This window comes from Mesorhizobium sp. B2-4-18 (assembly GCF_006441385.1).
In the GTDB taxonomy this organism is placed as follows: domain Bacteria; phylum Pseudomonadota; class Alphaproteobacteria; order Rhizobiales; family Rhizobiaceae; genus Mesorhizobium; species Mesorhizobium australicum.
The window spans coordinates 1-99,433 of record NZ_VFUW01000017.1 but is presented as its reverse complement, the minus strand read 5'-3'; the positions used below and the strand labels follow the sequence as shown (position 1 = coordinate 99,433).

The following is a 99,433-nucleotide window of genomic DNA, read 5'->3' as shown; positions in this document are numbered from 1 at the left end:
CTTGCTCTCCTTGCAAAGGGCCGAAAGTGTAACCCATCTATCCGGAATGAACTGTCACCCATCTCTCGGGAAGGGCAAATGACATGCCAGCGCTTTTGATTTGCCCATGTATCTTTGCGGCGCTCAACGACCGTTCAGACGCCTCCTGACAGGTGCACGTCCAGAACGGCGGCTTTCTTGGCGATCAGTCCTGTCAGATCCGCGTCGGATCGCTTGGTGCCGGTCCGTTCGCGCAGCAACGAGATGACCGCGCTCATCGAAAGCTGGGCAGTGCGATCGCTCAGGATAGCGTCCACCGCGCCGGCAACATCCGGGGTCTCCGTCGGTGCTCGCATGATCGGTTCCTTTCTGTTCAGGTCGGCCTCGGCGCCGTTGGCCGGTCCCCGCACGCCACGGTCGAAGATGACGGCCAGGCCGTTCTTCACGGCGAGGGCGGCGACCATGTCGTCGAGGTCGTGATCGGAAAGCGCTGGCTCCGAAGGATCGGGCTTCAGGGTTCTGCGGATCACTCGGGCAGCCTGATCAGTCGACACAAAGCCAAAATGCCGTTTTCTGGCCTCGACATATTGCTCGATGATCATGCTCAGGCGCCGCGCTGCGATATCCCTGGGTTGCTGCATCTGGGCCTCCTTCGGCTGCCGCAAGCGCAAGGTCGACAGCACCAGAAGGAAATAGGGCGGCGGATCTACTCAAACAGGGGACGGATCGATCATTCGACGCATCTTGCGCTGATATAGGAACGATCCGGGCCTTGATGCATTTTGGCTCTATGACCAGCTCATTGAGGGACGCCGGGACATGAAGATTGCCCATGTCGCACCACTCTACGAATCGGTGCCGCCACGACTTTACGGGGGTACCGAGCGTATCATCTCGTATCTTACCGAAGCTCTCGTCGATCTCGGCCACGAGGTGACGTTGTTTGCCAGCGGCGACACGAAGAGCTCCGCCAAACTGGTGCCATGCCGCGAAAGGGCGCTTCGTCTCGATCCGCGTCCGCTGAAGTCCGAGATCGCGGCACATTTGTCGATGCTCGACGAAGTGCGCAAACGGGCCGACGACTTCGACGTCGTGCATTTCCATCTGAGCCATTTCCTGCATTTCCCGTTTTTTCGTGATATGCCGCAGCGCACGGTGACGACGCCGCATGGCAGGCTGGATTACGCGGACCTCGCGCAAGCCTATGACCGGTTCCCGCGGTTCCCCATGATTTCCATATCCCGCAGCCAGCGGGCGCGGTTCGCATCCGCGAACTGGCTGGCGACGATCCATCACGGGCTGCCGCTTGACCTTTATGAGGCCGATTTCGAGGCCGGTTCGGACGGTACCTACCTTGCTTTTCTCGGCAGAATGTCACGCGATAAGCGGCCGGACCGGGCAATCGAGATTGCCCGCCGAACCGGCCTGAAACTGAAGCTCGCCGCCAAGGTCGGCGATGGCGACCGCGCCTATTTCGAGGAAGTCGTACAGCCGCTGATCGATGGCGACCGGGTCGAGTATGTCGGCGAGATTGGCGAGGACCAGAAGGCCCGGTTTTTGGGCAATGCGGCCGCCTTGCTGTTTCCCATCGACTGGCCTGAACCCTTCGGGCTTGCGGTGATCGAGGCCATGGCGTGCGGAACCCCGGTCATGGCTTGGAGTTGCGGCGCTATGCCCGAGATCATCGATCATGGGGTCACCGGCTTTGTCGTCGAAACCATCGAAGATGCCGTCGCCTCGATGCCGGCTCTCCTGCAACTCGACAGGCGACGAATAAGAACGGCCTTCGAAAGGCGGTTTTCGGCCGATAGAATGGCCAGGGATTATGTCGAGGCCTATTCGCGGCTGACCACCGGCCACGAAGAGAGCAGGGCCTCATAGATCTTCAACCCGTTCGGAAACCAGCACGGGACAATCTTCTTGACCATTACCCAACTCGACGAGCGCAAGCTCGATCCTGCGATAGCACTGGCTTCCCTGGACGAAACCGCGCCCAGGGAGCCGCATCGGCTTTACGCTCTCAAGCATGGCGATTGCTTTGCCGTCGCCGACGCCTATGGCGACATACGTGGCGCCGGCGACGGCTTCTTCCGCGACGACACGCGCGTGCTCTCCGAATTTCGCCTGACGGTTGGCGGACGATCGTTGTCGCTGCTGGGCGCATCGCTCAGCCAGGACAACGTCCTGTTCACCAGCAACCTGACCAATCTGCCGATCGAGAGCGCCGCGGGCCGCCAGATTCCGCAGGGCGCGATCCATATCGAGCGGGTCAGGCTTCTGTGGCAGGAAAGGCTATATGAACGCATCACGCTCTCGAACTATAGCCGGGAGCATTCGACGGTCTTGGTGTCACTGCGCTTCGGTGTTGATTTTCGCGACATGTTCGAAGTCCGGGGCTCGACCCGCTCCAAGCGCGGTACCGCGCACACGGCCGAGATCGACCAGAGTTCGGTCGTGCTCCGCTACGAAGGGCTGGACAAGGTCGTACGGACCTCGGCCATTTCGTTTTCACAGCCCCCGGATCAACTGACCTCCGAGCGGGCGGATTTCTTCATTGCCGTCACCAAGCGCAGCCGCCAGACGCTGTATGTGGAGGTGGGGAGCAAGACAACGGCCCGCCCGCAAAGTGAACGTTTCCGGGCCGCGGCGGCGCGCGCCCGTTTCGGCATGCGCGCCAAGCGCCGGCATGGGGCAACGCTGCACAGTTCAGGCCGCGTCTTCAATGATTGGATGGAACGGGCGCGTGCCGATGTGGCATTGCTCACCACGGAACTGGCGACCGGGCCTTACCCATATGCCGGGATCCCGTGGTTCTCCACCGCCTTCGGCCGCGACGGCGTGATTTCAGCTCTGCAGATGCTTTGGCTCAATCCCGGCCTGGCTCGTGGCGTGCTTGCCTTTCTCGCCCAGCACCAGGCGACCGAAACCTCTCCCTTCAGCGATTCCGAGCCCGGCAAGATCATGCACGAGACCCGCAAGGGCGAGATGGCGGCGCTGAGCGAGTTGCCGTTCGGCCGCTACTATGGCGGCGTCGATACGACGCCCCTCTACATCCATCTCGCCTGCGCCTATGCGGACCGCACGGGAGACACGGCTTTCATCGATGGCCTTTGGCCATCGCTGTGCGCCGCCGCCGAGTGGATCGAGACAGCGAGCCGTTCGACAGGGTTTCTTACCTATCAGCGCGCCGCGGAATCCGGCCTTGCCAACCAGGGATGGAAGGACAGCTTCGATTCCGTCTTCCATGCCGACGGCCGCATTCCGAAAGGGCCGATCGCGCTGGTCGAGGTGCAGGGTTACGTCTTTGCAGCATTTCGGGGATTGGCAAAGCTGGCACGGCTGCGCGGCGAAGAGGAGCGGGCGGAGAATTGGGAGCTGCGCGCCGATGCCATTCGCCAACAAGTCGAACGCCATTTCTGGATCGAAGAGCTTGGCTACTATGCGCTGGCGATCGATGGCGATGGCCAGCCCTGCAAGGTGCGCACGTCCAATGCGGGTCACCTGCTCTATGTCGGCCTTCCCAATCCGGATCGCGCACGCATGGTCGCCGACCAGCTGCTGTCGGCTTCGTTCCATTCCGGCTGGGGGCTGAGAACGCTGGCGGACGATGCGATCTTCTTCAATCCGATGTCCTATCATAACGGCTCCATCTGGCCGCACGACACCGCGATCTGCGCCGCCGGGCTGGCGCGATACGGCATCCGCGACAGCGTGGTGCGGTTGATGAGCGGGACCTTCGAATCCGCGGTTCATTTCAACATGCGGCTACCCGAACTGTTCTGCGGGTTCACGCGCTCGGCCGGCGAGGCGCCGATTGCCTATCCGGTGGCTTGCCTGCCGCAGGCCTGGTCCGCGGGCTCCGCCTTCATGCTCATGCAGGCCTGCCTCGGCCTACAGATCGACGGTTGGACGAACGAGATTCACGTGACCCGGCCGCACTTGCCGATCGGCATCGACAATCTTGTCATTCGCCATCTCTCGGTGGGACATGTGGCGGTGGACCTGACGTTTCAGCGCGTGGGGGATCGTGTCGGTGCCTTCCTTGCGGATGCGCATGAAGGATTGGTGCCACTGGTGGTCAAGAGCTGAAAAATCGGAACCATCACGGGTGCGGAACGTTGGATCAGCACGCCAAGGATGCTGGAGTTCCTGTCGGTGGATCTGCCGCGTCCCATTGAAAGGTAATCAATTCGAAATGCCCGACAACAGTTCGTACCTGGTCGTACCCTCGGCCGCACTGTGGCTCTTCGTTCTCGTAATTGTCGGTATCTCATGCGTCGCGCTCGCGGTGGTGCTGTCACGGGCGCGCCGGGCCAGAAACATGAAGCTCGCCCGTCTCGAAGCAGGATCCGTTCGCAGCCCATTGCCGGAGTTCGAAAAGAACGGGCAATCCGCGGCCGCCGCCCTCGTCCAATGGTCGCCGGAAACGTTGCGTCACATTCTGGCGAAGGAACTTCCCGATGCACAGGTGATCGTGGTGTCAAATCGCGAACCCTACATCCATAACCGCAACGGCGACGGCATCCAGCTGGTCGTACCCGCCAGCGGGCTGGTCTCCGCCCTGGAGCCGATCACGCGCGCCTGTGCGGGCACATGGATCGCCTATGGCGGCGGTTCGGCCGATGCGCTGGTGGTCGACGAAAACGACCGCGTCGAAGTGCCGCCCGAAAACCCTTCCTATACGTTGCGCCGTGTCTGGCTGAGCGAGGAAGAACAGCAAGGCTATTATCTCGGCTTTGCCAATGAGGGGCTTTGGCCGCTGTGCCACATAGCCTTCACCCGACCGATATTCCGTGCGTCCGACTGGGAGGCCTACGAGGCGGTCAACCGCAAATTCGCCGACACCGTCGTCGCGGAGGCACGTAACGAGCGGCCCATCGTGCTGGTCCAGGACTACCATTTCGCCCTGTTGCCGCGGATGATCCGGGAGCGCCTGCCGGAAGCCATCATCATCACCTTCTGGCACATTCCATGGCCGAATTCCGAGGTGTTCAGCATCTGCCCATGGCGCGAGAAGATCCTAGAAGGATTGTTGGGCAGTTCGATCGTCGGCTTTCACACCCAGTTCCATTGCAACAACTTCATCGACAGCGTCGACCGCTTCCTGGAGAGCAGGATCGAGCGCGAGGATTCCGCCATCTCCTATGGCGGCCAGATCAGCCTGGTTCACGCGTATCCGATTTCAATCGAATGGGAGCCGGCGCGACAGGCCCAGCTGCCCGAGGTGGCGCAATGCCGTCGGCATGTTCGTGAAAAATTCGGGCTGGCGGACGATGTCAGGCTGTGTGTCGGCGTCGAACGTCTCGACTACACGAAGGGCATCCTCGATCGCTTTACCGCACTCGATGAGCTGCTGAGGCTCCATCCGGAATGGATTGGCAAGGTCGCCTTCCTGCAGATCGCGGCACCCAGTCGCGGCACCTTGCCCGCATACCAACAGTTGCATGAAGAGTGTCTGCGTCAAGCCGAGGATCTCAACCGGCGCTATGGCCGCGACGGCTACACTCCCGTCCTGATGGTCACGGAACATCATTCGCAGGAACAGGTCTACGAAATCTACCGGGCCGCCGACGTTTGCTTGGTCACGAGCCTGCATGACGGCATGAACCTGGTGGCCAAGGAGTTCGTCGCGGCGCGCAATGACGAACAGGGGGTCCTGCTGCTCAGCATGTTCGCCGGCGCTTCCAAGGAATTGCTGGAAGCGCTGATCGTCAATCCCTACGACGCCACAATGATGGGCGACGCCTTGTTGCAGGCTTTGACGATGTCGTCGGAAGAGCAGCGGCAGCGCATGCAAAGGATGCGTGAGGTCGTTCGCGACAATAATGTCTACCGGTGGGCAGGCAGCATGCTTCTCGATGCCGCGCGCCTGCGCAAACGCGTTGCGGTCGATCGCGCCGTCGGCGCCGCCCCGACCTCATCGGGCAACGTGATCTCGCTGCTCGATCGCAGACGGGTGGCGGCGCTGTGATGTCGCTTCTGCCAAAGCTGCCCGCGCCTGAGCTCCCAACAGGGCCGTGGGCCTTGTTCCTGGACATTGACGGCACGCTTCTCGAACACGCCGCGCATCCCGATGCGGTGGTTGTCGGCGATGAATTGCGTACGCTGCTGGCGAGGCTCGAATTGCAATTGGATGGAGCTCTGGCGTTCATCACGGGACGATCGATCGCCGCGGTCGACCATCTTTTCCAGCCGCTCAGATTGCGCGCCGCCGGGCTGTATGGGCTTGAGCACAGGCTCATCCGCGACGGCCCGGTCGAGGCAGCGGGAGAGCCGGCCGACATTGCGGCACTTGCCGAGGAAATCGAAGCGGAGCTGGGCAGTTCGGACGTTTATATCGAGCGCAAGGGACCGATCCTGGCAGTCCACACGCGCGCGGCACCGCAACTGTTGCGGCGCGCGACGCAACTGGTCGAACAGGCGTTGGGCAGGTTGCCTACGGGATATCGGGTGCTGGCCGGCAATGCCGGCGTTGAATTGATGCCGCTGGAGGCAGCAAAGGGAGCGGCCATCAGGCGCTTTCTGGATCTGCCGGCTTTCGAGGGGCGGCGGCCGGTGTTTCTGGGCGACGACACATCCGACGAAAATGGTTTCGAGGCCGTGAACGAGATGGACGGCATGTCGATCCGCATCAAACCGCACGGACCGACAGCGGCGCGCCATGTGCTTGCCGACGTCGGGGAGGCTTTGGCTTGGCTGGGTGCGGTGAGCCAGCGTAATTTGGGTGGATCGACCGGCCTGGTCCATCCCTTCAATCGAAGGAGTCCGTGATGACCCAATTCACCAGTCTCATCTTGGAGATCATGCCTGCTTGGCTACGCCGGCGGTCGCTGCCGAATACGCACGAGACCCAGCCGAGTTTCGATCCGTCGCGCCCGCAGGACGCGGATGAGGTCTGGCGCCAGTTTGTTCAAAAGGATCTCTTTGACGCCAACATGCAGGATTACGACGAGACCGGAGATAGAAAGACCAGCCGCCACTGAGGGCGGTTAGCCTTCCCCGAAAACAAGCGAAACATTTCCACCGGCGTGACGCTCGAGGCGGCCGGCAAGGTCGAGTTCAAGCAGCACCATGAAGACCTGGGCGGGATGCAGGCCGGTGTGGCGGATGATCTCGTCGACCGGCACCGGTGTCGGCCCCAGCGCCTCGATCACCTTGGCCCGGTCGCTCTCGCCTGGTGGCGGTGTGGCCGAAAAGTCGGGCGGGTCCTCAAACGGCGGCAGATCAGGCGCCCGCATGCCGGTCAGCGGAAGGATCGCCCTGGAAATGTCCGAAGCTTCGGTGACCAGCGTGGCGCCGTCCTTGAGCAGACCGTTGGTACCGGCCGCGCGCGGATCGAGCGGGGAGCCGGGTACCGCAAAGACCAACCGGCCCATCTCGCCGGCAAGCCTGGCGCTGATCAGCGAGCCTGAGCGCTGTGCTGCCTCAACCACCACCAGCCCAAGAGCGGCGCCCGCGACAAGGCGGTTGCGGCGCGGGAAATCCTGGGCACGCGGCTGCCAGCCGAACGGCATTTCCGAGATGATGGCGCCACGCTCCGCAATGTCATCGCACAGACCGGCATTTTCGGGCGGGTAGGGCAGGTCGAGCCCACCGGCGAGCACGCCGACCGTACCGGTTAAGAGACTGCCCTGATGCGCCGCCGTGTCGATGCCACGTGCCAGGCCGGAGACGATGCCGTAGCCGTCTCGTCCGAGATCGGCTGCCAGCATGCGCGCCATCTTGATGCCGGCAAGCGATGCGTTGCGGGCGCCGACTATCGCGACACCCGGCAACCGGAACACCGCGGCATTGCCCCTGACCGCCAGCATCGGCGGCGGATTGTCCATGCTGCGCAACAGTGGCGGATAGTCCGCCTCCCCAATACCGACAAAGCGTGCTCCAACTCGCCGCGCGGCCTCCATCTCGGCCTCGGCCTCGGCAAGGGAAGGAATGCGCACGATCCGGTTGGCGCCGCCGGAAATCATCAGTTCCGGCAGCATTTCCAACGCGACTTCGGCCGAACCGAAACGGTTGATCAGGTCGCGAAAGGAGGCAGGGCCCGGTATTATGGCGCAAACGCCACGGGATTTAAAACCAGCCAGCCCCTAGATTTGGGGCATGGATCACAAACCCGCACTGTACGCCTTGCTCCGCCTTCACGCTGAAATCGGCGGCAGGATCAAAGAGAATAAGCTGCAAGCCTTGAAGCTCATCGAAGACATGAAGCATGTCGAGGCGGTGCTGCACATGTTGGAACCGGGCTTCAATGCCCGCACCATCGCACCCAAGCGCCGCAACAATCCCAACCCGCTATTCAAGCGCGGCCATGTCATACGGGCCGCTCTGGGCGTTCTCAGGGCCGCTACAGCACCAATGAGCGCCGAAGAGATCGGCGTGGCCTTGCTGCGCTCCAAGGGCGTCCCTGAGCCTACGCGGGCGGAGATCGAATTGATGTACGGGTCCGTGAGCGCGTCGCTCAAAAACAACCGCGACGTGACGGTGCATGAGGGGCGGCCTAGGCGCTGGACGCTTTCAGGAACCTAGCCGTTCTGGACTAAAACCCACAACCGGCGCATTCTCCCTTCCGGGGAGAGAGGGCTTTGGGCAAGCGTTACCGCAACGTTGCAGACAATCGGTATAACCGCCGCCGGTATCCACGCCGCGCCGATCGGTTGCCGTGGTGGGCTGGTATTCTGCTGTTCTTGACGGTGCTCGCTATCTTTGCGGCTGTCCAGATCGGCCCCGAGTTCACCAGTTGCAACATCAAGGGCAACATTAGCTACAACACTGGCGAGCGCATCTATCATGTTCCGGGCCAGGAATATTATTCAGAGACGCGAATTAGCCTCCTGAAGGGCGAGCGCTGGTTTTGCTCTGAGGCTGAAGCCCGCGCCGCCGGTTGGCGAAAGTCGCGGGTATGATCGGTTGGCGCGAAAACCTGATTGCGAACCACAAGGCCGAGATCGTGCGGCTACGCAACGACATTCAATTCGTGCGAGATACCCCTGCCGAAATCCGCGCCATTGAAGACGGCAAATTCGTCAACCTGAGCGACGAAATCATCGATGACAACCTACGAATGATTGAGGTTCTTGAGCGGATCATAGCCAAAACAGAGGCCGACATGGCAGACGGCAACAGTACCGTTTGAAGTCCAAGAGCCGTATATTTCACATAGCTGACTTTCGGAGATGTTAGTGTAAGGTTCCCCTCAAAAAGAGGGGGGCTAAAATGGGTGCGAGGCTTTCTGTAGCTGCTTACTATTTCCGCACCGTTGCGTGGAGCGATTGGCGGGGCAAACTGGTCATTTACAGCGTTGTGGCCGCTGGCGTTGCGACGTTTGTGGTTTGGATGTTTGTCCCGGATGCCACCAACGTACAGACCTTCTTGGGGGCGGCCTTTGCGTCATGGATCAGCGGATTCATTCTCTTCATCATCACAGGTCTCATTATTGCGATGGTCACCCTCGCGCGACCAGATCAGGAGTTGTTTGAGGCTAGGGCTCGAAACCTTCTCCAGAGGCAGACAGGGCCGCATATCAATTACATCGTCGGCAAACTGCACGATCTTTTTGAGCCCTACCTACAAGAGGCCACTCGTGACTTGATGATCATAGACTACGACGAGGCCAACAACTTGTTTTTGGTAAATCAGGAAACGGGGCTCGTCTTTGGAAGCTATTTGGCCGATATTCCGGTCACCTTCCAATCGCAAATCGGGTATATAAACGGCACGAAAGCGCCATCCGGGCGTCAAAAATGCTGCCTAAGCTTTCTGAAGGTGGATGGGAAATCGATTGGTGCCATTGAGGAATTTGAGGACGAAATCTACCGGCCTTTCCAGATGCAAGTTCTGCCACAATCGCCCTGTACCGTGAGGTATAGGATGACGTATTGGGTCCGCGCGGATGACGAGCCAAATCGCCAACGGATTAAGCGGTTTACGCGAAGCTTCAAGGTGAACGTGCATAACCAATTGGCCGCGCGATCCGTAAAAATTCTGCAACCTGGAGATCCTGACTTCAACCGAGTGGTGCAGGCAGGCGAATCGGTACAGGTCGTTAACTTGAAGGAAATAGTCCCGGCTCAGAATGATGATGGGGCGTTTGCCTTCGATTTTCGCCTTAGCCCAGCTTGAAGTGGGTTAGAAATAGTTCTACCTATCCACGGACAAAGGGAGAATTGCTATGCGGTTTGGCGACGACGTTGGTGTTTAACGGCGCTGTTAGCGCCGACGCATAACCACAAATTTTAGGGCTGCGGGTATGTGTCCGCAGCCCTATTATTTTGACCGCTTATATGCTCACCGTAAAGCGTGGGAGAGGTTGGATGGCTTGGACGTTGGACAATGCGCTGGAGGACGGCTCGATAAGCATTGTCGAGAGAAACGATGCTTGGGGGGTTTACAAATTTCGGGTTGGCAGCTTAAGCCCCGTTGTGACTGTCATTCTCTGCCGCTCGCCGGTTTCAGACGAAACTCGCTATGAGCGCAGTCACAACATCAAGACGCCGGTACAACTTGGTCCCTATCATCAAAGCCGCCTTTTTTGGGACGATCCGGCCTATGCCCTCCACCAAGCGGTGGACAGCATTACCAGCTACTACAAAGAAGCCGTTGCCAAAGGTCACGACCAGCAAGATGCATGGCTGGTGCCAAATGCAGCTAGTAGCGGGTTCTGACGGCCCGACTCACGCTGCCTTGCGGCGCTGCCAATAGCCGGTGAAGTCAACCGAAGGCTTGCGCTTCAACGCATTGCCGGCGACGCGCTGGACCTGTTCGCCATTGGTGTTGCGGCGGTTGTCCTCGCGCCAAGCCGCTTCCTGAGCGTAGCGGAGCAGATAGGCGCCAGCGATATGGTGGTGGTGGCCGACTTCGGCGCGGCGCAAGCGGCTGAAGTATCCCTCCGCCATATTGGTGCAGGCGCCGTCCGCGCTGTATGCCTCTTGATGGTTGATGCGCTTCATTTCGAACCGCGAATGCAGACCGTTCCATGAGGCGGCTTCATCGGCGTTGACGACCGTGCCGTCAACGATCCGCGACTTGATCCAAGAGAGCGCCGCGCCCTCCGAACCGAACACCGCCGGCAACGAATTGCCGTTGCGCTCGCGAATGATGATAACGGATTTGCGCTTGCCGCTCTGGTTTTCCAAAAGCCGCCGGTCGATACGGTTTTCCTTGCGGTTGGCCGGCTTCACGTAGCCGCCGAAATAGCCGCCATCGACCTCAGCGATTTTGCCTTCACCGCCGATGGTGCGGCCCTTCATTTCCTCCGCCATCGCTTCGCGCATCTTGTGGCAAAGGACGAAAGCGGCCTTATAGGACAGGCCCAGGTCGCGGGACACGGCGAGCATGCTCTTGCCCTTCACTTCATTGCAGAAGATCGCAATGGCCGCCAGATAGCCGCGCAGGGGCAGCTTGTGCGACGCGAACAGCGTGCCAGACGTGACGCTGAAATCCTTCTGGCAAGCGCGGCAGCGGAAGCGGCTGGCACCATTCGGACGGCGGCAATCGTAAGCATCGACACCACCGCAAGACGGGCAAACCGGCTCGCCATTCGTCTCAGACCAACGGACCTTGCGGAACACCGTTTCCGCTTCCGCATCGGTCATGCGGAAGACCTGAGTGAGGCTCAGGGTCTTTGCTGCCGAAGAGAGGAGGAAGTGTTGGGCCACAGGTGTTCTCGTTTCTGAGAACAGCTTATCGTATGCGGTATCATTGTCAACATGAAATTATCGTATATGATAACCAATCTTCACATTCGAGATTGGAAAGCGCATGGGATTCGCAACAACTGAAAAGGAATGGGCCGAACGGGCCGCGCGACACCTGAAAGCCGAGCTGAAGCGGGCTAACATCACCTATGACGACCTGGCTGAGCGAATGAAGGCGCACGGCTTCAACGAGACAAAGGCCAGCATTGCCAACAAGCTGGCGCGGGCAACAATGTCCGCGCATTTCTTTCTCGCCTCACTTGCCGCTATTGGTCGAGAAAGCGTAACACTAGAAGAAATCTAGACTTCTGGGGGCGGCTTGGGGAAGTTGAGGGGGATCATTGTGGTTCTCGTACTGGTCACGCTTGGGGCAATAGCCCAAGCGGGGTCAGCTTCATCGAACGATAGCCAGCAGCAAGGGACCGCCCAAAGTCAGAACGCACCAGCAAACGAAAATGCTGCGCCCCAAGCGACCCCGGCCCCAGTAGGACAAACGAATGCCAGCGAAGGGGACAAGGAAGTAAAGCAAAGCGGCGACAAGATAGAGCAATTCGCCGACACCGCGCTTGCCTCCTTGCTGACTGGTATCGATTTTGTCGACGCCCATGAGGGTTTCTTTCTGGTCGTTTTCACCGCTCTGCTGGCCGTTTTCACCTATATGCTCAGAAGTTCCACCGACAAGCTGTGGAAGGCCGGCGACGATCAGATGAAGCTGATTGAGGCGAACGCCGCTCAGCAGTCCATCGACATGCAGGCGTCCACCAAAGCCGCTCTGGACGCCGTAGCCGTCACGAAAGAAATCGGTAGAGCCCAAGTCCAAGCCTACCTGTCGTGTGCCAGTGCCTCCTTTGGAGTGGAAGATCGCCTTTTCCGGTGCTGGGCTGTCATCAAAAACAATGGGCAGTCGCCGGCTTTCAGTGTCCTCGTTAAGGCGAAACTGAGCGTGATGGTGGAAAACGAAGGGTGGCGCGATAATCCCGAAATCGGAATCAGCCGCCGCATCGATAGCCAACTCTCTGAAGGCGGAGGAATGACCATTCCTGCCGGCGGGGAAGAGTCCGTCCAAATACTTTGGCTTCATAGCTCCATGGAGACTGAGGCTTACGATAAAATTGCAAAGACCACTGCCAACTTCACGATTCATTGCCGGGTGGAATGGAGGACAGTCTTCCATCGCGAAGACCACAACGTTTTCTTCCTCAATGAAGCAGTGGGAGACTTCATCCCCGTCTTGAAAGGCGGGTTTAATCGCGCTGGCGCAATGTCCGTTTACAATAGAGGTCATCGCTAAACATGCCAGCCAGGCGCATAGTAGCGACAGCGATCTTCTTCGTGCTATCTGGCGTAGCTCAAGCTGATCCATGGTGGCTAGAATCGCCTCCGCCTGCTGTCCAAGAAAATCAGCAAAGCCCCGCCGATGCCGCCAAAGACCAAAATCCCAAAGATGAAATAAGCGAAACCCTCTGGGAGCGGACGGTCTATGACCCGGTCGCTCTTTCTACGGTAGTCATCGCCGTGTTCACTGTCGTTTTGGGAATTGGAACTGCCTTGCTGGTTTTGGACGGCAGAAGGCATTCCAGGCACACTTTGCGTGCCTATGTCGGCGTTGATCGGCTTGAATTTGAGATCCCCAGTCTGAAGGATGTCAATTTTAGAGGGAGACGTTTCCGCCAAGCCATTGGAAAATTCGGGTACGTCAATAAGGACTTCATAACGGTCAAGGTCAGGAACTACGGACAGACGCCCGCGCAAGACGTTTGTGTCTTCGCCTACTGGGCCGCTGCCCCCCGCTTCACTCGCCTTCCAGATGACTTTTTCGACAGGAACAACGAAGACGTTATCGACACCGGAGATGTGCGAACCACGCTGGCGCGGTTCACTCTCAATCCACAAAGTATGGAATTTTCCAAGACCGCGCTCACCGAGCTTGTTCCCATTCAAGCCGCGCTCAAAGAGCATCGATTTGACATCTATGTTTTTGGTCGGGTTCACTACCGCGACATCTATGATCGAAAGTGGAGAACTCGCTTCTGCTACGTATGGGAGCCTAGGCATGGGCCTAGCGGACGCTTCGTCGCGTACGAGCAGTACAACGGCGAGGACCGACGCAAGCTTCGCGGCGAGGCGGAAGCGTTCCCGCCAAACCGATATTCCTGACGACTGCCGTGTGACGCTCATGCCAGCACCCCGCCGGCATGTGGGTTTAGTCCCTTCGCCGCGCCCGTGGCGTTTGCGCCATAATACCGGCAGGGCCGACATTCTGGGTGCGGATCAGCCGCAGCCAGCTCAGCCGCTGGCGATCGGTGAGACGCGGCCCGGCGGCCGGTTCGCTCACCCCTTGGCTCCGATCTTGCCTTCGGAGCCGGCAATCAGTCGCGAAATGTTTTCTCGGTGCTTGATGAAGACAATGATGCTCATCACCACGAACAGAATGGCTATCTGCGGCGTGCTCAGGAAATAAAGCGCGATCGGTACCACCACGGCAGCAGCCAGCGCCGCCAGCGATGAGTAGCGGAAGAGGAAAGCCATCACCAACCATACGACAGCGAAGATCAATGCGACTTGCCAGGCAAGGCCGACCAGCACGCCGAGATAAGTGGCGACGCCCTTGCCACCCTTGAAGCCGAGCCATGCCGGGAACAGGTGGCCCAGAAAGGCGCCGAGACCAGCCCAGATCGCGGCTTCAGGCGCGAAATGGCTTGCTATCAGCACGGCGGCCGTGCCTTTCAGCACATCGAGCAGCAAAGTCGCGGCGGCAAGCCCCTTGTTGCCGGTGCGCAGCACATTGGTGGCGCCGATATTGCCTGAACCGATCTTGCGCACATCGCCAAGGCCGGCCGCGCGGGTAAGCAGCAGGCCGAACGGAATCGAGCCCAGCAGATAGCCGAACACCAGCGCCAGGATTGGGCCGTAAGTCATTGTTCCCCCCGCGTTCCCCCAACCATGCCTGAAGTCGCATGGCTACCGCCGGCTCAGGCAGAAAATATTGTGCGGCCCGCCACCAGCGTTTGCAAGACCTTGCCTTGCAGCCGTGCGCCTTCGAAGCAGGTGTTTTTCGAGCGCGAGCGGATACCGCTTTCGCTGACTATCCAGGGTTCATCGAGGTCGACAAGCGCGAGATCGGCGACGGCGCCTGGCTTCAGCGTGCCGCCGGCCAATCCAAACAGCCTCGCCGGCGCGGTGGACAAGGTTTCGATCAGCCTGAGCAGGGGCACGTCGCCATTGTGGTAGAGGCGCAAGGCCGCGCCCAGCAGGGTTTCGAGGCCAATGGCACCGGCCGCGGCGTCGGCGAAGGGCAGGCGCTTGGTATCGACATCCTGCGGATCGTGCGAGGAGACGATGACATCGACCGTTCCGTCCTTGACCGCATCGATCATCGCCAACCGGTCCTCCTCGGCCCGCAGCGGCGGCGTCAGGCGGAAGAAGGTGCGGTACTCGCCAACGTCGTTTTCATTGAGAGACAGATTGTGGATCGACACGCCCGATGTCACTGCCGCGCCGTCGGCCTTCGCACGCGCCACGGCGCTTGCCGCCATTGCCGTCGAGATCTTCGCGGCGTGGTACGAACCTTGCGTCAGCCGCGCCAGCGCGAGGTCACGCTCGAGCGGGATGGATTCGGCTTCACGTGGAATGCCGGAGAGGCCGAGCCAACTGGCATACAGGCCTTCGTTCATGACGCCCGACGACCCAAGATCGGCATCCTGCGTTTCATGGACGATGGTGGCGCCGAAATCGCGCGCATAGGTTAGGGCGCGACGCATCACCAGCGCGCTCGATATGGTATGCCTGCCATCGGTGAAGGCGACCGCACCCGCCTCGCGCAGCAGGCCGAACTCCGTCATTTCGCGCCCGTGGAGGCCCTTGGTGATGGCGGCGGCCGGAAAGATATTGACGACGGCCGTGTCCTTGGCGGTGCGCAGCACGAATTCGACCAGCGCCACATTGTCGATCACCGGATCGGTGTCTGGCATCATCACGATGGACGTGACGCCGCCGGCCGCCGCGGCGACACTTGCCGAAGCGATGGTTTCGCGATGTTCGCCGCCGGGCTCGCCGATGAAGACCCGGCCGTCGATCAGGCCGGGGATGATCGCCTTGCCGCTGCAGTCGATCGCCGTAGCGCCGTCGGGGACGCCGTGGTTCAGCGCCGCCTTGCCCGCGGCAACGATTTTCCTGCCTTCGACTATGACGGAGCCGACTTCATCAAAGCCGCGTGACGGATCGACGATGCGGGCGCGTTCAAAGACCGTGATGCTCATGCGCCGCGGCCTTCTTGATTGCGGCCCTCTTGATTGCGGCCCTCTTGATTGCGGCGGGGATCGAGCAGCGCTTCCATCACCGCCATGCGCACGGCGACGCCCATTTCCACCTGCTCCTGGATGACGCTTTGCGGGCCGTCGGCGATTTCGGACGCGATCTCGACACCGCGGTTCATCGGGCCAGGATGCATGACAAGCGCGTCATCCTTGGCGGCCTTCAGTTTCTCGGCGTCTAGACCAAAATAGCGGAAATATTCGCGCACCGACGGCACGAAGGCTCCTTCCATGCGCTCGCGCTGCAAGCGCAACATCATCACCACATCCGCGTCCTTCAGGCCCTCCGCCATCGAGCGGCAGACGATCACGCCCATTCTGTCGATGCCCGAGGGCAATAGCGTCGAGGGCGCCACCACCCGCACCTGTGCGCCGAGTGCGTTGAGCAGCATGATGTTGGAGCGCGCGACACGCGAATGCAGGATGTCGCCGCAGATCGCCACGATCAGCTTCGACAGCGCACCCTTGGCGCGGCGGATGGTGAGTGCGTCGAGCAGCGCCTGTGTCGGGTGTTCGTGGGCGCCGTCGCCGGCATTGACCACCGAGCAGCCGACCTTCTGCGCCAGGAGGGCCGCCGCGCCCGCCGACTGATGGCGGATGATCAATATGTCAGGCCGCATGGCGTTGAGCGTCATCGCGGTGTCGATGAGCGTTTCGCCCTTCTTTACCGAGGAACTCGCCACCGACATGTTCATGACATCGGCGCCAAGCCGCTTTCCGGCCAGTTCGAACGAGGATTGCGTGCGGGTCGAGGCTTCGTAGAAGAGATTGATCTGGGTGCGGCCGCGCAGCGTCGAGGTCTTTTTTTCGGACTGGCGCGAGATCGCGACCGCCCGATCCGCCCTGTCGAGCAAAAGCTCGATGTCGGCGGGCGAAAGGTCGCTGATGCCCAGAAGATGGCGGTGAGGGTAGAGTGGCAGGGACGAAGCGTCGGTCATCTCAAGGGGCTGCTATAGGGTGCGGATTTCGCGCCCGCAAGCACCCGCTTTGGATTGACGCCGTTCTCCTCAATTTTTTCGTGTAGATAGCCGATTAGATCGGCCGGTATTTTCGTCGCGCGCGCAGCAACGCTTGGCTATATCTAAGCCGACGGCCTCGGATTCGAGGCTTTCCGACAATAGGGCCTTTCTAGAAGGCTCGGCTAGAAGGATTGGGCGTGACCGACGACGTAACGAACCAGCCGCCGCCGCTGACGGGCGGCAACGCCTGGCGAGGCGATCCGTTGCTGATCCAGCTTGCCGAGCGCTTTTCCGATCCGGTGCGCAAGGATCTCGACGGGCTCGGCCGTTTCGTGCTGACGCAAGAAGCCCAGGAACTGGCGCGCCTCGCCAATGTCGAGACGCCGAAACTCAGGACGCATGATCGCCAGGGACGGCGCATCGACCTGGTCGAATTCCATCCCGCCTACCACGCCTTGATGCGCCGCTCGGTGGCCAACGGCCTGCACTCCTCGGTCTGGGAAAATGGCGACGCCGAGATCGGCCGCCGCCATCAGGTGCGGGCCGCCCGTTTTTACCTGACGGCGGAACTCGAGACCGGGCATCTCTGCCCCATCACCATGACCAGCGCCTCGCTGGCGGCATTGATGGCCAGCCCAAAACTGTTTCGCGAATGGGCGCCGCGCGTGACGACGCGCAAATACGACCAGAGCCAGAAGCCGCCCGTCGAAAAGACCGGACTGACGCTCGGCATGGGCATGACCGAGAAACAGGGCGGCACCGATGTGCGTGCCAATGTGACCCGGGCGGAACGCGTCGGCAGCGGCTTCTACCGCCTGACGGGACATAAATGGTTCATGTCGGCGCCGATGTCGGACGCCTTCCTGGTGCTGGCACAGGCGCCGGAGGGACTGTCCTGCTTCCTGGTGCCGCGCGTGCTCGGCGACGGGTCTGGCAACGGCTTTCGCTTCCAGCGGCTGAAGGACAAGCTCGGCAATCGCTCGAACGCGTCTTCCGAGGTTGAATTCGTCAACGCCATCGGGGAGATGGTCGGCGAACCCGGCGCCGGCGTCAAGACGATCATGGACATGGTGACGCTGACCCGGCTCGACTGCGCGGTGGCGTCTTCGGCGATCATGAGGGCGGGGCTGGCCGAAGCGATCCATCATGCCCGCCATCGCCAGGTGTTCGGTTCGACCTTGATCGAGCAGCCGTTGATGCAGCGCGTGCTGGCCGACATGGCGCTCGATGTTGCCGCGGCGACCGCGCTGTCGTTCCGGCTGGCGCGTTCCTTCGACGAGGCGGCGAGCGATCGCGGCGAGGCGGCGTTCGCCCGCGCCATGACGCCGGTCGTCAAATACTGGGTCTGCAAGATCGCGCCGCCGCTGCTTTACGAGGCGATGGAGTGCCTTGGCGGCAATGGCTATGTCGAGGAAGCTCCGCTCGCCCGTTATTACCGCGAAGCGCCTGTTAACGCGATCTGGGAAGGATCGGGCAATGTCATGGCGCTCGACGTGCTACGCGTGCTTGGCCGCGCGCCGGGGCTTTTCGAAGAGGTATTGACCGGCATCGACCGCGACCTCGGCGCCGGCGGGCGCGGCACGATCGGCGTTCTGAAGGCGGCCATGCAGGTCGCTTCAACCGACGAGGGCTCGGCCCGGCTGCTGACGGAACAGCTTGCGCTCTCTGCGGCGGCCGCCGAGTTGCGTCGGCTCGGGGCAGGGCGGATCGCCGATGCCTTCGTCGAAACGCGGCTCGCGGGCCAGTGGCGCAATACTTACGGCATGCTCGATTCGCGCCACGACGCGCGCATGATCATCGATACGCTCTATCCGCCGGTGAATTGACGGAGATGCCGTTCATGTTCGAGGGGCGTTGCCGGAATCCCCACTGACCCGCCGTCGCCGTTAACCTTAACAAATGGTTTCCGTTGCGGCGGCGAACCGCAAAGCCCACTGTCATTCCTGTCGAAGCAGGAATCACGATGCGACACGTACTGACCTCCTTTCTGTCCGTGCACTGGGCGATCGTTTTTGCCCTGCTCGCGGTGATCTGTATCGATGGAAATCGAGGTGTGACGGCGGCTCTCGGCGTACTCGGCGTGGTCGTCGAGAGCGCCCAGTTTGTCAATCTGGAGAACATCGTCGTGGTCGCTCCGCTGGCGATCGCGTTGCTGGTCGTGGCGGTGCTGTTCTTCTGGGCCTTTGTCGATACGCTGATCAACGACGCGTCCAGCCCGGGCGCCGACAGCGTCGTTCGCATCGCCTTTATTTCCGCTTCCGGGGTGATGTCGATGATCCTGATCGGCGGTGCGGCCCAAGGCATCAACGGCCTGTTCATGGTGGTCGCCGTGCAACTGGCCGCACTTCTGGTCTCCTATGTCGCCATGCTTGCCGAACGACGTTCGGTAGCTGCGCTGGATGAGGAGGATTTCCACGCCACGGCGCACAGCATGGCGAAGGCCGCGGCGCATAATTCGCTGCTCTCCATGATATCGGGACGGACCGGTCCGAACGGGAAGGGAGGCCGCTGATGCGCTACATCTTCGCATTGTGGGCCGCGCCGATGGCGCTGTTTTGGGGCTGGTTCTACCTGTCGCTCAACGACATGAATTTCGGCTATGTGATGCTCAGCCGGCAGTTGCACGATTTCGTGTTCCAGCTCTACGGTCAGATGCTCGGCATCGACCCCGCAACCATCCCGGGCATGGTGGCAAAAGCCTGCGTGTTCGATGGCTTGCTGCTCGTGGCGATATGGATGTTTCGCAGGCGTCGCGAGATATTGGCCTGGGTCAGGCGTCGCTGGACGGGTCCGGTCCCGTTCGATCGGCTGTATCGAGTGACTGAAGCCGGTCCAAAACTCCCTGCAGAATAAAGGCGGCCGCCGCCGAATCGATCTTGCCGGCGCGTTTGGCGCGCGAGAAGTCCATCTCGATCAGCGTCCGTTCGGCCGCGACAGTCGACAGCCGCTCGTCCCAGAACACGAAAGGCAGGTCGCTTAGCTGCGCCATGTTGCGCACGAAGGCGCGCGATTTCTGTGCGCGCGGACCTTCCGATCCATCCATGTTGATCGGCAATCCAATCGCCACCGCACCGACATTCTCCTTCGTCAGCAACGCCAGAAGGACGGCGGCGTCGAGCGAGAATTTCCGCCGGATGATGACTGGACGCGGATGAGCGAAGGAGAACCCCCGATCGGAAACCGCCACGCCGATCGTCTTGTCGCCGAGATCGAGCCCCGCCAAGGTCCTGCCGTCGGCGAGCCGTGCCGGCAATTGCTCAATCGTGATGACGGTCAACGGTTTTCCCTCGTTTTTTTCGACAGCACGCGTCCTTTCGGATGCCCGGCGGACACTATACCCTTTGATCTCAAGGCTATCGGCGTTCTATCCTTTGGCTCGGGAAAAATCGAGGAAATGCATTCATGAAACTGACCTGGTATGGCCACTCGGCCTTCCGCATCGAAACCGGTGACGCGAAAATCCTCATCGATCCCTATCTGATCGGCAACCCGTCCTGGATGGGCGGGTGGGAAGGACCGGCCGAAGGGATCACGCATGTTCTTTTGACGCACGGGCACAGCGACCACATCAGCGGCGCGCTGGAAGTGCTCGGCAAGAGCGGCGCGCAACTGGTCGCCAATTTCGAGATCTGCATGTACCTTGTCGGCAGGGGCGTCAGCGACAAGAAGATCAATCCCGGCAACATTGGCGGCACGGTCGATTGCGGCGGTTTCACCTCCACTTTCGTTCAGGCGCTGCATTCGTCCTCCTTTGGCGAAGAGGGCGGCAAGAACGTCTATCTCGGCAATCCGGGTGGGCTGGTCCTGCATTTCCCGGAAGACCAGACGCTCTACCACATGGGCGACACCGACATCTTTTCCGACATGGCGCTGATCAATGAATTGCACGAGCCAAAGATTGGCATCGTTCCGATCGGCGATCGCTTCACCATGGGCGGTGCGGTGGCGGCCCTTGCCTGCCGCCGCTTCTTCAAATTCGAAACGGTCGTCCCTTGTCATTTCGGCACGTTTCCAATGATCGACCCGACGCCCGAGAAGTTTGAAGCCGGCCTGGAAGGATCTGGCGTCAAGCTTGCATTGCCGAAGATTGGTGAAACGATTACCATCTAGAAACAGCCAAAGCGGAACAAATCCATGGCATTAGGGCGATCTCTTTGCGTATCGATGTTTGTCGCGGCGTCGCCCGCGCTTGCCGCGGATGACTTCATCGAAGGTGTCTATCTCCAGTCGGAGGAGCTCTGTACTCAGGCCAAAAAGGATACGCTGCAGACGCTGATCGATGCCGGCAACATCGTTCTTTCGAAGAACGGCCTGCAAGGCGTCGAATACAATTGCGAATTCGTTCAGGTCAGCAAGGCGACACGCTCGCCGAGCTGGGCTGTGACGGCGATCTGCCAGGAGCCGGGCTATGTCTTTCCTGACGTCCTGTCGGTGACGCAGATGAACCCGACGCAGGTCGATCTCGTGTCGGCCCGGCCGATCGACGATGAAAGCGAGGCGAGCGGCAACAGCGGCAGCTACTATCTGTGCGAGGGCATTGCCCTGCCATGAGGTTGTTGCCCGATTGTCGGGCGGCACATGTTGCGCGTCGCGCGCCGCGCCGCTATAGCCCGGACTGGTTTTCCCCGAGGCAAATACATGTCCGTTGATGTCAAGACAGTGAAGCGCGTGGCGCATCTCGCCCGCATCGCGGTGAGCGAGGAAGATGCCGAGCGTATGACCGGCGAGTTGAATGCCATACTGGGCTTCGTCGAGCAGTTGAACGAGGTCGATGTTTCCGGCGTCGAGCCAATGACGTCGGTGACGCCGATGGAAATGAAGAAGCGCGGCGATGTCGTCACCGACGGCAACAAGGCGGCCGACATCGTCGCCAACGCGCCCGCGACCGACGAGAATTTCTTCCTCGTGCCGAAGGTCGTGGAGTAAGGCACCGATGGCTATCGAGATCGCCATCGAAACGCCGCTGCAGGACGACGTGCGCAGCCTGGTCGCGGAACTCAACGCGACCTTGCTCGAACTGACGCCGCCGGAGCACTGCTACCACCTGACGGTCGAGCAGATGGCAGGCAAGGACACGACGGTTTTCATCGCTCGCGACAACGGCGTCGCCATTGGTTGTGGTGCACTCAAGCGCCATGACGATGCCATTGGCGAGGTCAAGCGTATGTACACGAGGCCTTCGCATCGCGGCCGCAAGATCGGCGCTGGAATCGTCCAACGGGTCGAGGCGCTGGCGCGCGATGAAGGGTTGAGGCGGCTGGTGCTGGAGACCGGCGATCGCCATCCCGCCGCCTGGACCGTCTATGAACGCGCCGGGTTCTCGCGCTGCGGCCCGGTGCTGGACTATCCCGATTCCGAGTGGTCGGTGTTTTACGAAAAGAGCCTTTGATGAGCGACCTGACCCATCTGACGATTTCGCAGGCCCGCGCCAAGCTGCGCGCCAAGGAAATCACCGCGACCGAGATCACCGAAGCCTATCTCTTGGCGATCGATCGCGCCAATCCGGCGCTCAATGCCTATGTGGCGGTGACGGGCGACAAGGCGCGCGACATGGCCAAGACGTCGGACGCCAGGCTGCTCAAGGGCGAGGGCGGTGCGCTGGAAGGCATTCCGCTCGGGATCAAGGACCTGTTCGGTACCGAAGGCGTCCACACCCAGGCCTGCAGCCACGTGCTCGACGGCTTCAAGCCGCGCTATGAATCAACGGTCACGTCCAACCTGTGGGCCGACGGCGCGGTCATGCTGGGCAAGCTCAACATGGACGAATTCGCCATGGGCTCGTCCAACGAGACCTCCTACTACGGCCCGGTCATCAACCCGTGGCGGCGTTCGCGCCTCGATACGGTGGTGATGCCGACGACGCATCAGGGTGATGGCGGCTTCGTCTCGGCAGGTGGCACGAAAACCCAGCGTAGCCTCGACAATGCGCAGCTGGTGCCGGGTGGTTCTTCCGGTGGTTCGGCGACCGCCGTGTCGGCTTTCCTGTGTGCAGGCGCAACCGCCACCGACACCGGCGGTTCGATCCGCCAGCCAGCCGCGTTCACCGGGACCGTCGGCATCAAGCCGACCTATGGCCGCTGCTCGCGCTGGGGCATCGTCGCCTTCGCCTCGTCGCTCGATCAGGCCGGACCGATCGCCCGCGACGTGCGCGACGCCGCCATTCTTCTGAAATCCATGGCGTCGGTCGATCCCAAGGACACCACGTCCGTCAACCGGCCGGTGCCGGACTACGAGGCGGCGATCGGCAAGCCGATCAAGGGCATGAAAGTCGGCATTCCCAAGGAATACCGTGTCGACGGCATGCCGGAAGAGATCGAGGCGTTGTGGCAGAAGGGCATTGCCTGGCTCAAGGACGCCGGCGCCGAAATCGTCGACATCTCCCTGCCGCACACCAAATACGCGCTGCCGGCCTATTACATCGTGGCGCCCGCGGAAGCTTCTTCCAACCTCGCCCGCTATGACGGCGTCCGCTACGGCTTGCGCGTGCCGGGCAAGGACATCGTCGAGATGTATGAGAAGACCCGCGCCGCCGGCTTCGGCCGCGAGGTCAAGCGCCGCATCATGATCGGCACCTATGTGCTGTCGGCCGGCTACTATGACGCCTACTACCTGCAGGCTCAGAAGGTGCGCAATCTGATCAAGCGCGACTTCGAAAATGTTTTCGCGGCCGGCGTCGATGTCATCCTGACACCGGCGACACCGTCGGCCGCCTTCGGTATCGCCGACGAGGACATGGCCGCTGATCCGGTCAAGATGTATCTCAACGACATTTTCACGGTCACCGTGAACATGGCCGGCCTGCCCGGCATCGCCGTGCCCGCCGGCCTCGACCCCAAGGGTCTGCCGCTCGGCCTGCAGCTGATCGGCAGGCCATTCGAGGAAGAGACGCTGTTCCAGACCGCCGCCGTCATCGAGCAGGCGGCCGGCACATTCCAGCCGGAGAAGTGGTGGTAAGGGTATCGCTCGCCTGACGCATGGTCCTGAAAATCGCGATCGATTTTGGACAGCCTTGCGGGCTGTAATGAGTGAGCGATGTTCTACTATCTTTCCAAGATATTCTGGTTCTTCATCCAGCCACTCAACCTGACGATCTTCCTGCTTTTGGCAGGGCTGCTCGCCGGGATGGCCGGCCGGCGGCGACTTGCCGTCAGCGGCGGCGTGCTGGCGTTTCTGATCCTTGCGCTGTCGGCGTGGACGTCACTTGGAGCGATGATGCTCAATCCGCTGGAGGAACGCTTTCCTAGGCCGCCGCTGCCGGAGAAGGTAGACGGCAACGTCGTGCTCGGCGGCGGCTTCGAGGGCGCTATCAACCTTGTGCGCGGCGGCTATGAATTGAACAGCAGCGGCGATCGCATGGTCGAGACCGCGATCCTCGCCCGGCGTTTCCCGCAGGCAAAAGTGGTGGTCTCCGGTGGAAACGGCTCATTGTTCTTCGACGGCGAAGGTGATGCCGACACCGCGCCGCGCCTGCTCGAGGCGCTGGGTGTCCCGGCCGACCGGCTGCTCCTCGAAGACAAATCCCGCAACACTTACGAGAACGCGGTCTTCAGCCGCGAACTGGTCAAGCCCAAACCGGGCGAGACATGGCTTTTGGTGACATCAGCCTTTCACATGCCGCGCGCCAGGGCCCTGTTCGACAAGGCAGGTTTTCCAACTGTTCAATGGCCGGTCGACTATCGCACCTCGGGTCGGCAAGGCGTCGGCTTGTTTCGCGACAATGCGGCCGATTCGCTGCAGAACACGACCATCGCGGTTCGCGAATGGATCGGGCTTTTTGCCTATTGGCTTTCCGGACGCATCGATCAGCCGTTTCCGACGCCGGGCGGCTGACCGATCACCGCGCGCCGCGCCGCCGAGAAGAACTGGCGCCGTACCAGGACGGCCAGCAGCAGAAGCGTCGACAGCACGAACACCAGGGGATCGACGAACCAGCCGAGATAGCCGATCGAGAAGAACACGCCGCGCAGGCCAGAGTTGAAATGCTTGCCGGCCAGCATGTTCATTTGCGTCGCGCGCCACACGGCCGTTTGCGTGAGGGGATTGCGCGAGGCCTCGCCATGCGGGATCGGCACGGCGCCGATCAGGATCGAACAGTAGTTGAACAGCCTGTAGGCCCAGCCGAATTTGAAGAAGGAAAAGGCCAGGATCAGCACCAGTCCCAGCACCTTGATCTGAAAGGCCGAGCGCGACGGCGCGCCGCCCAAGGGCAGGGTGCTCAGCACCTCAAGCACCCGGTCCGACGCGCCAAGCAGGGCGAAGCAGCCGCCGAGCGCGATCAGCGAACTGGAGGCGAAGAAGGCTGTTCCCTGCTGCAGGCCGCTCATGATGGCGGTGTCGACGATGCGGATCTCGCGCTCGGCCATGGTGCGCATCCAGGCCTCGCGTTGCGCATTCATGGCGGTGGTCAGCGACACGCGGCTGACCAGGTGTCCGTCCGAGGCGAGCGTGTGCAGCACCCAGGCGAGGAGGAAAAAGCCCAGCGCCGCGAGATCGGCCGTCGAAAGATAGGAATCGCCCATGGCGCCGAATCTACCATATTCGGCCCGGTTGCTTCGATGACCTTGCACGGCGCGTTGCACTCGATGTCGCTGCCGGAGCAAACAAGGTCGGCAGGTGCTGCGCCGCGATTGTCAAAAGAGCGGAAACATCCCGGGAATTCCTATATGTAATCCTCGACGTGACCCAGGAGACAGCGTGTTCCTTTCGGTTTTCGACCTGTTCAAGATCGGCATCGGCCCCTCGAGCTCGCACACGATGGGACCGATGACGGCTGCGCGCCGCTTCCTCGACGAGGTCGCGGGCGACGACTGGCCGCGTCCCGCCGGCGCCAAGGTCGATCGCATCGGCGCCAGCCTGCATGGCTCGCTCGCCTATACCGGCATCGGCCATGGCAGCGACCGTGCCGTCATTCTCGGCCTTGCCGGCCAGACGCCACAAACGGTCGACCCCGACCGAGCTGACGACATTGTCAGCCGCATCACCGCCGACAAGCTGGTTTCACCGCCCGGCCACCCCTCCTACCATTTCGATCCGGCCACCGATCTAGTTCTCGACCGCAAGACGCCGCTCACCGGCCATGCCAACGGCATGGCGTTCTACGCTTACGACGCCGGCGGCCGGTTGCTGCTCAAACGCATCTACTATTCGATCGGCGGCGGCTTCGTGGTTTCGGAAGAAGAGCTGCAACGGATGAAGTCGAAGGGCTCGGTCACAACCGAGGGCAAGAAAGTGCCGTATCCCTTCAAGAATGCGGTCGAGATGCTGAAGATGGCGGCCAGGAGCGGCCTTTCCATTGCCGAAATGAAGCGCGTCAACGAGGAGACGCAGATGTCGCGCGAGGCGCTCGACACCGGCCTCGACGCGATATGGGACGCCATGAAGGGCTGTATCGACCGTGGCCTTTCGCAGGACGGCATCATGCCCGGCGGCCTGAAGGTGCGCCGCCGCGCCAGACAGCTCCATGACAAGCTGCAGGAGCAGTGGCAGCAGAACCGGCCGAACCCGCTGCTCGCCAATGACTGGCTGTCGATCTATGCGATGGCGGTCAACGAGGAGAATGCGGCGGGCGGGCGTGTCGTCACCGCGCCGACCAATGGTGCCGCGGGCACACTGCCGGCGGTGCTGCGCTACTGGCTGCATTTCCATCCCGAGGCCGACCAGCCGAGCATTCGCGACTTCCTGCTGACGGCAGCGGCCGTTGGCGGCATCATCAAGTCCAATGCGTCGATATCGGGCGCCGAGGTCGGCTGCCAGGGCGAGGTCGGTTCCGCCTCGGCGATGGCTGCGGCCGGCCTGTGCGCGGTCATGGGCGGCACGCCCGAGCAGGTCGAGAATGCTGCCGAAATCGCGCTCGAACATCATCTCGGCATGACTTGCGACCCGGTCGGCGGGTTGGTCCAGGTGCCCTGCATCGAGCGCAACGCATTGGGTGCCGTCAAGGCGGTGACGGCCGCGTCACTGGCCATCAAAGGCGACGGCGTGCATTTCGTGCCACTCGATGCGGCGATCGAGACGATGCGCCAGACCGGCCTCGACATGAACGAGAAGTACAAGGAAACCAGCCTTGGCGGCCTGGCGGTCAATGTGGTCGAGTGTTGAGGGCTGGCCCAAGCCGGCACTGTGGAGAAGTCCGTCAGGCCGTTGACGTCCCGGCGCTCCGGACTAACCTTGGGCGATGGCTCTCAGTCTCCTAAAGCTTTGCGTCGGTTGCGACAGTGTCGAGGATCTCGAAGAGTGGATCGCCTTCCGTCTTGACGAGCGCCGCCGTGCCGGCGAACCAGCCGAACACTGGCACACCACCCGCATGATGCCGACACGTGGCGACGAGGTCACCGATGGCGGTTCGCTCTACTGGGTGATCAAGGGCAGCGTGCAGTGCCGCCAGTTGATCACGGAAATCCGGCCGTTCACCGATGACGACGGCATTGGCCGCTGCCATTTGATGCTCGATCCCGAGGTGGTGCGCACCGACTGGCAGCCGCGCCGCGCCTTCCAGGGCTGGCGTTACCTGAAGCCGGCGGACGCCCCGGCCGACCTCGGCAAGGGCAAGGCGGGATTGGTCGAGATGCCGCCGAAACTCAGGCGCGAGCTGGCCGACCTCGGCCTGCTCTAGGGCTTGAGCGAAGGATTGCCTGCTGCCGCGCCCGCGTTTTCTGGCCCTCAATCTTGCCCCGCGCTGGACTTGCAAGCGACGCGACGACGCCACATCTTGAAATCCATGCGCGATGAAGAACTGTCGACACAGGCCGCTGTGCTTTGGAGGATCAGTTCGCATGATGGTCCTCCTTCCGGCCCGATTAAAGGCCATGATTCTGGCGCAGGAAAAGTGTTGAAGGACATCACGCGGCTGTCCGAGCGGACAGGACCCCTGCGGGGCGGTGCGAAATGTTAGGCGCAATTATCATTGTGGTCGCGTTGTTGCTGGTGCTGCTGGGGGTAGCCACCGCATTTCTCCGCGCGGATCCGGCGCAACTCGCAAGCGGAATGAGAAAATTGGGACCGATCCTGCTGGCGCTGGTGGGTGGCGCCGTGCTCCTGGTCGGGCGCCAAGGCATCGGCGGCATCATTCTGTTCGTGGCAATCGCCTGGTACGGCGCCATGCATACGGGCGGGCCAAAGGCCAGACCGGGTGCTGGAAAACGCTCAACGGTGCGGACGGCGGCACTCGAGATGGAACTCGATCACAATACTGGCGGCCTGGAAGGGCTGGTGCTGGCCGGCCGCCACGATGGCAAGATGCTTGGCTCGATGACCCTTGCGCAATTGCAGCATCTCTACCGCGAACTCTCCGGCGATCCGGAGAGCCGGCAGTTGCTAGAGACGTATCTTGACGGCAGATTTCCCGTCTGGCGCAAATACGCTGAGACGAACGGTGGCGAAAGGCTGGGTGTTGCGCCAGGTCCGGGCGCCATGACTAAGGAGGAGGCCTACAAGGTCCTTGGTCTTGAAGCGGGGGCCGCCGCGGCGGATGTCCGCAAGGCGCACCGCCGCCTGATGCAGCGCCTGCACCCCGATGTCGGCGGCACGTCTTTCCTGGCGGCGCGGATTAACGAAGCCAAGGACGTCTTGCTCTCCAATCACAACTAGTCTCCTTCGACGCAAAAATTTTCCGGGAGATATCTTCCACGCAGTCCTATTGCTGGACGGCGTAGCACTCGATTTTCTTCTTCTTCAAAGCGGTGCAGGCCTTCCAGGCGGCATCCTTGGAACCAAAGCCGCCGAAGCGAGCGCGGTAGTAGGTGGCGCCGTCCTTGTCGAAAGCGACGGTGAAGCCGGAAGCGTTGGCCAGCACCTTGGGAGCCTGCTTGGTGGTCTTGTCGAGGAAAGCCTGGGCTTCGGACTGTTTCGGCGAGGAGGCAACCTGGATGGCCCAGCCTGACGGAACCGACGCGGTGCTGACCGGATCAACGGCCGGGGTGGGCTCGGCATAGGCGGCCACGACCTGGGCGGTGGCGACCTTGGGGGCGGAGACGATGACCGTCTTTACCTTCTTTGCCGGGACAACCAGCTTGGGTGCCTCCGCCTCGGCTGTATCCTCGTCCTCGCTGTCGCCCTGGGCAACGGTCGCGTCGTCGGCGACGGCCGTATCGGCTTCCGCCACGGCCACCGGCTTTTCGTCCGGGGTCGGCGCGTCATGCTTGGGCAGGAGAACCTTTGCAAGTGCGCTGATGGGGTTGCTGTCCGCCTTGGCAACGAGGTCGCCGCCACCGCGGGTCGAGGCCCTCGGCAGATAGGTGTTGATCAGGCCCGCCATCTGGTTGTCTCGGCTGCCGCCCGACGTGCCGCCCATGACAACGGCGACCAGGCGACGGTTGCCGTCATTAACGGACGAGACGAGATTGAAGCCGGAGGCGCGGGTATAGCCGGTCTTGATGCCGTCGACGCCCTTGATGCGTCCGAGCAGACGGTTATGGCCATTGATGCGCTGGCGACCGTAGAGAAAGGATCGCTGCGCGAAATAGCCGTAGTACTGGGGAAAATGCTCCCTGAGCGCAATGCCGAGCGTGGCCATGTCGCGCGCGGTGGTGAACTGTCCCGGATCCGGCAGCCCGTTGGCGTTGCGGAAGACCGTGCCGTTCATGCCGAGCTGCCGCGCCTTGGCCGTCATCATCCGGGCGAAGTTGGTTTCGTTGCCGCCGAGCATTTCGCCGAGCGCGGTCGCCGAGTCGTTGGCCGACTTCGTCACGATCGACAGGATCGCGGTCTCGACCGCCACCGATCCACCAGGCTTCACGCCGAGCTTGGTCGGCGCCTCGGCTGACGCATGGGCCGAAAACACGACTGGCGAGTTTCTGCTGATCTTGCCCTTCGCCATCGCTTCAAAGGTCAGATAGAGCGTCATCATCTTGGTCAGCGAAGCGGGATAGCGCCGGCCATCGGCATTAGCCGAGTACAGCACCTTGCCGGTTTTGGCATCGACGACGATGGCCGCGGATTTCGCCGCGAGCGACGAGGCGACGTCCGCGACGACGAAGGTCATCGCCATGGCGAGGATCATGATCGTTTTAAGAGGGAACGCGGATTTGGAAACGAAGCCCGACAACGCCTGACGCACTGGTAGTTCCTTTGAATTTCTCGTTGCGCTGGAGGCGGCAAAGGGATCCTGCCTCACTTCTGGCCAAGCTAGCGGGGCAGCGTTACCAATCCGTTTATGGTAACCGCCGCGTTCACCATTTTCTGGGGGTTTGAGCCTTCCTTTATTCGAATTTTAGCCATTGCCGCTGCCCGCGGGGTCGCGAGTCCCCGACTTCTTGACTTTTGTGCGCTGCACAATATATATTATGCATTGCACAACGGCGCTCGGGGCAGGGCGCGTCAACCGTCCAGGGAGAGTACGAAATGACCCAGACCTATGAGGACTTCAGCAAATACGGCAAGGAGTTCGCCGACACCGGATTGAAGAGCTTCGCCTCCTTGTCCAAGGGCGCGCAGGCGATCGCCACCGAGGCCGGCGAATACACCAAGAAGAGCTTCGAAGCCGGCAGCGTCGCGTGCGAGAAGCTGTTCTCGGCCAAGTCGCTGGACAAGGCGATCGAGATTCAATCCGACTATGCCAAGCAGTCCTACGAGGCGTTCGTCGCCGAGGCTACCAAGATTGGCGACCTCTATGCCGAACTCGCCAAAGAGGCCTACAAGCCGTTCGAATCGATCGTTGCCAAGGCAAAGTAATTTTTCGCCCGTGAATTAAAATCCGGCCCTTTGGGCGCGGGACAAAACCCGGCCGTGGAAACGCGGCCGGGTTTTTTCATGCCCAAATTCCGATCCGCGACAGCGTAGGGCTTCACGATTGCGAAAAACCGCCAGGTTGGCCACCTAGCCATATTGTCAGCTAACCAGAAGGGCTTAAAATCGTCCATCGAACACCTACATGTTGAACTCGCATGAGGATTCGAAAGAGGCAGGATTACGTGACGATCGGTTTGACTGCCACGAGACAAGTGGCGCGGATGCAAAACGGCGGCGGCGACGGCAATGAGGCCGGCCGCGGGACGGCCGTCATCACGCGCACCAAAACCAAAACCAAGAAGCCCAGCCTTTACCGGGTCCTCATCCTCAACGACGACTACACTCCGATGGAGTTCGTGGTTCACGTGCTGGAACGTTTTTTCCAGAAGGACCGCGAAGCCGCCACACGCATCATGCTTCATGTTCACAATCATGGAGTGGGCGAGTGCGGGGTCTATACATTCGAGGTGGCCGAGACCAAAGTGTCTCAGGTCATGGATTTCGCCCGACAGAATCAGCATCCGCTGCAATGCGTGATGGAGAAGAAGTGAGGTAACATGCCGGCTTTCTCCCAAGGCCTGGAAAAGGCGCTTCACCAGGCGCTGACGCTCGCCAATGAGCGCCACCATGAATATGCAACACTTGAACATTTGCTGCTCGCGCTCATCGACGACACCGAGGCGGCCGCCGTCATGCGCGCCTGCAACGTCGATCTCGACGAGCTGAAGCATACCGTTCTCACCTATATCGATACCGAGCTCGACAATCTGGTTACCGGCTACGACGAGGACTCTAAGCCGACCGCCGGCTTCCAGCGCGTCATCCAGCGCGCGGTGATCCATGTGCAGTCATCGGGTCGCGAGGAAGTGTCTGGTGCCAACGTGCTCGTGGCGATCTTCGCCGAGCGCGAAAGCCATGCCGCTTATTTCCTGCAGGAACAGCAGATGACCCGCTACGACGCGGTCAACTACATCTCGCACGGCATCGCCAAGCGTCCGGGCGCGTCGGAGAGCCGCAGCCCGCGCGGTGCCGATGACGAGCAGGGCGGCCCGAACGGCGCCGAGCCACAGGAGGAGGGCGGCAAGAAGAAGCAGCAGCAGGACGCGCTGACCGCTTATTGCGTCAACCTCAACAACAAGGCCAAGGCCGGCAAGATCGATCCGCTGATCGGCCGCGAAGGCGAGATCAACCGCACCATCCAGGTGCTGTGCCGCCGTTCCAAGAACAACCCGCTCTATGTCGGTGACCCCGGTGTCGGCAAGACGGCGATCGCCGAAGGGTTGGCCAAGCGCATCGTCGAGGGCGACGTGCCGGAAGTGCTGCACAATGCCACCATCTTCGCGCTCGACATGGGCACGCTGTTGGCCGGCACGCGCTATCGTGGCGATTTCGAGGAACGGCTGAAGCAGGTCGTCAAGGAACTCGAGGATTATCCGGGTGCCGTGCTGTTCATCGACGAGATCCATACGGTGATCGGCGCCGGCGCCACTTCTGGCGGCGCCATGGATGCGTCGAACCTGTTGAAGCCGGCGCTGTCTTCCGGTGCGATCCGCTGCATCGGTTCGACCACCTACAAGGAGTTCCGCCAATTCTTCGAGAAGGACCGTGCCTTGGTGCGGCGCTTCCAGAAGATCGACGTCAATGAGCCGACCGTCGAGGACGCCATCGAGATCATGAAGGGCCTGAAGCCCTATTATGAGGAATTTCACAAGGTGAAGTTCACCAACGAGGCGATCAAGGCCTCGGTGGAACTGTCGGCGCGCTACATCAACGACCGCAAGCTGCCGGACAAGGCGATCGACGTGATCGACGAGACCGGCGCCTCGCAGATGCTGGTGCCGGAAGCCAAGCGCAAGAAGACGATCGGCATCAAGGAGATCGAAGCGACGATCGCCACCATGGCGCGTATTCCGCCGAAGACGGTTTCGGCCGATGACGAGAAGGTGCTGCAGGGCCTGGACATTGAGCTCAAGCGCGTCGTCTACGGCCAGGACACCGCCATTACGGCGCTGACCTCGGCGATCAAGCTGGCACGGGCCGGCCTGCGCGAACCGGAAAAGCCGATCGGCTCGTACCTGTTCTCGGGCCCGACCGGCGTCGGCAAGACGGAGGTCGCCAAGCAGTTGGCCGCCTCGCTCGGCGTCGAACTGATCCGCTTCGACATGTCGGAATATATGGAACGCCACACCGTCTCGCGGCTGATCGGCGCGCCTCCCGGCTATGTCGGTTTCGACCAAGGCGGCCTTTTGACCGACGGTGTCGACCAGCATCCGCACTGCGTGCTGCTTCTCGACGAGGTCGAGAAGGCGCATCCGGACCTGTTCAACATCCTGTTGCAGGTGATGGACCACGGCAAGCTGACCGACCACAATGGCAAGCAGATCGACTTCCGCAATGTCATCCTGATCATGACCACCAATGCGGGCGCATCCGATGCGCAGCGCGCGGCGATCGGTTTCGGTTCGACCAAGCGCGAAGGCGACGATGTCGAGGCGATCAACCGGCTGTTCACGCCGGAATTCCGCAACCGTCTCGACGCGATCATCCCGTTCGGCTCGCTGCCGGTGCCGGTGATCCATCAGGTGGTGCAGAAGTTCGTCATGCAGCTGGAAGCCCAGCTCTCCGAGCGCGGCGTCACCTTCGACCTGTCGCCGGACGCGATCGCCTGGCTTGCCGACAAGGGTTATGACGAACGCATGGGCGCGCGTCCACTTGGCCGCGTCATCCAGGAGCACATCAAGAAGCCGCTGGCCGACGAGGTGCTGTTCGGCAAGCTGAAGAAGGGCGGCACGGTGCGCGTCACCGTCGAGAAGAAGGAAACCGGCGAGACCGGCCTGAAGCTCGAATCGCTCGCCGACGAGGCACCGGTGAAGCCGAAGAAGGAAGAGCCCGAAGACGCGCCGAAGCCGCCCAAGGCGGTGGCCAAGAAGCCCGCGGCCAAGAAGGCCGTGGCGCAGAAGCCGGAGCCCAAGGGCAAGGACGGCGGCAAGCGCAGCCTTGTGCCCCAATTGCCCCGCAAAGGCTGAACAGTCACCCCCTCGAAAAGCCCCGGCAACGGGGCTTTTTTCGTTGGAGAAGAGGCGATCCATGGTCGGGCAAATCATCATCCTGAACGGCGCGCCGCGATCGGGAAAATCAAGCACCGTCCAGGCCATTCAGGAGCATTTCGATGGCGTCTGGATGAATCTCGGCGTGGATGTTTTCGAGCTGGCCACGCCGCCACGATGCCGGCCTGGAATAGGACTGCGGCCGGGCGGCGAGCGTCCGGACCTCGAGGGCCTTGTGCCGGAATTATACGCCGCTCTCTACGAGTCGATCGCCGCCCACAGCCGGCTGGGACTGAACGTCGTGGCGGATGTTGGTCACCACGACGCCTATTCGAAGCCCTTTGATTGCCTTGCCGACTGTGCTCGTCGTCTCGTCGGCCTTCCGGTACTATTTGTGGGTATTCGCTGCCCGATCGGAATCATCATGCAGAGGCGTGCCGCCACTGCGACGGCGAGGGGGTATGTGACCGGCTCGCCTGACGATCCCGTGCCGTTGCCGGTGCGCCTGTGGCAAGAGGAGGTGCACCGGCCAGGCGTATACGATCTGGAAGTCGACACGTCGCTGCTGACGCCTGCACAATGCGCGGATGCGATCCGCAAACGGCTGCGGCAACATGCAGAGCATCCGACGGCGTTTGAGAAGCTTTCGGCTGTCTCCACGACCAAACCATTCTGATCACGCGTCCTGGCGGGCGATGGGAATGGATTTCAGCCGGCTGACGGTTGTGTTTTCATTCTGAATTAACGACCTTCGTGCAGATTTGACGAATGGTTCTCCTCCCTGCAGAACGCACGATATTGGCGGCTACCCTGGCGCTGGTGGCGGTTTGCCTTTTTCTTGTTTGGGAGAAAGGAACCGTCGTCTCGCTCGACGGATATATTCCTTCCGTTTATTTTGCCGTTCTCTTGACAATCATCGGCCAGTTCTACCGTCGGGTCCGCAAGGCGGAGCGCGTTGCCCTCACCACACACATTCTGGCGCTGTTCATCGCCTATTCCGTGCCTGCCGCCCTTTTCAACATACTGTTGCTGCCGCGGCCATCGGAGCCGATCGACGCCATGCTTGTCCGGATGGATTCGTGGCTGGGATATTCCTGGCCGGGCTTTTGCGCCTGGATTGCGCAATATCCCCGCCTCTCGGATTTGCTTCGGCAAATCTACAACCTGACGCTGGCCCAGTTGCTGTTCACGTTTCTCTTCCTCGGCATGGCGAACGACCGGCGCCGCCTGCATGCGGCCGCATTGGGGACAGTAATAGCATCACTGGCGACCATATTCTGCTGGGCGCTGTTCCCGTCCGCCGGCGCCGCAGGCTACTGGACGCTGGCGCCGGAGGTGGACCGTATTGTCCGGCCGGTCGTAAGCTCGGCTTATGGCACGGAATTGAATCGCCTGTTCGCCGAGGGCGTACCGGATGTTTCCAGCCTGAAAGTAACCGGTCTCATTGGGTTTCCCTCGTTTCATACCGTCATGGCGCTGATTTCGCTGATCGCGATCTGGCCCTACAGGCCGATGCGTTTTGCATTGATCCTGATCAGTGCCGCCTTGTGCCTGCGATCCTCATCCAAGGCGGGCACAATCTGATGGATGTGTTCGGTGGAACGACGATCACGCTGATATCCTGGCGGCTCGGGTTAATGGTTTTCGATACGCAACTGCGCAATCTCCGCGGAAGTCCGCAGGTGCTGGCAACCGCTGAAAGCCAGGCGTCAGGATAACGCCAACGCCGCTTTTATCCGGCGGGCGTTCTCAGCCAGCACCTCAGGCTTCTCTATTTCGCCCGAATGCGGCTTCAGCGGGATGCCATCGAAACGCGGAATGACGTGGACGTGGAGGTGATAGACAGTCTGCCCCGAAGCAGGCTCGTTGAATTGAATGATGGTGACACCGTCGGCGTCGAAGGCTTTTTTGACCGCTCGGGCCACTTTCTGAACAACCGTGAAAAGCGGGCCGAAGGTCAACGGATCGGCGTCGAGCAAGTTGCGCGACGGCGCTTTCGGCACCACCAGCGTATGGCCGGGTCCTTGCGGCATCACATCCATGAAAGCCACGACGGCTTCGTCCTCGTAAACGCGATGCGAGGGGATCTCTCCGCGCAGGATCTTTGCGAAGATGTTGCCGGTATTATAGGCGGCCTCAATCATGGCAAACGCTCCGAAGTGTGCCTTGCCGTCCGGTGTAGCGAAGCGACCTGCGAGCAGCAAGGCGAAGCTGCGGTGCGATCAACCGAGGTCGCCAATATCCTTGCGGAACGGGGTATGCTCTTCCAGATATTCGCCCATCCGCTCCACTTCGCGCCGCTCGCGCCTGAGATAGTCGGCGACCGCGTTGCGCAGGCCAGGATGGGAAATGTAGTGGGCCGAATGCATGGTCACCGGCCGGTAGCCGCGCGCCAGCTTGTGTTCGCCTTGCGCGCCTGCCTCGACCACCTTCAGCTTGCGTTCGATGGCGAAGTCGATGGCCTGGTGATAGCAAACCTCGAAATGCAGGTAGGGGTGATCCTCGATGCAGCCCCAGTTGCGGCCGTAGAGCGCGTCGGAACCGATGAAGTTGATGGCGCCGGCAATATAGCGCCCGTTGCGCCTGGCCATCACCAGCAGGATGTCGTCCGCCATGCGTTCGCCGATCAACGAGAAGAACTGGCGGTTCAGGTAGGGGCGGCCCCATTTGCGGCTGCCGGTGTCCATATAGAAGGCGAAGAAATCGTCCCAGGCCTTTTCGGTCAGGTCCTTTCCGGTCAGCCAGTCGATCGAGATGCCATCGGCCAGCGCCTCGCGCCGTTCCTTCCTCATCGCCTTGCGTTTGCGTGAGGCAAGCGTGGCGAGGAAGTCGTCATAGGTTGAAAAGCCTTCGTTGAAGAAATGGAATTGCTGGTCGGTGCGATGCAGGAAGCCCGCGGCTTCCAGCGTCGCGACGTCGCTCTCCTGCACGAAGGTGACATGCGCAGAGGAGACGCCGAGCTTGTCGGTCACCATTTTGAGACCGGCCGCAAGCCCAGCCTTCACCGCATCCTGATCCTCGCCTTTGCCGACCAGCAGGCGAGGGCCGGTGACGGGGGTGAACGGCACGGCACTTTGCAGTTTTGGATAGTAACGGCCGCCGGCGCGCTCGAAGGCATCCGACCAGCCGTGATCGAACACGTATTCGCCCTGGCTGTGCGACTTGAGATAACAGGGAACGGCGCCGAGGAGCCTGCCTTGCGCGGTCTCCAGCCGCAGGTGATGACCTTGCCAGCCGGTGCGCCGCACCGCACAGCCGGAATCCTCAAGAGCGCTCAAAAAAGCGAATGAAACGAGCGGGTTGTACCCGGCCTCCGTGTCGCCACGCGTGGTTCCGGAAAAGCCGTTCCATTCGTCGCAGGTAAAGGCACCGATGCCGGCGGCGATGCGGATCGAATAGTCCGCATTCGCCATTTGCCCGTCGCCGTCATCACCCTGATCCATGAGGCTTATTTAAGCTCCATTCGGGCCGCTACAAGTCACGTTTCGGGCACCCTGTTCAGGCGACTTCGACCAGGTCGGGTTCGAACCCTTCGAACGTCATCTGGTCGGCGTATCTAAAGGTCAGGTCGATCGCGGGCTGATCATGCACCGTCCAGGTGATGACAGGCATTTTGAGCTTTTCGCGCACGAAGCTGACAAACGGGTTCGGCAAGTCGCCTGCGGCATACGACGTAAAGGCGAGTTCGTGCGCCAGCATGGCGAAATGTGCTTCGATCAGCTTGGCGTCCTTGCCATAGGCGGTCAATCCAGCCGGGATGCCGGGCGCGTGTTTGGGGAAATCGCGGATCAGCCAGTGATCGAATGACATGATCGCCGCCTTGCCCTTGTAGCGCTTGAGCATCTTGCCGACGCGCGCCACCAGGCCTTCGTCGCGACCGGGAGTTCCTTTCAGTTCGACCACCATGGGCACGCGACCATCGACGAGGTCGAGTGCTTCCTGCAACGTCGGCACGTGATCCGCCGTGCCGCCAACCTTGAGCGCGGTAAGTTCGGCCGCGCTGCGTTGCCAGACGAAACCGTCCTGCCCGGTCAGCCGTTGCAAATCGTCGTCATGGATCACGACGGGGATGCCGTCCGACGACAGATGCACGTCGCATTCGATCGCGTAGCCGCGTTCGGCCGCGGCAGCGAAGGCGGAAAGCGTGTTTTCCCAGCGCGTCTTGTTCATGTCGTGAAAGCCGCGATGGGCAACGGGCCGGGCGGTCAGCCAGGATAGGTCTGTCATGGTGTTCGGGCTCACTCGACTTCGAAGATCGCTTCGATTTCCACTGCGGCATTAAGCGGCAGGGAGGCGGTACCGACGGCCGAGCGGGCGTGCTTGCCGCGCTCGCCAAGGGCGGCGACCAGGAAATCGGAGGCGCCGTTGGCAACCAGATGCTGCTCGACGAAGTCTGCGGCGGAGGCGACGAAGACGGTGATCTTCACCAGGCGGCGAATTTTCTCGAGGTCGCCGAGCGCGGCCTTGGCCTGTGCCAGAATGTTGATCGCGCAGTATTTTGCCGCGTCCTTGCCGGTGGCGGTGTCGACATCGCGGCCGAGCAGGCCGCTCGCCTGCAGCTTGCCGTCCTTGAGAGGCAATTGTCCGGCGGTGAACAGCAGGCTGCCGGTCCTGCAATAGGGCACGTAGTTGGCGGCTGGTGCGGCGGCAACGGGAAGCGCCACGCCGAGATCACTTAGCCGCTTTTCGATTGTTTCACTCATTGCTTTTCCCTATTGCTGGAAGGTGCCGCGCTGGCCGGGCCGAAATTGCTATTTTTGCCTCGCTTCCGCCACGACTTTTTTTAAGCTGGACCATCTTTCCCTGCGGCCTGCCATCAGCCGCGACGATCGGAGTACCTCATGCGCGCGACGCGCCTTGCATTCCACGCCGTTCTGTTGTCGGCGCTTTTGCCAACAGGCGCCGCTGTCGCCGCACCGGCGCTGCAGGCGCATCGCGCCGTCTATGATCTCACGCTCAAGAAGGCGGATGATCGGTCCGGCATCACCGGCATCACCGGCCGCATGGTCTACGAGTTCAATGGCTCGGCCTGCGAAGGCTATACGGTGAAATTCCGTTTCGTCACCCAGATCGCCACCAACGACAACACGAAGCTGACCGACCAGCAGACGACGACTTTCGAGGATGCCGAAGGCAAGACCTTTTCATTCGTGACGAAATCCTTTGTCGACCAGAACCTCGACAAGGAGGTCAGGGGTATGGCCACGAAAGACGCGAAGGGCCTCAAGGTCGACATCGACAAGCCGGAGAAGAACAGTCTCGAACTCGCCGCCACCCAGTTTCCGACCCAGCACCTGGTCGAGCTGATCGGAAAGGCCGAAAAAGGCGAAAACTTCTATCAGACCAACCTGTTTGATGGTTCGGAAGACGCCAACAAGGTGATGACGACCACCGTCGTCGTCGGCAAGAAGAGCGAGGCCGACAAGGCCGATCCGGAGGCGCCGGCATTGGCGAAGCTTGCCACCGACAAATACTGGCCGGTCGACATCGCCTATTTCGACGACAGCGCCCAGAACGGCGAGGAAGTGCCGGAATACCGGATCAGCTTCAAGCTGCACGAGAACGGCATCACCCGTGATCTCGTCATGGACTATGGCGACTTCTCGATGACCGGCAAGCTGGTCAACCTATCGCTGTTCGACCAGACAAAGCCTTGCCCAGTATCGAAATAGCAGGGTCGGGCAATTGAGCTGGCCGTGGCGGGCTTGATGGCAGTCTATGTAGATGCGGCGATCTGGAAATGGGCCGGCCATCTCTGGTGCCATCTCCTAGCCGACGACACCGACGAATTGCATCGCTTTGCGGCGGAACTCGGCATCAAGCGCTCGTCCTACCAGGGCCCGCCTAAGACATCCGCTCCGCACTATGACATAACCGGCTTCGAGCGCGACCGTGCGGTGCGGCTGGGCGCCATCGAGTGCAGCCGCGAGCAGATCGTCGCCATCTTCCGGCGCGTGCGGGTGCCCAACGGAAAGTCCAAGCGATGACACCAACGGCATTCCTGGCATATTGCGCCGCTGTGACGCTCGCCGCCGCCACGCCGGGGCCGGCAATGTTCGCGGTCATCACCAACGGCGTGTCGCGTGGGTTCCTGCGGGCCTTCATGGCAGGCCTTGGGGTCGCCGCCGGCGATGCCGTGCTCGTCACTCTGGCGCTGCTGGGGTTGGTGGCCCTGGCTCAGACCTTCGAATGGATCTTCCTCCTGTTGAAATATGCCGGCGCCGCCTATCTGATCTTTCTCGGCGTCAGGATGTGGCGGGCCTCGGTCGCGCAATCGAATGAGCCGCGGACGGGGCAGGCGAAATTGTCCCGATCCTTCCTGCTCGGCGCGTTCATAGCGCTCGGAAACCCGAAGGCGATCCTGTTCCATGCCTCGATCATGCCGCTGATTCTCGACCTCGACACGATGACCTTTTTCGATGGCCTGCTGGTGGTGGCTACCGTCATCAGCGCCAATATCGTGACGATGGGGGTCTATGCCGCGCTCGCGGGCCGGGCTTCGGGCTGGTTCAGGACACCCTGGCGCATGCGGCTGATGAACAGGTTCGCCGGCAGCGCCATGATCGGCACCGGAGCGCTGATTGCCGCACGCTAGGCGTTAAAGCGCCGCCCTGCTTGCGTTTGTCGGACTTCCCCTCTATATGCGCGCTCATTCCACACACGGACTTTGGTGTCTGCCCGGGAGAAATCCGGCTGAGACCTCCGGTGGCGTTCGAGGACCTCGGTCCAAAAATGCCTGTGTCCGTGGAGGCTAACCGGAAAGGAACTTAGAATGGCACTGCCTGATTTCAGCATGCGCCAGCTTTTGGAAGCTGGCATTCACTTCGGCCACCAGACCCACCGCTGGAACCCGAAGATGGCGTCCTACATCTACGGCGCCCGCAACAACATCCACATCATCGACCTCTCGCAGACGGTGCCTTTGCTGCACCAGGCGCTGAAGCAGGTTTCCGACACCGTCGCCAAGGGCGGCCGCGTGCTGTTCGTCGGCACCAAGCGCCAGGCGTCGGACATCGTTGCCGATGCGGCACAGCGTTCGGCCCAGTACTACGTCAACTCGCGTTGGCTCGGCGGCATGCTGACCAACTGGAAGACGATCTCGAACTCGATCCAGCGCCTGCGCAAGCTCGACGAGATGCTGGCCGGCGAAGCGCAAGGGTTGACCAAGAAGGAACGCCTGAACCTCGATCGCGAGCGCGAGAAGCTCGACAAGGCGCTCGGCGGTATCAAGGACATGGGCTCGACGCCCGACCTGATGTTCGTGATCGACACCAACAAGGAGGCGATTGCCATCCTCGAGGCCAAGCGCCTGGGCATCCCGGTCGTCGCCATCATCGATTCGAACTGCGATCCGGACAAGATCGATTTCCCGATCCCCGGCAATGACGACGCGGCCCGCGCCATCCAGCTTTATTGCGATCTGATCGCCAAGGCCGCCATCGACGGCATCGCCCGTCAGCAGGGCGCGCTCGGCATGGATATCGGCGCTTCGGTCGAAGCTCCGATCGAACCGGCGCTCGATCCGGCTCCGGCGTCGGAAGCCCCCGAGGCTTGACAATCGAAGGCCGGTTGCGGCCTTCATCTTTCTCATATTTTGGCACGCTAAACAGACGCACCATCGAATACCGATGGTGCGTCGGTGCATTTAAACAAAGAGGCGACAATGAGCATTTCGGCTGCACAGGTCAAAGAACTCCGCGACTTGACCGGCGCGGGCATGATGGACTGCAAGGCGGCGTTGAACGAGACCAACGGCAACTTGGAAGAGGCCGTTGACTGGCTGCGCAAGAAGGGTATCTCCAAGGCCGACAAGAAGGCCGGCCGTACGGCAGCCGAAGGTCTGATCGGCGTCGACAACGGTGTGCGTGAAGCTGCCGTGGTCGAGGTGAATTCCGAGACCGACTTCGTCGCCCGCAATGCCGCCTTCCAGGAAATCGTCGCCAACGTCGCCAAGGTGGCGCTTGCCTATGGCACGACCGAAGCGGTCGCCGCCGCCAAATATCCGGGCTCCGACAAGTCGGTCACCGACACCATCAAGGACGCGGTCGGCACTATCGGCGAGAACATGGGCTTCCGCCGCTCGGCCAAGCTCACCGTTCCGCATGGCGCGGTTGCGACCTATGTCCACAACGCTGTTGCCGATGGTCTCGGCAAGCTCGGTGTGCTGGTCGCGATCGAGACCACGGGCAACGAGCATGCCGCCAATGCCTTTGGCCGCCAGGTCGCCATGCATGTCGCCGCCACCAACCCGATGGCGCTGACCGCCGAGCAGATCGATCCGGCCGCGGTCGAGCGCGAGAAGGCAATCTTCTCCGATCAGGCGCGCCAGTCCGGCAAGCCGGAAGCCATCATCGAGAAGATGGTCGAGGGTCGCCTGCGCAAGTTCTATGAGGAAGTCGTGCTCCTGAAGCAGGCCTTCGTGCTCAATCCCGACATCACCGTCGAGAAGGCGCTGCAGGATGCCGAAAAGGAAATCGGCGCGCCGGCCAAGATCACGGCCTATTTGCGCTTCGCCCTTGGCGAGGGCATCGAGAAGGAAGAGACGGATTTCGCCGCGGAAGTCGCGGCGGCGGTCAAGAAGTAACTTCTTACCGGTCCATTTCGCCTGTGTTTTTTCGGCCGGACATCCGCTGGGATGCCCGGCCGATTTCGTTCGCGGTGTCGATAAAGGCCCTGAGTTTGGGCGCCATCGCCGCGCGACGCGGAAAGTAGAGGAAAAGGCCGGGTTCCTCGATCGCTGATTGCGGCAGAACCTGCACCAGGCGACCGGCCGCGAGATCGGCGCGCGCCAGCGGCTCGAACATATAGGCAAGGCCCACTCCGGCGAGAGCCAGGTCGATTGCCGCAAGCGAATCCGTCACGATGGCCGTACCGCTGGTTTCCATGACCACGTCCTTGCCGTCCCAGGTCAAATCCCAGCGATAGAGAGCACCGGAGCGAACGAGACGGTATCCGATGCAATTGTGGTTCGCGAGATCGGCCACGCTGCGCGGACGGCCATGTCGCCCGATATAGGCGGGCGAGGCGACGATAACGGCTTTGAAGGGCTGCGTCAGTCGGATGGCCACCATGTCCTGGGCGATCATCTCGCCGAGCCGGATGCCGGCGTCAAAACCTTCGCCGACGATATCGACCAACCCTTGATCGGCAAAAATCTCGACCGTGATGTCGGGATATCGCTCGGCCATCGCCGCCACGACCGGCGTCACCGCCAACGGCATTGCAATGTTGGAGGCGTTGATCCTGAGCAGCCCGGACGGCCTGCCCTTGACGCTGCGAATACGATCCATCCGCTCGGCGATATCCTGGAGGGCAGGGGCCGCCGTTTCCACCAGCGCCTTGCCGGCCTCGGTGAGCGAAACGCTGCGCGTGGTGCGCGCAAACAGCGGCTGACCGATCCGCTCCTCGACGAGGCGCACTGCATGGCTGACCGCCGAAGGGCTCATGCCCAGTTCGGCCGCGGCAAGGGCAAAACCGCCGCGCCGGGCGACCGCAATGATGACAGGCAGATGGCTGAGCAGATCCCGGTCCATTCATGAACAGTATCGCATAGTCTTTGCGGACAATGCAATCTTATCGACGCCGAGGCAGAGGTTCACATTGTCGCCAACACATCGGCGATCGGGCTGATGGTATCGAGGAGAAGAGACATGAACGCCTTGAAACACGCTACCTTCGCCGCAGGGCTTGCCTTGGCGCCGCTCGACGCCGGCGGGGCCGAGCCGATGGGCTGGCAGGCGCTTGCCGATGACCGCGCCATCATCCGCATCGTCGACGCCATCGACCGCGCGGTCGACGCGCAGGACTGGAAACGCGCGCGCAGCTATTTCGCGGATAGGGTCACCGCCGACTTCAGCAGCCTGTCCGGGCAGCCCGCGGCCAACATCGCCTCCGACGATCTGATCGGCGCCTGGGCCGGCAATCTCAAAGGCAGCAAGACCAGCCTGCATCTGCGCACCAATCACCAGGTCGTCCTTGAAGCGGACACGGCGACCGTTCTGTCGAACGGCTACGCCTGGAACCGGATGGAGGGTAATGGCGACCCGCTCTGGGAGGTCTGGGGCACGTATGAGCATCACCTCACGCGCTCCGCGGCTGGCTGGAAGGTCGATGGCTTCACCTTCCGCATGACGCATGAGCGCGGCAATCCCTGGGTCAAGGCGACACCTGGCCAATGACGCCCGCATCAACCGGACCAAGATCGGAAAAGACAATGACGATGAGCTACTACACACTCGGCAACAGCGGCCTGCGCGTCAGCCGGCTGGCACTGGGCACGATGACTTTCGGGACGGAATGGGGCTGGGGCGCGGACCGGGATACGGCGCGCGCGATGTTCGACGCCTATGTCGAGGCCGGAGGCAATTTCTTCGACACCGCCGACCTTTACACCGGCGGCACGGCCGAGACCTGGCTCGGTGAATTCGTGGCCGAGCGGGGCTTGCGCGACAAGGCGGTGATCGCCACCAAATTCACCATGAACTCGAACCCCGGCAATCCGAACGCCGGCGGCAATGGCCGCAAGAACATCATGCGTGCCGTCGACGCATCGCTGAAGCGGCTGGGTACCGACTATATCGATCTCTATCTCATGCATATCTGGGACAGGCTGACGCCGGCCGAAGAAGTGCTGCGTACGCTCGACGATCTGGTTCGGGCAGGCAAGATACGTCACATCGGCCTGTCCGACGTGCCGGCCTGGTATGCCGGGCGGGCGCAGGCGATCGCCGAACTGCGCGGCTATGAGCCGATCTCGGCGTTGCAGCTTGAATACTCCCTGGCGGAGCGTGCCATCGAGCATGAATTCGTGCCGTTCGGGACACGCCATGGCGCCGGCATCATGGTCTGGAGCCCGCTGGCAAGCGGACTGCTAAGTGGCAAATACCGCCCGGCGCAGGCGGGCAATGCCGGCCGGCTCGACGGCTTCCGCAACACCACCCACCCAGGCTTCCAGAAATTCAGCGAGCACAACTGGGCTGTGGTGGCGGAGCTGGAGAAAGTCGCCGCCGAACTCGGCCGCGGCATGGCTCAGGTCGCGCTGAACTGGGTGGCGACTCAGCCAGGAGTTGCCACCGTCATTCTCGGAGCAACGCGGCTTTCGCAGCTGCAGGATAATCTTGCGGCGCTCGATTTCTCCATACCGCCCGCGCTTCGCCAGCGCCTGGACAAGGTGAGCGGCACGCCGGCACCGTTCCCGCATTCTTATTTCGGTCCCGAGATCCAGGTCCGTGTCGCGGGCGGTGTCGTGACCGGCGACAAGCCGTCAGGCTACGCATTGCCGGTCGTGGTCGAAGGCGAGGCGGTTGCCATCAGCAGCAACTGATCCAGAAAGCCTGGAATTTTGCATAAGGGCGCGGCGTGACATCGCCGCGCCCTTCGTGTATCCGGTCAACCCGTCATGACAGCACCGCCGGGCGAAGCAGGGGGCGTTTTCGCCTTCAGAGCTTGCCACGCCGGAATTTCGAGGAACCAGATGACGGTCAAGCCCCGCTACCGACGTGTTCTGCTGAAAGCTTCGGGCGAAGCGTTGATGGGCGAACAGCATTTCGGCATCGACGTCTCGGTCGTCGACCGCATCGCCGGCGACATTGCCGAGGCCCGTGCGCTGGGCATCGAGGTGGGTGTCGTTATCGGCGGCGGCAATATCTTTCGCGGCGTGGCGGTCGCCTCCAAGGGAGGCGACCGCGTTACCGGCGATCACATGGGCATGCTTGCCACGGTCATCAATTCGCTGGCGTTGCGCACGTCGCTGAACAAGATCGGTGTCGATGCCGTCGTGCTGTCCGCAATTGCCATGCCCGAGCTTTGCGAGAGTTTTTCGCAGCGCCAAGCGACCGCCTACATGAACCAGGGCAAGGTGGTGATCTTCGCCGGCGGCACCGGCAATCCGTTCTTCACCACTGATTCGGCAGCGGCACTTCGCGCGGCCGAAATCGGCGCCGACGCGCTGTTCAAGGGTACCCAGGTCGACGGCGTCTATTCGGCCGACCCGAAAAAGGACCCGAGTGCGGCGCGTTTCGAGCGCATCAGCCACGCCGAAGTCATAAATCGCGGCCTTTCCATCATGGATACCGCTGCGATTGCACTTGCGCGCGAAAACAACATTCCGATAATCGTCTATTCGATCCACGAAAAGGGTGGTTTCGGCGATATTTTAAGGGGCGGCGGCCGCTGCACGGTCGTCGCGGACGAATGATCGGGGCCGATCCCTGGAAGGGGAAACCGGCTTTCGAACATCAGGCTCGAACACGGGGCCCTTGCCCCGAAGCAGTGAACCCGCGGCAGACGGGTCGAGGAGACTAAGATGAGTGGTGAGTACGACGATCTGAAGCGGCGCATGGATGGGGCCATCGCCGCGTTCAAGCATGACCTGGCTTCGCTGCGGACCGGTCGCGCCTCCAGCAATCTGCTCGATGCGATCCAGGTGCAGGCCTATGGCACCACCATGCCGATCAACCAGGTGGCCAACGTTTCGGTGCCGGAGCCGCGCATGATCTCGGTCTCGGTCTGGGACAAATCGATGGTCGGCGCGGTCGACCGCGCGATCCGGGAATCCAATCTGGGCTTCAACCCGATCGTCGATGGCACCAATCTGAGGATTCCGCTGCCGGAGCTCAACGAACAGCGCCGCAAGGAACTGGTCAAGATCTCGCACGGCTACGCAGAGAACGCCCGTGTCGCCGCGCGCCATGTGCGCCGCGACGGCATGGATTTCCTGAAGAAGGCGGAGAAGGACGGCGACATCAGCGAGGACGATCAGCGCAAGCGTTCCGACCAGGTCCAGAAACTTACCGACGAAACCATCAGCACCATCGATCATCTGCTTTCCGACAAGGAAGCTGAAATCATGCAGGTTTAGGGTTGGCCCTTGGCTGACCCGAAAGCGAGATCATGACAACGCCCGCGCATGTCGCGATCATCATGGATGGAAATGGACGCTGGGCCAAGGCGCGCGGTATGCCGAGGCTCGCCGGTCATCGCGCCGGCGTCGAGGCCCTGCGCAAGGCGGTGCGCGCCGCCCCGGGTCTCGGCATCTCCTTCCTGACCGTCTACGCTTTCTCGTCGGAGAACTGGTCGCGGCCGAAGTCCGAGGTCAGCGACCTTATGGGTCTGTTGAAGCTGTTCATCCGTCGCGACCTTGCCGAGCTGCACCAGAGCGGCGTACGGGTCAGGATCATCGGCGACCGCACAGGGCTGCAGGCGGACATCAGGGGGCTGCTCGACGAGGCCGAATCGCTGACGATCCACAACACTTCGCTGACGCTGGTGATCGCCTTCAATTATGGCGGGCGTGACGAGATCGTCCGCACGGCGCGCAAGCTTGCCGCGGCCGTGGCCCGCGGTGAAATGGACAGCGAGGCTATATCGGCTGAAAGCTTTGCCGGCTCTCTCGACACGCAAGGCATTCCCGATCCGGAGCTGGTCATCCGCACCAGCGGCGAACTGCGCCTGTCCAACTTCCTCTTGTGGCAGGCCGCCTACAGCGAACTCGTCTTCCTGCCGTGCTACTGGCCGGATTTCAACCGCGAGCATTTCGCCGAGGCCTTGCGCGAATATGCCGGCCGCGAGCGCCGCTTCGGCGGACTGGGGCCGCAGGACGTCGCTTCGCGGCCGGCCGCGGGATGAGCAACCTTCAGCTGCGCGTCATCTCGGCCGTCGTGCTGGCCATTGTCGCCCTCGGCCTGACCTGGCTCGGTAGCCTGCCGTTCCGGCTGCTGTGCGCCATCATGGCGGCAATGATCTTCTACGAGTGGACACGCATGTCGCGGCCCGCCGCCGCCGACGGGCTTGGTTTTCTGCCGGAAGCGCTGATGGTCCTTTTCGTCGGCGCCTTGATTGCCGGCCTGCCCGCACGGTGGCTGCTGCCGCTCGTCGTGATTCTGGTTGCGACAGCTGCGATCACCGCCGGAGTTCGCAAGATCGGCCAGTGGGACGCCAGCGGCCTTGCCTATGCCTGCATGTCGGGCCTGTCGCTTGCCCTGCTGCGGGACGGCGACCATTCGGGCCTCGTCGCCATCCTGTTCCTGTTCGCGGTCGTCTGGGCAACCGACATTTTTGCCTATTTCGTCGGGCGTGCCGTCGGCGGGCCCAAACTGGCGCCTTCGATCTCGCCCGGCAAGACCCGCAGCGGCGCCCTCGGCGGGGCGGTCGGTGGTGTCGTCGCGGGGCTGCTGCTTGCCGCCTTCGCCGGCGCCGGCAACCTGGCGTTGCTGGGTGTTGTGGCGCTGGTACTGTCGATTGTCGCCCAAGCCGGCGACCTCTTCGAATCCTGGGTCAAGCGGTGTCACGGCCGCAAGGATTCTGGCGTGCTCATCCCTGGGCATGGCGGCGTCATGGACCGTGTCGACGGGCTTGTCGCGGCCGCTCTTGCCCTATACGTCATCGGCTGGATCGCGGCGGGCGCCGAGCATCCGGCACAGGGGCTGTTTCCCATTTGAACGGTGTCATTCCACGATCTGGCGCGGGCGCCTTGGATTCGCCTGTATTGATGTCACAGTCACGCAGCGACGCGGAAGAACTTGAGGGCCTGAATTGAACGAGATTCTTCACGCGATTTTCAGCACGGAAGGCCTCTTTCTCGGCACGCTCGTGCCGTTTCTCTTCGTTCTGACCGTCGTGGTGTTCGTTCACGAGATGGGCCACTATCTCGTCGGCCGCTGGTGCGGCATCGGGGTCAGAGCCTTCTCCATCGGCTTCGGTCCGGAGCTCATCGGCTTCAACGACAGGCATGGTACGCGCTGGAAGCTTTGCGCCATACCGCTTGGCGGCTATGTCAAGTTTGTCGGCGACATGAACGCCACCTCCAGCCAGCCGACATCGGAAGAACTCGAAACGCTGACCGACGAGGAACGCAAGGTTGCCTTCCACACCCAGGCGATCTGGAAGCGCGCGGCAACGGTAGTGGCCGGGCCGCTGTTTAACTTCCTGCTGACGATCGTCGTCTTTTCCGTGCTGTTTGCCGCCTATGGGCGTTATGTCGCGGAGCCCATGGTGGCGGAGGTTACAACAGACAGTCCCGCGGCCAAGGCCGGCATCTTGCCAGGCGACCGATTCGTCAGCGTTGACGGCAGCAAGGTCGAAACCTTCGGCGACGTGCAGCGGCTGGTCTCGGGCCGCGCCGGCGACACCATCACCTTCGTCATGCTGCGCGGCGGCAAGGAGGTCACGGTGACCGCGTCGCCGCAGCTGATGGAGCAGGAGGACGCGCTCGGCAACAAGGTCAAGGTCGCCGTGATCGGCGTCGTCAACAACAAGGAACTCGGCCAGCCCCGCCTCATCACCTACACCCCGGTCGGAGCCGTTGCGGCGGCCGTTGAGGAAACCGGCCACGTCATCGAGCGCACCGGACAGTTCCTGCAGCGCTTCGCCGTCGGGCGCGAGGACAAGTGCCAGTTGGGTGGCCCGGTCAAGATCGCCGACATGGCCGGCAAGGCGGCCAAACTCGGTTTTGAATGGCTGGTGCAGCTCGTCGCGCTGCTGTCCGTTGGGATAGGCATTCTAAACCTTTTGCCGATTCCCCCCCTCGACGGCGGCCATCTGTTGTTCTACGGGGTGGAGGCCGTCATCCGCCGGCCGGTGTCGGAACGGATGATGGAAATGGCCTATCGGGCCGGTCTGCTTCTGGTGCTGTGCTTCATGGGGTTCGTGTTCTGGAACGATCTCTTTGGGTGCTGAAATCATGAAGGAATTTGGCCTGAGCATGGCGGATGTTGAGACGCCGTTTACCATGCACGGGGATATGAGTGACGCGAAAGCCACGCAACAGGGTTAAGTAAATACAAATTAACCAGAAGCCTTGCGTGTAGGGAAAATCCGGTTAATACGGTAGGGGAAATGACCGCACGTCCGGTTTTCTCGCCGTGGGGACTACGAGAAAAGGTTATTAAGCCCGATGAAGGCAGCATCCAAGTTTCTAAACGCCGCGTCAGCGGCGGCACTGTCCGCCGCTCTGGTCGTACCAGGTGCGCTCGCAGTGCAGTTCGTTGCCACATCGGCGGCCGAAGCCGCGGTCGTAAGCCGGGTGGAGGTGAGCGGCAACCAGCGTGTCGACGCCGATACCATCCGCAACTACATCACCATCAAGCCCGGCAAGGCCTTCTCCAGCTCCGATGTCGATAGCGCGGTCAAGGCGCTGTTCGGCACCGGCCTGTTCTCGGATGTCCAGATCAACCAGGTCGGCTCGACCCTGGTGGTCAAGGTTTCGGAATACAAGGTCGTCAACCAGGTGCTGTTCCAGGGCAACAAGAAGCTCAAGGACAACGCGCTTCAGGCGGCGGTTCAGCTGAAGCCGCGCGGCACGTTCTCTCAAGCTACGCTGGATTCGGATGTCGAGGCGGTCAAGGCCGCCTACAGGCGTATCGGCCGTGACGATGCCGGCGTGACCGCGCAGATCATGGAGCTTGGCGACAACCGCGTGAACGTGGTCTTCCACATCACCGAAGGCGATCGCACGCAGATCGCGGCAATCAATTTCGTCGGCAACAGCGCCTATTCCAGCCGCCGCCTGTCTGATGTGATCAACACCAAGCGCTCGTCCTGGGTTTCGTTCATTCTGCGCGACGACGTCTACGACGAAGACAAGCTGCGCGCCGACCAGGAGCTGCTGCGCCGCTTCTATTACAATCACGGTTATGCCGACTTCCAGGTCGTGTCCGCCGTCGGCGAGCTCGACAATGCGACCAACAAATACACGGTCACCATCACCGTCCAGGAAGGCGAGCGCTACAATTTTGGCGACATCAGCGTCGAAAGCACGATCCCGGAAGTCGACTCCAAGTCGCTGGAATCGGTGGTCGAAACCCGCAAGGGCGATGTCTACAATGCCAAGAACGTCGAAGACTCCATCATTGCGCTGACGGAGAAGGTGGCTGGTTCCGGCTATGCTTTCGCCCAGGTGACACCGCGCGGCGACCGCAACTTCGAGAACCACACGATCTCGGTGGTCTACACCGTCGACCAGGGCACCAAGGCCTATGTCGAGCGCATCGAGATCCGCGGCAACGACCGCACGCGTGACTATGTCATCCGTCGCGAATTCGATGTCAGCGAAGGCGATGCGTTCAACCAGGTGCTCATCCAGCGCGCGAAGAAGCGCCTGGAAGACCTGAATTATTTTGACAAAGTCGACATTTCGACCGTGCCTGGCTCGGCCCCTGACCAGGTCGTGCTGGTGGTCGACGTGGTCGAGAAGTCGACGGGTGAATTCTCGGTTGGCGCCGGCTATTCGACCGGCGGCGATTCGGCTGGACCGTCCGTCGAAGGATCGATCACCGAGCGCAACTTCCTCGGCCGTGGCCAGTTCATCAAAGTGTCGGCTGGTGGCGGCAAGAACTCGCGCGACTACAGCCTGTCCTTCACCGAGCCCTACTTCCTCGGGCGGCGTATCGCCGCCGGCTTCGACATCTTCAAGTCGACGCGGGAATACAACAACAATTACGACAGCGACACCACCGGCGCGACGATCCGCTTCGGGTTGCCAATCACCAACAGCATCACGACCCAGTTGGCGTACAACATCTCGCAGGAGAAATATAAGGTCGACGACGGTTGCGATCCCACTCCTGTCGATCCCGACGGCAACTGCAACATTTCCCAGGCCATTCTGGATGGCATCGAGCAGAGCCCATGGATCAAGTCCTCGGTCAGCCTTGGGCTGGTCTACAATACCATCGATGACATGAAGAACCCGCATGAGGGTATCTATGCCAACACGACAGTGGAGGTCGCCGGTCTCGGTGGCGATGCCAAGTTCGTGAAGATCACCGGGCGCGGCAGCATCTACCAGACGCTGTCCGAGCAGCTTGACCTTGTCGGCCTCCTTTCGGGTGGCGCAGGACATGTCGAGGGCTACGGCAGCGACGGCGATCTGCGCATCTTCGATCACTTCCAGAGCACCGATCGCATGATCCGCGGCTTTGCCTATGGTGGCATCGGCCCGGTTGCTAACGACACCAGCGGTGACCATCTGGGTGGAACGACCTATTTCAACGCTTCGGCGGAGGCGCAATTCCCGCTGCCGGTCGTGCCTGAGAGCTTCGGCTTGCGGGGCGCGGTGTTCGCTGATGCGGCAACGCTCTATGGCAGCAAGATCGCCACTGGCTTGGTCGATCCAGATTCTACCGGCATGAAGGTGCGCGCCTCGGTTGGTCTCGGCCTGATGTGGGCGTCTCCGTTCGGCCCGATCCGTATCGACTATGCAATCCCGGTCAAGAAGGAAGCGAGCGACGACGTGCAGGAATTCAACTTCGGCATATCGACCCGCTTCTGATCGGCGGCCAACGATGCTCCCGGGTTTTGGATCCGGGAGAAATGTTCCGACCTAGCTGGATATAGCTTCTGGAATGACCGATCCGGTGTTCTTCGCGCCATCACGCCGGTATACGGCGGCCGAAGTCGCGAATCTGACCGGCTCGGTGCTTGTCGATTCCGGCCAATCCGACGTTTTGATCGAAGCGCTGGCGCCGGCCAATGAAGGCGGCGCCAATGCGCTTGTCTTCGTCGACGGCAGGCGTAATTCCGCGCTGATGCCGTCGCTGCGGGCGGCGGCGGTCCTGTGCACGGCCGAATTCGCAAACAAGGCGCCTTCCAGCGTCGCTGTCTTGACTCATCCACGGCCGCAGCAGGCTTTCGCGCTGGTTGGGCGCCTGCTGTTCCCGACAGCCGCCACGCCGGGGCCAATGACCAGTGAAACCGGTGTTTCGCCCCATGCCCATGTCGATCCGACGGCGCATGTCGAAGCCGGGGCTATCATCGAGGCCGGCGCGGTCATCGGGCCTGGTGTCTCGATCGGCAGCGGCACAGTCATTGCGCCCAACGCCGTCATCGGACAGTCCTGCCAGATTGGCCGTGACGGTTATGTCGGGCCGGGCGCCAGTATCCAGTACGCTCTGATCGGCAATCGAGTCATCATCCATGGTGGCGCCAGGATCGGCCAGGACGGCTTTGGCTTTGTCGGCGGCGCCAAGGGGCCGGAACGTGTTCCACAGATCGGACGCGTCGTCATCCAGGACGATGTCGAGATCGGCTCCAATTCCACCGTCGATCGTGGCGCCATGTCCGATACGATCATCGGGCAAGGCACCAAGATCGACAATCTCGTTCAGATCGCCCATAACGTCCGCATCGGCCGCAATTGTATAGTGGCCGGGCTGTCGGGTATTTCCGGTTCCGTGGTGGTGGGTGACAATGTCACCATGGGCGGCGGTGTCGGGCTTGCGGATCATCTGACGATTGGTACAGGTGCCAAGCTTGCAGCCAGAAGTGGATTTATGAGCAATGTTCCCGCCGGCGAGATCTGGGGTGGCTATCCGGCGCAGCCGATGGCGGAAGCCATGCGAGAGATAGCCATGTTGCGCACGATGGCCAGGGCACGCAAGCAGGGCAAGGACAATGGCTGACATGGTGGCGGCGACAACGCTGGAAGCGGTCGACATATTGGGGCTGATGAAGCTCCTGCCGCACCGTTATCCCTTCCTGATGATCGACCGCATCGTGGACATCGACGGCGACGACTCCGCCATCGGCATCAAGAACGTGACCATAAACGAGCCGCATTTTCAGGGGCATTTCCCGGAGCAGCCGGTGATGCCTGGCGTGCTGATCGTCGAGGCCATGGCCCAGACGGCCGGAGCCATCTGCATCCGCAGCCTCGGGGCGTCAAAGCCATCGCTGGTCTATTTTCTGACCATCGACAACGCCAAATTCCGCAAACCGGTCGTCCCCGGCGACCAGTTGAAGATCCATGTCAAGAAAATCAAGAAGCGCGGCAACCTGCTCAAATTCGCCTGTGAAGCCCTGGTCGAAGGTACCAAGGCGGCCGAGGCCGAGATTTCAGCCATGATGGTCACCGGCGACTGACGATCGAGTGCCTATGAAAATCAAGACGTCAATCCATCCTTCCTCCGTCGTGGAAGAAGGCGCCCAGATCGGCCAGGGTGTGCGCATCGGGCCGTTCTGCCATGTCAGCGCCGATGCCGTGATCGGCGACGGGGTCGAACTGGTCAGCCATGTCTCGGTGATGGGCGCGACCACTATCGGGGCGTCGACCAAGGTCTATCCGATGGCGACACTGGGCGCACCGCCGCAAAACACCAAGCACAAGGGCGGCCGCACGACGCTGGTCATTGGCGCCAACTGCACCATCCGCGAAGGCGTGACCATGCATGTCGGCACCGACACCAGCCGTGGCGAAACCACGGTCGGCGACAATGGCAATTTCCTCGCCTACGCCCATATCGCCCATGACTGTGCCGTCGGCAACAACGCCACCTTCGCCAATGGGGCGACATTGGGCGGCCACTGCGAGATAGGCAACAACGTCTATATTGGCGGCCTCAGCGCCGTCCATCAATTCGTGCGCGTGGGTGACAACGCCTTTCTTGGCGGGTGCTCGGCTTTTGTCGGTGATGTCATTCCCTATGCCATCGCCGTCGGTAACCGCGCCAGCCTGCGCGGCTTGAACATCATCGGCCTCAAGCGCGCCGGTCTGCCGCGTTCCGAAATCCATCTGCTGCGCAAGGCCTACAAGACGATCTTCGACCGCTCCCGCACCGTGGGCGAGAACATCGAGTTCGCCAAGGTGGAGTTCGCCTCGTCGCCGACAGCGATGAAGATCATCGACTTCATCACCAGTCGCGGCAAGCGGCACTATGCGGTGCCATCGCTCAAGGGCGGCGATGGCGACGATGCCGATGACGAAGGCTGAGACAGCCGCGGCTGGTCTCGATCTCCCGCCTGGTGCCAGGGTCGGCATCATCGCCGGCGGCGGCAGCCTTCCGGTCGAAGTCGCTGCCGGTTTGGCCGGACAGGGTCATCCGCCCTTCGTCGTGCTCATGGACGGTGAGGCCGACCGCCTGGCTGAATTGTGCCGTTACGAGCATGAGACCCTTGCCCTGGAGGCGATAGGATCGCTCATTCCGCTGCTCAAGCGTAACCGGATTACGCATCTGGTGCTTGCCGGCGAGATTAAGCGCAGGCCAAGGCTGACACAGATGCGCCCAAGCCTCAGCCTGCTCGCTGTGATACCCGTCGTCGTCATGGCGTTGGCGCGCGGCGACGATGGACTGCTCAAGGTGGTGGCGCGCGGGCTCGAGGCCCGGGGGATAAAGGTCGTGGGCGCCCACGAGATCGTGCCGAACCTTGTCGCCGCCGAAGGGGTGTTGACCAGGGCCACGCCCCGGAAGTCGGACTGGCGCGACATCGAGGCAGGTTTTGCCGCGGCAAAAGCCATCGGGGCGCTGGATATCGGCCAGGCGGCGATCGCGGTCGGCGGCCGGACCATTGCGCTTGAAGGCATCGAGGGCACGGCCGGATTGCTGGACCGCGCCAGGCTGCTGCGCGGCCACGGCCGTATCGCCGGCAAGACGCGCGGTGTGCTGGTCAAATGCGCCAAGCCTGGCCAGGAGCTGCGCGCGGATCTTCCTTCCATAGGGCCCCAGACGGTAGAAGCAGCGCATGCGGCCGGGCTTGCCGGCATTGCCGTCGAGGCGGGACGCTCCCTAATCCTCGAAGCTCCCGCAACCCTCTCGCGTGCCAATGACCTTGGGCTGTTCATTGTCGGCCTGGCCGCAACGGAGTCAGGTCATGGCTGACAGGGCGCTGAAGATCGCGATCGTCGCGGGCGAGGAGTCAGGCGACCTGCTTGGCGCCGACATTGTCCAGTCGCTGCGCCAAATAACAGGGCGCGATGTGCAGCTCGTCGGCCTCGGTGGCCGCCACCTGCAGGCGCTTGGGCTGGTTTCGCCGTTCGACGCCAGCGAGGTCGCGCTAATGGGGTTCAGCGCCGTCCTGCGTGACCTGCCGCGCCTGATGCGGCGGATCGGTCAGCTGGCGGGGCTGGTTGCGGATGCCAAGCCGGACTGCCTCGTCACCATCGACAGCCCCGATTTTTCGCTGCGCGTCGCCAAAAAGGTGCGCGCCGCCAACCCGACGATCCCGATCGTCCACTATGTCTGCCCGAGCGTCTGGGCATGGCGGCCGGGCAGGGCGGTGGCGATGAAGCCGTATGTCGATCACATCCTGTGCATCCTGCCGTTCGAAGTGAAGGAGCTCGATCGGCTGGGTGGCCCGCCCGGCACCTATGTCGGCCATCGCCTGACGCATGATCCCGGCGTGCTGTCGGCCGCCAGGGCGCAGGCCCAGCCGCGTGATCTTTCACCAGACCGCGTGAAGACGCTGCTTGTCCTGCCCGGCTCGCGGCGCGGCGAGGTGCGACGGCTGCTCGAGCCGTTCGGCGAGACCGTGTCGATGCTGCGGGCACGCGGGCATCGGCTTCGGCTGATGTTGCCGACGGTGCCGCATGTCGCGGACACCGTACGATCCGCGGTCACGCGCTGGGATGAAAAACCCGAGATTATCCTGGAGCCGGAGCGCAAATGGCAGGCCTTCGGCAAGGCCGACGCGGCGTTGATCGCGTCCGGCACCGTCTCCCTGGAACTGGCACTGTCCGGCGTGCCGATGATCTCTTGCTACCGGCTCGACCCTGTCGCACGCGCCGTGGCGCGGTATTTCGTTTCCGTCTGGTCGGCGCTGCTGCCCAACCTGATCTCGGATCGCGCACTGATCCCGGAGTTCTACGACGAATACGTCAGGCCGAACAATCTGGCACGCCAGCTGGAAGCGCTGTTGGCCGACAGTGGCATGCGCGCCTGGCAGAAAGACGGGTTCGCCGAGATTTCACGGCGCATGGCAACGGACAAACCGTCCGGTGAGATCGCGGCGCAGGTGGTGATGGGGTGTATCAAGAGAGTGAGTAGGCAGTAGTGAGTGGTGAATAGTGAGTAGTGAGTAGTGGTTATTGAGTAGTGAGTAGTGAGTAGTGAGTAGTGAATAGTGAGTTAGAAAACTCTCTAACCTGACTACTCACTAGTCACTACTCACTACTCACTACTCACTCGTCTCAGCGCTTGGCGATCGGCACGTAGTCGCGCTCTGGCGCACCGGTATAGAGCTGGCGCGGACGGCCGATCTTCTGGCGTGGATCCTCGATCATTTCCTTCCACTGGGCGATCCAGCCGACCGTGCGGGCAACCGCGAACAGCACGGTGAACATGGTGGTGGGGAAGCCCAGCGCCTTCAGCGTGATGCCGGAATAGAAGTCGACGTTCGGGTAGAGTTTCTTCTCGATGAAATAGGGATCGGTCAGCGCGATCTTTTCCAGTTCCATCGCGATGTCGAGCAGCGGATCGTCCTTGATGCCGAGTTCGCCCAGAACCTCATGCGCCGTCTTCTGCATGATCTTGGCACGCGGATCGTAGTTCTTGTAGACGCGGTGGCCAAAGCCCATCAGGCGGAACGGATCGTTCTTGTCCTTGGCGCGGGCGATGAATTCCGGGATGTGATCGACATGGCCGATCTCGCCCAGCATGTTGAGCGCCGCTTCGTTGGCGCCGCCATGGGCCGGGCCCCACAGGCAAGCAATCCCGGCGGCGATGCAGGCGAACGGGTTGGCGCCCGAGGAACCGGCGAGGCGAACGGTCGAGGTCGAAGCGTTCTGCTCATGATCGGCATGCAGGATGAAGATACGCTCCATGGCGCGCGCCAGCACCGGGTTGATCTTGTACTCCTCGCACGGCACGGCAAAGCACATGTGCAGGAAGTTTGCCGCGAAACCGAGATCGTTCTTCGGATAAATAAAGGGCTGGCCGATGTGGTACTTGTAGGCCATGGCCGCGATCGTCGGCATTTTGGCGATCAGGCGCATGGAGGCAACCATGCGCTGGTACGGGTCGGAGATGTCGGTCGAGTCATGATAGAAGGCCGACAGCGCGCCAACCACGCCGCACATCACCGCCATCGGGTGCGCGTCGCGGCGGAAGCCGGTGAAAAAGCGCGACATCTGCTCGTGCACCATTGTGTGGCGCGTTACGCGGTAGTCGAAATCGTCCTTCTGCGCCTTGGTCGGCAATTCGCCGTAGAGCAGGAGGTAGCAGACTTCGAGGAAGTCGCCATGTTCGGCCAGCTGGTCGATCGGATAGCCCCGATGCAGGAGGATGCCGGCGTCGCCATCGATGAAGGTGATTTCCGACTCGCAGCTTGCCGTCGAGGTAAAGCCGGGGTCATAGGTGAAGGCGCCGGTGGTGCTGTAGAGCGAGGCGATGTCGATGACGTCAGGTCCGACCGAGCCGCTTCGCACCTTGAATTCGTGAGTCTTGCCGGCGAATTCCAGCGTTGCCGTGGCCTCTTGGCCGCCCACATCCAGTTTTTTCGCAGCTTCGGTCATTGCAAACTCCTTCTTGTTTCCTCATGCCGGCAAAGGCAAATTCCGCAGAGCGACACGTCGAAATCACCGCAATTCGCGTATTCGCCACCGCATTCTAGGAGGTGCGTGCCAGATTGGGCCAAGGCCTAATGTTGCACTGCGAAACCCGCCTTTCAATGCCAATCTTCTTGGGCCAGTTTGCTCCTAATCGATTTGATCCGCTACGCGCGCCAGGCTTTCCTCACGCCCCAGAACGGCAAGCACGTCGAATACGCCCGGTGACGTGCTCTTGCCGGTCAACGCAGCCCGCAACGGCTGGGCCACGGCGCCAAGCTTGTGCCCGCCAGCCAGCGCAAAGTCGCGGATCGCGGCCTCGGCCGTGGCCGCCGTCCAGTCGCCTGACAGCGACTTCAAAGCTTCGTGAGCGCCACGCAGGATCTTGCGCGCGTCGTCATTGAGCAGGAGTGCCGCCTTGTCGTCGATCGGCAGCGGCCGAGCGGCAAACAGGAAGCCGGCACCGTCGACAAGCTCGACCAGCGTCTTGGCGCGCTCCTTCAGGCCCGGAAGTGCTGCCAGCAGCTGTGCCTTGTTCTTCTCGTCGAGGCGCGCCGCCATCGCCGGGCCACCCTCCAGATAGGGCAAGGTGGCGATGAAGATATCGAACAGCTCGGTGTCGGCCATACGTCGCATATGCGCGCCGTTGATCGCTTCCAGCTTGGCGAAATCGAAGCGCGCCGCGCCCTTGTTGACGTCGCCAATGTCGAACCATGAGACCATGTCCTCGATCGACATGATCTCGTCGTCGCCATGGCTCCAGCCGAGCCGCGCAAGGTAATTGAGCAGCGCCTCCGGCAGATAGCCCATGGCGCGATAGGCTTCGACGCCGAGCGCGCCATGGCGCTTCGACAGCTTGGCGCCGTCGGCGCCGTGGATCAGCGGGATATGCGACATCGACGGCACGTCCCAGCCCATGGCGTTGTAGATCACGGTCTGGCGGGCGGCGTTGGTCAGGTGATCGTCGCCACGGATGATGTGGGTGACGCCCATGTCGTGATCGTCGACGACGACGGCATGCATGTAGGTCGGGTTGCCGTCCGAACGCAGGATGATGAAGTCGTCGAGATCCTTGTTGGGGAAGCGCACGTCTCCCTGGACCCGGTCCTGCACCACCGTCTCGCCCTCGGTCGGTGCCTTGATGCGGATGGCGCCCTTGACGCCGGACGGCGCCTCCGACGGGTCGCGGTCACGCCAATGGCCGTTATAGCGTGGCGGCAGGCCCTTGGCGCGTGCAGCCTCGCGCATTGCCTCGAGCTCGGCTGAAGTCTCGTAGCTGTAATAGGCCTTGCCCAGGCGCACCAACTCCTCGGCCACCTCGCGATGGCGCGGCGCGCGCTCGAATTGGGAGACTGCGTCACCGTCCCACGAAAGGCCGAGCCAGGTCAGGCCATCGAGAATGGCCGATGTGGCCGCATCGGTCGAACGCTCGCGATCGGTGTCCTCGATGCGCAGCAGCATCGTGCCGCCGGTATGCTTTGCATAGAGCCAGTTGAAGAGCGCCGTGCGCGCGCCGCCGATGTGCAGATAGCCGGTCGGCGAGGGGGCAAAACGGGTGATGACCTTGTCGGGCATGGAACTCTCGGAAAACGTCTGAAGCTGGGTGCGGAGCGTGCGGACTTTCGCGCGTTGCGCGTTCATGTAGCATAGGGCGTCGAGGGTGCAAGGGGCAGACCCGATGACTGGACGAGGCCGGGGCTCGGATCGGGGCGAGGATGCCGCTATCGGCGTCAGCGAGCGATCCCTGTTTGCGGCGCCTGCGACGATCCCACTGCCATCTCCGCTCGTGGCTGCGCCCGAAACCAGGTCGCTGCAGGCAGGTGGGCAGGCGCCGGCGCCGGCTCCTGCCGCGGGCAGGATCGCGCGCGTGCGCCGGCAAGTCGGCCTGGTATCCTTGCCTCGCCTGCGCCATGGCGTGGCCCGGGCGACGGAGCTCGAACTCGACCGGGGCATCGCGTTCCTGCTGGTGCCGGTCTGTCTGGCCGTTGGGGCGATCGCCTATTTCTCGCTGGCATCCGAGCCCGACTTTGCAAAACCCGTCGCGGTCGTGGTGCTGATGGCGGTCTGTGCCTTCGTCTCGCGCTCCTGGTCGAAAACCCATCTGTGTTTCATGGCAGTGCTGTTGTGCGCGCTGGGCCTGCTCGCGGCGAAGGTCGAAACATGGCGAGCCGGAACCCGGATGCTGGGTTCGGAAATCTCCACCCAACTGACCGGCCGCGTGGTCTCGCTCGAAGAGATGGAGAGCGGCCGCATCCGGCTGACCATGGACGTGATTTCGACCGCCCGGCCGAAACTGCGCTATGCACCGGAAAGGGTCCGGCTTTCCGCACGCAAGATACCACCGGGAATGACCGCCGGCTCGCTCATCACAGGCTACGCCAAACTGTTGCCGCCGACCGGCCCGGTGCGGCCGGACAGCTACGACTTCTCTTTCGACAGCTATTTCGCCGGCATCGGCGGCAGCGGCTTCTTTCTCGGCAATCCGACGGTTGTTTCCGCCGACGACGGTGAGATGCCGCTATCGGCTCGCTTTTTTTCAGGCATCGAAAATGCCCGCGAAGCCATCGCCGACCACATCAGGGGCAGCGTCGGCGGCGCTGAAGGCGAGATCGCGGCGGCGCTGATCGTCGGCGTGCGCGCCGGCATACCCGATGAAATCAATGAAGCGATGCGGCGTACCGGCATCTATCACATCATCTCTATTTCGGGACTGCATATGGCGCTTGTGGCCGGCACCATCATGGGTCTGCTGCGTGGTGCCTTCGCGCTGTTTCCAGACTTTTCCGCGCGCCGGCCGGTGAAGAAATACGCGGCCGCCGCCGCACTGTTCTCGATCGCGGCCTATCTCATCATTTCCGGTGTCGTCGTTGCCGCCGAACGCAGCTTCATCATGCTGGCGGTGATGCTGATTGCCGTCTTCTTCGATCGCGCTGCCCTGACCATGCGCAATCTGGCGATCTCGGCGATCGCCGTCATCCTGGTCTCGCCTCACGAGGTCGTCGGCCCGAGCTTTCAGATGTCGTTCGCCGCGACCGCGGCCCTGGTTGGCGCTTATGCCGGCTGGGCCGATCACCATGCGGGAAAGACGCGGCCACCGCCGCCAAAGCGATCCCTGGCGGGGTTCCTGACGCGAAAATTCCTGCTGGCGACAGGAGGATTGGCCATGACGTCCATTATCGCCGGCAGCGCCACGGCACTGTTTGCCATCTGGCATTTCCAGCGGGTATCGCCGCTCAGCCTGTTCGCCAATCTGGCCGTGATGCCTATCGTGTCGGTCGTGATGTTCCTGGCCGTCGCCAGCGCGCTGTTGATGCCATTCGGATTGGATTGGCCGGCTCTCTACCTCATGGGCAAGGGCCTGACAGCAATGATCGCCGTGTCGGCGTGGATATCGGAGCGCTCTCCGGTCGATGGAGTCGGGCTGATTTCGCAGCAATCCGTGCTGCTGGTCACCGTCGCGCTGGCAATCGCGACGATGGCGACGACATGGCTGCGGCTCGCGGCGCTGCCATTCGCGCTTGCCGGCCTGTTGACTGTGTCGCACACACGCGCGCCCGATGTGCTGATCTCGGAAGATGCGCGGCTGGTCGCGCTGCCGATCGGCAATGGCGAACTGGCCGTCAACCGGGAACGTCCGAACGAATTCGCAACCGACAACTGGAAGCGCGCCCTGATCTCCGAAACAATCGTCAAACCGGAAATGTTCGACACGACAGACAGGCAATTCGATGTTGCCAGTCCCACCGACCTGCCGCCGGGATCGCCCTTCTACTGCCGCGAAGGCCTGTGCCTTGCCAGGCACCCTTCCGGCGCGATCATTGCCTATGTCGAGGACCGCAAGACCACCTGGAAAGCCTGCGCTTTCGCCGACCTGATCATCGTCAATGACGCAACCGCCTATGACGCCTGCCACAATCCACTGGTTCTCGTCGTCACCAAACGGCAGCTCGCCCGCAAGGGAAGCGCTGCCGTCTTCTTCAATCCCCAGTCGGCCACGACCCGGGCCGCGATCGCATTTGCCGTCGACGGACCATACCGGCCCTGGCACGAACAGCGAAAATTCTCACGCGAGGCGAGGGGGCTGCCGCCGTACAAAAAACCCGACAAGCCCGATAACAAGCCGGTTCAGTAGCGCCTGATCAACCCGACCAGCTTGCCTTGTACCTTGACCCTGTCCGGCCCGAAAATGCGCGTTTCGTAGGCTGGATTGGCGGCCTCGAGCGCGATCGAAGCGCCTTTGCGGCGGAACCGCTTCAGTGTCGCTTCCTCTTCGTCGACCAGTGCCACGATAATTTCGCCCGGGCTTGCCGTGTCGGCATTGCGGATAATGACCGTGTCTCCATCGAAGATACCAGCCTCGATCATCGAGTCGCCCTTGACCTCCAACGCATAGTGCTCGCCGCCCATGATCATGTCCGGCGGCACCGAGATCGAATGCGTCTGATGCTGGATGGCATCGATCGGCACACCGGCGGCGATACGGCCCATGACCGGGATGGACACGGCTGAAACCGCGTCGTCGTCGTTGCCGGCCGCGGGCAGGCGCGAAGGCGCAGCGGCCGGCCTGATCTGGCGTCCGAGACTGCCTTGGCCAAGGCTGCCTTGGATGACGCTTGGCGAGAACTTCTTTGCCGCATTGAGGCCCGGCGCGATCGAGTCCGGCAGCCGCAGCACTTCCAGCGCGCGCGCCCGATTGGGTAGCCGGCGAATGAAGCCGCGCTCCTCCAGGGCCGTGATCAGGCGATGGATCCCCGACTTGGAGGCAAGATCGAGTGCTTCCTTCATCTCGTCGAAGGAAGGCGGTATCCCGCTTTCCTTGAGCCGTTCGTGGATGAACATCAGCAGTTCATGTTGCTTGCGTGTCAGCATGGCGGCCCCCAAGACATTGAACGAAAGGTTGAACCAGAATCGAAAAAACAAACCCAGAACAAACACTATCTGTTCCAGTTGTGTTCTGCAACCGTTTAAAGTTTAATGAATTTGTTAAGGGGTCTGAAGTTTTTTGCCCGCGACGGCGGGCAGCAACCAGCCCTTTCCGCCATCGGCAGGCGCATTGAAATCGTTTTGGTTAATGGCCTGTGGCCCATCCGCCGACGAGGCTTTGGCATCAGTTAGTTGGAAGGTTTCTCCTCGGGGGGACGTATAATTCGCGGAGCCATTATTCGCGGAACGAAACGAAACCAAAATGCCAACGATTGGTAGCTTCGGGCGGCCATGGATCCGGGCGTTCGGCGCACTCCGGCCAGCGCGTTCGAATAGGGGTCGCGGAAGCGCTGAAGTTATCCCGAACCCGCCTTCAAGCTGCCGGCGCGAGCGGCGTATCTGGTGGCGCCGCTGTCTTCGCTGTGGACATAGACGTGCAGTGTGTAGCCGATATGCGCCGTCATCAGCGCCTTGGCCCGCTCGATGTCACGGTCGAGCGCCGCTTCCATGATCGCGGTATGGTGTTCGATCGCAATCGCTTCGCGCAGCGCTTCGATTGCCTCTTCATAGCCATCCTTGAGGCCGGCCGCGGCCCGCAGTGTCGGCGCCAGACCAAGAAAGCGATGATGCCGGCGCAGCTGATCCGAGATCGTCGAGCGGAACCGCAACAGCCAGTCGCATGTGGCGGCGCTCAGCAGCGCCGCATGGAAAGCCTCGTGGTTCTCGTCCCATCTGTCGACGGCCGCGTCCGAGGGATCGTCGACCGCCGTCTTGCAACGCGAGAGCCGGTAGTGGGCGGTGACCACGGCATCCTCCCACTCCCTGCCGCCTTTTTCCATCGATTCGAGGAACAGGGGTATCTCGACCACCATCCTGGCGCGTGCCAGATCCTCCAGCTCGGCCCGCGACACCGGAGCCACGGCAAAACCACGATTGCTGATCGCGGTGACCAGGCGTTCGGCCTCGAGCCGCGACAGGGCTTCGCGCAACGGTGTCCAGCCGACGCCATAGGTGCCGCGCAGCGCACTCAGTTTGAGCGGGGCGCCGGGCATGAGGCGCGTGGTCAGGATGTCGCGCCGCAACAGCTGATAGGCGGCTTCCGTTTTTGTGGAACTCGTTTCATTCAGCATGGTGATCAATCCGTCGTCTGGCGAAAAGTATATATGATAGTGCGTCACAGCAACAATTATATATAATGTTTGACACAGACCAGCGGACTCACCATGATCGCCGTAGTAGCCGCGTTTCCAAGCGGCCCTGATCAAATCTGGGAGGAAATGATGTTGAAGTCGAAATCCGCTTGGTTGTCGGGCTTGGCCCTGGCAGGCGCATTGATGGTCAGTGCCGGCAGTGCCGCGGCCGATCAGATCCGTATCGGCATTGCCAATTTCGGCGAGCATCCGCAATTGAACGCCGCCATAGCCGGCTTCAAGAAGGCGCTGACGGATAACGGCTTCGTCGAGGGCAAGGACGTCGTCTACACGGAGAGCCACACCAATTTCGATGCGTCGCTGGTGCCGCAGATGATCGCCAAGCTGCAGGCCGAGCAGCCCAAGCTGATCTACACCATCACCACGCCGGTCTCACAGATCGCCAAGAAAGCGCTCGCCGGTTCCGGCATTCCGATCGTTTTTGCCGCGGTCACCGATCCGGTGGCGGCCAAGCTGGTGCCGTCATGGGACGCCGGAGACGAAGGCATGACCGGCGCCAGCGATCTGCAGGACGTCGCCGCGGTGATGGCCTTCACCAAGAAGCTGCTGCCGAACGCCAAGCGCTTCGGCGTGCCTTATAATCCCGGTGAGGCCAATGACGTTGCCTTGGTCGAAAAGATCAAGGCGGCGGCACCGGCCGCGGGCTTCGAGGTGGTGGAGGTCGGCATAGACAACGTCAATGACATCCAGCAACGCATCGCTTCGCTCGCCGGCAAGGCCGACGTGGTCTACGGCCCGGCCTCGAACCTGATCCAGCCGGCGATCGCCGCTGTCTCCGCGGCCGCCCGCCAGGCCGGTATCCCGGTCGTCAACTCCGATGACAGTGCGGTCCGTAACGGTACCGTGCCGGCGAGCTTCGCGGTCAATTACACGCAGGTCGGCGTCAACGCCGGCAACATCGCCGCCGAGATCCTCAAGGGCAAGGATCCCAAGACGATCGCGCCGTCGCGCCCGGCCTACAAGGACCACATGGCAACGATCTCGCGCAAGGCGATGGCCGCGTTCGGCATCGAGATACCGGCTTCAATGGCCGATTGCGGCTGCATCGTCGACTAACATCGGAACTGCCGGGGTGACGGCGTCGGCGCCGTCATCCCGAGGTCAGGGAGAAACGATGCTCGAGATTCGATCCGCGCGCAAAGTGTTCTACAAGGGCCAGGCCGACGAGAAGGTCGCGCTGGACGGTCTCAGCCTGTCCTTGGCCACCGGAGAGTTCGGCATCGTCATCGGCTCCAATGGGGCCGGCAAGAGCAGCATGCTCAACGCCATTTCCGGCGCCCTGATCCTCGATTCCGGCCAGATCCTGATCAACGGCGCCGACGTGACTGCAATGCCGGTGCACAAGCGCGCCGCGAAACTGGCGCGCGTGTTCCAGGACCCGATGCGCGGCACCGCCGCCAGCATGACGGTTGCGGAAAACATGCTGCTGGCCGATTTGCGTAGCCAAAAGCGCACCTTGCGCCCGGGGCTGAACACCACCCGGCTTGCATCCTACAGGGAACGCCTGTCGATACTGGGTCTCGGTCTGGAAAATCGTCTCGACACGCGCGTCGACCTGCTCTCCGGCGGGCAGCGGCAATCCTTGTCGCTGATCATGGCGGTCGGCGGATCGCCGGACTTGCTGCTGCTCGACGAGCATACCGCGGCCCTTGACCCGCGCACGGCCGAAATCGTCATGCAAGCGACCGTGCGCGCCGTCAACGCGCTGAAACTGACGACTTTGATGGTGACCCACAACATGCAACACGCCGTCGATTATGGCAGCCGGGTGATCATGCTCGATGCGGGCCGGGTGCTCCTGGAAGTCGCCGGGCAGGAGAAGGCGAGGGTCACGGTTATTGATCTGATCGGCCATTTCTCCGTCAAGACCGATCGCATGTTGCTGGCGAGCTGATCATCATGGATTTTGTTGGGGACGTTCTCACCAGCTTCGTCGCGATCATGCCGGTCACCCTGGCGCAAAGCCTGATCCTGGCCTTTGTCGTGCTCGGGATCATGATCCCGTTTCGCATGCTGAATTTTCCCGATCTCACCAGCGAAGGCGCTTTTCCGCTGGGCGGCTGCGTCTGCGGCGTTCTCCTTGCCGCCGGCGCATCGCCGCTGATGGGCGTTGCTGCCGCCCTTGTCGCTGGCTTCGCGGCGGGCTGCTGCACCGCCTTCATCCATCTGCGCTTCCGCATCCACACGCTGCTTGCGGGCATCCTGATGATGACGATGCTCTACAGCATCAACCTTCGCATTATGGGCAAGTCCAACCTGTCCGTCTTCGGTTCGCCCTCGGTGTTCGACTGGGTGCCGTTCGCGCGGCCGGGTTTCCCCGCCAGCAAGATTGTCGTCGCGGGTCTCCTCGCGCTTGCCGCCTTCATGCTGCTCTACATGTTCTTCAGGACCGAGAAGGGGACTGCCGTGCGCGCCGTGGGCGCCAATCCTGACATGGCCGAGGCGCAAGGCATCAATGTCTGGGCCGCGACCATAGGCGGTGTCGGGCTGGCCAGCGCTTTTTCGGCGTCAAGCGGTGCGCTGATGGTGCAGTCGCAAGGCTTCGCCGACGTCAATATGGGCCTGGGAATTCTCATCAACGGCCTTGCCGCGCTGATGATCGGCGAAGCCGTCGTCGGCAAGCAGACGGTGTGGCGGCAATTGCTGGCGCCCTTCGCCGGCGCGATCATCTACTACCAGCTGGTGTCGTTCTGCCTGGCGGCCGGCATGCCGCCGCCTGACCTGAAGCTTGCCACGGGCCTGTTCGTACTGGCCATGCTTGCCTTGCCCAGCCTCAAGCGCAGCCGGGGGCCCGCACCGGTTCGCGAAGCGATTCGTGAGTAACCCGGCGTGAATGACCAAGGCGTGAATAACCAGGGAATGTCACAAATGATGCCTACGACGCTCGATCTCGCAGCTGTCGATGCCATGGATGCGGCGGACCCGCTGCGTGCCATGCGCGACCGGTTCATCTTGCCGGAAGGCGTGATCTATCTCGACGGCAATTCACTCGGCGCCGCGGCACCCGCCGTCTTCGACGAGCTGCGGAAGGCCGCGACCCAGGAGTGGGCGCAGGATCTGATCCGTGCCTGGAACACCGCCGGCTGGTTCGACATGCCGGTCGCGCTCGGCGACCAACTGGGGCGGCTGATCGGCGCGGCGGCCGGCCAGACGGTGGTCTGCGATACGACCTCGATCAACATCTACAAGGTGCTGCATGCCGCACTCGGCATGCGGCCGGACCGCTCGGTCATCGTCGCCGAGGGCGACAGCTTTCCAACCGATCTCTACATGGCCGAAGGCGTGGCCTCGACGCGCCCCGGCACGGTGTTGCGGCTTGAGGGCGTTGATGCGCCGACCATTGAGGAGCTCATCGACGAGCGCGTTGCGGTCATCCTGGTCAACCACGTCAACTACAAGTCCGGCCAGCTGCGCGACATGGCGGCACTGACATGCAAGGCCCATCAGGTCGGAGCGCTGATCGTCTGGGATCTCTGCCACACCGCCGGCGCGCTGCCTGTCGAGCTCGACAGCGCCAATGCCGATTTCGCCATCGGCTGCACCTACAAATATCTCAATGGCGGCCCGGGCGCGCCAGCCTTCATCTACGCCGCCGAGCGTCATCACGATAAAGTCCAGCAGCCGCTCAGCGGTTGGTGGGGCCATGCGCGGCCCTTCGCCTTCGAGCAGGGTTATGCGGCCGGCAGCGGTATCCGCCGGTTCCTGTGCGGCACGCAGCCGGTGTTATCGATGCGGGCGCTGAAGGGGGCGCTGGATATCTGGGACGATGTCGACATGGCGACGGTGCGCAAGAAGAGCATCGCGCTCACCGACCTGTTCATCCAGCTCGTCGAGACCAGATGCGGCGCCTACGGCCTGGAGCTGGAAAGCCCGCGCGACGGCAATCAGCGTGGCAGCCAGGTGTCCTTCCTCCATCCCAACGGTTACCAGGTGATGCGGGCCTTGATCGAGCGCGGTGTGATCGGCGATTTCCGTGCGCCGTCGACGATCCGCTTCGGCTTCACCCCGCTCTACGTCGGCTACGCCGATGTATGGCAGGCGGTCGAGGTCCTGGAAGATATCCTGCGCACTGGCGCCTGGCAGGATGCACGCTTCGCGGTCAAGACGGCGGTGACCTGAAGCCGGCGCGAAGCCGGGAAAAATGTGACGCGGTTTCCGTCCAAAACCGTGCCAAAACAAAGAGTTCAGAGCCGGGTGCGAACCATCCACAGTTCCGGAAACAGGACGACCTCGAGCATCTTCTTGAGATAGGAGGCACCCGACGTGCCGCCGGTGCCGCGCTTCAGGCCGATGATGCGCTCGACGGTGGTGACGTGGTTGAAGCGCCAGCGGCGGAAATAGTCCTCGAAGTCGACCAGCTTCTCGGCCAGTTCATAAAACATCCAGTAGCGCTGCGGATCGCGGTACACCGTCTGCCAGGCGACCAGGACTTCTTCGTTCCCGGTCCGCGTCTCGCGCCAATCCGTGCGCTTTGCGTCCGTCCCGATGTCGAAGCCATTGCGGGCCAGAAGCAGCAGCGCTTCATCGTAGAGCGACGGCTCGGCCAGGATCGCCTCCAGATTCTGGCTGAGGTCCGGCCGGTGCTTGTGCGGCCCGAGCATGGCGAGGTTGCGGTTACCGGCCATGAACTCGATGGCGCGATACTGCCAGGACTGGAAACCCGAGGATTGGCCGAGCGCGTCGCGGAACTCGGTGTATTCGCTGGGCGTCATGGTGCGCAGCACGTCCCAGGCATTGTTCAACTGCTCGAAAATGCGGGCGACACGCGACAGCATCTTAAAGCTCGGTTCGAGGCGGTCGGCACGGATCGAGCGGATCGCCGCGCCAATCTCGTGCAAAGCGAGTTTCATCCACAATTCCGATGTCTGGTGCTGGATGATGAACAGCATTTCGTCATGCGCCGAGGACAGCGGTGTCTGGGCCTCCAGCACTTTCTCCAGGTGCAGATAGTCGCTGTAGGACATGCGCTCCTTGAACGACATCTCTGCGCCTTCAGAGGCCGGATCGTAAGGCTCGCTCAATTGATCTTCTCCGTGCGCAGCCGAAACCGCTGGATCTTGCCGGTCTGGGTCTTCGGCAGAGCGGCGATGAATTTGACCGATCGGGGATATTTGTAGGGCGCGATGGCTGCCTTGACGTGGTCCTGCAGGCGCTTGACGGTCATTGCGTCTGGCGGGACACCTTGCACCAGCACGACATGCGCTTCGACGATCTGGCCGCGCTCGCCATCCTCCGCACCGATGACCGCGCATTCGGCGACATCGGGATGCGACAGCAGCGCCGCCTCGACCTCGGGTCCGGCGATGTTGTAGCCGGCGCTGACGATCATGTCGTCGGAACGCGCGGCGAAGTGGAAGAAGCCGTCCTCATCCTGCGTAAAGGTATCGCCGGTGAGGTTCCAGCCGTCGCGCACATAGTCCTTCTGCCTGTCATCGGCCATGTAGCGGCAGCCGGTCGGCCCGCGCACCGCCAGCCGTCCGGTCTCGCCACGCGGCACCTCGCGCATCTCCTCGTCGACGATGCGCGCCTCGTAACCGCCCACCGGCTTGCCCGTCGAAGCGGGCTTCCTGTCGTCAAAGCGGTTGGAGATGAAGATGTGCAGCATTTCGGTGGCGCCGATGCCGTCAAGGATAGGCTTGCCGGTCTTTCGCGTCCACTCTTCGAAGACTGGAGCCGGCAAGGTCTCGCCGGCCGAGACGGCAACGCGCAATGATGACAGATCGGCGCCTTCGTCCATGGCCTTCAGCATGGCCCGGTAGGCGGTCGGCGCGGTGAAGGAAATGGTCGCTTTGTAGGTCTCGATGATGTGGACCATGTTGGGTGGCGTCGCCTGTTCCAGAAGCGTTGCCGCCGCGCCGAAGCGCAGGGGGAAGATGGCAAGCCCGCCAAGGCCGAAAGTGAAGGCGAGCGGCGGCGAGCCGACGAAGATGTCGTCGGGCGTCACCTGCAGGACTTCACGGGCGTAGGCATCGGCGATGATCAGCAGGTCGCGGTGGAAATGCATCGTCGCCTTCGGCACGCCGGTCGTGCCCGAAGTGAAGCCGAGCAGGGCGACATCGTCGCGGCCGGTGCTGACGGCGGTGAAGGTAACCGGCTTGTCGAGGGCGGCGCGGTCGAGCTCGGCGTCATGGTTGGCGGTGCCGTCGAAGCCGATCACCTGCTTCAGGAACGCGCTGTCCTTGGCGCAGGCGGTCATCTCGTCCATCAGCCTGGTGTCGCAGAGCGCGGTCGTGATCTCGGCCTTGTCGACGATCTTGGTGAGTTCACCGGCGCGCAACATCGGCATGGTGTTGACGACGACAGCACCGACCTTGGTGGCGGCCAGCCAGCAGGCGACCATTGCCGGGTTGTTGGCGGAGCGGATCAGCACCCGGTTGCCCGGCTCGACGCCGTAGTTCTCGACCAGCGCATGGGCGAGCCGGTTCGTCCAGTCGGACAGTTCCTTGTAGGTGCGGCGGCGGCCATTGCCGATCAGCGCGGTGTGGTCACCAAGGCCCTTCTCGACGAGCCTGTCGGTCAATTCGACACCGGCATTGAGGTGTTCTGGATAGTCGAAGCCGTCGAGCAGGAAGTCGGGCCATTGCTCGGGCGGCGGCAGATTATCGCGGGTGAACGTGTCGGTATGCGCTGAAGGCCCAAGCATGTCGCCGCTGTCCCTGTCTGCCCCCCGGCAGCGTGCGTGGCACCTGGCCGGCGGCGGTGGATCTGAATTCCTGTCTCGCGGTAGGCTCGTGCGGCCGGCTACACCCTTGTCGACATGTCACCGGAAAGGTGACTATCGACGGGTTCGGACAGCACAGCGGACCTCCCATTTTGTCGGCTGTTCCGAAGACAGGATCGCACCAGTCGAAATTTGTTTCAAGCCTAAAATGTTTCACCCCAAAGCCTTGACGCACGGCATGGTGGCGACCATTGCTAGCACTGAGACGACGCTATTTCGGGGAGGGTGCCGATGCTCGACCATCGCATTGCCGATTGGGACAATGCCTATGCCAACGGCGCGAATATTGCCGGCAGCGACCGTTGGCCGGCCGCCTGGTCGGGACCGGCGCAAGCGTTCCGTGACGCACTGTCGGGGGAGGGCCGGGCACGGTTCGACATCGCGTATGGCGATCAGCCGCGCAACCGGCTCGACCTTTTCCTGCCGGAGGCCACGCCCAAGGGGCTCGTCGTGTTCATCCATGGCGGCTACTGGCTGGAGTCCGATAAAAGCGGATGGTCGCATCTCGCCAAGGGTGCGGTCGGCAACGGCTTTGCGGTGGCTATGCCTTCCTACACGCTGTGCCCGGACATCCGCATTGCCGGCATTGTCAGCGAAATCGGGGCGGCGATCGGCAAAGCGGCGGCAATGGTCGGGGGACCGCTGATGTTGACCGGACATTCGGCCGGTGGACATCTCGCCAGCCGCATGGTGACCACAACCACACCGCTCGCCACCGATGTCGTGCGGCGCATACGCCACGTCGTTTCGATTTCCGGCTTGCATGATTTGCGCCCGCTGATGCGTACCGGCATGAACGCCGTGCTGAAAATCGATGAGCATGAGGCGCTGACGGAAAGCCCGGCACTGCTGCGGCCAATCGATGGTGCCCGCATCACCTGCTGGGCCGGCGGCGTCGAGCGCTCGGAGTTCCTGCGACAGAATGCGTTGCTGGCCAACATCTGGACCGGGCTTGGCGCCACCACCAGTGCCGTGGTCGAGCCCGACCGGCATCACTACGATGTAGTGGATGGCCTGGCCGATCCGGCGCATGCATTGACGCGGACCTTGATCTCGGAATAAGCCCTGTGATCAGTAAGTTATTACGAAATACTTCAGCGCAACATCAGAACGCTGCAAGCGTCGCCCGCAGCGGATGCAGGGGCAAAAGGCGCGCGAACGACCAGTCCGTTGGCATCGGCCAGCATCCTCAGCATCGAGGAATCCTGGATGCCGAACGGCGTCGCTACCAGTTCGCCGTCATCCTCCCTGACCATCGCCCTCACATAATCCTGGCGCAGGTCATTGGCCGCCATTGCGGCGCCCAGCCTTGCCGGGCGGATATCCTGACGATGGTCGCGACCGCCCAGCCTTGCCAGAAGCGGCTTCAGGAACAATTGCGAGCAGACCAGGCTTGCTACCGGGTTGCCGGGCAGGCCGATGCATCTGATATCGCCGAGGCGCCCGAACATCAGCGGCTTGCCGGGGCGCATGGCGATCTTCCAGAAGCCGAGCGTCATGCCTTCGCCGGTCAGCACGTCATGGATCAGGTCGTGGTCGCCGACCGAGGCGCCGCCCAGCGTGACGATGACATCGGCACCCGCCGCGACCGCTTTCCTGACCAGGCCGGCGATGTCGTCCTTGCGGTCGGCGGCGATCCCGAGATCGAGCGCACAGGCACCGATCGATTGTGCCGCCGCGGCGACGCCGTAGGCGTTGGACGAAATAATCTGGTCGGGCCCGAGTTCGCTGCCGGGTGGCAACAACTCGTCACCGGTGGCGATGATGGCGACCAGCGGCCGTTTCACCACGCCTACTCGGGGATGATTGGCCGATGCCGTCAGCGACAGTGCCGCCGGGTCGAGCACGCGCCCCTTCTCCAGCAGCACGTCGCCCTTGGAAAAATCGAGGCCGACGCGGCGAATGTTACGCCACACGGCGGTTGGCTCGATCACTTCGATGTTGCCGCCGCCGAGATCCCGGACGTTTTCCTGGATGACGATGGTGTCGGCGCCGTCAGGCAGCGGTGCGCCGGTGAAGATACGCACTGCCTGTGCCTGGCCGACCGCGCCGTCAAAGCCGCGTCCGGCCGGCGCCATGCCGATCACCGAGAGTTTCGACGGCACCGACGCGATATCGGCGGCTCGCACCGCATAGCCGTCCATGGCCGAAGCGTCGAAGGGTGGCTGGGTGCGCAGCGCCATGACCGGTTCCGCCAGCACACGATCGATCGCCTCGATGAGCGGGACGCTTTCGCCGGCCAGCGGGACGGCGCCGTCGAGCAGGCGCTCGAGCGCGTCGGCGACCGGAACCAGTGCCATCAGAGCCCTGCCTTGTAGTCGCCGGACTTGCCGCCGGTCTTTTCGACCAGCCGTATGCCGGAGATGACCATGGCGCGGTCAACCGCCTTGGCCATGTCGTAAATGGTCAGGCAGGCCACCGAGGCTGCCGTCAATGCTTCCATTTCGACGCCGGTCTTGCCGGTGACGCGCGCAAGGGCCGTGACCTTCAGGCCGGGCAGAGCATGGTCAGGCTCTATGTCGACGGAAACCTTGGTCAGCAGCAGGGGGTGGCAGAGCGGGATCAACTCATGGGTCTTCTTCGCTGCCATGATGCCGGCGATGCGCGCCGTGCCCAGCACATCGCCTTTCTTGGCATTGCCGGCGAGGATGGTCTTCAACGTCTCTGGCTGCATCGAGACGAAACCCTCTGCGATCGCGGTGCGCGTCGTCTCGTTCTTGTCGCCGACATCGACCATGTTGGCCTCGCCCTGTGCGCCAAGATGGGTGAGAGCGCCTGTCATCGTCAAATCGCCATAGAGCGACGTGCGTCCATTCGGACGCACAGAGTGCGCTCGGTCGCTTTGACTCTATGCATCGTGCTCTCCGAAAATCGATTCCGATTCTCGGCCCGATGCATCGGACGCCTTGCCCGTGAGCAGCGAGCGCGTTGCAGCGGTCACATCCCGTTGGCGCATCAAGCTCTCGCCCACCAGGAAGGCGCCGATGTCCATCCTTTGCAGTCTAAGGCAATCGTCATGCGAGAAGATGCCGCTTTCGCTGACCAGCAAACGACCGCCCGGCACCATCGCCCGCAGCCGCTCCGACGTATCGAGGCTGGTCTCGAATGTCCGCAGATTGCGGTTGTTGATGCCGATCAATTGCGATGACAGTTTCAGCGCTCGCTCGGTCTCGGCTTCATCGTGCACCTCGATCAGGGCGTCCATGCCGAGTTCGAACGCAGTCGATTCGAGTTGGCTGGCCATGGCATCATCGACGCTGGCCATGATGATCAAAATGGCGTCCGCGCCCCAGGCCCGCGCCTCGTAGACCTGGTAGGGGTCGAACAGGAAATCCTTGCGCAGGGCGGGCAGCGTCACAGCGGCTCGCGCCTCGGTCAGAAACTCCGGTGCGCCCTGAAAGGAGGGCCCATCGGTCAGCACGGAAAGACAGGCCGCGCCGCCTTTTTCATAGGCCCTGGCCAGGCTCGGCGGATCGAAATCGGCACGGATCAGCCCTTTGGACGGACTTGCCTTCTTGATCTCGGCTATCAGTGCGAAGCCACCCGATCCGCGCTTGGCTTCGAGCGCGGCGAGGAACCCGCGCGGCGCGTCGGCGTCCTTCGCGCGCGCCTTGATCTCTGCCAGCGGCACGCTTGCCTTGGCGGCGGCGATCTCGTCGCGCTTGTAGGCTTCGATCTTGCGCAGAATGTCAGACACGGTTCACCCGTTCGAAATCTCGACCAGCCGGTCGAGCACCTGCAGCGCCCGGCCGCTGTCGATGGCCTGTGCGGCGATGGCGATGCCATCACCGAGCGTCGTCGCCTTGCCCGCAATCACCAGTCCGGCGCCGGCATTCATCAAAACCGTGTCGCGATACGCGCCGGCGGTGCCGCCCAGCATATCGCGCAAGGCCTTGGCATTGTAGGCGGCATCACCGCCACGCAATTCATCCTTGGTATGACGCTTCAGTCCAACCTCTTCCGGGGTCAGCGTGAAGCTGCGGATTTCGCCGCCAACCAGTTCAGCTACCTGTGTCTCGCCTGTGGTGGTGATCTCGTCATAACCATCGCCGTGGGCGACCCAGGCATGCTCGGTGCCGAGCGCCTTCAGCGTTTCGGCCACCGGCATGATCCATTCCGGCATGAACACGCCGACCATCTGCCGCCCGACGCTAGCCGGGTTCGAAAGCGGGCCGAGCAGGTTGAAGATGGTGCGCGTACCAAGCTCGCCACGAACCGGACCGACATGCTTCATAGCCGGATGGTGCGCCGGCGCGAACATGAAGCCGACGCCGGCTTCATGGATGCACTTGCCGATTAGCTCCGGCGCGATGTCGATCCTGACGCCAAGGGCAATCAGCACGTCGGCCGCGCCGGTCAGCGAGGACAGGCCGCGATTGCCGTGCTTGGCGACCGGTACGCCGCTGCCGGCAATGACAAAGGCGGAAGCCGTCGAGATGTTGACCGAATGCGAATTATCGCCACCGGTGCCGACGATGTCGATGGCGCCGTCAGGAGCATCGACGCGCAGCATCTTGGCGCGCATCGTGGCGACAGCGCCCGAAATCTCGCTCACCGTCTCGCCGCGTACGCGCAACGCCATCAGGAAGCCGCCGATCTGCCCTGGGGTCGCATCGCCCGACATGATGATGTCAAAGGCCTCGCACGCCTCCTCGAAGGACAGGGCGGTGCCGGTCGCGACCTTGGCGATATGGGTTTTCAGCGCGCTCATCTTGTCGAGGCTTGGGCAACGGCGGCCTGGTCGACGCGGACGTCGTACTGCGTCTGCAACTGCGCCACCAACTGGTCGAGCAGGTCGTCGGACATGCCGGAGGTGAATGATTTCTGCGCGTCGTCCGGCACCGAGCTGGCGTCGGCGCCGGCCGGTTCGAACACTTCGGCGACCTTGAACAGGATCTGGCCATCGCCGGTGGGCGAGGGGATCAATCCGGTGCCGCCTTCGCCGACGCCGAACATGACGGCGGCGCCTTCCTTGCCGAAATCGGCATCGTCGGCTTCGCGCTTCAAGCCGCGCTTGGTCTGCTTCTCCAGCTTGAGTTCGCCGGCGATGACGTCGAGCGTGGTGCCGGCCTTGAGGCGCTTCTCGAGTTCGTCCGCCTTGGCGGCGAGCCGCTTGGCGGTCTCGGCCGCCGTCCAGTCGGCGACAACCTTTTGGCGCACCTCATCAAGAGTGCGGTCGCGGGCCGGTGTGATCGAACCGACCTCATAGAAGACGAAGCCGTTGTCCGCCGTGGTCAGCGCCTCGTTTTCGGTGTTCGGTTCCGCATCGAAGACGGCCTTGATCAGCGCCGGCGATTCCGGCAGGTCCTTGACGATGGAGCCATCGGGCCTCAGGCCGTTGCGATCGATGGCGTCGATGGTGATGTCCTTAAGCTTCAATTTGGCGGCGGCATCGGCCAGCGAACTGCCGGAGGCGCGGGTGTCTTCATAATTGTCGTGCACATCCAGAAGGATGCGGCTTGCCTCGCCCAGCGCCAGATCCTTGCGGATCTGGTCCGACACTTCGGCGAGCGGCTTCACCACCTCGGGCTTGATCTCGGTCACGCGCAGCAGCACCGGACCGAAGGCGCCCTGCACGACCTGGCTGACTTCGTTGGCGTTGAGCGCGAAGGCGGCATCGGCAACCGCCTTGTCGGCGATCTTGTCCTTGGCGAGCGTGCCAAGCAGCGTGTCGGCCGGGGTCTTGCCCTCAGCGGTCACCAGCTTGTCGAAGGTGGCGCCGGCCTTGAGCGAATCGAGCGCCGCCTTGGCGGCATCCGGCGTCTTGAACACAAGCTGCTCGATGGTGCGCATTTCGGGCGTGGTGTAGCGTGACTTGTTCTTGTTGTAGTCGTCACTGACCTGCTGGTCGGTGACCGCGGTCGTATCCATTATGTCCGCCGGTTCGAGGCGAACATACGAGAATTTGCGGTATTCAGGTGCGGCGTAGCTCTTCTTGTTGGCCTCGAAATAGGCCTGAAGCACGCTGTCGCTCGGCGCCGCGATCGGCTCGACCAGCGCCTTCGGCAAAGTCAAATAGTCGACGGTGCGGTCTTCACCGCGGTAGAGCGCGACCGCCTTGAAGAACGTGTCCGGCGCCTTGAGGCCGTCCGAGACCGCCTCGACGATCTGCTGGCGCACCGCTACCTGGGCACGGTTCTTCAGATAATCCTCGGGCCGCATGCCGACCTGGTGCAGCATGTAGTCGAATGTCCTTCGGTCGAACTGACCGCCAGGGCCCTTGAAAGCCGGGTCTTCGCGGGTGAGTTCGGCCAGCCGATCCTTGGAAAGGCCGAGGCCGAGCTTGCGTGCCTGCTCGTCGAGGACGGCACCGGAAACGAGTTGCGCCAGCACCTGGTTGTCGATGCCGAGCGCCTTTGCCTGTTCATGCGTGAGGCGCTGACCAAACTGCTGCGACATGACGGCGAGCTGGCGGTCATAGGCGAGGCGGTATTCGTTGATCGATACCTTGGTGCCGCCGGCCGTTATTACCGAATCGTGGCCCGCGAAGCCGCCCATCAGCCGTCCGGAGATGCCCCAGGCGGCGAAACTGACCACCAGCAGCGAAAGCAATGTCTTCGCGACCCAGGTACCCGCCGCGCTTCTCAATATACCAAGCATGGTTACTTCCGATTTATGCGCATTTTCGCATGCGCCGAGTCTGAACCAAGCGCAATAGCGCCCTTCCTGCCCACTGTCGATTGCTTTGTGGCCTGATTTTGGTAGTGAGGGCCAGAGCTTGATATCGCCCGGAGAAGCACACCATGACACCAGGAATTCGCCCGCTTGTCGCCGGCAACTGGAAAATGAACGGCACCAGCGCCTCGCTGAACGAGCTCAGGATGATCGGCAACGGTTTCATGAGCGGGCTCGACGCCGAGACCGAAGCGCTGGTCTGCGTTCCCGCGACGCTGCTTTCCCATGCCGCGGAGATTTTGTCGCGCACGCCGGTCCATGCCGGTGGCGAGGACTGCCATCCCAAGGAAAGCGGTGCCTATACCGGCTGTATCTCCGCGGAGATGCTGAAGGACGCAGGCGCCAGCCATGTCATTGTCGGCCATTCCGAATGCCGCGAGCAAAGCGGCGAGGACGATGCGACGGTCAAGGCCAAGGCCACCGCCGCCTGGCGGGCCGGGCTCGTGGCCATCGTGTGCATCGGCGAGACGCGGCAGGAGCGTGAGGCTGGAGCGACGCTGGAGGTGCTGTCGCGCCAGGTCGCCGGCTCGGTGCCGCCAAGCGCCACGCCATCGAACACCGTCATTGCCTATGAGCCGGTTTGGGCGATCGGCACCGGCCTGACGCCAACCGCGGCCGATGTGGCCGAGGCGCATGCGCATATCCGCGAAAAGCTGGCGGAAAAACTTGGGGCCGCCGCCGCCAGGATGCGCATCCTGTACGGTGGCTCGGTCAAGCCTTCCAATGCCGTTGAACTGCTGGGCGTCAGGAATGTCGACGGCGCGCTGGTCGGCGGTGCCAGCCTGAAAGCGGCTGATTTCCTGGGCATCGCCGAAGCCTATCGCAGCATTGCTGGCTGAGATTCGCGAGGATGGACGGGTCTCGTCCCGTCCAAATTCGTTGCAAAGAGGGCGTTGCTTCCCATATTCCGGCCACGGGCTTGGAAATGCCGTGAAAGCATTGTATTGAGCCGCCTCCAATTCACCGGCCGTGTCCGCGGCCGGGCAGGGCCTTGCCAGGATAAATTATGCAAACCGTACTGATCGTCATCCATCTCATGGTCGTGCTCGCCCTTGTCGGCGTGGTGCTGCTGCAGCGCTCCGAAGGTGGCGGTCTCGGCATTGGTGGCGGATCGGGCTTCATGACCGCGCGCGGCGCGGCCAACGCATTGACCCGGGCGACGGCGATCCTGGCGGCAGCGTTCTTTGTGACGTCGCTGACCTTGTCGATCATTGCCCGCTACGGCGAAAAGCCGATCGACATTCTCGATCGGGTTCCCGCGACCTCGGATGGCGCCGGCAAGGGCGTGCTCAACCAATTGCCGGGTACGGCCACGCCGGCACCCGCCGGCAACACCACGCCGACGCCGCCGTCCGGCAACGACGCCGCGACAAAACCGCTGGCGACGGCCCCGGCCACCGCGCCCGCCGGCAGCACCACGCCGCCAGCGGCCAATGGAACCACCAACACCGCGCCGGCGTCGCCTCAGGTTCCGAACCAATAACCTTATGTTCTAAACCGCGATCTGTGTTCGTTTGAACACAGTCGCGGCAAATGCTGCGCAATCACGAAGATTCGACAGACCGCGGCGCGGTCTCGCGCTTGAGGCATACGCGCTTATTCGACTATAGATTGCACGCGGCATTTTCGGCGTCCTTGGGGGACGCCGGGCGACGCCGTGGGCAACAAGCATTGAACGATCGGATCTTCGCCATGCAGCTTCGCAGCTTCATTTTCCTGGGACTTTGCGCCGCAATCGGCATGAGTTCCCCGGCCTCCGCCGCCATGCCGGCAAACATGGCCGCACAACAGTCGGTGTCGCTTGAAAAGACCGACGCCATCCCCGTCGCGGCCAAAAGCGATGCGACGCAGTTGAAGCTTCTCAAGAAGAAGAAAAACCCTACGCCGGAGGATCTCGCCCAGATCAAGAAGATCGAGGCCAAGATCGTTGCCGACAAGGAGGATGCCAAGGCCAAGGCGCTCGAGGCCAGGAAAATGGCGATGCGCGAGGCGGCCAAGGCCAGGGCTGACGCAGATCGGCAGGCGTTCCTGGCCAGCAAGGGCCAGAAAGCGGCGGCAACCGAAGTGGCCGATGCCAAGCCGGCCAAGAAGACCGTCAAGATCATCGAACCGATCGAACCTGTAACCCCGATCCCGGCGGCCGAGCCGATCCCAGCCGAGGCGATGAATGTCGCTTTGACGGGCAACAATGGCGAACTGCGCAGCGAGGTCGTCGGCGGCCAGAAGCAGTCAAGCGGCGGCCTGTTCGCGGGTCTGTTCGGTGGAACATCGTCTGGCTCATCGATCAGCTATCTGCCCGAGACACGCGCGCTCGACTCGGCACTTGCCCAGAAGAACGCCAAGAAGCCGTTCAAGGTGAAGCCGGAATTCGTGCCTCAGGACGTGGAATTCACCGGCTATGACGCCGGCACAATCGTCATCGACACCAGCGCTCGCCGACTCTACCTCGTCGAATCATCGACCACCGCACGCCGTTACGCCATCGCGGTCGGCCGCGAAGGCCTGCAGTTCAAGGGCACGGTCGCGGTCGGGGACAAGCAGGAGTGGCCGCGCTGGATCCCGACGCTCGACATGCAGAAGCGCGAGCCCAAACACTACGGCCAGTACAAGGACGGCATGGCCGGCGGCGGCCAGAACCCGCTCGGCGCCCGCGCCATCTATCTCTATGACGGCAGGAAGGACACGCATCTGCGTATCCACGGCACCATCGCGCCGCAGTCGATCGGCACCAGCGCGTCCAATGGCTGCTTCCGCATGATGAACGAGCACGTCATGGATCTATACAGCCGCGTCCGGATCGGCACCAAAGTCGTCATCATCTGACGTTTCCGTCATCATGCCGAAGGGCCGGCTCAGCCGGCCCTTTTGTTTTGCTTAGAGCGATTCAAAACCCTTTGGCCGTGATGCCTGTCCGAAAGCCGGATCCCACTTTTCGGGATCATGGTCCGAGCGCCTTTTTGGGAAAAAGCCTTCGCGGCGGTTTTTTCTCTGGCGGAATCAATCCGGCCGCGTTAAGCGATGACTCCCATGGCGCGATATGTATTCATCACAGGCGGCGTGGTTTCCTCACTTGGAAAAGGCATTGCCGCCGCGGCCCTTGGGGCTCTCCTGCAGGCGCGAGGTTATCGCGCACGCATCAAAAAACTCGACCCTTATCTGAACGTCGATCCCGGCACGATGTCGCCGTACCAGCACGGGGAGGTGTTCGTCACCGATGACGGTGCCGAGACCGACCTCGATCTTGGCCATTACGAGCGCTTCACCGGCCGGTCCGCCAATCAGCAGGACAACATCACGACCGGGCGTATCTACAAGAACATCATCGAACGCGAGCGGCGCGGCGATTATCTCGGCGCCACCGTACAGGTCATCCCGCACGTGACCGACGAGATCAAGAATTTCGTCCTCGACGGCAATGACGATTATGATTTCGTGCTGTGCGAGATCGGCGGCACGGTCGGCGACATCGAGGCGATGCCGTTCCTCGAGGCGATCCGCCAGCTCGGCAACGATCTGCCGCGCAACAACGCCGTCTATGTCCACCTGACGCTGATGCCCTATATCCCGACGGCGGGCGAACTGAAGACCAAGCCGACCCAGCATTCGGTCAAGGAGCTGCGCGGCATAGGCATCGCGCCCGACATTCTTCTGGTGCGCGCCGACCGCGCCATCCCCAAGGAAGAGCGCCGCAAGCTGTCGCTGTTCTGTAATGTCAGGGAAAGCGCCGTCATCCAGGCGCTCGACGTGCCACATATCTACGATGTGCCGATGGCCTATCACAAGGAAGGTCTGGATTCGGAAGTGCTCGCTGCCTTCGGCATCGAGCCGGCGCCCAAGCCGCGCATGGAGCCGTGGCAGGCCGTCTCCAACCGCATCCACAATCCGGAGGGCGAGGTCACCATCGCCATCGTCGGCAAGTATACCGGCCTCAAGGATGCCTACAAATCGCTGATCGAGGCGCTTTCGCATGGCGGGCTGGCCAACCACGTCAAGGTCAAGCTCGACTGGATCGAATCGGAAATCTTCGAAAAGGAAGACCCGACGCCTTGGCTGGAGAAGGTGCACGGCATATTGGTGCCCGGCGGCTTCGGCGAACGCGGCTCAGAAGGCAAGATCCTGGCGGCCAAATTCGCACGCGAGCGCAAGGTGCCGTATTTCGGCATCTGCTTCGGCATGCAGATGGCGTGCATCGAGGCGGCGCGATCGCTGGCCGGTGTCGAACATGCCTCGTCGACCGAATTCGGCCCGACCAAGGAGCCGGTCGTCGGTTTGATGACCGAATGGCTGAAAGGCAACATGCTGGAAAAGCGCAGGGCGACTGGCGATCTCGGCGGCACCATGCGGCTCGGCGCCTATCAGGCCGAGCTCGCCAAGGGTTCGAAGATCGCCGACATCTACGGCGACACCCAGATTTCCGAACGTCACCGGCACCGCTACGAGGTCAATATCGACTACAAGCAGCGCCTGGAGGATTGCGGGCTGGTGTTTGCAGGCATGTCGCCCGACGGTGTGCTGCCGGAGACGGTCGAATACCCCGACCATCCCTGGTTCATCGGCGTGCAATATCACCCCGAACTGAAGAGCCGGCCGCTCGATCCGCATCCGCTGTTTGCCAGCTTCATCGAGGCGGCGGTGGAGCAGAGCCGCCTGGTCTGATCGCTCCCATGCGGACCTATGTCGCGCTTCTCTACAGCATCGTCCTGGGAGAGGGGCGGCGGGTCGTCATGTCCGACCTCAAGGCCATGGCGGAAAGTCTCGGCCTGAAGAATGTCCGCACCTTGGTGGCGACCGGCAACCTGGTCTTCGAGAGTGAAAAGACCTCGATCACTACGCTTGAGACACGCCTGGAATCCGCCTTCGAACAGGCCTTTGGCCGCCACGTCGATATCATCGTGCGTGCCGCCGAAGACTGGCGCAAACTCGCAAGCGGCAATCCATTCCCGACCGAGTCGGTGGAAGCCGGCGACCAGGTGGCGGTGCGCGTAATGCGCAAACCTGTAGCCGAAGACGCCATATCCGGGCTTCAGGCCTGTGCCGCCATGGACGAGAAGGTATTTCTGGTCGGCGGCGACATCTGGGTCGCCTTTTCAAGGGAGAGGCCTAGCTCGCGCCTGCTTGCCGCCGCCAACCACAAGCGCATGGGCGTCGGCACCTCGCGCAACTGGAACACCGTGCGCAAGCTGGCCGAAATGGTCGCGCGGTAGAGCGGGGCGGCTCGGGCCACCCCGCTCTGGTTCATCAAGCTTTCGCCACCTTGGCGCCGGCGCTCACGGCCGCGGCGCGCAGCACGTAGTAGATGACGCCGGCAATCGCCACGCCGACGAACCAGCCATAGACGCCCCACCAGGACGGCAGCCAGTTGGTGAAGTTGGGCAGGATCGACGAGAAGATGGCGCCAATGCCGGCGGCGATGAACGCATTGACGTGCCAGCCACCCTGGAAGCGGAACTCGCCGTCCTCGCGATACAGCGCCTCGACGTCGACTTCACCTTTGCGGATCAGATAGTAATCGACCATCATCACGCCGAAGATCGGCCCCATCGTTGCGCCGATGACGTTGACGAAGGAAGCCGCACTGCCTTCCCACGGTGCGAAGGGATAGAGCACCAGCGCGATGACGGCCGCGATGTAGCCGCCTTTCTTGAAGTCGATCTGGCGGGGAAAGACATTGGAAAAGTCGAAGGCCGGCGAGACGAAGTTGGCCACGACATTGATGCCGAGCGTCGCCACCGCGAAGGTGAGCGCCGCGAGCGCGGCCAGGAACCAGCTGTCGAACTTGGCCGAGATCTGGTCGGGGTGCAGCAGCACCTCATGGTAGACGTCGTAGGCGGCGATGGTGGTGACGCCGGCGACCAGCGAGAACAGGATCAGGTTGATCGGCAGGCCCCAGATATTGCCCTTGCGCAGCGATGCCTGGTCGGGGGCATAACGGGCGAAATCGCAGAAGTTTAGATAGAGCGCCGAGAAGTACGTCACCCAGATCGCCGCCACGGCAAACAGTGCGGTCCAAGACCCTGGAGTACCAGGGACGCCCGCATCCTTGGTCTTTTCCAGCAGTACATCCATTGGGATATCGCTGGTGAAGGCGAAGGTTCCTGATTTGACGCAGAGATAGACCGCCAGGATCAGCATCATCACCCAGACCGCCGGGCCGGCCCAGTCCTGGAAGCGGCGCACCGTTTCCATGCCGCGCTGGATGATCAGCAGTTGCAGTGCCCATATGATCACGAAGCAGATCACCTCCAGGCCGGAATGGCCAAGGAAATGGGTATTGGCGTTGAAATCGGCGAACCATTGCGAGCGGATCAGCAATGCGACGATGGCGCCTGAGGCGGCCGCTGTCTGCGCGCCGTACCAGAAGCAGGCGACGATGGCGCGCACCAGTGCCGGAATGTTGGCGCCCCAGATGCCGAAGGAGGCGCGGGCGAGCACGGGGTAGGGCACACCGGTCTTCACACCGGCATAACCGACCATGTTCATCAGTGCGTAGATGATCAGCGAACCGATGCCGATGGCGATGATGAAATTGACGAAGCCGCCACAGAACAGAAACAGGCTGGCGGCGAGGTAGTAGCCCCACAGGCTATGGACGTCCGACGTCCAGACGTTGAAGATCGAGAACGGTCCCCAGTTTCGAACCTTGGCAGGAGCGAGGTCTTCATTATACAGGTCAGGCGATGCGCCTTGTATCGTCATTGCAATGTCCCCTTCTTGCAGCACGCGCCCTCACGCGTTGACCGCAGAGGTTACGCCTGACGCAGGGGAACCGGCAAGCAATCGATTTGCCGGCTTTGGCCTTAAAGATATTCAATGCGAACCGCGATTATCGAGAGCCCGTGATGGTGAGCCGCTTTTGAAACAGGCCTGCCTGTCGATTCGAATTCTCGATCCACGGCTACCAAGCTGGACAAATCCGCGTTCCCGACGCCTATCGGCAAGCAAGGCTGCCTAGCCGATGGCCATCACCCGCTTGTGGTCCTCGACTTCGGAAAGCAGCCAATCCTGAAACAGGCCCGTACCCGGCTTGTTTCCGATGCTGCGGCGCTGATGCAGGTAGATGCCGGCCGGATAGGTATGGCGGGCGCTGAACGGGGCGACCAGTTTGCCCTGCTGCAGCAGATCCTGGGCCATCATCGTGTCGGCGAGCGCTATTCCAGCGCCATTGATCGCCTCGCGCATGATCAGCGTACAATCATCCAGCGTCGTACTGGATCTCGGCGTTGTGTCCAACACGCCTTCCTGCTCAAGCCAGCGCTTCCATCGCATGGTCTCGCATTCGTGAATCAGGTGGTGGTTGACCAAGTCGGCGGGCGATCGCAGCGGCATCGGCCCTTCAAGCAGCGAGGGCGCACAGACCGGCGTCAGGACCAGCGGGATCAGCAGCGTCAGAGCCGGGCCGGCCTTGTAGACGAACTCGTCGACGATGGCCAAATCGAAATTGGCCCGCTTGCCCGATGTCGAGATCTCCAGATCCACGGACGGATGCCGCCGGCGAAAATTCGGCAGCCGGTCCGCCAGCCAAAGGTTCAGGACAGCAGGGACGCACAAAACCCGGACACGCTGGGTCCTGCCGTGGCTTGGGGCCCCGGCGAGACTGACATCATCGGTGGCCCGCCAGATGGCTTCGAATGCTTCGGAGAGGCTGCGTGCGTAATAAGAGCCCCGAATGGTCGGCGTTATCTGCCGAAAGCCGCGCTCGAACAGGTCCTGGCCGAGATTCCGTTCGAGTGCGCGGATGTGACGGCTGATAGCCGAGGGTGTCAGATGCAGCTCTTCGGCTGCGTCCTTGACGCTGCCGAGACGGGCGGCGGCCTCGAAAGCGCGCATGCCATTGAGTGAGGGTAGGGCCATCGGCCGATCATGAATTGCCAGTTGAGTTTTTGTCAATCGATATGGACAAAATTGGCGTTTGATCGCCTGACCCGTTCGGGGATACCCAAGAGGCAAGAGCAATTAAGTCGTCTCAAGAACGACAATTTGGGGACTTCGGCACGATCCAACCAGAGGTGACGGCCGGTTTGACCGGTTTCCACCGGTGGCGGGAGAAGCCTTGCGCAAACTGCAAGCCGCGCCTCGGCCAAAGCCCCGCAAAGAGGAGAACGCCTACCTATGCCTCAATCGCCGGTGCCGGTCTTTGAAACGGCGGACGAGATTTCCGCGGGAACCTCCGTCGTCGTGATCTTGCAGGCCGCTCAAACCGGCTTTGGCCCGCGTGCAACGGCCCTAGACACCGAAATGGGCGGGATCCTCTCCCGGGCCTGTGCGGATGCGGCTGCCTTGGCTCAATCCGGCGCCTGTATCGATGTCATCGCCCCCCAGGCGGTATCGGCGCGGCGCGTGATTGTCCTGGCCATGGGCAAGGCCGAGGCCGTCACCGCACTCTCCTTGGCGCGTGCCGGCGGCCTGCTTGCCGCGCATCTGGAGGGCAAAGGGGAATGCGCGGCCACCCTGGTCCTGGACCCCATTGCCGGCATAAGTCTGCCGGGAGCGGAAATCCTGGCAAGAGTCGCGCTTGGCATGCGGCTGCGGCGCTATCGTTTCGACATGCGCAACCGGCGCCAAGGGGCGGGGGCCGATCGGACCCTTCGGGTGCAACTGGTCGGGGCCAGCGGTCCGGAGCTGAATTCGGCGCTGGCGCGGATCAATGCCATCGCGGATGGCGTCGAATATGCGCGCACACTGGTCAACCTGCCGCCGAACCATCTCCATCCCGACAATTTCCACGATCACCTGGAGCCTCTGCGCGAAGCCGGCATCGACGTCGAGATACTCGATACGGCGAAGCTCAGGGAATTCGGCATGAACGCGATACTGGCCGTGGGGTCGGGTTCGGTACGGCCGCCACGAGTCGCCGTCCTGCGCTATCGCGGCAAGGGTGCTCCTGCGCAGCCGCTGGCGTTCGTCGGCAAGGGTGTCTGTTTTGATTCCGGCGGTCTCTGCATAAAGCGCGGCGAGCAGATGTTCGATATGAAGGCCGATATGGGCGGTGCGGCCGCGGTGGTCGGCCTGCTGATCGCGCTGGCCCGGCAAGGCAGCCCGGTGCACGCCGTCGGCGTGCTCGGCATTGCCGAGAACATGCCGTCAGGCACCGCGCTCAAGCCGCGCGACATCATCACGACAGCTTCCGGGCAAACCGTGGAAGTGTTCGACACGGATGCGGAAGGCCGCCTGATCCTGGCCGACTGCCTCTATTATACCGCTTCGCGCTTCAATCCATCGGTGATCGTCGACCTCGCCACCTTGACCTATTCGGTGATGCGCGGTCTTGGATCGGTATTCGCCGGTCTCTTCAGCACCGACGATGCCATCGCCTCGCGGATGATCGCGGCCGGAGAAATGGTCGGCGAGCGGTTCTGGCAGCTGCCGCTCGACCGGGCTTATGACGAGGGCCTGCAATCGCCGTTCGCGGACCTGCGACATCACGCCAAGGACATGGAAGACGGTGACGCTCCCTACGCCGCGGCGTTCCTGCGCCACTTCACGGAAGACCGCCCCTGGGTGCATCTCGACATCGCCGGCAAGGAACTGACCGAGAAGGATCAGCCCCTGGGCCGGGAAGGCGCTACCGCATTCGGCGTGCAGATGCTGGAAGAATGGGTTCGCTCCAGTCGGGTTGCAAACTAGGTGACCAGCGGCATGCCTTCAAACATTCAGGAGATCGGGATGTCATCGGAGATCGTCACCAGGGAAGGGCGGGCCGATTTCGGCGACTACGAAACCTGGTATCGCGTCAGCGGTAGCCTCGATGCCGACAAGGCTCCGATCGTCATTCTGCATGGCGGGCCGGGCGCCGCCCACAATTACGTCGATGCCTACAAGCTTCTTGCCCGAAGAGGCCGCGCCGTCATCCACTACGACCAGCTGGGCTGCGGCAATTCCACCTTGCTGCCGGACAAAGGCGCCGATTTCTGGACACCCAGGCTGTTCATCGACGAGCTTGAAAACCTTGTCGACCATCTCGGCATCCGCGGCGGCTTCCATGTGCTCGGGCAGAGCTGGGGCGGCATGTTGGGCGCCGAGTATGGGGTGACGCGGCCGAAGGGCCTGAAGTCGCTGACCATCGCCAACTCGCCGGCGTCCATGAAGCTCTGGGTAGAGGAGGCCAACCGGCTGCGCGCCGACCTGCCCATGGACGTACAGGAGACACTGACCCGGCACGAACAGGCTGGCACGACGGATCATCCGGACTACCAGCAAGCGACGATGGTGTTTTACGAGCGGCATGTCTGCCGGATCGTTCCGTTCCCGGCCGAAGTGACCGAGACCTTCGCCCAGGTCGTGCGCAATCCGACCGTTTACAACGTCATGAACGGGCCGAACGAGTTCCATGTCATCGGTACGCTGAAGAACTGGACCATCATCGATCGGCTGCCCGCCGTCGATGTTCCGACGCTGATCATTTCCGGCCGTTACGACGAAGCCACGCCCGCGACCGTGCAGCCGTTCAAGGACGGCATCGAGGGATCGCGCTGGCAGGTATTCGAGCATTCCAGCCATATGCCGCATGTCGAAGAGCAGGATCTATGCATGCGGGTGGTGGGAGACTTCCTGGACGACAACGACAACTGAAAAAAGGGGAACTGCGACATGAAGAAACTGCTCTTGGCGGCCTCAGCCGCGGCATTGCTGGCCGGCTCGTGGCTGGCTCCGGCACAGGCCGAATACCTCAAGGAACATCGCGGCGGCACTATTCGCCTGCTGGCCCGCTCGGCCGCCGGAACGCTCGATCCGCACATCAATTACACCGACCAGGGCTGGCAGATGTATCAGCCGATCTATGACGGGCTGGTCGCCTTCCGCAAGGCCGAGGGCATGGATGGCTTCACCATCGTCCCCGATCTGGCCGAGGCGCTGCCCGAGGTGACCAATGACGGCAAGACCTTCACCTTCAAACTGCGCAAGGGCATCAAGTTCTCCGACGGCAAGGATCTCGGCGTGAAGGACGTCGTTGCTTCCTTCCAGCGCATCTTCAAGGTCTCGGGGCCGACCTCGGGCACCTTCTATGCCGGCATCGTCGGCGCCGACAAATGCCTTGCCGAAACCAAGAGCTGCACGCTGGAAGGCGGCGTTGTCGGCGACGAAGCGGCAGGCACCATTACGTTGAATCTCACCAAGCCGGACGCCGAGATCCTCTACAAGCTTGCGTTGCCGCATGCCGTGGTCCTGCCGGCGGATACGCCTGCGGAAGACATGGGCTCCAAGCCCATCCCCAGCACCGGCGCCTACATGATCTCCGCCTTCGATCCCAACAAGGGCATGACGGTGACCCGCAACCCCAATTTCAAGCAATGGAGCGAGGACGCCCAGCCGGACGGCTATCCTGATGTCGTCCAGTATGATTTCGGCCTCTCCGAGGAAGCTGCCGTCACCGCGATCCAGAACGGGGAAGCCGACTGGATGTTTGACGCGCTGCCCAGCGATCGTCTCGGCGAACTCGGTACCAAGGCCATGGACCAGTTGCATATCTCGCCGCTCTCGGCCTGGTGGTATGCGCCGCTCAACAACCGGCTGGCGCCGTTCGACAATGAAAAGGCGCGGCAGGCCGTTGCCTACGCGGTCGACCGCAACACGCTGGTCAAGCTGTTTGGCGGCAAGGTGCTGGCCTCGCCGGTGTGTCAGGTCCTGCCTCCGGATTTCCCCGGCCACGAAGACTACTGCCCCTTCACCAAGAACCCCGGCGCCAAGTGGTCGGCGCCAGACCTCGACAAGGCAAAGCAGCTCGTCGAGGAATCGGGCACCAAGGGCCAGAAGGTGACCATCATCGTCGAGGACACGGCCATTTCCCGCTCCATCGGCGTCTATCTGCAGAGCGTGCTGACCACCATCGGCTATGTCGCCGACGTCAAGCCGATCTCGTCGAACATCCAGTTCACCTACATCCAGAACACCAACAACAAAGTGCAGATGTCCGTCACCCAATGGTACAAGGACTATCCCGCGGCTTCGGACTTCCTGAACATCCTGTTCAGCTGCGCATCTTTCCGTGAAGGCTCGGACGCATCGATCAACATCGCCGGCTTCTGCGACAAGAATATCGACGCCAAAATGCAGAAGGCATTGGACCTCGGTGTGACCGACCAGAAAGCCGCCGACAAAATGTGGGCCGAAATCGACAGGCAAGTCACGGACAAGGCACCGGCCGTCGGCCTCTTCACGCCGAAGCGGCTTGACTTCGTCAGCAAGCGCGTGGGCAATTTCAAGTTCAACCGGCAGTTCAACTGGATGATCACCCAGTCGTGGGTACAGTAATGGCCTGGGTACAGTAGTGGCCTGGGTGCAGTAACGAACCGCGGAGGGCACGTCCGTGTCGTACCAAGTCGCTGCTGTGCCGCGCAAAACGCGAGGGCCCTGGGCCGTCGCGTTTGCGAAGCTGGCAAGAAACAGGGCCGCCATGGCGTCCCTGGCCGTGTTCCTCGTCATCGTCCTTGCCTGCCTCAGTGCGCCTCTCTACGCGAAATGGGCAGGAACAGACCCCTTCGCCTCGACGCTCGACGCCGTCATTCAGATCGACGGTGCCGACGTTCCGGTGATGGAACAATCGACAGAGGGGCTCGGGCTTGGCTACACGCCGCTCGGCCCGACCTGGCGGGTCGGCAACTATTTCCTCGGTGCCGACAGCCAGGGGCGCGATGTCATGGCCCGGATGCTCTATGGCGGGCTGAGCTCGCTGCTGATCTCCGGGGCCGCGACCATCTTCACGCTGGTCCTCGGCACGGCGGCGGGATTGATCGCGGGGTATTTCGGCGGCGTTACCGACACGGTTCTGTCGCGCTTGCTGGATGTGCTCTGGGCATTTCCGATCTATCTCCTGGCGATTTCGCTTTCCATCGTCACAATTTCGCAGGGCATCTCGATCGGACCGATCGAGATCGAGTCCGGCAGCCTGTGGTTGCCGGTCATCATCATCGGTATCGTCTATATACCCTATGTGGCGCGTCCGATCCGGGGGCAGGTTCTGTCGCTGCGGCACAGCGAGTTCGTGCTGGCCGCGATCAATCTGGGCGTACCGGGATGGCGAATATTGTGGCGCGACATCCTGCCCAACATCACCACCACCCTCATCGTGTTCATACCGCTGATGATGGCGCTGAACATGCTTACCGAATCGGCGCTCTCCTTCCTCTCGATTGGCGTCCAGCCGCCGGCGGCGAGCTGGGGAACCATCATCCAGGACGGGCAGGCGCTGCTTTACACCAGGCCACTCGTGGCGCTGGTGCCGGGCCTGGCGATCGCGATTTCCGTCATGACCCTCAATGTCTTCGGCGACGGCCTGCGCGACGCGCTCGACCCGCGCTCGAAGGTTCGGCTGGGGCGCGACTGATGATCTACGCCATCCTGCGCCGTTTCGGTCAGATGCTGTTCGTGATGTTCGGCATCTCGGTCATCGTCTTCCTGATTTTCTTCGCCACGCCCGGCGCCGACCCCGCGGCCCGTATCGCCGGCCGCAATGCATCGCCCGAAGTGCTCGAGGCGGTACGCCACAGCTTCGGCTTCGACCGGCCGCTCTACGTGCAATATGTGACCATGATGGAGAAGATCTTCGTCACGGGCGATCTGACTTCCTTCGTCAATCGCGGCTGGAAGGTGGTGCCGGCGGTGATGGATTCCATACCCGTCACGCTCTCGCTGGTGTTCGGGGCGGCGATCCTGTGGGTGGTTGTCTCCATCGGCATCGGCATCATCGCCGCCGCCACACGCGACAGTTGGCTGGACAGGCTGCTGATGGCGTTGGGCTTGCTCGGCATTTCCATGCCGGTCTACTGGCTGGGCGAGGTGATGAACCTGATCACCCAGAGCCGCTATCACGACAGCTGGGCGTTTTCCTGGGTGCCGCCGCTTGGCTACAAGAATTTTTCCGACGACCCGAAAGGCTGGTTCCTGACGCTGGTCATACCTTGGATCACGCTCGCCATCCTCTACATCGGCATTTACGGGCGGGTCTTGCGCGCGGCGATCATCGAATCCCTGCAGGAAGACTATATCCGCACGGCCCGCGCCAAGGGCCTTTCGGAGACCCGCATCCTGCTGCGCCATGCCTTGCGCACGTCGCTCATCGCCTTCGTCACCTTGTTCGGTCTCGACTTCGGCGCACTGGTGGGCGGCTCGGCCCTCCTGACCGAAGTGGTGTTCGGGCTGCACGGCATCGGCAAGCTCACCTATGACGCACTGCAGAACCTCGATCTGCCAATGATCATGGCGACGGTGATGTACGCTTCCATGTTCGTGGTGGTCGCCAACGCGGTCGTCGATTTCGTCTACATCCTTCTCGATCCGCGCCTGAGGACATCATGATATTGTCGGTGCGTGATCTCCGTGTATCCTTCCGGACCGATGATGGCCTGGTGGGGGCCATCGATGGTGTTTCCTTCGACCTCGCGGAAAGCGAAATTCTCGGTGTCGTCGGCGAGTCCGGCTCCGGCAAGACCGTGTCGCTGCTTGCGGTGATGGGGCTTATCACCGATCCCAACGCCATCATCGAAGGCTCGATCCGCTACAAGGGTCGCGAGTTGGTCGGACTGCCGCCGCGCGAACTGAGGCACCTGCGGGGCAACGAGATCGCAATGATCTTCCAGGATCCGATGACGGCGCTGACGCCGGTCTACACCATCGGCTGGCAGATCGCCGAACAGATCCGCGCGCATCGCAACGTCAGCAAAACCAAAGCCATGGAGCGCGTGGAGGAACTGCTGGCGGAGGTGAATTTCCCCAATCCGCACGAAGCAATGTCGCGCTATCCGCACCAGCTCTCCGGCGGCATGCGCCAACGGGCGGTGATCGCGATGGCGCTGTCCTGCAACCCGGCGCTGCTGGTGGCGGATGAGCCGACCACGGCGCTCGACGTCACGGTGCAGGCAGGCATTCTCGATCTCGTGCGCAAGCTGCGCGCCACGCACAAATCGGCGGTGGTCTTCATCACCCATGACATGGGCGTGGTCTCCGAACTCGCCGACCGGGTCATGGTGATGTATGCGGGCCGCATCGTGGAACGCGGCAGCCGCACGGAGCTGTTTTCCGACCCGCGACACCCCTATACGCGTGCATTGCTTGGTTCGATCCCGCCGCTGACCGGTGCCAAACCCCGCCGCCTGCCGGCCATTCCCGGGTCTCCGCCATCGCTGCTGCGATTGCCGCAAGGCTGCGCCTTCGGTCCGCGTTGCCCCGTCGGGTACGAGCCCTGCCTAACCGGCAAGCCCGAGCTTGGCGCCGCCACGCACGCGGCGGCCTGTTTCCGGGTGGCGCAGACATGAGCGGACCGATGATCGACAAAGACCGTCCAATCCTCGAAACGCGCGGGCTCGGCAAACGCTTCTCGATCGGCAGCCGTTTTTCCGCGGAGGGCAGGCGAACCGTCCACGCGGTCGACAATGTCTCCCTGACAGTGCGGCGCGGCGAAACCGTTGGATTGGTCGGCGAGTCCGGGTGCGGCAAGTCCACGCTGGCGCGATGCCTGGTCAGGCTCTACGACATTTCGGACGGCAAGCTCCTGTTCGAAGGCGACGACATCACCTCGAAGTCACTGTCTGAACTGAGGCCGCTGCGGCGGCGCCTGCAAATGGTCTTCCAGGACCCGTCGGCCTCGCTCAATCCGCGCCGGCGCGTCGGCGACCTGGTGGCCGAACCGCTGCGCATCCATGGCAGGCTTTCATCGCGCGAGATCGCCAGCCGCGTCGCGGAACTCTTCGACCTCGTCGGACTGTTGCCGGACCATGTCATGCGCTTTCCCCATGAATTCTCGGGCGGGCAGCGCCAGCGTGTCGGCATTGCGCGCGCCATCGCCCTCAATCCCGATCTCGTCGTTCTCGACGAACCTGTCTCCGCGCTCGACGTGTCCGTACAGGCGCAGATCGTCAACCTGCTTGCCGATCTCCAGGAAAAGTTGGACCTCACCTATGTCTTCATCGCCCACGATCTGTCCGTGGTGCGTCAGGTCTCGACCCGCATCGCGGTCATGTATCTCGGCTCGATCGTCGAGGAAGGACCGGCGGAAGAGGTGTTTTCAGCCCCGGCCCACCCTTACAGCCAAGCCTTGATCTCGGCCGTTCCCGTCGTGCAGACGACCAGTGGGACGCGTAAGCGTATTATCCTTACAGGCGACGTACCGAGCCCGCTCAACCCGCCCTCCGGCTGCCGTTTCCACCCCCGATGCCCAATCGCGGTTGAGCGCTGCCGTTCGGAACGGCCGGAGCTGAGAGAGCACCAATCCGGCCGCAAAGCGGCTTGCCACTTCCCGACGGTATAGCCGACCTCATTCCGATCGCCAGAATTTTTAAAAATTCTGTTTCCATATGGAACAAATCGCCAGGCGGGGCGTTTCATAAGGTTCGATCGAGCGCATCTTGATCGACCGGGAGGAAACAATGGACTACCTGCATTTCTTTGCGCCCGTGCGGATATCGCGCGGGCAGGGGCATCCTGTAGAAGAAGTGGATAGTGTTGCCGAGGCGATGGTTTTCTTGCGTAAATGGCCGACGGGACGACGTGGGCCAGTGTATCAGTGCGCGCTGAATTGCTGCTCGGCTGCCCTGTCGGGACAGATGTCGGCGGAGGAAGCCAGAAAGGCGTTCACCGGATTTGCCCGGATCACGCGGCTTCTCGACGATGACATGGCACTGCCGATGGGCAGCGACAGCATGGCGAGCATACACGCGCTGCGGCGATAGCCGCCACGCCCCTCTGCCTCTGGTGGATCGCGCCCCTTACGGGCGCGATGGAGGTTATGCTTGACCCTCGGGGCAGGTCGGCGGGTATCACTTCTCAATTCTCCCTGAACCCACGATTGAGCGAATCGCGAACCGGCGCCAACATATAGTCCAGCAGCGTGTGCTCGCCGGTCAGGATCATGACTTCCGCCGGCATGCCGGGCGATAGATGGATGTCATGCAGATCCCTGAGATCGGCCGCGTCGATCTTGACCTTGGCAAGGAAATAAGGCTCTCCGGTTCTCTCGTCCGTCAGCCGGTCAGCCGAAATCGAGGTCAGCAGGCCATGGATTTGCGGCAGGTGTCTGGTTGGATAGGCCGACAGCACCACACGGGCCGGCATGTCCGGATGCACCACGTCGATATCCGTGGGCTTGATGCGGGAATCGATGATCAGATTGGCCTCGTTCGGGACGATGTCGAGAAGCACCTGACCGCTGGAGATCACGCCCGATTCCGTTGTTACGCGCAGGTTCATCACCGTTCCGGCGATTGGCGCGACGATGTCCGTCCTCGCCAGCACGTCCTGGCGCAAAGGCAATTGGCTGCGCAATTCGGCGAGATCCGTGCGCGCTTTGGCAAGATCCTCGTTGGCGCTCTCGCTATCCTGCTGACGCAGGTTGAGGAGTTGGAACTGGGTCTCGCCGATCTGCTGATCGTTCTTCGCTATCTGCGCCCGGTTCGATGCCTGGTTGGCTCGAATGTCGGCCTGGGAGCGCTGAAGCGCCAATATCCGCGGCAGGCGTTCGAGGCCCTTCCTGTACATCTCCTGCGCGGAGGCGATCTCCTGGTCGATCAGGCCGAGTTGCTCGGCCTCGGCCGCCATGACATCCCTCGCTCCCGTGCTTTGCTCTTCGATCTGCGCGATGCGCTTGTTGAGGATCTGTGTGCGGCCTTCGCGGGTTGCGAGGCGGCTGTCGAGCAGCGCCTGTTCTTCGGCGACCACCTTTCGCGCGCTCTCGCTGTCGATCGAGGTCAGCTCCTTGGGGAAGGTGATCCGGTCCCGACCGGCAAGTTCCGAAACAAGTCGCGCCTCGGTCGCCAGCAGGCGAACATAGCGCCCCTCCAGCTCGTCATATCGCCCTTGCGCATCGGTCGTCTTCAGGCTGATAAGCACTTGGCCGACGCTGACTTTATCGCCCTCCTTAACGTGGATCGCGCCGATGATGCCGCCCTCCAGATGCTGGATGGTCTTACGATAACCTTCGGGGCTGACGACGCCGTTGGCAACGACAGCGCTCGCCAGCAGGGCGACGCTTGACCAAGCAGCGGTGCCGCCTACGAAAAGGATGGCCGAAGCGTAGCCCAGCATTCGCGCCGGCCGCGTCCGCAGCTTCAGATTGCGCCTGCTGGCACGGTAGGCGCGCGAGCGTCGCCGGAGCAATCCCGCAATCAAGAGCAGGAAGAGCGCGCCAGCCACCGCCAGCAACATTATGCGAGACGGCGTGTCGGTCCCATCCAACCAAACCGATACCGCTGTGCTGAGGTCGTTGGCGGAGGCGGTCAGCCTGTCGGTGAGTTCGTGCAAGCTGTCCGTCAGCCGGTTCAGCGTCGTCGAGAAGTCGCCAAATCGATCGCTCATGGCTCACTCCGCTGCGTTCAGTTTCGTTGCCGCGTTGGCAACAAGCTTTTCCCGCAAGGCCGCCGGAACCGGAATGCGCCTGGGCGGTCCGCCGAGCGCGCCGAGCACCTCGTCGCGCGTGCCGAACATCGAAACCGATCCGTCATGGAGGAAGACGACATGATCGGCGGTGCGCAGGAGATTGGTCTGGTGGCTGACGAGAATGACGGTGCGGCCCCGCTCCTTCAGTTGCTGGAGCACGTTGAACAGCGCCACTTCGCCTTCACCGTCCAGGCCGGTGTTCGGTTCGTCGAGAACGATCAGCTGCGGATCGCCGAACAGTGCCCGGGCCAGCGCGATACGCTGGCGCTGGCCGCGCGAAATGCGAGCGCCATGCGGTCCCACTTCGGTCCGGTAGCCGTTCGGCAGCCGCAGGATCATATCATGGATGCCGGCAAGCTGCGCCGCGGCGATGACCGCGTCGCTGTCGACGTCACGCAGGCGCGCGATGTTCTCGCCGATCGTTCCGGGGAACAGCTCGACCTGCTGCGGCAGATAGCCGAGATGCATGCCAAGTTCGTCCGAAGGCCAGTTGCACACCTCCGCGCCATCCAGCCTGACATGGCCGAGCGAAGGCCGCAGCGCGCCGACGATAAGACGACAGAGCGTGGTCTTGCCGGAACCGGACTGGCCGATCACACCGCAGGTCTGGCCCGGCTCAACGCCGAAGCTTATGGCATTGACAAGCGCCTGGGACGTTCCCGGCGCGCAGTAATGCAGGTTCTCGAGCTTCAGCCTGCCTTGTGGGCGGGGCAATGTGACGCCAACCGTTTGCATCGATCTGGTGTCGGCGAAAAGCTTCGTGAGATTGCGGCGCGCGGTTCGCGCGCTGACCAGGCCGCGCCAGGCGCCGATAGAGCGCTCGATCGGCGCCAACGCGCGGCTGAGCAGGATCGAGGCCGCAATCATCGAGCCTGGCGTCAGCTCGCGACGCAGGACGAGATAGGCGCCGAGCCCGAGCACCGCCACTTGGAGCGCTAGGCGAAGCGAACGCGACAAGCTGCCGATGACGGTGGTGCGCCGCAGGAGCCGGGTCTGGATATCCATCAGCGACTGCTGGTTTTCCTCCCAGCGCCGCAGCGCCGGCTCGGACATGCCGAGCGAGCGCAATGTCTCGGCGCCGTCGATAAACTGCCCTACGGCGGTCTGGCTGCGGCGCAGTCCGGCCGCGGCCTCCTGGCTCTTGCGGCGGGTGAGGAAATCATTGGCGAGCGCTGCACAGAACAAAAGCACGGCGCCGGCAAGACCGACCACGCCCAGCGCGGGATGCAGCAACCACATGAACGCCAGGAAGACCGGTGTCCATGGGGCGTCGAGAAAGGTCAGGATGCCGTCGCCGGCGATGAAACTGCGCAGGTCCGCTACGTCCTTCAGGCCGGCTTCGAGGCTGCTGCCGGCGAGCCGCGCGTCCATGGCGCGTTCGATCACCGGAACGCTGAGCTGGTCGTCCAGCCATTGGCTGATATGCCCCAGCATCATACGGCGGGCGTGTTCCAGCATGCCGTAGACGGCGATGGCGCCGACAACGGCCAATGTGAGCCAGAACAATGTGTCGATGGAACCGCTCGACAGTACCCGGTCGTAGATTTGCAGCATGTAAACGGTGCTGGCGAGCAGGAGAAGATTGGAGACCAGGCTGAAGAGGAGGAGGGCGGGGACCTGGTGGCGTGCCAGATGCATTACCTCCTGGAATTGCGGTCTTGGCTGCATCACGGATACCCCACTTCGATGCTTGCCGGCACCCGGCCGGTGTGAAACGGGGACAGCTGATGCCGCCCCCGTCGGGTCTGGTGTCAGGCGATGTCGACAAGGATGTGCTGCATCGCTGTGTGATCGGCGTCCGCGTCCGCCACCTGGAAAGCGAAGTCGAGGTGAGCGTCCGGCGTCTGCGTCACGGTCGAGGTGAAGCCGATATCCGTGATCTTCAGCACGTCGTTGTCGACGGGGTCGAAGTTGACCAGACTGGCGGTCGTGTTGCTCCCACCGCTAGCGCCGGTCGCTCCGTTCAAGTCGATTGCCTGGCCGGTGATGCCGTTGCCGGACTGCATGATCTGAACGCCTTGCAGCGAGTAATGTTCGCCGGCCGCGTTGTAGTCGTTCTGCTCGATGATCACGAGGCCGTCATTGTTGTCGAGTGTGAACTCGCCATTGTAAGGGGCCGGCACCTGACCCTTCTTGAAGATGTCGGAGTTCGAGACATACACGGCCCGTGTGATCTCGTTTGTGCCGTCGGTCAGGTCGAGGATTAGCATCAGGTCTTCGCTGTTGCCGATGCCGTCGAACTTGATGGCCATCGCGCCGGCCGTCGCGGTCGGATCGGTAGCCTCGGTCTGGATGCCGACACTGCTGTCGAAGAACCGCAGGGTCAGCAGTTCGCCTTTCTGGATCGTGTCGCCGGCGACACCGTTAGTGCTCTGGGTGGCAGAAACCCAGGTTTCATTGCTGTTGCTGACCATATCGTGGGTACCGGCCGTCGGCAGCGAGTTGAACGTGGAGTCGCCGGAAGACCCCTCTCCATTATTCGTCAGGCTGAACGGATGGCTTCTGTCGATCAGGTTGCCGGTGAACTGCACGTAAAAGTCTTCGTCGGCCGCCGTGCCCGGGTCATCCGCCTGCAACTTCTCCACCACGATCGGAGGGTGGCCTGCATTGCTCAAGGGCTCCTTGGACAGGAGTTGGCTGGTGTGAATCACGTCGAAAGTGAAGCCTTCGAGTGGGTCGGTCAGGGTGATAGCGTAAGTGTCGTTGACCTTGTCGAAGACGAGGGTGCCGCCCGCCGTGCCGGTCTGGAGCCCGGCAGCCGAATCCTTGTCGTAGGTGAAGTTGAAGTTGAATGTTGCGTTGGTGTCGGTCTCCGATGCGAGCGTCACATCCGGGGTGAGGACATTGCCGCCACCACCGCCGACGATCGTGCCGCTCAGCCCGATCTGGACGCCGGCAAGCGCGCCGTTCTGATCGACAAAGTCGGAACCGCCGCCGGTGTAGAACGCAGCCGGGTGCGCATCGGCGCCGATGTCGTAGCCGAAGGCTCCGGAGGCGGATGCATTCAGCGTGTTGGCCAGGTTTTCGTTCTGGATACCCGCGGTACCCGGGTCGCCGTCGAACGGCACGGTGATCGTTGGCGCGTCGTCCTTGAAGATGAGGCTGGTGCCGATATTGACATGGTCCGAGGCCTGATCGCCGTCACCATCGGTGATGGTGGCGGTCAAAGTGACAAGATTATCAGCCGCCAAAGTTGTTGCCTGGTCCGGTCCGGAGTCGGGCGAATGCATGACCGCACGTTCCTGGTCGAGGGTCACGTTGCCGTCGGCGGCCACGCTCACCGTGAATACCACGGCGCCCGCGGCCGATCCGGCCCGGCCAACCACCTCGCCGCTTTCGACGAAGAGCAGAATCGACAGGCCGCTCAAGGTGTCTGTCAGGCCGCTGACGTTGGTGACCTGATTGATGTCGAGCGTGTAGCTCATGGCACCGCCATCCGCACCGGCATGCGGGGTAAAGACAGCCGCGAAATCGGCGGCGTTGCTGCCGAGGCTCGTCTCGTCGACGGTTAGCGTCGGCTCGGTGCCGGTCGTCGATATGCTCGGCCCGTCATCGTGGAAGTTGAGGTTCT

97 protein-coding genes and 1 pseudogene are annotated in these 99,433 nt (G+C 62.3%); 67 read left to right on the top strand and 31 right to left on the bottom strand.

The genetic code is table 11. From position 1 onward, the window contains the following. Positions 1-134: 134 nt before the first annotated feature. Positions 135-620, bottom strand: a complete 486-nt coding sequence (locus tag FJ527_RS29485) for a hypothetical protein (RefSeq protein WP_181166521.1) — start codon at positions 618-620, stop codon at positions 135-137. Between the two features lie 178 nt (positions 621-798). Between FJ527_RS29485 and FJ527_RS28320 the strand changes: the two genes are divergently transcribed. The 5 genes from FJ527_RS28320 to FJ527_RS28300 all read left to right on the top strand — a co-directional run bounded on the left by FJ527_RS28320 (position 799) and on the right by FJ527_RS28300 (position 6,962). Further along, the gene (locus FJ527_RS28320) at positions 799-1,860 is read left to right on the top strand and encodes a glycosyltransferase family 4 protein (protein WP_015317742.1); all 1,062 of its coding nucleotides are present in this window, start codon (positions 799-801) and stop codon (positions 1,858-1,860) included. Positions 1,861-1,905: 45 nt separating this feature from the next. Continuing rightward, positions 1,906-4,068: an amylo-alpha-1,6-glucosidase gene (locus FJ527_RS28315; protein ID WP_140616516.1), complete on the top strand. Its 2,163-nt coding sequence runs from the start codon at positions 1,906-1,908 to the stop codon at positions 4,066-4,068. Positions 4,069-4,174: 106 nt separating this feature from the next. Next, positions 4,175-5,950 carry a trehalose-6-phosphate synthase gene (locus FJ527_RS28310; protein ID WP_140616347.1) on the top strand — a complete coding sequence of 592 codons (1,776 nt, stop codon included), beginning with the start codon at positions 4,175-4,177 and terminating at the stop codon, positions 5,948-5,950. Beyond that, positions 5,950-6,750, top strand: a complete 801-nt coding sequence (gene otsB, locus FJ527_RS28305) for a trehalose-phosphatase (RefSeq protein WP_140664179.1) — start codon at positions 5,950-5,952, stop codon at positions 6,748-6,750. The genes FJ527_RS28310 and otsB overlap by 1 nt, the downstream gene beginning before the upstream one ends. After that, positions 6,750-6,962, top strand: coding sequence for a hypothetical protein (locus tag FJ527_RS28300; RefSeq protein WP_015317746.1), 213 nt, complete (start codon positions 6,750-6,752; stop codon positions 6,960-6,962). Before otsB ends, FJ527_RS28300 begins: the two co-directional genes overlap by 1 nt. Positions 6,963-6,968: 6 nt before the next feature. Here FJ527_RS28300 and dprA read toward each other — a convergent pair. Further along, a pseudogene (gene dprA / locus FJ527_RS28295) lies at positions 6,969-8,021 on the bottom strand (DNA-processing protein DprA); the annotation flags it as partial. A gap of 58 nt (positions 8,022-8,079) precedes the next feature. Between dprA and FJ527_RS28290 the strand changes: the two are divergent. The 5 genes from FJ527_RS28290 to FJ527_RS28270 all read left to right on the top strand — a co-directional run bounded on the left by FJ527_RS28290 (position 8,080) and on the right by FJ527_RS28270 (position 10,640). Beyond that, entirely contained in the window at positions 8,080-8,505 is a 426-nt protein-coding gene (locus FJ527_RS28290) for a hypothetical protein (protein WP_140824604.1), read from the top strand. Positions 8,506-8,561: 56 nt separating this feature from the next. Beyond that, entirely contained in the window at positions 8,562-8,882 is a 321-nt protein-coding gene (locus FJ527_RS28285) for a hypothetical protein (protein WP_181166520.1), read from the top strand. Then, positions 8,879-9,112, top strand: coding sequence for a hypothetical protein (locus FJ527_RS28280; RefSeq protein ID WP_140824603.1), 234 nt, complete (start codon positions 8,879-8,881; stop codon positions 9,110-9,112). Before FJ527_RS28285 ends, FJ527_RS28280 begins: the two co-directional genes overlap by 4 nt. Before the next feature lie 80 nt (positions 9,113-9,192). Then, positions 9,193-10,098, top strand: a complete 906-nt coding sequence (locus tag FJ527_RS28275; protein ID WP_140824602.1) for a hypothetical protein — start codon at positions 9,193-9,195, stop codon at positions 10,096-10,098. A 191-nt stretch (positions 10,099-10,289) separates the two neighbouring features. Then, the gene (locus FJ527_RS28270; RefSeq protein WP_140824601.1) at positions 10,290-10,640 is read left to right on the top strand and encodes a hypothetical protein; all 351 of its coding nucleotides are present in this window, start codon (positions 10,290-10,292) and stop codon (positions 10,638-10,640) included. Positions 10,641-10,649: 9 nt separating this feature from the next. Here FJ527_RS28270 and FJ527_RS28265 read toward each other — a convergent pair whose 3' ends face one another. Beyond that, entirely contained in the window at positions 10,650-11,633 is a 984-nt protein-coding gene (locus FJ527_RS28265; protein ID WP_140824600.1) for an IS1595 family transposase, read from the bottom strand. 103 nt (positions 11,634-11,736) lie between these two features. Here FJ527_RS28265 and FJ527_RS28260 point away from each other — a divergent pair, with 103 nt between their 5' ends. From FJ527_RS28260 to FJ527_RS28250, 3 genes are read left to right on the top strand one after another with little or no spacing between them, the layout of a single operon-like run. Beyond that, entirely contained in the window at positions 11,737-11,976 is a 240-nt protein-coding gene (locus FJ527_RS28260) for a DUF6471 domain-containing protein (protein WP_140824599.1), read from the top strand. A 39-nt stretch (positions 11,977-12,015) separates the two neighbouring features. After that, positions 12,016-12,963: a hypothetical protein gene (locus FJ527_RS28255; protein WP_140824598.1), complete on the top strand. Its 948-nt coding sequence runs from the start codon at positions 12,016-12,018 to the stop codon at positions 12,961-12,963. A 2-nt stretch (positions 12,964-12,965) separates the two neighbouring features. After that, positions 12,966-13,829 carry a hypothetical protein gene (locus FJ527_RS28250; RefSeq protein WP_140824597.1) on the top strand — a complete coding sequence of 288 codons (864 nt, stop codon included), beginning with the start codon at positions 12,966-12,968 and terminating at the stop codon, positions 13,827-13,829. 46 nt (positions 13,830-13,875) lie between these two features. Here the strand turns inward: FJ527_RS28250 and FJ527_RS29965 are convergent, their stop codons facing one another. The 4 genes from FJ527_RS29965 to FJ527_RS28235 are packed head-to-tail and all read right to left on the bottom strand — an operon-like array spanning position 13,876 to position 16,923. Next, on the bottom strand, positions 13,876-14,007 hold the full coding sequence (locus FJ527_RS29965) for a hypothetical protein (RefSeq protein ID WP_348642632.1): 132 nt from the start codon (positions 14,005-14,007) through the stop codon (positions 13,876-13,878). Beyond that, a complete protein-coding gene (gene plsY, locus FJ527_RS28245) occupies positions 14,004-14,591 on the bottom strand; it encodes a glycerol-3-phosphate 1-O-acyltransferase PlsY (protein ID WP_015317748.1) in 588 nt (195 codons plus the stop codon). The genes FJ527_RS29965 and plsY overlap by 4 nt, the downstream gene beginning before the upstream one ends. A gap of 53 nt (positions 14,592-14,644) precedes the next feature. After that, complete coding sequence (locus FJ527_RS28240) at positions 14,645-15,931, bottom strand: dihydroorotase (RefSeq protein WP_140616351.1); 1,287 nt, start codon at positions 15,929-15,931, stop codon at positions 14,645-14,647. After that, positions 15,928-16,923, bottom strand: a complete 996-nt coding sequence (locus FJ527_RS28235) for an aspartate carbamoyltransferase catalytic subunit (protein ID WP_140616353.1) — start codon at positions 16,921-16,923, stop codon at positions 15,928-15,930. The genes FJ527_RS28240 and FJ527_RS28235 overlap by 4 nt, the downstream gene beginning before the upstream one ends. A 218-nt stretch (positions 16,924-17,141) precedes the next feature. Here FJ527_RS28235 and FJ527_RS28230 point away from each other — a divergent pair, with 218 nt between their 5' ends. The 3 genes from FJ527_RS28230 to FJ527_RS28220 all read left to right on the top strand — a co-directional run bounded on the left by FJ527_RS28230 (position 17,142) and on the right by FJ527_RS28220 (position 19,797). After that, positions 17,142-18,770, top strand: coding sequence for a DNA alkylation response protein (locus FJ527_RS28230; RefSeq protein ID WP_015317751.1), 1,629 nt, complete (start codon positions 17,142-17,144; stop codon positions 18,768-18,770). A 137-nt stretch (positions 18,771-18,907) separates the two neighbouring features. Further along, complete coding sequence (locus tag FJ527_RS28225) at positions 18,908-19,456, top strand: hypothetical protein (RefSeq protein ID WP_140616355.1); 549 nt, start codon at positions 18,908-18,910, stop codon at positions 19,454-19,456. Continuing rightward, the gene (locus FJ527_RS28220; protein ID WP_140616357.1) at positions 19,456-19,797 is read left to right on the top strand and encodes a DUF6105 family protein; all 342 of its coding nucleotides are present in this window, start codon (positions 19,456-19,458) and stop codon (positions 19,795-19,797) included. Before FJ527_RS28225 ends, FJ527_RS28220 begins: the two co-directional genes overlap by 1 nt. Here FJ527_RS28220 and ruvX read toward each other — a convergent pair. Next, complete coding sequence (ruvX, locus tag FJ527_RS28215) at positions 19,715-20,221, bottom strand: Holliday junction resolvase RuvX (RefSeq protein ID WP_140616359.1); 507 nt, start codon at positions 20,219-20,221, stop codon at positions 19,715-19,717. The genes FJ527_RS28220 and ruvX overlap by 83 nt on opposite strands. A 125-nt stretch (positions 20,222-20,346) precedes the next feature. Here ruvX and FJ527_RS28210 point away from each other — a divergent pair, with 125 nt between their 5' ends. The 6 genes from FJ527_RS28210 to FJ527_RS28185 all read left to right on the top strand — a co-directional run bounded on the left by FJ527_RS28210 (position 20,347) and on the right by FJ527_RS28185 (position 24,774). Further along, positions 20,347-21,054, top strand: a complete 708-nt coding sequence (locus tag FJ527_RS28210) for a metal-dependent hydrolase (protein WP_140824596.1) — start codon at positions 20,347-20,349, stop codon at positions 21,052-21,054. Between the two features lie 24 nt (positions 21,055-21,078). Further along, positions 21,079-21,495 carry a hypothetical protein gene (locus FJ527_RS28205; protein WP_140616363.1) on the top strand — a complete coding sequence of 139 codons (417 nt, stop codon included), beginning with the start codon at positions 21,079-21,081 and terminating at the stop codon, positions 21,493-21,495. 87 nt (positions 21,496-21,582) lie between these two features. Continuing rightward, positions 21,583-21,870, top strand: a complete 288-nt coding sequence (gene gatC / locus FJ527_RS28200; RefSeq protein WP_015317757.1) for an Asp-tRNA(Asn)/Glu-tRNA(Gln) amidotransferase subunit GatC — start codon at positions 21,583-21,585, stop codon at positions 21,868-21,870. Between the two features lie 7 nt (positions 21,871-21,877). After that, positions 21,878-22,333, top strand: a complete 456-nt coding sequence (locus FJ527_RS28195; protein WP_140824595.1) for a GNAT family N-acetyltransferase — start codon at positions 21,878-21,880, stop codon at positions 22,331-22,333. Beyond that, a complete protein-coding gene (locus tag FJ527_RS28190; RefSeq protein WP_140616367.1) occupies positions 22,333-23,898 on the top strand; it encodes an amidase family protein in 1,566 nt (521 codons plus the stop codon). Before FJ527_RS28195 ends, FJ527_RS28190 begins: the two co-directional genes overlap by 1 nt. A 78-nt stretch (positions 23,899-23,976) precedes the next feature. Then, complete coding sequence (locus FJ527_RS28185) at positions 23,977-24,774, top strand: YdcF family protein (protein ID WP_140824594.1); 798 nt, start codon at positions 23,977-23,979, stop codon at positions 24,772-24,774. Here the strand turns inward: FJ527_RS28185 and FJ527_RS28180 are convergent. After that, positions 24,747-25,463, bottom strand: coding sequence for a DUF599 domain-containing protein (locus FJ527_RS28180; RefSeq protein ID WP_015317761.1), 717 nt, complete (start codon positions 25,461-25,463; stop codon positions 24,747-24,749). The genes FJ527_RS28185 and FJ527_RS28180 overlap by 28 nt on opposite strands. A 175-nt stretch (positions 25,464-25,638) precedes the next feature. On the opposite strand from FJ527_RS28180, the gene FJ527_RS28175 reads away from it, so the two are divergent. The 3 genes from FJ527_RS28175 (at position 25,639) to FJ527_RS28165 (ending at position 28,530) form a co-directional block, all read left to right on the top strand. Then, a complete protein-coding gene (locus tag FJ527_RS28175) occupies positions 25,639-27,042 on the top strand; it encodes an L-serine ammonia-lyase (protein ID WP_140824593.1) in 1,404 nt (467 codons plus the stop codon). A 76-nt stretch (positions 27,043-27,118) separates the two neighbouring features. Continuing rightward, entirely contained in the window at positions 27,119-27,556 is a 438-nt protein-coding gene (locus FJ527_RS28170) for a DUF1489 family protein (protein ID WP_140824592.1), read from the top strand. Positions 27,557-27,828: 272 nt separating this feature from the next. After that, positions 27,829-28,530 carry a DnaJ domain-containing protein gene (locus FJ527_RS28165; protein ID WP_140726943.1) on the top strand — a complete coding sequence of 234 codons (702 nt, stop codon included), beginning with the start codon at positions 27,829-27,831 and terminating at the stop codon, positions 28,528-28,530. Positions 28,531-28,576: 46 nt separating this feature from the next. Here FJ527_RS28165 and FJ527_RS28160 read toward each other — a convergent pair whose 3' ends face one another. Further along, the gene (locus FJ527_RS28160) at positions 28,577-29,998 is read right to left on the bottom strand and encodes a D-alanyl-D-alanine carboxypeptidase family protein (protein ID WP_140616379.1); all 1,422 of its coding nucleotides are present in this window, start codon (positions 29,996-29,998) and stop codon (positions 28,577-28,579) included. Positions 29,999-30,282: 284 nt separating this feature from the next. Between FJ527_RS28160 and FJ527_RS28155 the strand changes: the two genes are divergently transcribed. The 5 genes from FJ527_RS28155 (at position 30,283) to FJ527_RS28135 (ending at position 35,300) form a co-directional block, all read left to right on the top strand. Next, positions 30,283-30,612, top strand: a complete 330-nt coding sequence (locus FJ527_RS28155) for a phasin family protein (protein WP_015317766.1) — start codon at positions 30,283-30,285, stop codon at positions 30,610-30,612. A gap of 278 nt (positions 30,613-30,890) precedes the next feature. Further along, positions 30,891-31,220, top strand: coding sequence for an ATP-dependent Clp protease adapter ClpS (gene clpS / locus FJ527_RS28150; protein ID WP_010909565.1), 330 nt, complete (start codon positions 30,891-30,893; stop codon positions 31,218-31,220). Positions 31,221-31,226: 6 nt separating this feature from the next. Beyond that, complete coding sequence (gene clpA, locus FJ527_RS28145; protein ID WP_140824591.1) at positions 31,227-33,695, top strand: ATP-dependent Clp protease ATP-binding subunit ClpA; 2,469 nt, start codon at positions 31,227-31,229, stop codon at positions 33,693-33,695. 61 nt (positions 33,696-33,756) lie between these two features. After that, positions 33,757-34,392: a chloramphenicol phosphotransferase gene (locus tag FJ527_RS28140; protein ID WP_140824590.1), complete on the top strand. Its 636-nt coding sequence runs from the start codon at positions 33,757-33,759 to the stop codon at positions 34,390-34,392. A gap of 92 nt (positions 34,393-34,484) precedes the next feature. After that, complete coding sequence (locus FJ527_RS28135) at positions 34,485-35,300, top strand: phosphatase PAP2 family protein (RefSeq protein ID WP_246677829.1); 816 nt, start codon at positions 34,485-34,487, stop codon at positions 35,298-35,300. A gap of 125 nt (positions 35,301-35,425) precedes the next feature. Here the strand turns inward: FJ527_RS28135 and FJ527_RS28130 are convergent, their stop codons facing one another. From FJ527_RS28130 to FJ527_RS28115, 4 genes are all read right to left on the bottom strand, one after another. Continuing rightward, complete coding sequence (locus tag FJ527_RS28130) at positions 35,426-35,860, bottom strand: HIT family protein (RefSeq protein ID WP_140824589.1); 435 nt, start codon at positions 35,858-35,860, stop codon at positions 35,426-35,428. 78 nt (positions 35,861-35,938) lie between these two features. Then, positions 35,939-37,159, bottom strand: a complete 1,221-nt coding sequence (locus FJ527_RS28125; RefSeq protein WP_140824588.1) for a GNAT family N-acetyltransferase — start codon at positions 37,157-37,159, stop codon at positions 35,939-35,941. Between the two features lie 55 nt (positions 37,160-37,214). Then, on the bottom strand, positions 37,215-37,943 hold the full coding sequence (locus FJ527_RS28120; RefSeq protein WP_015317773.1) for a glycerophosphodiester phosphodiesterase: 729 nt from the start codon (positions 37,941-37,943) through the stop codon (positions 37,215-37,217). Positions 37,944-37,954: 11 nt separating this feature from the next. Beyond that, positions 37,955-38,419 carry a RidA family protein gene (locus tag FJ527_RS28115; RefSeq protein ID WP_140824587.1) on the bottom strand — a complete coding sequence of 155 codons (465 nt, stop codon included), beginning with the start codon at positions 38,417-38,419 and terminating at the stop codon, positions 37,955-37,957. Positions 38,420-38,557: 138 nt separating this feature from the next. Between FJ527_RS28115 and FJ527_RS28110 the strand changes: the two genes are divergently transcribed. From FJ527_RS28110 to tsf, 5 genes are all read left to right on the top strand, one after another. Next, a complete protein-coding gene (locus FJ527_RS28110; protein ID WP_140824586.1) occupies positions 38,558-39,388 on the top strand; it encodes a cell envelope integrity EipB family protein in 831 nt (276 codons plus the stop codon). Between the two features lie 36 nt (positions 39,389-39,424). Then, positions 39,425-39,703, top strand: a complete 279-nt coding sequence (locus tag FJ527_RS28105) for a DUF4031 domain-containing protein (protein ID WP_140616396.1) — start codon at positions 39,425-39,427, stop codon at positions 39,701-39,703. Next, the gene (locus FJ527_RS28100; protein ID WP_140824585.1) at positions 39,700-40,311 is read left to right on the top strand and encodes a LysE family translocator; all 612 of its coding nucleotides are present in this window, start codon (positions 39,700-39,702) and stop codon (positions 40,309-40,311) included. Before FJ527_RS28105 ends, FJ527_RS28100 begins: the two co-directional genes overlap by 4 nt. A 177-nt stretch (positions 40,312-40,488) precedes the next feature. Continuing rightward, positions 40,489-41,271 carry a 30S ribosomal protein S2 gene (rpsB, locus tag FJ527_RS28095; protein ID WP_140824584.1) on the top strand — a complete coding sequence of 261 codons (783 nt, stop codon included), beginning with the start codon at positions 40,489-40,491 and terminating at the stop codon, positions 41,269-41,271. Positions 41,272-41,379: 108 nt separating this feature from the next. Then, a complete protein-coding gene (tsf, locus tag FJ527_RS28090) occupies positions 41,380-42,300 on the top strand; it encodes a translation elongation factor Ts (RefSeq protein WP_015317779.1) in 921 nt (306 codons plus the stop codon). 4 nt (positions 42,301-42,304) lie between these two features. Here the strand turns inward: tsf and FJ527_RS28085 are convergent, their stop codons facing one another. Beyond that, positions 42,305-43,249 (bottom strand): LysR family transcriptional regulator, encoded by a 945-nt coding sequence (locus FJ527_RS28085; protein WP_140664123.1) that lies wholly within the window; start codon positions 43,247-43,249, stop codon positions 42,305-42,307. 117 nt (positions 43,250-43,366) lie between these two features. On the opposite strand from FJ527_RS28085, the gene FJ527_RS28080 reads away from it, so the two are divergent. The 13 genes from FJ527_RS28080 to lpxB all read left to right on the top strand — a co-directional run bounded on the left by FJ527_RS28080 (position 43,367) and on the right by lpxB (position 56,477). After that, on the top strand, positions 43,367-43,894 hold the full coding sequence (locus tag FJ527_RS28080) for a nuclear transport factor 2 family protein (protein WP_140824583.1): 528 nt from the start codon (positions 43,367-43,369) through the stop codon (positions 43,892-43,894). A 35-nt stretch (positions 43,895-43,929) separates the two neighbouring features. Then, complete coding sequence (locus FJ527_RS28075; protein ID WP_015317782.1) at positions 43,930-45,039, top strand: aldo/keto reductase; 1,110 nt, start codon at positions 43,930-43,932, stop codon at positions 45,037-45,039. A gap of 150 nt (positions 45,040-45,189) precedes the next feature. Further along, positions 45,190-45,912 carry a UMP kinase gene (pyrH, locus tag FJ527_RS28070; protein ID WP_140718033.1) on the top strand — a complete coding sequence of 241 codons (723 nt, stop codon included), beginning with the start codon at positions 45,190-45,192 and terminating at the stop codon, positions 45,910-45,912. A gap of 108 nt (positions 45,913-46,020) precedes the next feature. Further along, entirely contained in the window at positions 46,021-46,575 is a 555-nt protein-coding gene (gene frr, locus FJ527_RS28065) for a ribosome recycling factor (RefSeq protein ID WP_015317784.1), read from the top strand. Positions 46,576-46,607: 32 nt separating this feature from the next. Next, the gene (locus FJ527_RS28060) at positions 46,608-47,342 is read left to right on the top strand and encodes an isoprenyl transferase (protein ID WP_140664120.1); all 735 of its coding nucleotides are present in this window, start codon (positions 46,608-46,610) and stop codon (positions 47,340-47,342) included. Next, positions 47,339-48,154, top strand: a complete 816-nt coding sequence (locus FJ527_RS28055; RefSeq protein WP_140824582.1) for a phosphatidate cytidylyltransferase — start codon at positions 47,339-47,341, stop codon at positions 48,152-48,154. Before FJ527_RS28060 ends, FJ527_RS28055 begins: the two co-directional genes overlap by 4 nt. A 94-nt stretch (positions 48,155-48,248) precedes the next feature. Then, positions 48,249-49,391 (top strand): RIP metalloprotease RseP, encoded by a 1,143-nt coding sequence (gene rseP / locus FJ527_RS28050; RefSeq protein ID WP_015317787.1) that lies wholly within the window; start codon positions 48,249-48,251, stop codon positions 49,389-49,391. A gap of 217 nt (positions 49,392-49,608) precedes the next feature. Next, a complete protein-coding gene (bamA, locus tag FJ527_RS28045) occupies positions 49,609-51,984 on the top strand; it encodes an outer membrane protein assembly factor BamA (protein WP_140824581.1) in 2,376 nt (791 codons plus the stop codon). Between the two features lie 73 nt (positions 51,985-52,057). Beyond that, complete coding sequence (gene lpxD, locus FJ527_RS28040; protein ID WP_015317789.1) at positions 52,058-53,113, top strand: UDP-3-O-(3-hydroxymyristoyl)glucosamine N-acyltransferase; 1,056 nt, start codon at positions 52,058-52,060, stop codon at positions 53,111-53,113. Further along, positions 53,106-53,573 (top strand): 3-hydroxyacyl-ACP dehydratase FabZ, encoded by a 468-nt coding sequence (gene fabZ / locus FJ527_RS28035; protein WP_015317790.1) that lies wholly within the window; start codon positions 53,106-53,108, stop codon positions 53,571-53,573. The genes lpxD and fabZ overlap by 8 nt, the downstream gene beginning before the upstream one ends. Before the next feature lie 13 nt (positions 53,574-53,586). Beyond that, positions 53,587-54,420 (top strand): acyl-ACP--UDP-N-acetylglucosamine O-acyltransferase, encoded by an 834-nt coding sequence (gene lpxA / locus FJ527_RS28030; RefSeq protein ID WP_140664109.1) that lies wholly within the window; start codon positions 53,587-53,589, stop codon positions 54,418-54,420. Continuing rightward, complete coding sequence (locus tag FJ527_RS28025) at positions 54,407-55,306, top strand: LpxI family protein (RefSeq protein WP_224719209.1); 900 nt, start codon at positions 54,407-54,409, stop codon at positions 55,304-55,306. The genes lpxA and FJ527_RS28025 overlap by 14 nt, the downstream gene beginning before the upstream one ends. Next, complete coding sequence (gene lpxB, locus FJ527_RS28020; protein ID WP_140824580.1) at positions 55,299-56,477, top strand: lipid-A-disaccharide synthase; 1,179 nt, start codon at positions 55,299-55,301, stop codon at positions 56,475-56,477. The genes FJ527_RS28025 and lpxB overlap by 8 nt, the downstream gene beginning before the upstream one ends. Before the next feature lie 136 nt (positions 56,478-56,613). On the opposite strand, the gene gltA is transcribed toward lpxB, so the two are convergent. Next, on the bottom strand, positions 56,614-57,936 hold the full coding sequence (gene gltA / locus FJ527_RS28015; protein ID WP_015317794.1) for a citrate synthase: 1,323 nt from the start codon (positions 57,934-57,936) through the stop codon (positions 56,614-56,616). 183 nt (positions 57,937-58,119) lie between these two features. Next, the gene (gltX, locus tag FJ527_RS28010; protein WP_140824579.1) at positions 58,120-59,544 is read right to left on the bottom strand and encodes a glutamate--tRNA ligase; all 1,425 of its coding nucleotides are present in this window, start codon (positions 59,542-59,544) and stop codon (positions 58,120-58,122) included. Between the two features lie 103 nt (positions 59,545-59,647). Between gltX and FJ527_RS28005 the strand changes: the two genes are divergently transcribed. Beyond that, positions 59,648-62,101 (top strand): ComEC/Rec2 family competence protein, encoded by a 2,454-nt coding sequence (locus tag FJ527_RS28005; RefSeq protein ID WP_140824578.1) that lies wholly within the window; start codon positions 59,648-59,650, stop codon positions 62,099-62,101. On the opposite strand, the gene lexA is transcribed toward FJ527_RS28005, so the two are convergent. Then, positions 62,095-62,838, bottom strand: coding sequence for a transcriptional repressor LexA (gene lexA, locus FJ527_RS28000; RefSeq protein ID WP_015317797.1), 744 nt, complete (start codon positions 62,836-62,838; stop codon positions 62,095-62,097). The genes FJ527_RS28005 and lexA overlap by 7 nt on opposite strands. A gap of 410 nt (positions 62,839-63,248) precedes the next feature. Then, on the bottom strand, positions 63,249-64,022 hold the full coding sequence (locus FJ527_RS27995) for a GntR family transcriptional regulator (RefSeq protein WP_140790133.1): 774 nt from the start codon (positions 64,020-64,022) through the stop codon (positions 63,249-63,251). A gap of 150 nt (positions 64,023-64,172) precedes the next feature. On the opposite strand from FJ527_RS27995, the gene FJ527_RS27990 reads away from it, so the two are divergent. The 4 genes from FJ527_RS27990 to kynU are packed head-to-tail and all read left to right on the top strand — an operon-like array spanning position 64,173 to position 68,222. Beyond that, positions 64,173-65,159: an ABC transporter substrate-binding protein gene (locus FJ527_RS27990; RefSeq protein WP_140824577.1), complete on the top strand. Its 987-nt coding sequence runs from the start codon at positions 64,173-64,175 to the stop codon at positions 65,157-65,159. A 58-nt stretch (positions 65,160-65,217) separates the two neighbouring features. Further along, the gene (locus FJ527_RS27985; RefSeq protein WP_015317800.1) at positions 65,218-65,997 is read left to right on the top strand and encodes an ABC transporter ATP-binding protein; all 780 of its coding nucleotides are present in this window, start codon (positions 65,218-65,220) and stop codon (positions 65,995-65,997) included. A 5-nt stretch (positions 65,998-66,002) separates the two neighbouring features. Beyond that, positions 66,003-66,926: an ABC transporter permease gene (locus FJ527_RS27980; RefSeq protein ID WP_140664083.1), complete on the top strand. Its 924-nt coding sequence runs from the start codon at positions 66,003-66,005 to the stop codon at positions 66,924-66,926. 48 nt (positions 66,927-66,974) lie between these two features. After that, positions 66,975-68,222, top strand: coding sequence for a kynureninase (gene kynU, locus FJ527_RS27975; protein ID WP_140824605.1), 1,248 nt, complete (start codon positions 66,975-66,977; stop codon positions 68,220-68,222). A 65-nt stretch (positions 68,223-68,287) separates the two neighbouring features. Here the strand turns inward: kynU and kynA are convergent, their stop codons facing one another. Together kynA and FJ527_RS27965 are read right to left on the bottom strand one after the other, a co-directional pair. Then, positions 68,288-69,124 carry a tryptophan 2,3-dioxygenase gene (kynA, locus tag FJ527_RS27970; RefSeq protein ID WP_140824576.1) on the bottom strand — a complete coding sequence of 279 codons (837 nt, stop codon included), beginning with the start codon at positions 69,122-69,124 and terminating at the stop codon, positions 68,288-68,290. Then, on the bottom strand, positions 69,121-70,746 hold the full coding sequence (locus FJ527_RS27965) for an AMP-binding protein (protein WP_015317804.1): 1,626 nt from the start codon (positions 70,744-70,746) through the stop codon (positions 69,121-69,123). Before FJ527_RS27965 ends, kynA begins: the two co-directional genes overlap by 4 nt. 309 nt (positions 70,747-71,055) lie before the next feature. Here FJ527_RS27965 and FJ527_RS27960 point away from each other — a divergent pair, with 309 nt between their 5' ends. Continuing rightward, positions 71,056-71,886, top strand: coding sequence for an alpha/beta hydrolase (locus FJ527_RS27960; protein ID WP_140824575.1), 831 nt, complete (start codon positions 71,056-71,058; stop codon positions 71,884-71,886). A gap of 32 nt (positions 71,887-71,918) precedes the next feature. Here FJ527_RS27960 and glp read toward each other — a convergent pair whose 3' ends face one another. The 5 genes from glp to FJ527_RS27935 form a co-directional block, all read right to left on the bottom strand. Next, positions 71,919-73,124, bottom strand: a complete 1,206-nt coding sequence (gene glp / locus FJ527_RS27955; RefSeq protein WP_140824574.1) for a gephyrin-like molybdotransferase Glp — start codon at positions 73,122-73,124, stop codon at positions 71,919-71,921. Beyond that, positions 73,124-73,606 carry a cyclic pyranopterin monophosphate synthase MoaC gene (gene moaC / locus FJ527_RS27950; RefSeq protein ID WP_140824573.1) on the bottom strand — a complete coding sequence of 161 codons (483 nt, stop codon included), beginning with the start codon at positions 73,604-73,606 and terminating at the stop codon, positions 73,124-73,126. The genes glp and moaC overlap by 1 nt, the downstream gene beginning before the upstream one ends. A 66-nt stretch (positions 73,607-73,672) precedes the next feature. After that, positions 73,673-74,521 (bottom strand): indole-3-glycerol phosphate synthase TrpC, encoded by an 849-nt coding sequence (gene trpC, locus FJ527_RS27945; protein ID WP_140824572.1) that lies wholly within the window; start codon positions 74,519-74,521, stop codon positions 73,673-73,675. A 3-nt stretch (positions 74,522-74,524) separates the two neighbouring features. Beyond that, a complete protein-coding gene (trpD, locus tag FJ527_RS27940; protein ID WP_140824571.1) occupies positions 74,525-75,535 on the bottom strand; it encodes an anthranilate phosphoribosyltransferase in 1,011 nt (336 codons plus the stop codon). Then, entirely contained in the window at positions 75,532-77,424 is a 1,893-nt protein-coding gene (locus FJ527_RS27935; RefSeq protein ID WP_015317810.1) for a SurA N-terminal domain-containing protein, read from the bottom strand. The genes trpD and FJ527_RS27935 overlap by 4 nt, the downstream gene beginning before the upstream one ends. A gap of 143 nt (positions 77,425-77,567) precedes the next feature. Between FJ527_RS27935 and tpiA the strand changes: the two genes are divergently transcribed. From tpiA to FJ527_RS27910, 5 genes are all read left to right on the top strand, one after another. Further along, positions 77,568-78,338, top strand: a complete 771-nt coding sequence (gene tpiA, locus FJ527_RS27930) for a triose-phosphate isomerase (protein WP_140824570.1) — start codon at positions 77,568-77,570, stop codon at positions 78,336-78,338. Between the two features lie 167 nt (positions 78,339-78,505). Beyond that, positions 78,506-78,982 carry a preprotein translocase subunit SecG gene (secG, locus tag FJ527_RS27925; RefSeq protein WP_140616434.1) on the top strand — a complete coding sequence of 159 codons (477 nt, stop codon included), beginning with the start codon at positions 78,506-78,508 and terminating at the stop codon, positions 78,980-78,982. A 209-nt stretch (positions 78,983-79,191) separates the two neighbouring features. After that, entirely contained in the window at positions 79,192-80,322 is a 1,131-nt protein-coding gene (locus FJ527_RS27920) for a L,D-transpeptidase (RefSeq protein ID WP_140717995.1), read from the top strand. A 195-nt stretch (positions 80,323-80,517) separates the two neighbouring features. Beyond that, on the top strand, positions 80,518-82,155 hold the full coding sequence (locus FJ527_RS27915; RefSeq protein ID WP_083883046.1) for a CTP synthase: 1,638 nt from the start codon (positions 80,518-80,520) through the stop codon (positions 82,153-82,155). A gap of 8 nt (positions 82,156-82,163) precedes the next feature. Next, on the top strand, positions 82,164-82,703 hold the full coding sequence (locus FJ527_RS27910) for a DUF1697 domain-containing protein (RefSeq protein WP_140664059.1): 540 nt from the start codon (positions 82,164-82,166) through the stop codon (positions 82,701-82,703). A gap of 34 nt (positions 82,704-82,737) precedes the next feature. Here the strand turns inward: FJ527_RS27910 and FJ527_RS27905 are convergent, their stop codons facing one another. Beyond that, positions 82,738-84,195 (bottom strand): NCS1 family nucleobase:cation symporter-1, encoded by a 1,458-nt coding sequence (locus tag FJ527_RS27905; RefSeq protein WP_140717993.1) that lies wholly within the window; start codon positions 84,193-84,195, stop codon positions 82,738-82,740. A gap of 252 nt (positions 84,196-84,447) precedes the next feature. Next, positions 84,448-85,350: a LysR substrate-binding domain-containing protein gene (locus tag FJ527_RS27900; protein ID WP_140717991.1), complete on the bottom strand. Its 903-nt coding sequence runs from the start codon at positions 85,348-85,350 to the stop codon at positions 84,448-84,450. Positions 85,351-85,608: 258 nt separating this feature from the next. Here FJ527_RS27900 and FJ527_RS27895 point away from each other — a divergent pair, with 258 nt between their 5' ends. From FJ527_RS27895 to FJ527_RS27860, 8 genes are all read left to right on the top strand, one after another. Next, complete coding sequence (locus tag FJ527_RS27895; RefSeq protein WP_140717989.1) at positions 85,609-87,123, top strand: leucyl aminopeptidase; 1,515 nt, start codon at positions 85,609-85,611, stop codon at positions 87,121-87,123. Positions 87,124-87,162: 39 nt separating this feature from the next. After that, positions 87,163-88,068, top strand: coding sequence for a proline iminopeptidase-family hydrolase (locus FJ527_RS27890; RefSeq protein WP_140824569.1), 906 nt, complete (start codon positions 87,163-87,165; stop codon positions 88,066-88,068). 18 nt (positions 88,069-88,086) lie between these two features. Beyond that, a complete protein-coding gene (locus FJ527_RS27885) occupies positions 88,087-89,748 on the top strand; it encodes an ABC transporter substrate-binding protein (RefSeq protein ID WP_140717985.1) in 1,662 nt (553 codons plus the stop codon). A 55-nt stretch (positions 89,749-89,803) separates the two neighbouring features. Then, complete coding sequence (locus tag FJ527_RS27880; RefSeq protein WP_015317822.1) at positions 89,804-90,820, top strand: ABC transporter permease; 1,017 nt, start codon at positions 89,804-89,806, stop codon at positions 90,818-90,820. Further along, positions 90,820-91,791: an ABC transporter permease gene (locus tag FJ527_RS27875; RefSeq protein WP_140717983.1), complete on the top strand. Its 972-nt coding sequence runs from the start codon at positions 90,820-90,822 to the stop codon at positions 91,789-91,791. The genes FJ527_RS27880 and FJ527_RS27875 overlap by 1 nt, the downstream gene beginning before the upstream one ends. Beyond that, positions 91,788-92,747: an ABC transporter ATP-binding protein gene (locus tag FJ527_RS27870; protein ID WP_140717981.1), complete on the top strand. Its 960-nt coding sequence runs from the start codon at positions 91,788-91,790 to the stop codon at positions 92,745-92,747. Before FJ527_RS27875 ends, FJ527_RS27870 begins: the two co-directional genes overlap by 4 nt. An 8-nt stretch (positions 92,748-92,755) precedes the next feature. Next, on the top strand, positions 92,756-93,739 hold the full coding sequence (locus FJ527_RS27865; RefSeq protein WP_140717979.1) for a dipeptide ABC transporter ATP-binding protein: 984 nt from the start codon (positions 92,756-92,758) through the stop codon (positions 93,737-93,739). A 118-nt stretch (positions 93,740-93,857) separates the two neighbouring features. Beyond that, complete coding sequence (locus FJ527_RS27860) at positions 93,858-94,160, top strand: DUF982 domain-containing protein (RefSeq protein ID WP_015317826.1); 303 nt, start codon at positions 93,858-93,860, stop codon at positions 94,158-94,160. 94 nt (positions 94,161-94,254) lie between these two features. Here FJ527_RS27860 and FJ527_RS27855 read toward each other — a convergent pair whose 3' ends face one another. From FJ527_RS27855 to FJ527_RS27845, 3 genes are all read right to left on the bottom strand, one after another. After that, on the bottom strand, positions 94,255-95,781 hold the full coding sequence (locus FJ527_RS27855) for an HlyD family type I secretion periplasmic adaptor subunit (RefSeq protein ID WP_140717977.1): 1,527 nt from the start codon (positions 95,779-95,781) through the stop codon (positions 94,255-94,257). 3 nt (positions 95,782-95,784) lie between these two features. Then, positions 95,785-97,500 (bottom strand): type I secretion system permease/ATPase, encoded by a 1,716-nt coding sequence (locus tag FJ527_RS27850; RefSeq protein ID WP_140717975.1) that lies wholly within the window; start codon positions 97,498-97,500, stop codon positions 95,785-95,787. A gap of 113 nt (positions 97,501-97,613) precedes the next feature. Continuing rightward, the coding region (locus tag FJ527_RS27845) for a DUF5801 repeats-in-toxin domain-containing protein (RefSeq protein ID WP_246677828.1) at positions 97,614-99,433 on the bottom strand (1,820 nt) is incomplete at its 5' end.

Excerpts from the sequence above, each read along its gene's own strand:
- FJ527_RS29485 (WP_181166521.1), bottom strand. The coding sequence starts at position 620 with ATGCAGCAACCCAGGGATATCGCAGCGCGGCGCCTGAGCATGATCATC.
- FJ527_RS28320 (WP_015317742.1), top strand. The coding sequence starts at position 799 with ATGAAGATTGCCCATGTCGCACCACTCTACGAATCGGTGCCGCCACGA.
- FJ527_RS28310 (WP_140616347.1), top strand. The coding sequence starts at position 4,175 with ATGCCCGACAACAGTTCGTACCTGGTCGTACCCTCGGCCGCACTGTGG.
- otsB (WP_140664179.1), top strand. The coding sequence starts at position 5,950 with ATGTCGCTTCTGCCAAAGCTGCCCGCGCCTGAGCTCCCAACAGGGCCG.
- FJ527_RS28300 (WP_015317746.1), top strand. The coding sequence starts at position 6,750 with ATGACCCAATTCACCAGTCTCATCTTGGAGATCATGCCTGCTTGGCTA.
- FJ527_RS28290 (WP_140824604.1), top strand. The coding sequence starts at position 8,080 with ATGGATCACAAACCCGCACTGTACGCCTTGCTCCGCCTTCACGCTGAA.
- FJ527_RS28280 (WP_140824603.1), top strand. The coding sequence starts at position 8,879 with ATGATCGGTTGGCGCGAAAACCTGATTGCGAACCACAAGGCCGAGATC.
- FJ527_RS28275 (WP_140824602.1), top strand. The coding sequence starts at position 9,193 with ATGGGTGCGAGGCTTTCTGTAGCTGCTTACTATTTCCGCACCGTTGCG.
- FJ527_RS28270 (WP_140824601.1), top strand. The coding sequence starts at position 10,290 with ATGGCTTGGACGTTGGACAATGCGCTGGAGGACGGCTCGATAAGCATT.
- FJ527_RS28260 (WP_140824599.1), top strand. The coding sequence starts at position 11,737 with ATGGGATTCGCAACAACTGAAAAGGAATGGGCCGAACGGGCCGCGCGA.
- FJ527_RS28250 (WP_140824597.1), top strand. The coding sequence starts at position 12,966 with ATGCCAGCCAGGCGCATAGTAGCGACAGCGATCTTCTTCGTGCTATCT.
- plsY (WP_015317748.1), bottom strand. The coding sequence starts at position 14,591 with ATGACTTACGGCCCAATCCTGGCGCTGGTGTTCGGCTATCTGCTGGGC.
- FJ527_RS28240 (WP_140616351.1), bottom strand. The coding sequence starts at position 15,931 with ATGAGCATCACGGTCTTTGAACGCGCCCGCATCGTCGATCCGTCACGC.
- FJ527_RS28235 (WP_140616353.1), bottom strand. The coding sequence starts at position 16,923 with ATGACCGACGCTTCGTCCCTGCCACTCTACCCTCACCGCCATCTTCTG.
- FJ527_RS28225 (WP_140616355.1), top strand. The coding sequence starts at position 18,908 with ATGCGACACGTACTGACCTCCTTTCTGTCCGTGCACTGGGCGATCGTT.
- FJ527_RS28220 (WP_140616357.1), top strand. The coding sequence starts at position 19,456 with ATGCGCTACATCTTCGCATTGTGGGCCGCGCCGATGGCGCTGTTTTGG.
- FJ527_RS28210 (WP_140824596.1), top strand. The coding sequence starts at position 20,347 with ATGAAACTGACCTGGTATGGCCACTCGGCCTTCCGCATCGAAACCGGT.
- FJ527_RS28205 (WP_140616363.1), top strand. The coding sequence starts at position 21,079 with ATGGCATTAGGGCGATCTCTTTGCGTATCGATGTTTGTCGCGGCGTCG.
- gatC (WP_015317757.1), top strand. The coding sequence starts at position 21,583 with ATGTCCGTTGATGTCAAGACAGTGAAGCGCGTGGCGCATCTCGCCCGC.
- FJ527_RS28195 (WP_140824595.1), top strand. The coding sequence starts at position 21,878 with ATGGCTATCGAGATCGCCATCGAAACGCCGCTGCAGGACGACGTGCGC.
- FJ527_RS28190 (WP_140616367.1), top strand. The coding sequence starts at position 22,333 with ATGAGCGACCTGACCCATCTGACGATTTCGCAGGCCCGCGCCAAGCTG.
- FJ527_RS28185 (WP_140824594.1), top strand. The coding sequence starts at position 23,977 with ATGTTCTACTATCTTTCCAAGATATTCTGGTTCTTCATCCAGCCACTC.
- FJ527_RS28180 (WP_015317761.1), bottom strand. The coding sequence starts at position 25,463 with ATGGGCGATTCCTATCTTTCGACGGCCGATCTCGCGGCGCTGGGCTTT.
- FJ527_RS28170 (WP_140824592.1), top strand. The coding sequence starts at position 27,119 with ATGGCTCTCAGTCTCCTAAAGCTTTGCGTCGGTTGCGACAGTGTCGAG.
- FJ527_RS28165 (WP_140726943.1), top strand. The coding sequence starts at position 27,829 with ATGTTAGGCGCAATTATCATTGTGGTCGCGTTGTTGCTGGTGCTGCTG.
- FJ527_RS28155 (WP_015317766.1), top strand. The coding sequence starts at position 30,283 with ATGACCCAGACCTATGAGGACTTCAGCAAATACGGCAAGGAGTTCGCC.
- clpS (WP_010909565.1), top strand. The coding sequence starts at position 30,891 with ATGCAAAACGGCGGCGGCGACGGCAATGAGGCCGGCCGCGGGACGGCC.
- clpA (WP_140824591.1), top strand. The coding sequence starts at position 31,227 with ATGCCGGCTTTCTCCCAAGGCCTGGAAAAGGCGCTTCACCAGGCGCTG.
- FJ527_RS28140 (WP_140824590.1), top strand. The coding sequence starts at position 33,757 with ATGGTCGGGCAAATCATCATCCTGAACGGCGCGCCGCGATCGGGAAAA.
- FJ527_RS28135 (WP_246677829.1), top strand. The coding sequence starts at position 34,485 with ATGGTTCTCCTCCCTGCAGAACGCACGATATTGGCGGCTACCCTGGCG.
- FJ527_RS28130 (WP_140824589.1), bottom strand. The coding sequence starts at position 35,860 with ATGATTGAGGCCGCCTATAATACCGGCAACATCTTCGCAAAGATCCTG.
- FJ527_RS28125 (WP_140824588.1), bottom strand. The coding sequence starts at position 37,159 with ATGGATCAGGGTGATGACGGCGACGGGCAAATGGCGAATGCGGACTAT.
- FJ527_RS28120 (WP_015317773.1), bottom strand. The coding sequence starts at position 37,943 with ATGACAGACCTATCCTGGCTGACCGCCCGGCCCGTTGCCCATCGCGGC.
- FJ527_RS28115 (WP_140824587.1), bottom strand. The coding sequence starts at position 38,419 with ATGAGTGAAACAATCGAAAAGCGGCTAAGTGATCTCGGCGTGGCGCTT.
- FJ527_RS28110 (WP_140824586.1), top strand. The coding sequence starts at position 38,558 with ATGCGCGCGACGCGCCTTGCATTCCACGCCGTTCTGTTGTCGGCGCTT.
- FJ527_RS28105 (WP_140616396.1), top strand. The coding sequence starts at position 39,425 with ATGGCAGTCTATGTAGATGCGGCGATCTGGAAATGGGCCGGCCATCTC.
- FJ527_RS28100 (WP_140824585.1), top strand. The coding sequence starts at position 39,700 with ATGACACCAACGGCATTCCTGGCATATTGCGCCGCTGTGACGCTCGCC.
- rpsB (WP_140824584.1), top strand. The coding sequence starts at position 40,489 with ATGGCACTGCCTGATTTCAGCATGCGCCAGCTTTTGGAAGCTGGCATT.
- tsf (WP_015317779.1), top strand. The coding sequence starts at position 41,380 with ATGAGCATTTCGGCTGCACAGGTCAAAGAACTCCGCGACTTGACCGGC.
- FJ527_RS28085 (WP_140664123.1), bottom strand. The coding sequence starts at position 43,249 with ATGGACCGGGATCTGCTCAGCCATCTGCCTGTCATCATTGCGGTCGCC.
- FJ527_RS28080 (WP_140824583.1), top strand. The coding sequence starts at position 43,367 with ATGAACGCCTTGAAACACGCTACCTTCGCCGCAGGGCTTGCCTTGGCG.
- FJ527_RS28075 (WP_015317782.1), top strand. The coding sequence starts at position 43,930 with ATGACGATGAGCTACTACACACTCGGCAACAGCGGCCTGCGCGTCAGC.
- pyrH (WP_140718033.1), top strand. The coding sequence starts at position 45,190 with ATGACGGTCAAGCCCCGCTACCGACGTGTTCTGCTGAAAGCTTCGGGC.
- frr (WP_015317784.1), top strand. The coding sequence starts at position 46,021 with ATGAGTGGTGAGTACGACGATCTGAAGCGGCGCATGGATGGGGCCATC.
- FJ527_RS28060 (WP_140664120.1), top strand. The coding sequence starts at position 46,608 with ATGACAACGCCCGCGCATGTCGCGATCATCATGGATGGAAATGGACGC.
- FJ527_RS28055 (WP_140824582.1), top strand. The coding sequence starts at position 47,339 with ATGAGCAACCTTCAGCTGCGCGTCATCTCGGCCGTCGTGCTGGCCATT.
- bamA (WP_140824581.1), top strand. The coding sequence starts at position 49,609 with ATGAAGGCAGCATCCAAGTTTCTAAACGCCGCGTCAGCGGCGGCACTG.
- lpxD (WP_015317789.1), top strand. The coding sequence starts at position 52,058 with ATGACCGATCCGGTGTTCTTCGCGCCATCACGCCGGTATACGGCGGCC.
- fabZ (WP_015317790.1), top strand. The coding sequence starts at position 53,106 with ATGGCTGACATGGTGGCGGCGACAACGCTGGAAGCGGTCGACATATTG.
- lpxA (WP_140664109.1), top strand. The coding sequence starts at position 53,587 with ATGAAAATCAAGACGTCAATCCATCCTTCCTCCGTCGTGGAAGAAGGC.
- FJ527_RS28025 (WP_224719209.1), top strand. The coding sequence starts at position 54,407 with ATGACGAAGGCTGAGACAGCCGCGGCTGGTCTCGATCTCCCGCCTGGT.
- lpxB (WP_140824580.1), top strand. The coding sequence starts at position 55,299 with ATGGCTGACAGGGCGCTGAAGATCGCGATCGTCGCGGGCGAGGAGTCA.
- gltA (WP_015317794.1), bottom strand. The coding sequence starts at position 57,936 with ATGACCGAAGCTGCGAAAAAACTGGATGTGGGCGGCCAAGAGGCCACG.
- gltX (WP_140824579.1), bottom strand. The coding sequence starts at position 59,544 with ATGCCCGACAAGGTCATCACCCGTTTTGCCCCCTCGCCGACCGGCTAT.
- FJ527_RS28005 (WP_140824578.1), top strand. The coding sequence starts at position 59,648 with ATGACTGGACGAGGCCGGGGCTCGGATCGGGGCGAGGATGCCGCTATC.
- lexA (WP_015317797.1), bottom strand. The coding sequence starts at position 62,838 with ATGCTGACACGCAAGCAACATGAACTGCTGATGTTCATCCACGAACGG.
- FJ527_RS27995 (WP_140790133.1), bottom strand. The coding sequence starts at position 64,022 with ATGCTGAATGAAACGAGTTCCACAAAAACGGAAGCCGCCTATCAGCTG.
- FJ527_RS27990 (WP_140824577.1), top strand. The coding sequence starts at position 64,173 with ATGTTGAAGTCGAAATCCGCTTGGTTGTCGGGCTTGGCCCTGGCAGGC.
- FJ527_RS27985 (WP_015317800.1), top strand. The coding sequence starts at position 65,218 with ATGCTCGAGATTCGATCCGCGCGCAAAGTGTTCTACAAGGGCCAGGCC.
- FJ527_RS27980 (WP_140664083.1), top strand. The coding sequence starts at position 66,003 with ATGGATTTTGTTGGGGACGTTCTCACCAGCTTCGTCGCGATCATGCCG.
- kynU (WP_140824605.1), top strand. The coding sequence starts at position 66,975 with ATGCCTACGACGCTCGATCTCGCAGCTGTCGATGCCATGGATGCGGCG.
- FJ527_RS27965 (WP_015317804.1), bottom strand. The coding sequence starts at position 70,746 with ATGCTTGGGCCTTCAGCGCATACCGACACGTTCACCCGCGATAATCTG.
- FJ527_RS27960 (WP_140824575.1), top strand. The coding sequence starts at position 71,056 with ATGCTCGACCATCGCATTGCCGATTGGGACAATGCCTATGCCAACGGC.
- glp (WP_140824574.1), bottom strand. The coding sequence starts at position 73,124 with ATGGCACTGGTTCCGGTCGCCGACGCGCTCGAGCGCCTGCTCGACGGC.
- moaC (WP_140824573.1), bottom strand. The coding sequence starts at position 73,606 with ATGACAGGCGCTCTCACCCATCTTGGCGCACAGGGCGAGGCCAACATG.
- trpD (WP_140824571.1), bottom strand. The coding sequence starts at position 75,535 with ATGAGCGCGCTGAAAACCCATATCGCCAAGGTCGCGACCGGCACCGCC.
- FJ527_RS27935 (WP_015317810.1), bottom strand. The coding sequence starts at position 77,424 with ATGCTTGGTATATTGAGAAGCGCGGCGGGTACCTGGGTCGCGAAGACA.
- tpiA (WP_140824570.1), top strand. The coding sequence starts at position 77,568 with ATGACACCAGGAATTCGCCCGCTTGTCGCCGGCAACTGGAAAATGAAC.
- secG (WP_140616434.1), top strand. The coding sequence starts at position 78,506 with ATGCAAACCGTACTGATCGTCATCCATCTCATGGTCGTGCTCGCCCTT.
- FJ527_RS27920 (WP_140717995.1), top strand. The coding sequence starts at position 79,192 with ATGCAGCTTCGCAGCTTCATTTTCCTGGGACTTTGCGCCGCAATCGGC.
- FJ527_RS27915 (WP_083883046.1), top strand. The coding sequence starts at position 80,518 with ATGACTCCCATGGCGCGATATGTATTCATCACAGGCGGCGTGGTTTCC.
- FJ527_RS27910 (WP_140664059.1), top strand. The coding sequence starts at position 82,164 with ATGCGGACCTATGTCGCGCTTCTCTACAGCATCGTCCTGGGAGAGGGG.
- FJ527_RS27905 (WP_140717993.1), bottom strand. The coding sequence starts at position 84,195 with ATGACGATACAAGGCGCATCGCCTGACCTGTATAATGAAGACCTCGCT.
- FJ527_RS27900 (WP_140717991.1), bottom strand. The coding sequence starts at position 85,350 with ATGGCCCTACCCTCACTCAATGGCATGCGCGCTTTCGAGGCCGCCGCC.
- FJ527_RS27895 (WP_140717989.1), top strand. The coding sequence starts at position 85,609 with ATGCCTCAATCGCCGGTGCCGGTCTTTGAAACGGCGGACGAGATTTCC.
- FJ527_RS27890 (WP_140824569.1), top strand. The coding sequence starts at position 87,163 with ATGTCATCGGAGATCGTCACCAGGGAAGGGCGGGCCGATTTCGGCGAC.
- FJ527_RS27885 (WP_140717985.1), top strand. The coding sequence starts at position 88,087 with ATGAAGAAACTGCTCTTGGCGGCCTCAGCCGCGGCATTGCTGGCCGGC.
- FJ527_RS27875 (WP_140717983.1), top strand. The coding sequence starts at position 90,820 with ATGATCTACGCCATCCTGCGCCGTTTCGGTCAGATGCTGTTCGTGATG.
- FJ527_RS27870 (WP_140717981.1), top strand. The coding sequence starts at position 91,788 with ATGATATTGTCGGTGCGTGATCTCCGTGTATCCTTCCGGACCGATGAT.
- FJ527_RS27865 (WP_140717979.1), top strand. The coding sequence starts at position 92,756 with ATGATCGACAAAGACCGTCCAATCCTCGAAACGCGCGGGCTCGGCAAA.
- FJ527_RS27860 (WP_015317826.1), top strand. The coding sequence starts at position 93,858 with ATGGACTACCTGCATTTCTTTGCGCCCGTGCGGATATCGCGCGGGCAG.
- FJ527_RS27855 (WP_140717977.1), bottom strand. The coding sequence starts at position 95,781 with ATGAGCGATCGATTTGGCGACTTCTCGACGACGCTGAACCGGCTGACG.
- FJ527_RS27850 (WP_140717975.1), bottom strand. The coding sequence starts at position 97,500 with ATGCATCTGGCACGCCACCAGGTCCCCGCCCTCCTCCTCTTCAGCCTG.